This window comes from Rhodopseudomonas sp. G2_2311 (assembly GCF_047501505.1).
GTDB lineage: Bacteria > Pseudomonadota > Alphaproteobacteria > Rhizobiales > Xanthobacteraceae > Rhodopseudomonas > Rhodopseudomonas palustris_H.
The window spans coordinates 1-112,602 of record NZ_JAZDRK010000005.1 but is presented as its reverse complement, the minus strand read 5'-3'; the positions used below and the strand labels follow the sequence as shown (position 1 = coordinate 112,602).

General features: G+C 65.9%; 109 protein-coding genes (1 of these 109 only partly in view). 39 read left to right on the top strand and 70 right to left on the bottom strand.

The annotated features are described in order from the left end of the window. Both adh and yiaY read left to right on the top strand, forming a co-directional pair. Positions 1–1,265, top strand: partial view of an aldehyde dehydrogenase gene (gene adh / locus VRZ08_RS10570; RefSeq protein WP_414532552.1) — the 3' portion only. The gene continues 238 nt to the left of window position 1, outside the view; the window shows 1,265 of its 1,503 coding nt (coding positions 239–1,503); the start codon falls outside the window, past its left edge; it ends in the stop codon at positions 1,263–1,265. 183 nt (positions 1,266–1,448) lie between these two features. Next, positions 1,449–2,600 carry an L-threonine dehydrogenase gene (yiaY, locus tag VRZ08_RS10565; RefSeq protein WP_263990861.1) on the top strand — a complete coding sequence of 384 codons (1,152 nt, stop codon included), beginning with the start codon at positions 1,449–1,451 and terminating at the stop codon, positions 2,598–2,600. A gap of 126 nt (positions 2,601–2,726) precedes the next feature. Here yiaY and VRZ08_RS10560 read toward each other — a convergent pair whose 3' ends face one another. Further along, positions 2,727–3,563 carry a DUF1194 domain-containing protein gene (locus VRZ08_RS10560; protein WP_414532509.1) on the bottom strand — a complete coding sequence of 279 codons (837 nt, stop codon included), beginning with the start codon at positions 3,561–3,563 and terminating at the stop codon, positions 2,727–2,729. Positions 3,564–3,799: 236 nt separating this feature from the next. On the opposite strand from VRZ08_RS10560, the gene clpS reads away from it, so the two are divergent. Then, a complete protein-coding gene (clpS, locus tag VRZ08_RS10555) occupies positions 3,800–4,105 on the top strand; it encodes an ATP-dependent Clp protease adapter ClpS (RefSeq protein ID WP_047309913.1) in 306 nt (101 codons plus the stop codon). A 174-nt stretch (positions 4,106–4,279) separates the two neighbouring features. Here the strand turns inward: clpS and VRZ08_RS10550 are convergent, their stop codons facing one another. The 6 genes from VRZ08_RS10550 to VRZ08_RS10525 all read right to left on the bottom strand — a co-directional run bounded on the left by VRZ08_RS10550 (position 4,280) and on the right by VRZ08_RS10525 (position 10,253). Continuing rightward, a complete protein-coding gene (locus tag VRZ08_RS10550) occupies positions 4,280–5,479 on the bottom strand; it encodes an adenylate/guanylate cyclase domain-containing protein (protein ID WP_263990858.1) in 1,200 nt (399 codons plus the stop codon). A 101-nt stretch (positions 5,480–5,580) separates the two neighbouring features. Further along, the gene (gene aroC, locus VRZ08_RS10545; RefSeq protein WP_414532508.1) at positions 5,581–6,669 is read right to left on the bottom strand and encodes a chorismate synthase; all 1,089 of its coding nucleotides are present in this window, start codon (positions 6,667–6,669) and stop codon (positions 5,581–5,583) included. Positions 6,670–6,791: 122 nt separating this feature from the next. Next, complete coding sequence (locus tag VRZ08_RS10540; protein ID WP_414532507.1) at positions 6,792–7,385, bottom strand: histidine phosphatase family protein; 594 nt, start codon at positions 7,383–7,385, stop codon at positions 6,792–6,794. Between the two features lie 148 nt (positions 7,386–7,533). Next, entirely contained in the window at positions 7,534–8,355 is an 822-nt protein-coding gene (fabI, locus tag VRZ08_RS10535) for an enoyl-ACP reductase FabI (protein WP_414532506.1), read from the bottom strand. 399 nt (positions 8,356–8,754) lie between these two features. Then, positions 8,755–9,723, bottom strand: coding sequence for a DnaJ C-terminal domain-containing protein (locus VRZ08_RS10530; protein WP_107343348.1), 969 nt, complete (start codon positions 9,721–9,723; stop codon positions 8,755–8,757). Positions 9,724–9,842: 119 nt separating this feature from the next. Next, entirely contained in the window at positions 9,843–10,253 is a 411-nt protein-coding gene (locus VRZ08_RS10525) for an RT0821/Lpp0805 family surface protein (protein WP_319942048.1), read from the bottom strand. Between the two features lie 123 nt (positions 10,254–10,376). Between VRZ08_RS10525 and pdxH the strand changes: the two genes are divergently transcribed. Next, positions 10,377–11,015 (top strand): pyridoxamine 5'-phosphate oxidase, encoded by a 639-nt coding sequence (gene pdxH, locus VRZ08_RS10520; RefSeq protein WP_107354543.1) that lies wholly within the window; start codon positions 10,377–10,379, stop codon positions 11,013–11,015. Continuing rightward, a complete protein-coding gene (locus VRZ08_RS10515; RefSeq protein ID WP_107343345.1) occupies positions 11,012–11,788 on the top strand; it encodes an SDR family NAD(P)-dependent oxidoreductase in 777 nt (258 codons plus the stop codon). The genes pdxH and VRZ08_RS10515 overlap by 4 nt, the downstream gene beginning before the upstream one ends. Before the next feature lie 144 nt (positions 11,789–11,932). Here the strand turns inward: VRZ08_RS10515 and VRZ08_RS10510 are convergent, their stop codons facing one another. The 4 genes from VRZ08_RS10510 to petA all read right to left on the bottom strand — a co-directional run bounded on the left by VRZ08_RS10510 (position 11,933) and on the right by petA (position 15,714). Continuing rightward, on the bottom strand, positions 11,933–12,157 hold the full coding sequence (locus tag VRZ08_RS10510; protein WP_107354542.1) for a hypothetical protein: 225 nt from the start codon (positions 12,155–12,157) through the stop codon (positions 11,933–11,935). Between the two features lie 90 nt (positions 12,158–12,247). Continuing rightward, positions 12,248–12,922, bottom strand: coding sequence for a dienelactone hydrolase family protein (locus VRZ08_RS10505; protein WP_414532505.1), 675 nt, complete (start codon positions 12,920–12,922; stop codon positions 12,248–12,250). A 156-nt stretch (positions 12,923–13,078) separates the two neighbouring features. After that, positions 13,079–15,145 (bottom strand): cytochrome c1, encoded by a 2,067-nt coding sequence (locus VRZ08_RS10500; protein ID WP_414532504.1) that lies wholly within the window; start codon positions 15,143–15,145, stop codon positions 13,079–13,081. A gap of 41 nt (positions 15,146–15,186) precedes the next feature. Further along, positions 15,187–15,714 (bottom strand): ubiquinol-cytochrome c reductase iron-sulfur subunit, encoded by a 528-nt coding sequence (gene petA, locus VRZ08_RS10495; RefSeq protein WP_110788225.1) that lies wholly within the window; start codon positions 15,712–15,714, stop codon positions 15,187–15,189. A gap of 276 nt (positions 15,715–15,990) precedes the next feature. On the opposite strand from petA, the gene VRZ08_RS10490 reads away from it, so the two are divergent. From VRZ08_RS10490 to VRZ08_RS10480, 3 genes are all read left to right on the top strand, one after another. Then, positions 15,991–16,446: a tRNA (cytidine(34)-2'-O)-methyltransferase gene (locus tag VRZ08_RS10490; RefSeq protein WP_414532503.1), complete on the top strand. Its 456-nt coding sequence runs from the start codon at positions 15,991–15,993 to the stop codon at positions 16,444–16,446. 12 nt (positions 16,447–16,458) lie between these two features. Further along, positions 16,459–17,091, top strand: a complete 633-nt coding sequence (gene queE, locus VRZ08_RS10485) for a 7-carboxy-7-deazaguanine synthase (protein WP_414532502.1) — start codon at positions 16,459–16,461, stop codon at positions 17,089–17,091. Between the two features lie 78 nt (positions 17,092–17,169). Continuing rightward, on the top strand, positions 17,170–17,397 hold the full coding sequence (locus VRZ08_RS10480) for a YodC family protein (protein ID WP_414532501.1): 228 nt from the start codon (positions 17,170–17,172) through the stop codon (positions 17,395–17,397). A 129-nt stretch (positions 17,398–17,526) separates the two neighbouring features. Here VRZ08_RS10480 and VRZ08_RS10475 read toward each other — a convergent pair whose 3' ends face one another. Genes VRZ08_RS10475 through VRZ08_RS10460 form a run of 4 tightly spaced genes read right to left on the bottom strand, consistent with a single transcriptional unit; the run spans position 17,527 to position 20,325 of the window. Next, positions 17,527–18,783, bottom strand: a complete 1,257-nt coding sequence (locus VRZ08_RS10475; RefSeq protein WP_107354537.1) for a CCA tRNA nucleotidyltransferase — start codon at positions 18,781–18,783, stop codon at positions 17,527–17,529. Further along, positions 18,780–19,043 (bottom strand): DUF6111 family protein, encoded by a 264-nt coding sequence (locus VRZ08_RS10470; RefSeq protein ID WP_107343337.1) that lies wholly within the window; start codon positions 19,041–19,043, stop codon positions 18,780–18,782. Before VRZ08_RS10470 ends, VRZ08_RS10475 begins: the two co-directional genes overlap by 4 nt. Then, on the bottom strand, positions 19,040–19,705 hold the full coding sequence (locus VRZ08_RS10465) for a CoA pyrophosphatase (RefSeq protein ID WP_199851795.1): 666 nt from the start codon (positions 19,703–19,705) through the stop codon (positions 19,040–19,042). The genes VRZ08_RS10470 and VRZ08_RS10465 overlap by 4 nt, the downstream gene beginning before the upstream one ends. An 8-nt stretch (positions 19,706–19,713) precedes the next feature. Then, positions 19,714–20,325 (bottom strand): DUF1285 domain-containing protein, encoded by a 612-nt coding sequence (locus VRZ08_RS10460; protein ID WP_264054538.1) that lies wholly within the window; start codon positions 20,323–20,325, stop codon positions 19,714–19,716. A 233-nt stretch (positions 20,326–20,558) separates the two neighbouring features. Here VRZ08_RS10460 and VRZ08_RS10455 point away from each other — a divergent pair, with 233 nt between their 5' ends. The 4 genes from VRZ08_RS10455 (at position 20,559) to VRZ08_RS10440 (ending at position 27,547) form a co-directional block, all read left to right on the top strand. Beyond that, entirely contained in the window at positions 20,559–21,563 is a 1,005-nt protein-coding gene (locus tag VRZ08_RS10455; RefSeq protein WP_012494880.1) for an AAA family ATPase, read from the top strand. Continuing rightward, complete coding sequence (locus VRZ08_RS10450; RefSeq protein WP_414532500.1) at positions 21,563–22,495, top strand: DUF58 domain-containing protein; 933 nt, start codon at positions 21,563–21,565, stop codon at positions 22,493–22,495. Before VRZ08_RS10455 ends, VRZ08_RS10450 begins: the two co-directional genes overlap by 1 nt. Further along, positions 22,492–25,317, top strand: a complete 2,826-nt coding sequence (locus VRZ08_RS10445) for a DUF4159 domain-containing protein (protein WP_414532499.1) — start codon at positions 22,492–22,494, stop codon at positions 25,315–25,317. The genes VRZ08_RS10450 and VRZ08_RS10445 overlap by 4 nt, the downstream gene beginning before the upstream one ends. A gap of 166 nt (positions 25,318–25,483) precedes the next feature. Next, complete coding sequence (locus tag VRZ08_RS10440) at positions 25,484–27,547, top strand: hypothetical protein (RefSeq protein ID WP_414532498.1); 2,064 nt, start codon at positions 25,484–25,486, stop codon at positions 27,545–27,547. A gap of 30 nt (positions 27,548–27,577) precedes the next feature. Here the strand turns inward: VRZ08_RS10440 and VRZ08_RS10435 are convergent, their stop codons facing one another. From VRZ08_RS10435 to VRZ08_RS10425, 3 genes are all read right to left on the bottom strand, one after another. Then, complete coding sequence (locus tag VRZ08_RS10435; protein ID WP_107343332.1) at positions 27,578–28,432, bottom strand: TIGR01459 family HAD-type hydrolase; 855 nt, start codon at positions 28,430–28,432, stop codon at positions 27,578–27,580. Between the two features lie 12 nt (positions 28,433–28,444). Next, the gene (locus VRZ08_RS10430; protein WP_414532497.1) at positions 28,445–30,001 is read right to left on the bottom strand and encodes an EAL domain-containing protein; all 1,557 of its coding nucleotides are present in this window, start codon (positions 29,999–30,001) and stop codon (positions 28,445–28,447) included. 96 nt (positions 30,002–30,097) lie between these two features. Beyond that, positions 30,098–31,444, bottom strand: a complete 1,347-nt coding sequence (locus VRZ08_RS10425; RefSeq protein WP_414532496.1) for an aspartate aminotransferase family protein — start codon at positions 31,442–31,444, stop codon at positions 30,098–30,100. A gap of 214 nt (positions 31,445–31,658) precedes the next feature. Between VRZ08_RS10425 and hisS the strand changes: the two genes are divergently transcribed. From hisS to VRZ08_RS10410, 3 genes are all read left to right on the top strand, one after another. Then, positions 31,659–33,188 (top strand): histidine--tRNA ligase, encoded by a 1,530-nt coding sequence (gene hisS / locus VRZ08_RS10420; protein ID WP_414532495.1) that lies wholly within the window; start codon positions 31,659–31,661, stop codon positions 33,186–33,188. A 139-nt stretch (positions 33,189–33,327) separates the two neighbouring features. After that, positions 33,328–33,531: a tautomerase family protein gene (locus VRZ08_RS10415; protein ID WP_011156741.1), complete on the top strand. Its 204-nt coding sequence runs from the start codon at positions 33,328–33,330 to the stop codon at positions 33,529–33,531. A 9-nt stretch (positions 33,532–33,540) separates the two neighbouring features. Further along, entirely contained in the window at positions 33,541–33,936 is a 396-nt protein-coding gene (locus tag VRZ08_RS10410; RefSeq protein WP_107343327.1) for a thioesterase family protein, read from the top strand. Positions 33,937–34,020: 84 nt separating this feature from the next. Here the strand turns inward: VRZ08_RS10410 and VRZ08_RS10405 are convergent, their stop codons facing one another. Further along, positions 34,021–34,416, bottom strand: a complete 396-nt coding sequence (locus VRZ08_RS10405; RefSeq protein ID WP_011156739.1) for a response regulator — start codon at positions 34,414–34,416, stop codon at positions 34,021–34,023. A 292-nt stretch (positions 34,417–34,708) separates the two neighbouring features. Between VRZ08_RS10405 and VRZ08_RS10400 the strand changes: the two genes are divergently transcribed. Both VRZ08_RS10400 and VRZ08_RS10395 read left to right on the top strand, forming a co-directional pair. Further along, positions 34,709–35,566, top strand: a complete 858-nt coding sequence (locus VRZ08_RS10400) for a 23S rRNA (adenine(2030)-N(6))-methyltransferase RlmJ (RefSeq protein WP_107343326.1) — start codon at positions 34,709–34,711, stop codon at positions 35,564–35,566. Between the two features lie 273 nt (positions 35,567–35,839). Beyond that, entirely contained in the window at positions 35,840–36,055 is a 216-nt protein-coding gene (locus VRZ08_RS10395) for a cold-shock protein (protein ID WP_012494873.1), read from the top strand. Between the two features lie 425 nt (positions 36,056–36,480). Here VRZ08_RS10395 and VRZ08_RS10390 read toward each other — a convergent pair whose 3' ends face one another. Next, a complete protein-coding gene (locus VRZ08_RS10390) occupies positions 36,481–37,104 on the bottom strand; it encodes an outer membrane protein (protein WP_012494872.1) in 624 nt (207 codons plus the stop codon). Positions 37,105–37,414: 310 nt separating this feature from the next. On the opposite strand from VRZ08_RS10390, the gene uvrC reads away from it, so the two are divergent. The 5 genes from uvrC (at position 37,415) to prmB (ending at position 42,050) form a co-directional block, all read left to right on the top strand. Next, positions 37,415–39,517, top strand: a complete 2,103-nt coding sequence (gene uvrC / locus VRZ08_RS10385) for an excinuclease ABC subunit UvrC (RefSeq protein WP_414532494.1) — start codon at positions 37,415–37,417, stop codon at positions 39,515–39,517. Positions 39,518–39,656: 139 nt separating this feature from the next. Next, entirely contained in the window at positions 39,657–40,283 is a 627-nt protein-coding gene (pgsA, locus tag VRZ08_RS10380) for a CDP-diacylglycerol--glycerol-3-phosphate 3-phosphatidyltransferase (RefSeq protein ID WP_011156734.1), read from the top strand. After that, positions 40,280–40,531, top strand: a complete 252-nt coding sequence (moaD, locus tag VRZ08_RS10375; RefSeq protein WP_263990846.1) for a molybdopterin converting factor subunit 1 — start codon at positions 40,280–40,282, stop codon at positions 40,529–40,531. Before pgsA ends, moaD begins: the two co-directional genes overlap by 4 nt. Before the next feature lie 26 nt (positions 40,532–40,557). Beyond that, entirely contained in the window at positions 40,558–41,025 is a 468-nt protein-coding gene (locus tag VRZ08_RS10370; RefSeq protein WP_414532493.1) for a molybdenum cofactor biosynthesis protein MoaE, read from the top strand. After that, positions 41,025–42,050 (top strand): 50S ribosomal protein L3 N(5)-glutamine methyltransferase, encoded by a 1,026-nt coding sequence (prmB, locus tag VRZ08_RS10365; protein ID WP_414532492.1) that lies wholly within the window; start codon positions 41,025–41,027, stop codon positions 42,048–42,050. The genes VRZ08_RS10370 and prmB overlap by 1 nt, the downstream gene beginning before the upstream one ends. 144 nt (positions 42,051–42,194) lie before the next feature. Here the strand turns inward: prmB and rsmD are convergent, their stop codons facing one another. Beyond that, positions 42,195–42,779 (bottom strand): 16S rRNA (guanine(966)-N(2))-methyltransferase RsmD, encoded by a 585-nt coding sequence (gene rsmD / locus VRZ08_RS10360; protein ID WP_414532491.1) that lies wholly within the window; start codon positions 42,777–42,779, stop codon positions 42,195–42,197. 165 nt (positions 42,780–42,944) lie between these two features. Beyond that, complete coding sequence (locus VRZ08_RS10355) at positions 42,945–45,101, bottom strand: pseudouridine synthase (protein ID WP_414532490.1); 2,157 nt, start codon at positions 45,099–45,101, stop codon at positions 42,945–42,947. A 166-nt stretch (positions 45,102–45,267) separates the two neighbouring features. Here VRZ08_RS10355 and VRZ08_RS10350 point away from each other — a divergent pair, with 166 nt between their 5' ends. After that, a complete protein-coding gene (locus tag VRZ08_RS10350; protein ID WP_047309020.1) occupies positions 45,268–45,714 on the top strand; it encodes a nucleoside deaminase in 447 nt (148 codons plus the stop codon). Here the strand turns inward: VRZ08_RS10350 and VRZ08_RS10345 are convergent. Both VRZ08_RS10345 and purD read right to left on the bottom strand, forming a co-directional pair. Further along, complete coding sequence (locus VRZ08_RS10345; RefSeq protein ID WP_263990841.1) at positions 45,698–46,606, bottom strand: alpha/beta fold hydrolase; 909 nt, start codon at positions 46,604–46,606, stop codon at positions 45,698–45,700. The two genes, VRZ08_RS10350 and VRZ08_RS10345, sit on opposite strands and share 17 nt — an antisense overlap. Positions 46,607–46,823: 217 nt before the next feature. Then, positions 46,824–48,107, bottom strand: coding sequence for a phosphoribosylamine--glycine ligase (gene purD / locus VRZ08_RS10340; RefSeq protein ID WP_264054525.1), 1,284 nt, complete (start codon positions 48,105–48,107; stop codon positions 46,824–46,826). Between the two features lie 181 nt (positions 48,108–48,288). On the opposite strand from purD, the gene xseA reads away from it, so the two are divergent. Next, a complete protein-coding gene (gene xseA, locus VRZ08_RS10335) occupies positions 48,289–49,902 on the top strand; it encodes an exodeoxyribonuclease VII large subunit (RefSeq protein ID WP_414532489.1) in 1,614 nt (537 codons plus the stop codon). 144 nt (positions 49,903–50,046) lie between these two features. Further along, a complete protein-coding gene (locus VRZ08_RS10330; RefSeq protein ID WP_107343313.1) occupies positions 50,047–50,274 on the top strand; it encodes a DUF2093 domain-containing protein in 228 nt (75 codons plus the stop codon). A gap of 9 nt (positions 50,275–50,283) precedes the next feature. Here the strand turns inward: VRZ08_RS10330 and lpxK are convergent, their stop codons facing one another. From lpxK to VRZ08_RS10305, 5 genes are all read right to left on the bottom strand, one after another. Continuing rightward, entirely contained in the window at positions 50,284–51,306 is a 1,023-nt protein-coding gene (gene lpxK, locus VRZ08_RS10325; RefSeq protein ID WP_414532488.1) for a tetraacyldisaccharide 4'-kinase, read from the bottom strand. After that, positions 51,299–52,603, bottom strand: coding sequence for a 3-deoxy-D-manno-octulosonic acid transferase (locus VRZ08_RS10320; protein ID WP_414532487.1), 1,305 nt, complete (start codon positions 52,601–52,603; stop codon positions 51,299–51,301). Before VRZ08_RS10320 ends, lpxK begins: the two co-directional genes overlap by 8 nt. 69 nt (positions 52,604–52,672) lie before the next feature. Next, a complete protein-coding gene (locus VRZ08_RS10315) occupies positions 52,673–52,921 on the bottom strand; it encodes a DUF4170 domain-containing protein (RefSeq protein ID WP_107343310.1) in 249 nt (82 codons plus the stop codon). 37 nt (positions 52,922–52,958) lie between these two features. Further along, positions 52,959–53,774 (bottom strand): 3'(2'),5'-bisphosphate nucleotidase CysQ, encoded by an 816-nt coding sequence (locus VRZ08_RS10310; protein WP_414532486.1) that lies wholly within the window; start codon positions 53,772–53,774, stop codon positions 52,959–52,961. Beyond that, entirely contained in the window at positions 53,761–55,158 is a 1,398-nt protein-coding gene (locus VRZ08_RS10305) for a TldD/PmbA family protein (RefSeq protein WP_414532485.1), read from the bottom strand. The genes VRZ08_RS10310 and VRZ08_RS10305 overlap by 14 nt, the downstream gene beginning before the upstream one ends. Positions 55,159–55,456: 298 nt before the next feature. Here VRZ08_RS10305 and VRZ08_RS10300 point away from each other — a divergent pair, with 298 nt between their 5' ends. Next, positions 55,457–55,981, top strand: a complete 525-nt coding sequence (locus VRZ08_RS10300) for a DUF6101 family protein (RefSeq protein WP_107343307.1) — start codon at positions 55,457–55,459, stop codon at positions 55,979–55,981. A 36-nt stretch (positions 55,982–56,017) separates the two neighbouring features. Here the strand turns inward: VRZ08_RS10300 and ubiA are convergent, their stop codons facing one another. Next, complete coding sequence (gene ubiA / locus VRZ08_RS10295) at positions 56,018–56,968, bottom strand: 4-hydroxybenzoate octaprenyltransferase (protein WP_414532484.1); 951 nt, start codon at positions 56,966–56,968, stop codon at positions 56,018–56,020. Then, the gene (locus VRZ08_RS10290) at positions 56,965–57,678 is read right to left on the bottom strand and encodes a hypothetical protein (RefSeq protein ID WP_263990832.1); all 714 of its coding nucleotides are present in this window, start codon (positions 57,676–57,678) and stop codon (positions 56,965–56,967) included. Before VRZ08_RS10290 ends, ubiA begins: the two co-directional genes overlap by 4 nt. Before the next feature lie 191 nt (positions 57,679–57,869). Between VRZ08_RS10290 and VRZ08_RS10285 the strand changes: the two genes are divergently transcribed. The 6 genes from VRZ08_RS10285 (at position 57,870) to VRZ08_RS10260 (ending at position 63,879) form a co-directional block, all read left to right on the top strand. Further along, positions 57,870–58,625, top strand: a complete 756-nt coding sequence (locus VRZ08_RS10285; protein WP_414532483.1) for a 16S rRNA (uracil(1498)-N(3))-methyltransferase — start codon at positions 57,870–57,872, stop codon at positions 58,623–58,625. A gap of 143 nt (positions 58,626–58,768) precedes the next feature. After that, positions 58,769–59,917, top strand: coding sequence for an ATP phosphoribosyltransferase regulatory subunit (locus tag VRZ08_RS10280; protein WP_414532482.1), 1,149 nt, complete (start codon positions 58,769–58,771; stop codon positions 59,915–59,917). Beyond that, positions 59,914–60,891 carry an ATP phosphoribosyltransferase gene (gene hisG / locus VRZ08_RS10275; RefSeq protein ID WP_414532481.1) on the top strand — a complete coding sequence of 326 codons (978 nt, stop codon included), beginning with the start codon at positions 59,914–59,916 and terminating at the stop codon, positions 60,889–60,891. The genes VRZ08_RS10280 and hisG overlap by 4 nt, the downstream gene beginning before the upstream one ends. A gap of 92 nt (positions 60,892–60,983) precedes the next feature. Further along, positions 60,984–62,027, top strand: coding sequence for a glycosyltransferase family 2 protein (locus VRZ08_RS10270; RefSeq protein ID WP_414532480.1), 1,044 nt, complete (start codon positions 60,984–60,986; stop codon positions 62,025–62,027). Beyond that, the gene (locus VRZ08_RS10265; RefSeq protein WP_414532479.1) at positions 62,024–62,917 is read left to right on the top strand and encodes a ChbG/HpnK family deacetylase; all 894 of its coding nucleotides are present in this window, start codon (positions 62,024–62,026) and stop codon (positions 62,915–62,917) included. Before VRZ08_RS10270 ends, VRZ08_RS10265 begins: the two co-directional genes overlap by 4 nt. A 116-nt stretch (positions 62,918–63,033) precedes the next feature. After that, on the top strand, positions 63,034–63,879 hold the full coding sequence (locus VRZ08_RS10260) for a DUF2076 domain-containing protein (RefSeq protein ID WP_414532478.1): 846 nt from the start codon (positions 63,034–63,036) through the stop codon (positions 63,877–63,879). A gap of 84 nt (positions 63,880–63,963) precedes the next feature. Here VRZ08_RS10260 and VRZ08_RS10255 read toward each other — a convergent pair whose 3' ends face one another. Beyond that, entirely contained in the window at positions 63,964–64,752 is a 789-nt protein-coding gene (locus VRZ08_RS10255) for a L,D-transpeptidase (RefSeq protein WP_414532477.1), read from the bottom strand. Positions 64,753–65,051: 299 nt separating this feature from the next. Between VRZ08_RS10255 and VRZ08_RS10250 the strand changes: the two genes are divergently transcribed. Then, on the top strand, positions 65,052–65,843 hold the full coding sequence (locus tag VRZ08_RS10250) for a protein phosphatase CheZ (RefSeq protein ID WP_107354506.1): 792 nt from the start codon (positions 65,052–65,054) through the stop codon (positions 65,841–65,843). 15 nt (positions 65,844–65,858) lie between these two features. On the opposite strand, the gene VRZ08_RS10245 is transcribed toward VRZ08_RS10250, so the two are convergent. Next, positions 65,859–67,067 (bottom strand): MFS transporter, encoded by a 1,209-nt coding sequence (locus VRZ08_RS10245; protein ID WP_263990827.1) that lies wholly within the window; start codon positions 67,065–67,067, stop codon positions 65,859–65,861. Positions 67,068–67,108: 41 nt separating this feature from the next. Continuing rightward, positions 67,109–67,624 (bottom strand): hypothetical protein, encoded by a 516-nt coding sequence (locus VRZ08_RS10240; protein WP_107343295.1) that lies wholly within the window; start codon positions 67,622–67,624, stop codon positions 67,109–67,111. A gap of 297 nt (positions 67,625–67,921) precedes the next feature. Here VRZ08_RS10240 and groES point away from each other — a divergent pair, with 297 nt between their 5' ends. The 4 genes from groES to VRZ08_RS10220 all read left to right on the top strand — a co-directional run bounded on the left by groES (position 67,922) and on the right by VRZ08_RS10220 (position 72,927). Beyond that, positions 67,922–68,218, top strand: coding sequence for a co-chaperone GroES (gene groES / locus VRZ08_RS10235; RefSeq protein WP_011156705.1), 297 nt, complete (start codon positions 67,922–67,924; stop codon positions 68,216–68,218). A gap of 39 nt (positions 68,219–68,257) precedes the next feature. Beyond that, positions 68,258–69,901 (top strand): chaperonin GroEL, encoded by a 1,644-nt coding sequence (gene groL, locus VRZ08_RS10230; RefSeq protein ID WP_414532476.1) that lies wholly within the window; start codon positions 68,258–68,260, stop codon positions 69,899–69,901. Between the two features lie 214 nt (positions 69,902–70,115). Beyond that, positions 70,116–71,309 carry a hypothetical protein gene (locus VRZ08_RS10225; protein ID WP_414532551.1) on the top strand — a complete coding sequence of 398 codons (1,194 nt, stop codon included), beginning with the start codon at positions 70,116–70,118 and terminating at the stop codon, positions 71,307–71,309. Positions 71,310–71,421: 112 nt separating this feature from the next. Next, a complete protein-coding gene (locus VRZ08_RS10220) occupies positions 71,422–72,927 on the top strand; it encodes a phytoene desaturase family protein (protein ID WP_414532475.1) in 1,506 nt (501 codons plus the stop codon). A gap of 2 nt (positions 72,928–72,929) precedes the next feature. Here VRZ08_RS10220 and VRZ08_RS10215 read toward each other — a convergent pair whose 3' ends face one another. Beyond that, a complete protein-coding gene (locus tag VRZ08_RS10215; protein WP_414532474.1) occupies positions 72,930–73,346 on the bottom strand; it encodes an META domain-containing protein in 417 nt (138 codons plus the stop codon). A 142-nt stretch (positions 73,347–73,488) separates the two neighbouring features. Beyond that, on the bottom strand, positions 73,489–75,153 hold the full coding sequence (locus VRZ08_RS10210) for an L-lactate permease (protein WP_414532473.1): 1,665 nt from the start codon (positions 75,151–75,153) through the stop codon (positions 73,489–73,491). A 272-nt stretch (positions 75,154–75,425) separates the two neighbouring features. Between VRZ08_RS10210 and VRZ08_RS10205 the strand changes: the two genes are divergently transcribed. Then, entirely contained in the window at positions 75,426–77,186 is a 1,761-nt protein-coding gene (locus VRZ08_RS10205) for an ABC transporter ATP-binding protein/permease (protein WP_414532472.1), read from the top strand. Positions 77,187–77,674: 488 nt separating this feature from the next. Here VRZ08_RS10205 and VRZ08_RS10200 read toward each other — a convergent pair whose 3' ends face one another. From VRZ08_RS10200 to VRZ08_RS10085, 24 genes are all read right to left on the bottom strand, one after another. Next, positions 77,675–78,670 carry a TorF family putative porin gene (locus VRZ08_RS10200; protein WP_414532471.1) on the bottom strand — a complete coding sequence of 332 codons (996 nt, stop codon included), beginning with the start codon at positions 78,668–78,670 and terminating at the stop codon, positions 77,675–77,677. A 418-nt stretch (positions 78,671–79,088) separates the two neighbouring features. Next, positions 79,089–80,021 (bottom strand): hypothetical protein, encoded by a 933-nt coding sequence (locus VRZ08_RS10195; RefSeq protein WP_414532470.1) that lies wholly within the window; start codon positions 80,019–80,021, stop codon positions 79,089–79,091. A gap of 74 nt (positions 80,022–80,095) precedes the next feature. Beyond that, a complete protein-coding gene (gene glcF, locus VRZ08_RS10190) occupies positions 80,096–81,409 on the bottom strand; it encodes a glycolate oxidase subunit GlcF (protein ID WP_414532469.1) in 1,314 nt (437 codons plus the stop codon). Next, a complete protein-coding gene (locus tag VRZ08_RS10185) occupies positions 81,406–82,647 on the bottom strand; it encodes an FAD-binding protein (RefSeq protein ID WP_414532468.1) in 1,242 nt (413 codons plus the stop codon). The genes glcF and VRZ08_RS10185 overlap by 4 nt, the downstream gene beginning before the upstream one ends. A gap of 171 nt (positions 82,648–82,818) precedes the next feature. After that, positions 82,819–84,312, bottom strand: a complete 1,494-nt coding sequence (locus VRZ08_RS10180) for an FAD-linked oxidase C-terminal domain-containing protein (protein ID WP_107343283.1) — start codon at positions 84,310–84,312, stop codon at positions 82,819–82,821. 123 nt (positions 84,313–84,435) lie between these two features. Continuing rightward, the gene (locus VRZ08_RS10175) at positions 84,436–85,110 is read right to left on the bottom strand and encodes a TetR/AcrR family transcriptional regulator (protein WP_107343282.1); all 675 of its coding nucleotides are present in this window, start codon (positions 85,108–85,110) and stop codon (positions 84,436–84,438) included. A 186-nt stretch (positions 85,111–85,296) separates the two neighbouring features. Next, positions 85,297–85,614 (bottom strand): AzlD family protein, encoded by a 318-nt coding sequence (locus VRZ08_RS10170; RefSeq protein WP_414532467.1) that lies wholly within the window; start codon positions 85,612–85,614, stop codon positions 85,297–85,299. Beyond that, positions 85,611–86,360, bottom strand: a complete 750-nt coding sequence (locus VRZ08_RS10165) for an AzlC family ABC transporter permease (protein WP_414532466.1) — start codon at positions 86,358–86,360, stop codon at positions 85,611–85,613. The genes VRZ08_RS10170 and VRZ08_RS10165 overlap by 4 nt, the downstream gene beginning before the upstream one ends. A 129-nt stretch (positions 86,361–86,489) precedes the next feature. Beyond that, positions 86,490–88,406, bottom strand: coding sequence for an ATP-dependent zinc metalloprotease FtsH (gene ftsH / locus VRZ08_RS10160; protein ID WP_011156690.1), 1,917 nt, complete (start codon positions 88,404–88,406; stop codon positions 86,490–86,492). A gap of 230 nt (positions 88,407–88,636) precedes the next feature. Further along, the gene (gene tilS / locus VRZ08_RS10155) at positions 88,637–89,677 is read right to left on the bottom strand and encodes a tRNA lysidine(34) synthetase TilS (RefSeq protein ID WP_414532465.1); all 1,041 of its coding nucleotides are present in this window, start codon (positions 89,675–89,677) and stop codon (positions 88,637–88,639) included. Positions 89,678–89,730: 53 nt separating this feature from the next. Further along, a complete protein-coding gene (ybgF, locus tag VRZ08_RS10150) occupies positions 89,731–90,768 on the bottom strand; it encodes a tol-pal system protein YbgF (RefSeq protein ID WP_414532464.1) in 1,038 nt (345 codons plus the stop codon). Positions 90,769–90,922: 154 nt separating this feature from the next. After that, on the bottom strand, positions 90,923–91,420 hold the full coding sequence (pal, locus tag VRZ08_RS10145) for a peptidoglycan-associated lipoprotein Pal (protein WP_011156687.1): 498 nt from the start codon (positions 91,418–91,420) through the stop codon (positions 90,923–90,925). A 323-nt stretch (positions 91,421–91,743) separates the two neighbouring features. Continuing rightward, complete coding sequence (locus VRZ08_RS10140) at positions 91,744–92,490, bottom strand: N-acyl amino acid synthase FeeM domain-containing protein (protein WP_414532463.1); 747 nt, start codon at positions 92,488–92,490, stop codon at positions 91,744–91,746. Positions 92,491–92,677: 187 nt separating this feature from the next. Further along, positions 92,678–95,008, bottom strand: a complete 2,331-nt coding sequence (locus VRZ08_RS10135) for a putative bifunctional diguanylate cyclase/phosphodiesterase (RefSeq protein WP_346296644.1) — start codon at positions 95,006–95,008, stop codon at positions 92,678–92,680. Between the two features lie 162 nt (positions 95,009–95,170). Continuing rightward, positions 95,171–96,505 carry a Tol-Pal system beta propeller repeat protein TolB gene (gene tolB, locus VRZ08_RS10130; RefSeq protein WP_107346464.1) on the bottom strand — a complete coding sequence of 445 codons (1,335 nt, stop codon included), beginning with the start codon at positions 96,503–96,505 and terminating at the stop codon, positions 95,171–95,173. 70 nt (positions 96,506–96,575) lie between these two features. Further along, positions 96,576–97,559 carry a protein TolA gene (locus tag VRZ08_RS10125; protein ID WP_263990809.1) on the bottom strand — a complete coding sequence of 328 codons (984 nt, stop codon included), beginning with the start codon at positions 97,557–97,559 and terminating at the stop codon, positions 96,576–96,578. 50 nt (positions 97,560–97,609) lie between these two features. Beyond that, on the bottom strand, positions 97,610–98,080 hold the full coding sequence (locus VRZ08_RS10120) for a biopolymer transporter ExbD (RefSeq protein WP_011156682.1): 471 nt from the start codon (positions 98,078–98,080) through the stop codon (positions 97,610–97,612). 34 nt (positions 98,081–98,114) lie between these two features. Next, positions 98,115–98,825 (bottom strand): protein TolQ, encoded by a 711-nt coding sequence (gene tolQ, locus VRZ08_RS10115; RefSeq protein WP_107343274.1) that lies wholly within the window; start codon positions 98,823–98,825, stop codon positions 98,115–98,117. A 306-nt stretch (positions 98,826–99,131) separates the two neighbouring features. After that, the gene (locus tag VRZ08_RS10110; protein WP_408017891.1) at positions 99,132–100,037 is read right to left on the bottom strand and encodes a sigma-70 family RNA polymerase sigma factor; all 906 of its coding nucleotides are present in this window, start codon (positions 100,035–100,037) and stop codon (positions 99,132–99,134) included. Next, positions 100,021–100,488, bottom strand: coding sequence for a carboxymuconolactone decarboxylase family protein (locus VRZ08_RS10105; RefSeq protein WP_414532462.1), 468 nt, complete (start codon positions 100,486–100,488; stop codon positions 100,021–100,023). The genes VRZ08_RS10110 and VRZ08_RS10105 overlap by 17 nt, the downstream gene beginning before the upstream one ends. 149 nt (positions 100,489–100,637) lie before the next feature. Beyond that, positions 100,638–101,105: a DUF2852 domain-containing protein gene (locus VRZ08_RS10100; protein WP_107357410.1), complete on the bottom strand. Its 468-nt coding sequence runs from the start codon at positions 101,103–101,105 to the stop codon at positions 100,638–100,640. Between the two features lie 142 nt (positions 101,106–101,247). Continuing rightward, positions 101,248–101,952, bottom strand: a complete 705-nt coding sequence (locus VRZ08_RS10095; RefSeq protein ID WP_263990806.1) for a TetR/AcrR family transcriptional regulator — start codon at positions 101,950–101,952, stop codon at positions 101,248–101,250. 123 nt (positions 101,953–102,075) lie between these two features. After that, positions 102,076–102,492: a YciI family protein gene (locus VRZ08_RS10090; protein WP_414532461.1), complete on the bottom strand. Its 417-nt coding sequence runs from the start codon at positions 102,490–102,492 to the stop codon at positions 102,076–102,078. A 507-nt stretch (positions 102,493–102,999) separates the two neighbouring features. Then, a complete protein-coding gene (locus tag VRZ08_RS10085; protein WP_107343270.1) occupies positions 103,000–103,176 on the bottom strand; it encodes a DUF2934 domain-containing protein in 177 nt (58 codons plus the stop codon). Between the two features lie 210 nt (positions 103,177–103,386). Here VRZ08_RS10085 and VRZ08_RS10080 point away from each other — a divergent pair, with 210 nt between their 5' ends. Beyond that, positions 103,387–104,175, top strand: a complete 789-nt coding sequence (locus VRZ08_RS10080; RefSeq protein WP_414532460.1) for an SDR family NAD(P)-dependent oxidoreductase — start codon at positions 103,387–103,389, stop codon at positions 104,173–104,175. Between the two features lie 20 nt (positions 104,176–104,195). On the opposite strand, the gene VRZ08_RS10075 is transcribed toward VRZ08_RS10080, so the two are convergent. The 10 genes from VRZ08_RS10075 to ruvA form a co-directional block, all read right to left on the bottom strand. After that, on the bottom strand, positions 104,196–105,464 hold the full coding sequence (locus VRZ08_RS10075; protein WP_414532459.1) for an RNA polymerase sigma factor: 1,269 nt from the start codon (positions 105,462–105,464) through the stop codon (positions 104,196–104,198). 2 nt (positions 105,465–105,466) lie between these two features. Continuing rightward, complete coding sequence (locus tag VRZ08_RS10070) at positions 105,467–105,832, bottom strand: YciI family protein (RefSeq protein WP_414532458.1); 366 nt, start codon at positions 105,830–105,832, stop codon at positions 105,467–105,469. A 211-nt stretch (positions 105,833–106,043) separates the two neighbouring features. Next, positions 106,044–106,589, bottom strand: coding sequence for a TetR/AcrR family transcriptional regulator (locus VRZ08_RS10065; RefSeq protein WP_414532457.1), 546 nt, complete (start codon positions 106,587–106,589; stop codon positions 106,044–106,046). Between the two features lie 18 nt (positions 106,590–106,607). Then, positions 106,608–107,075, bottom strand: a complete 468-nt coding sequence (locus VRZ08_RS10060) for a DUF1348 family protein (RefSeq protein WP_414532456.1) — start codon at positions 107,073–107,075, stop codon at positions 106,608–106,610. Positions 107,076–107,132: 57 nt separating this feature from the next. Beyond that, complete coding sequence (locus VRZ08_RS10055) at positions 107,133–108,341, bottom strand: OpgC domain-containing protein (protein ID WP_413776052.1); 1,209 nt, start codon at positions 108,339–108,341, stop codon at positions 107,133–107,135. Between the two features lie 146 nt (positions 108,342–108,487). Continuing rightward, positions 108,488–109,798 (bottom strand): NAD(P)/FAD-dependent oxidoreductase, encoded by a 1,311-nt coding sequence (locus VRZ08_RS10050; RefSeq protein WP_263990799.1) that lies wholly within the window; start codon positions 109,796–109,798, stop codon positions 108,488–108,490. A 99-nt stretch (positions 109,799–109,897) separates the two neighbouring features. Next, the gene (gene ybgC / locus VRZ08_RS10045; RefSeq protein ID WP_414532455.1) at positions 109,898–110,362 is read right to left on the bottom strand and encodes a tol-pal system-associated acyl-CoA thioesterase; all 465 of its coding nucleotides are present in this window, start codon (positions 110,360–110,362) and stop codon (positions 109,898–109,900) included. Positions 110,363–110,369: 7 nt separating this feature from the next. Beyond that, entirely contained in the window at positions 110,370–111,419 is a 1,050-nt protein-coding gene (gene ruvB / locus VRZ08_RS10040) for a Holliday junction branch migration DNA helicase RuvB (RefSeq protein WP_414532454.1), read from the bottom strand. A 109-nt stretch (positions 111,420–111,528) separates the two neighbouring features. After that, positions 111,529–111,954, bottom strand: a complete 426-nt coding sequence (locus VRZ08_RS10035) for a cytidine deaminase (protein WP_414532453.1) — start codon at positions 111,952–111,954, stop codon at positions 111,529–111,531. Further along, positions 111,951–112,568: a Holliday junction branch migration protein RuvA gene (ruvA, locus tag VRZ08_RS10030; RefSeq protein WP_107354477.1), complete on the bottom strand. Its 618-nt coding sequence runs from the start codon at positions 112,566–112,568 to the stop codon at positions 111,951–111,953. Before ruvA ends, VRZ08_RS10035 begins: the two co-directional genes overlap by 4 nt. Between the last annotated feature and the right edge of the window lie 34 nt (positions 112,569–112,602).

Here is a 112,602-nt window from a genome sequence, read left to right as displayed (position 1 = left end):
GCATCGCCGATCGGATGGAAGCCAATCTCGATCTGCTGGCGATCGCCGAAACGCTCGACAACGGCAAGCCGATCCGCGAGACGCGCGCCGCCGACCTGCCGCTGGCGATCGATCACTTCCGCTATTTCGCAGGTGCACTCCGCGCTCAGGAAGGCTCGATCTCGGAGATCGATCACGACACCATCGCGTATCACTTCCACGAACCGCTCGGCGTTGTCGGCCAGATCATTCCGTGGAACTTCCCGCTGCTGATGGCGGCGTGGAAGCTGGCACCCGCGCTCGCCGCCGGCAACTGCGTGGTGTTGAAGCCGGCCGAACAGACGCCCGCCTCGATCCTGGTGTGGGCCGAACTGGTCGGCGATCTGCTGCCGCCCGGCGTCGTCAACATCGTCAACGGCTTCGGCGTCGAAGCCGGCAAGCCGCTGGCGTCCAGCCCGCGCATCGCCAAGATCGCCTTCACCGGCGAGACCTCCACCGGCCGGCTGATCATGCAATACGCCAGCGAAAACCTGGTGCCGGTGTCGCTCGAACTCGGCGGCAAATCGCCCAACATTTTCTTCGGCGACGTTGCGGCCGAAGACGATCCGTTCTTCGACAAGGCGATCGAAGGCTTCGTGATGTTCGCGCTCAACCAGGGCGAGGTGTGCACCTGCCCGAGCCGCGCACTGGTGCAGGAATCGATCTACGAGCGCTTCATGGAGCGCGCACTCGCCCGCGTCGCCGCGATCCGCCAGGGCGACCCGCGCGATCCGGCGACGATGATCGGCGCGCAGGCCTCGCAGGAACAGCTCGACAAGATCCTGTCCTATATCGAGATCGGCCGCCACGAAGGCGCCGAACTCCTGGCTGGCGGCGCACGCGCACAGCTCCCCGGCGATCTCGCCGGCGGCTACTACGTGCATCCGACCGTGTTCCGCGGTCACAACCAGATGCGGATCTTCCAGGAGGAGATCTTCGGACCCGTCGTGTCGGTCACCACCTTCAAGGACGAGGCCGAAGCGCTCGCGATCGCCAACGACACCCAGTACGGCCTCGGCGCCGGCGTCTGGACCCGCGACGGCACCCGCGCCTATCGGTTCGGGCGCGCCATCGCGGCAGGCCGGGTGTGGACCAACTGCTACCACGCCTATCCGGCGCACGCCGCGTTCGGCGGCTACAAGCAATCCGGCATCGGGCGCGAGACCCACAAGATGATGCTCGATCACTATCAGCACACCAAGAATCTGCTGGTGAGCTACGGCACCGGGCCGCTCGGCTTCTTCTAAGACGACACTCATTTCATCGGCGGGTGCGCAGCACCCGGCCGCAGCAATGCCGGGCGGCGTATCGCGCCGCCCGCGTCGCGGGGCTTTGCCCCGCAAACGGAGCGCGTCCGGCTCCACGGCAACAGCCCGGCCGGACAGCTCATTGACTACCGATCAACAACAAACTCATGGAAGGAAGCACTAATGACGGCGACTACATTCTTCATCCCCTCCCTCAACCTGTTCGGCGCCGGCTGCGTGTCGAGCGCCGCCGACCAGGCCAAGGCGCGCGGCTTTAAGCGGGCGCTGATCGTCACCGACAGCGGGCTGCACAAGCTCGGCGTGGCCGATCAGATCGCCTCGATGCTGATCGAGCGCAACGTCACCAGCGTCGTGTTCCCCGGCGCCAAGCCGAACCCGACGATCAAGAACGTCGAGGACGGGCTGGCGCTGCTGAAGCAGGAGGCCTGCGACTGCGTGATCTCGCTCGGCGGCGGCTCGGCCCACGACTGCGCGAAGGGGATCGCGCTCACCGCCACCAATGGCGGCAGCATCAAGGACTATGAAGGCGTCGACCGGTCGGCGCACGCCCAGCTTCCGCTGATCGCCGTCAACACCACGGCGGGCACGGCGAGCGAGATGACGCGGTTCTGCATCATCACCGACGAAGAGCGGCAGGTGAAGATGGCGATCGTCGACCGCCACACCACGCCGCTGCTGTCGGTCAACGATCCGGTGCTGATGCTCGGCAAGCCGCCGGCCCTGACCGCTGCAACCGGCATGGACGCGCTGACGCACGCGATCGAAGCCTATGTGTCGATCGCCGCGACGCCGATCACCGACTCCTGCGCGCTGAAGGCGGTGTCGATCATCTCCAACAGCCTGCGCACCGTCGTCGCCGAGGGCCAAAACCTCGCCGCCCGCGAAGCGATGTCGTATGCGGGATTCCTCGCCGGGATGGCGTTCAACAATGCCTCGCTCGGCTATGTGCACGCGATGGCGCACCAGCTCGGCGGCTTCTACGACCTGCCGCACGGCGTCTGCAACGCGGTGCTGCTGCCGCACGTGCAGGCCTATAACGCGCAGGTCGCGGCGGGCCGGCTGAAGGACGTCGCGCATGCGCTCGGCGTCGACACCACCGGCATGACCGACGCCCAGGGCGCCGATGCCGCGATTCACGCCATCCAGCGGCTGTCGGCCGACGTCGGCATTCCATCCGGCCTCGGTGGGCTCGGCATGAAGGAGGCGGACGTGCCGGTGCTCGCCGCCAACGCGCTGAAGGATGCGTGCGGCTTCACCAATCCGAAGCAGGCGACGCAGACCGAGATCGAAACCATCTTCCGCGCGGCGGCCTGACCGCCTTTGCGTCGCGGTCGGACGCAACCGTATCCGACCAGACATCGGAGCGGGATGACTCTCACCTAACCGCAAGTCATCCCGCCTCATCCAAATCGCGTGGACGCACCAGATGCGTCCGCGCCCTCACCGCCCCCACCGGTCCTGCCAGACCTTCTCGCCGATCAGGCACGACACTCGCGCCGGCCGGTGTTCATCGGCGATCGGAACGATGCGCGCGGGCGGGGTGTGGCCCGCGACCTCCATCACCAGCTTGGTATGGATCGCCTCTTTGAACTTGGCGCGATCTTTAATGCTGATCACGAAGGCGCCGGGACCGCCGATCACGCAATCCTCGTAGTAATAATCCAGATTCTCGATATCCATCATCGAATAGGACGGCTCTTTCACCATGATCGGCAGGCCGTTGATGACGACGCCCTTGGCGACCGCGGCATCGCGCGCGATCGTCACCGGCTCGCCGTTATTGTTCGGGCCGTCGCCGGAGATATCGATCACCCGGCGCAGCCCGTGATACGGGTTCTGCTCGAACAGCGGCAGCGCGAAATTGATCGCGCCGGAGATCGAGGTCCGCGAAGCACGGCGCAGCGGCGCTTTCAGGATCTCGGCCGCGACTGCATCTGCCGATTCCGGCCCGTCGATAATGTGCCAGGGCAGAATGATTTTCTGATCTGAGGACGCGGCCCACTCGAAATACGTCACCGCGATGCGCCCGGTCGGACCGCTCTTCAGAGTCTTGAGGAATTCGCCGGAGATCAGCGCCTGCGCGTAGCCTTCGCGCTGCACCGCGAGTTCGTCGACGTCCATCGAGTAGGAGACATCGACGGCCAGCACCAATTCGACGTCGACCTGTTTGGCGTCGTCACCCGCTGCTGATTGCGGCGTCTGGTTGGGCGCAGCAACTGCAGCCACACCGGCCGCCATCGCAGCGGCGAGCATTCCGATCGAGACCCACCAGCGCATTGCAGCCCTCCGGTCGACCAACCGCGATGGTGACATGCAAAACAGATGACGGAAAGCGGCCCAGCCGGTTCCATTCCGATCACTTTCCAGTCACTGATGATCGTCGATCGTGAGCGTGCGATGCGAAGGGCGGCGCTACACGGCTCAACGGCAGGCCGGTTTTCGTCGGGCGGGCGACGCTGTAGGATAGGACCCGCATTGCAGGCATTTCAGCATTTCACGCGGGTCGGCACCTGATGAGCAACATCGACCTGAAGCCGAAGACCAAGGCTAAAATCAAGGTCGAGCGGCCGAAGCTGCACAAGGTGATCCTGGTCAACGACGACTACACGCCGCGCGAATTCGTGGTGTCGGTGCTGAAGGCCGAATTCCGGATGACCGAGGACCAGGCCTATAAGGTGATGCTCACCGCGCATCAGCGCGGCGTCTGCGTCGTCGGCGTGTTCACCAAGGACGTCGCCGAAACCAAAGCCACCCGCGCCACCGACGCCGGCCGCGCCAAGGGCTATCCGCTGCTGTTTACGACAGAGCCGGAGGAGTAGTACCGGCGGCGTAGTACCAAAATCGGCGCGCCTGTTACCCGAAACAGCGTCGTCGCCGGGCTCGACCCGGCGATCCACCTGCTGCAGGACGGCTCTTTCATGCACGCGCTACGCGCGCGATGGATCCGCGGGTCGAGCCCGCGGATGACGCTCGGCACTTGAGGGGTCAGTTTCTCAGAGCCCTTCGGCGGCGAGCGGGGTCTCGTCGGTCAGGCCGTGGACGCGCTCGGCGTGGGAGAAGCCGGCCATTGGGAATTCGCCGAGATCGCTCCAGCCTTCCGAGCACAGCCCGACGAAATCGCTGGAGGCGACCACGGTGCGGCCGAGCCGGGCAGCCAGCCGCTCCAGCCTTGCGGCGAGATTCACCGCCGGGCCGATGCAGGTGAAGTCGAGCCGGTTGCCGCCACCGATATTGCCGTAAAGCACCTGCCCGACATGCAGCGCGACGCCGAACCGGAAGCTTTCGATGACGTGGGCGCCCTCGACGAAATTCAGATCCGCGATGCTGGCGCGGCATTCATTGGCCGCAGCCAGCATCCGGCCGCAGACCTCGGCGGCATCGCTGCCGTCATCGGCGATCGGAAACACCGCGAGCAGGCCGTCGCCCATGAACTTCAGCACCTCGCCGCCATGGCCCGCGATCGCTGCGACCTGGCAGTCGAAATACGCGTTCAGCACCTTGACCATGATCTCCGGCGGCAGGCCGTCGGACAGCGCCGAAAAGCCGCGCAGGTCGGACAGCCAGATCGCGGCGCGCAGATGATCCGCATGGCCGCGGCGGATCTGTCCGGCCAGAATGCGGGCGCCGGCGCGGTTGCCCACATAGGTGTCGAGCAGATTAGTGGCGATGTCGCGCAGGCTGATCACCTCGACCAGCCGCGACAGCGGCGGCATCATCGCCCGCAGCGCGCTGAGCTGGGAGTCGGTGAAGCCGCCCGGCTGCTTGGTGGCGAAGCTCGCCGCGTGATAGGTGCCGTCGAGAAACCGCAGCGGCAGCGCGGTGTAATCGGTGACGGCTTCGGCGCGCAGATCCTCCAGAAAAGGGAAGTTCTTGCTCTCCGGGTCGTCGAGCCGAAAGCGCACCTCGACGCCGTAATCGTACAGGATCTTCAGCGGGCTGCGCTTGTACTCCTCGGACATCTCGACGTCCTGGGTGGTCGAACCGACCTCGACCTCGCCGTCGGCGCGCCAGATGAAGCGATGGCCGTAGATGTCGGGGTGCAGGGTTTCGACGAAGACGCCGACCCGGTGCAGCGGGATGCCGGCCGCGACGAGCTGCTCGCAGGTCAGCTTCATCTTCATGGCCGGGTCCGGCTCGGACCGTGCGCCGTCGCTCAGCCAGTCGAGAATGCCGCGGATCTGCTCAGAATGCATGGCTGCATCTTAGCCGCCCCGCGTGGCGTTTTGTAGCAGGACTGGACTCATGGCAGTCATCCAGCGGTCCTGCGGATGCCGCTGGAGCGAGAAGGAGCCGATCAGCCGCCGACCTGTCCCCGGTGCCGCAGCAGATGGTCGGCCAGCACGCAGGCGACCATCGCCTCGCCCACCGGCACGGCGCGGATACCGACGCAGGGGTCGTGGCGGCCCTTGGTCAGGATCTCGGTGTCGTGGCCGGAGCGATCGACGGTCTTGCGCGGGGTCAGGATCGACGAGGTCGGCTTGACGGCAAACCGCGCCACCACCGGCTGGCCGGTCGAAATGCCGCCCAGGATGCCCCCGGCGTGGTTGGACAGGAACGCCGGCCCATGGTTGCCGGTGCGCATCTCGTCGGCGTTCTGCTCCCCGGTCAGCTCGGCGCTGGCGAAGCCGTCGCCGATCTCGACGCCCTTTACCGCATTGATGCTCATCAGCGCCGCGGCGAGATCGCCGTCGAGCTTGGCATAGATCGGCGCCCCGAGCCCAGCCGGCACGCCCTCGGCGACGATCTCAACCACCGCGCCGATCGACGAGCCGGATTTGCGGATGCCGTCGAGATAGTCGGCGTAGAACGCAGCCTTGTCCTTGTCCGGGCAGAAGAACGGGTTGTTGCCGATCTCGTCCCAATCCCATTTGTCGCGATCGATCTTATGCGGACCGATCTGCACCAGCGCGCCGCGCACCGTCATGCCGGCGATCACCTTGCGGGCGATCGCGCCGGCCGCGACCCGGCTCGCGGTCTCGCGCGCAGACGACCGGCCACCGCCGCGATAGTCGCGGATGCCGTACTTCGCCTCATAGGTGAAATCGGCGTGGCCGGGGCGATACTTGTTCTGGATGTCCGAATAGTCCTTGGAGCGCTGGTCGGTATTCTCGATCTGCAGCGCGATCGGCGTGCCGGTCGTCACCTGCACGCCGGTCTCGGGGTGCACCATCACGCCGGACAGGATCTTCACCTGATCGGCTTCCTGGCGCTGGGTGGTGAAGCGCGACTGGCCGGGCCGGCGGCGGTCGAGATCGCCCTGGATATCGGCCTCGGTCAGCGGAATCAGCGGCGGGCAGCCATCGACCACGCAGCCGATCGCCACCCCATGGCTTTCGCCAAAGGTGGTGACGCGAAACAGATGGCCGAAGGTATTGAACGACATGGCGCGGACCCGCGAAGAAATTCACATTGAACAGTCGGTGTTTACTGTCAGCGACGTGTCGTAACGGCTGTCGGATCACCGGTCAAACCGGCCTCCCCTTGTGGGAGAAGGGCAGAAACAGCTCAGCTGACGATCTCGAAGCCGTCGTCGCGGAAGACGTAGACGGCGCCCTGCTGGATCGGGCCTTCCAGCGCCTCGCGCGGGGTTTTCAGGCCGAGCGCGACGAACAGGGTGCGGCCGGTGCCGACATGGCCGACCGCGACGGTGTCCCGCGTCAGCGACGCAACCCAGTCGGTGATGAACGGCAGCCGCTGAGCGTAGCTCTCGCCGCGCAGCGGCGCGACGTTCCAGCGGTCGGCATGGCGCGCGGCATACAGCGCCGGATCGGACTGCTCCATGTCCTTCAGGGTGAAGCCTTCCCAGGCGCCGTAGGTGATCTCGCGCAGCCGGTCGTCGACCGTGTAGTCCTGCGCCGGCAGACCCAGCGCACCGCGCACCAGCTCCATGGTGACCCGGGCGCGGCCGAGCGGGCTGGCGCGATAGTCGAGCTCCGCCGGCGGCTGGCCGCTCCGTGCGAGCAGACCGCCGAGCACGCCGCCGGCCGAAACCGCCTGCCCCCGCCCCTTGTCGTTCAGCGGAATGTCCCGCGTGCCCTGATATCGCCCGGTGGCGTTCCAGTCGGTCTCGCCGTGGCGGATGAAGTAGATGGTGGGCATGAATGCCGATCAGCCTCAGCGTCATTGCGAGGAGCGAAGCGACGAAGCAATCCAGCAGCCACATGATCTGGGCCCTGGATTGCTTCGCTTCGCTCGCAATGACGGGACAAATGCAATGCGCGAAAGCCCGCGCATGACGATCTTCGGCCTAGTCCTTGCCGCCGAGCGAGATGTCCGGCGCGTCGGGGTTCTTCATGCCGACGACATGGTAGCCGGAATCGACGTGGTGGACTTCGCCGGTGACGCCGCGCGACAGGTCGGACAGGAAGTACAGCGCGCTGTCGCCGACCTCGTCGATCGTCACCGTCCGGCGCAGCGGCGCGTTGTACTCGTTCCACTTCAGGATGTAGCGGAAGTCGCCGATGCCGGACGCCGCCAGCGTCTTGATCGGGCCAGCGGAGATCGCATTGACGCGAATGTTCTTCTCGCCGAGGTCGGCGGCGAGATAGCGCACGCTGGCTTCCAAAGCCGCCTTGGCGACACCCATCACGTTGTAATGCGGCATCCACTTCTCGGCGCCGTAATAGGTCAGGGTGATGATCGAGCCGCCGTCGGTCATCAGCTTCTCGGCGCGCTGCGCGATCGCGGTCAGCGAGTAGCACGAGATCAGCATCGACTTGGAGAAGTTCTCCGGCGAAGTGTCGACATAACGGCCGTCGAGCTCGTCCTTGTCGGCGAACGCGATGGCGTGGACCACGAAGTCGATCTTGCCCCACTTCTCCTTCACCACGTCGAACACCGCATCGATGGTGGCGCCGTCGGTGACGTCGCAGTGCCCGAGAACGAGGCCGCCGAGCTCGGCGGCAAGCGGCTCGACCCGCTTCTTCAGCGCGTCACCCTGATAGGTCAGCGCGATCTCGGCGCCCTGGGCGCGGCAGGCTTTCGCGATGCCGTAAGCAATCGAACGGTTGTTGGCGACGCCGAGAATAACGCCGCGTTTGCCTTGCATCAGGCCGGAAGCTGTCGACATGGACTATCCTATCGTCTTGCAATCGGCCTTCGACCTACACCAGCGGCCCGGCCGGGTACAGCCCCATGTCCCCGTGCAAATTCAACCATTTGGGCAAGCCTGGGCTGCTCCAGGCGGCATCGATCGGCGCCGCGCAGAAGCGCTCTCGGCAATTAGTTGGAAAATCGTGCGCTATTCGAAATCGCGCAGCATTTTCAATGCGTGCTAACCGCGTGATCCCATTTTCGACATCGATTATCGCCAATCGGAACACCGACGCGCCGCAGAATCGCACCGGCCACTCAGCATCGTGTGAGTCGCGTCCGATCCGCCGGTCGACGCAAGCGGCCTCGGGCGGGGTTGCGCGCTGATCCCCCGCACCGAGGCCGCACCTGCGTCAAACGGGCGCCGATCGCGGCGTTAGCCGAGATCGGTCCGCGGATTGTAAGGGTGGTCGTCCCGCCACTTCTGCATCAGCTTCTCCAGCTCGGCATCGTGGCCGTCCGGCAGGATGATGCGGGTGGTGACGAACAGATCGCCGGTCGCGCCGCCTTTCGGCAGCCCCTTGCCCTTGAGCCGGAAGATCCGGCCGCTGGACGTGTTTTTCGGGATCGACAGCTCGATCGCACCCGTCAGCGTCGGCACCCGGACCTTGGCGCCAAGCACCGCCTCATACAGCGTCAGCGGCAGCTCGAGCTTCAGATCGTTGCCGTCGACCTTGAAGTAAGGATGTGGGGCGATGTTCACGGTGATCAGCAGGTCGCCGGCACGGTGACCGGGCGCGCTTTCGCCCTGCCCCTTCAGCCGGATCTGCTGACCGGCGCCGACGCCGGCCGGAATCTTGACGTTGAGCTCCTTGCCGGTCGGCAGCCGCACCCGCTTTTCGGTGCCGCGCGTCGCTTCTTCGAGCGTTACCGTCATCGACACCGACTGATCGAGGTCGGGTGCGAAGCCAGTGTCAAAGTCGAAGCCCTGGGTGCGACCACGCGCACCCGCGCCGCGCGCGCCGGCCGCGCCGCCGAACATCGAATTCAGGATATCCTCGAAGCCGGCCGCGCCGCCGAACCCGCCACCGGGGGCTCCGCCGCCACTGCGGAAGGAATATTGCTCGAACCCGCCGGCGCCGCCCGCACGGCCACCGCCGCCAGGGAACCCCTGGAAGCGCGGCTTGCCTTCGGCATCGATCTCGCCGCGGTCGTATTGCTTGCGCTTGGTCTCGTCGCCGAGGATTTCGTTGGCGGAATTGATTTCAGCGAAACGCGCGGCGGCTTTGGGATCGTTCTTGTTGCTGTCGGGGTGATGCTTCTTCGCCAGCTTGCGATAGGCGCTTTTGATCGCCGCAGCGCTGGCGTCCCGCTGCACCCCCAGGACCTCATAGGGGTCGCGCATCCGTCTCGTCTCCTTCAGGAATTTCAACTGTGGGCGAACGCCCGTCGCCAGTCATCTGGGGGTTTCATGTCTTTTTTGCAACCGGAATCGGCCCGGTAGCGAGCGCAATTCGATCGGAATCAGCTCTTGCGCCACGGCCGCAGCGAGCGGATTTCCCAATGCCCCTGCGAGGTTCGGCAGGCCGCGCCCTGCATCCAGCTCTCGGTCCGCTCTTTCACATAGGAGGCGAGAAAGTCGCGGCAGGTGCGGCCTTCGTTGCTGTAGGCCGCAGCCAGCGGCGTCACCGAGCCGCGTGCGCCGGTGGTCGGATTTTCCCACGGCTGGCTGGAATCCTTGTCGCCCTTGGTCAGCACATCCGATGCCGCGATCCGCGCCAGCGCCATATCGGCGTCGGTCGGGCCCTCCTCGCGGGCGGGCAGCACAGCGCCGATCGAGCCGGTGAAATCGCTGCTGTCCATCTGGGCGAAGGCGCCATCGCGGCTATTCATGCCGCAGCCACCGACCGAGGCCCCGATTAGAATCGCTATCATCGCTGGCGCGCCTTGCGCGATGGCCGATAGGCCAATGCGTTGCCGTGCCCTATATAGGTTGGACCTATACAGGACCCGCAGCGCGTTCCGGACCGCGGTGAAGCACAAGTCGGATTTCCTCGCATGAGCGACCTCTCGATCAGACCACAGAGTGAGTTAACGCCCGGTGATTTCACCGCGGCAGAGAATCCGTTTGCGCTGTTCGCTGAATGGCTTGCGGAAGCCGACAAATCCGAGCCCAACGATCCGAACGCGATGGCGCTGGCGACGGTCGATCCGGACGGCCTGCCCGACGTGCGCATGGTTCTAATGAAGGGCTATGACGAGCACGGCTTCGTGTTCTACAGCCACATCGCCAGTCAGAAGGGCCGCGAGCTGGCCGCCAATCCGAAAGCCGCGCTGCTGTTTCACTGGAAATCGCTACGCCGGCAGATTCGGATTCGCGGCACTGTGACCCCGGTGACCGACACCGAGGCCGATGCCTATTTCGCCACCCGGCCGAAGCAGGCGCAGATCGGCGCCTGGGCGAGCAAGCAGTCGCAGCCGCTGGAAAGCCGGTTCGCGTTCGAGCAGGCGATCGCCAAGGTGGCGGCGCGCCATCTGGTCGGCGACGTTCCGCGGCCGCCCGGCTGGAGCGGCTGGCGGATCACGCCGTCCCGAATCGAGTTCTGGCACGACCGCCCGTTCCGCCTGCACGACCGCATCGAATTCCGCCGGGACACCCCGGATCACCCCTGGACCAAGACAAGGCTGTATCCATGAGCCCCGACTCCCAAAAGCCGCGCCCGCCCGAGAGCAACGCGCCGCGCCGGACCATGCTCCTGACCGGCGCCAGTCGCGGCATCGGCCATGCGACGGTGATCCGTTTCTCCAGCGCGGGCTGGCGAGTGATCACTTGCTCCCGGCATCCGTTTCCGGAGCAGTGCCCATGGGGCGCCGGGCCGGAGGACCACATCCAGGTCGACCTCGGCGACCGTGCCGACACCCTGCGGGCGATCGACGAGATCCGCGAGCGGCTCGACGGCGGCGCCCTGCATGCGCTGGTCAACAATGCCGCGATCTCGCCGAAGGCTCCCGGCGGTGCCCGGCTCGGCTCGATCGACACCGAACTCGACACCTGGGAGCACGTGTTCCGGGTCAATTTCTTCGCGCCGATCATGATGGCGCGCGGCTTGATCGAGGAACTCAAGGCAGTCAAAGGCTCGGTGGTGAACGTCACCTCGATCGCCGGATCGCGCGTGCATCCGTTCGCTGGCGCCGCTTACGCGACCTCGAAGGCGGCGCTCGCGGCGCTGACCCGCGAGATGGCGGCGGATTTCGGTCCGGTCGGCGTGCGCGTGAACTCGATCGCCCCCGGTGAGATCGACACCTCGATCCTGTCGCCCGGCACGGAAAAGATCGTCGAAGAGCAGATCCCGATGCGCCGGCTCGGCACCCCGGATGAGGTCGCCAAGATCATCTACGTGCTGTGCACCGAGACCTCGTCCTACGTGAACGGCGCCGAGATCCACATCAACGGCGGCCAGCACGTCTGACCCTGAGCCGGCCGCAAACCCGGCACTCTTCCCTCCCGAAAGACCAACGCCCCGCTTCCGATGATCGGAAACGGGGCGTTGCAGACGATCGCATCGAAGGGGTGCGTGCGGCGTGGCGGCTCGGCCACGCCGGTCGTCGTCAAATCAGTCGGCGCGGAACACGCGCGTCGGTCGCCGGCGGGCCGGCGATTGCAGGGCAATGCCGGCACTCGAGCAATCATCCTCCAACTCGTCATCGAGCAGCGCCGCGCCGCAATGCCTGCACCGACGGCCTGCGGCCCCGGCGCCGCGCAGGCCGATCGGCTTGGCGCGGTAGCTGTCGAGGTCGACGACGTTTCGGAGATCCGGGTTTACGACTTTTTCAACCATGCTGTCCTCGTGGCGTAGGCCGACGTTATCGCAGCAAACTGATCTGCCAAGTCTTCAGCCGAAAGCTCAAATTTTACCGGGCTGCCGTGGTCAGGAGAGATGCTTTCCAAAGAACTGCATCGCTCGCGACCACGCGAGTTCCGCCGCTTCGCGGTCGTGAACGGCCGCGCGCTGCTCGTTGACGAAGGCGTGGTCGGCCTCATAGCGGAAGAACTCGGCCTGCTTGCCGGCGGCCTTCAGGCCGGCCTCGAACGCATCCACCACCTGCGGGGTGCACCAATCGTCGCGGTTGGCGAAATGGCCCTGCATCGGCACCCGCACCTCGGACGGCTTGGCCGCCTGCTCCGGCGGAATGCCGTAGAACACCACGGCTGCGCTCAGTTCCGGAATCTTGCAGGCGCCGATCACCGTCACGGCGCCGCCGAGGCAGAAGCCGGTCAGGCCGACCTTGGCGCCGTTGCGTGACAGATAGTTCACAGCGCCGCGCACCGTCTGGGTGGTGGCGTCCATGAAGTCGAGCGAGCTCATCTCTTGATTGGCGGCGTCCGTGTCGTGATACGGCACCACCGTGCCGTTGTAGAGATCGGGAGCGAGCGCATCGAAGCCGGCCAGCGCGAGGCGGTCGGTCAGTCCCTTGATCTGCTCGGACAGGCCCCACCATTCCTGGATCACCACCACGCCCGGCGCCTTGCCGCTGGCGGCGTTGGCGAGATAGCCGCTCGCTTCCTTGCCGTCCGGACGTTTGAAAGTGATCAGCGTGCCCATGGATCCTCCTCGCGGGTTACATGCAATTGCTTTTTATTATTTTGTCCGGAGCAGCCGCCGGATGCAATCGCTGCCAAGCGGCGAACGCCGGAATGCAGACAACAAAAAAGCCCCCGAAGGGGCTTTCCTGTCTCGTTTGTTGGTTTCGTCCGCCGCTTAGTGGACGTTCGACCACACCTTGCGCTTCACGAAGTACAGCAGGCTGGAAAGGATGACCAAGAAGATCATCACCTGCAGACCGAGGCGCTTGCGGGCCTCCATGTGCGGCTCGGCAGCCCACACCAGGAAAGTCGAGATATCCTTGGCATACTGCTCGAGGGTCTCCGGCGTGCCGTCGTCGTAGCTCACCATGCCGGCCTGGATCGGCGGCGGCATCTTGATCGAATGGCCCGGATACCACTTGTTGTAGAACGAGCCGTCCGGGAGACTGAAGCCTTCCGGCGGGGTGTCTTCGTAGCCCTGCAGCAGCGCGGCGATGTAGTTCGGGCCCTGCTCCTGGAACTGGGTGAAGAAGTCGAAGATGAACTGCGGGAAGCCACGCGGATAGGTGCGCGCCTTGGCCAGCAGCGACATGTCCGGCGGAGCCGCACCACCGTTGGCCGCACGGGCAGCCTGCTCGTTCGGGAACGGCGAGTGGAAGGTGTCGGCGAGCCGGCCGGGACGCTCGAACATCTCACCCTGATCGTTCGGGCCGTCCTTGATCTGCGCAGCGGCCGCGATCTCCTTGGCCTGCTCCACGGTGAAGCCCGGACCACCCGGCTCGGCGAGGTTGCGATACTGCAACAGCTTCAGCGAGTGGCAGTTGGAGCAGACTTCCTTGTAGATCTTGAAGCCACGCTGCAGCTGAGCGCGATCGTAGGTGCCGAACGGACCCGCGAAGCTCCACTGCAGCGACGGCGGGTTCTCGCCACCTTCGTTGGCCTTGGCCGGCTGCACGCCGCCGACCATCAGGCCGCCCGCGAACAGCACCGCCACCAGGCCGGCCACGGCCTTGGCGACCTTGCCCTTGTTGAGCACGTCTTCGGCGATCGAGTTCGGCAGCGGCAGAGTCTTTTCCATACGACCCAGCACCGGGAGCACGATCAGGAAGTAGGCGAAGTAGAAGAAGGTGAACACCTGACCGAGCGTGGTGTAGATGCCTTCCGCCGGCTTCGAGCCGAGCCAGCCCAGCATCAGGCAGGTCGCCACGAAGGCCCAGAAGAAGCGCTTGGCCATCGGCCGGTAGCGCGACGAGCGCACCTTGCAGGTGTCCAGCCAGGGCAGGAACACCAGCACGATGATCGCACCGAACATCGCGATGACGCCGGCCAGCTTGTTCGGGATCGAGCGCAGGATCGCGTAGAACGGCAGGTAGTACCATTCCGGCACGATGTGCGGCGGAGTCACGCCCGGGTTGGCCTGAACGTAGTTCTCGGCGTCGCCGAGATAGTTCGGCATGTAGAAGATGAACCAGGAGTAGAAGATCAGGAACGCACAGGCGGCGAACAGATCCTTCATCGTGGCGTACGGCGTGAACGGCACCGTGTCCTTCTCGGTCTTCGGCTCGACGCCGGCCGGGTTGTTCTGGCCGGTGACGTGCACCGCCCAGATGTGCAGCACGACGACGCCGACGATCACGAAGGGCAGCAGGTAGTGCAGCGAGAAGAAGCGGTTCAGGGTCGGGTTGCCGACCGAATAGCCGCCCCACAGCAGCGTCACGATGCTGTCGCCGACGATCGGGAACGCCGAGAACAGGTTGGTGATCACGGTGGCGCCCCAGAAGCTCATCTGGCCCCACGGCAGCACGTAGCCCATGAAGCCGGTCGCCATCATCAGTAGGTAGATGATGACGCCGAGGATCCACAACACTTCGCGCGGCGCCTTGTACGAGCCGTAGTACAGGCCGCGGAGCATGTGGACGTAGACGGCGATGAAGAACATCGACGCGCCCGCCGCATGCATGTTGCGCAGCAGCCAGCCGTAGTTGACGTCGCGCACGATCCGCTCGACCGAGTCGAACGCCATATCGACGTGCGGAGTGTAGTGCATCGCCAGCACGATGCCGGTGACGATCTGCACCGCCAGCATCATCGACAGGATGGCGCCGAACGTCCACCAGTAGTTCAGGTTACGCGGCGTCGGCCATCCCACGAACGAGGAATAGACGAAGTTGCCGATAGGCAGGCGTTCTTCAAGCCACTTCATCGCGGTGTTTTGTGGCTGATAGGTCGAGGGTCCGCTCATGATGCGATCCTAGTAAGCAATGGTACGGCGCACGGGGAACGTCAGCCGATCTGGACTTTGCTGTCGGAGACGAATTGGTAGGGAGGAATCGGCAGGTTGAGCGGCGCCGGCCCCTGGCGGATACGACCGGAGCTGTCGTACTGCGAACCATGGCACGGGCAGAAGAACCCGTCGTATTTGCCCTCGTGCGCGATCGGAATGCAGCCCAGGTGGGTGCAGATGCCGACCACGACCAGCCAGTTCTCGTGGCCTTCCTTGGTCCGCGCCTGATCGGTCTGCGGATCCTTGAGGTCGGACAGCGGCGTGTTGCGCGCTTCTTCGACCTGCTTCTTGGTGCGGTTCATGATGTAGATCGGCTGACCGCGCCAGAACACCTTGATGTCCTGACCTTCAGCGATCGGGGTCAGATCGACTTCGATCGGCGCGCCGGCAGCGATGGTCGACGCGTCGGGGTTCATCTGCGAGATGAACGGCCAAACCGCGGCCGCCGCACCGACGGCGGCAACCGCGCCGGTTGCGATATAGAGAAAATCACGGCGTGTCGGTTCCGCCGAAGCCTCTGTCGTCACGATCCAAAGCCCTTTCATCTCTGCGACCGGCACAGCGCTCTCGGCAAAGCTTGCGAGACGATCGCCCGGGGAGGTCGCGAGATCGGCGGCCTTCAACATGCCCCGGGCCGCTGGTCATGGCCGGTCGGGTAGAACAGACAGTCCAGAATCGTTCTATTGGCACCCTTGCCGGTAGAGCGCAAGCCCGCGAACGGCTAATTGGCGCGCCTCGATCGATTCCAAGATGTGCCATGACACACGGCACGTTATCGTTCAGTTGATAGGGAGCATTACGGGATGCGGATCGCGCTGTTTCAACCCGACATCCCACAGAACACCGGGACTATTCTTCGGTTTTGCGCCTGTTTGAACGTGGAAGCGCACATCATCGAGCCGGCAGGCTTTCCGACCTCCGATCGGCATTTCCGCCGCGCCGGGATGGACTACCTGGATCAGGTGAGCATAGTCCGGCACGATTCCTGGCTAAAATTCGAGCAATGGCGGAAAAACGCGGGTTGCCGGCTGATTTTACTTACGACCAAAGGTGAAAGGCATTATTTCGAACAGCGTTACCAAGCGACTGACGTACTGATGCTCGGCCGGGAAAGTGCCGGGGTGCCGGACGAGGTCGCAGCCGCCGCCGATGCCAGGGTGGTAATTCCTATGCAGCCCGGCCTGCGCTCGCTGAACGTCGCGATGGCGGCGGCGATGGTGACCGGCGAGGCGCTGCGGCAAGTCCAATTCGCACAGTGAGGACCGACGCGGGTGAGCTACGCGGTTAAGGAGATATTTCTAACCCTGCAGGGCGAAGGCGCCCATGCGGGCCGTGCAGCGGTGTTCTGCCGTTTCGCCGGATGTAATCTGTGGACGGGCCGCGAGCAGGACCGCGATCAGGCGACCTGCAAATTCTGCGATACGGACTTCATCGGCACCGACGGCACGCTCGGCGGCCGCTACGCCAGCGCCCGGCTGCTCGCCGACACCATCAGCGATCAGTGGATCGGCGAGATGCGCGATCGTTACGTGGTGATCACCGGCGGCGAGCCGCTGCTGCAGCTCGACGGCGAGCTGATCGCCGCACTGCACGCGCGCGGCTTTGCGATCGGCGTCGAGACCAACGGCACGATCGAGCCGCCGGCCGGCATCGACTGGCTGTGCGTCAGTCCGAAAGCCGGTGCCGAGCTGCGCATCCGCCGCGGCGATGAGTTGAAGCTGGTGTACCCACAGCCGGATGCGATGCCGGAAGACTTCGCGGCGCTCGAATTCGAGCGGTTTTCGCTGCAACCGATGGACGGCCCGGACCGCGACGACAACACCACGCGGGCGATCGCTTACTGTCTGAAGCACCCGCAATGGCGGCTCAGCCTGCAGACCCACAAGATCACCGGCATCAGATAGCTCGCGCCGACGTGATCCGGCTGTCATGACGAATCGCTAGGCTCCTATGCGAGGTCAACAACCGAGCAGGAGCCGACCATGGACTTGAAACCCGGCGATATCGTCATGCTGAAATCCGGCGGCCAGGCGATGACGGTGGCGGAAGCCAGCAACGACAGCGCCACCTGCCTGTGGATGGGCGAAGACGGCGACCTGTTCCGCGAGACTCTGCCGCTTGCCGTGCTCGATTCCATCGCGGTCGAAGTCGACGATGATGAGGACGAAGACGACGATCTCGACGACGACGAGCAGACCAAGGTCGCCTGAACGAGCAGGCTGTCTTCGCCATCACTGACGCGGCCGCGGATCACCAAGCGGCCGCGTATTTTCCGGACCAGCTCAACGCTTAGCGTTACGTCGCTCCGGCGTGTTCGTGCCTGCTGATCGCCGCTTCCGTTACAGCAGATGATCGCGCGCGAATCTTGCTGCGGTCTGATCCGCGATGGTGCGGAGCGCGGCCGGGTCGAGCGGAAAATCGGCCGCCAGCCAGGCATCCTCGGCCAGCGTCAGCACGTGGCCGAGCGCAGGCCCCGCGGCGAAGCCGCGAGCCAGGAAATCAGCAGCCTTCAGCGGAAATGTCGGCGCCTGCCAGCGCTGCGGCAGCGCGATCAGTTGGCGCCACGGCGCCGGATCGGCGCCGAGGCCGGCGCGGGCCCAGGCCAGCATCATACGATCGTGAAACCGCGCTTCACCGAGCCGGTACAGCCGGCGCCGCGCGGTCGCGTCGTCCATCCCGGCAAGACGCCACCAGCGATGCCCCATCGAGTCGAGCCGCTTGGCTTCGACGTTGGAGAGCCGCAGCCGCGATGCGAGCCGCTTGGCATCCTCGGTGACGGCGACCGCCAGCGCACCGAGCCGCCGCACCGCGTCGGGTTCAAGACCAAGGTCACGCTCGGCGGCGATCATCGCCGCGAAGGCGCCGAGATAAGCGACACCGCCGAGGACCGCGAGCAGCAGCCCGCCATCGGCCATCGCCACCACCGAGGCCTCCGCGCCATCGGCGATCATCAGCTTCAGCATCTCCATCCGCAGCCGTTCGGCCGACAGCGTCGCAAGCCCGCTGCGGCCGCGGATGCAGGCGAGATACGCCTCGCGGTCCGGCGCTCCGGCACCATAGGCGGCATGGATGCGGAAGAACCGCAGGATGCGTAAGTAATCCTCGGCGATGCGCTGGTCCGGATCGCCGATGAAGCGCACCCGCCGCGTCGCGATGTCAGCCAGGCCGCCGACATAGTCGTGCACGGTGCCGTCGGCCGACATCGAGAGCGCGTTGATGGTGAAGTCGCGGCGCTGTGCGTCGCGGTCCCAGTCGCGGCCGAACGCCACCTTGGCCTTGCGGCCGAAGGTCTCGACGTCCTCGCGCAGCGTGGTGATTTCGAAGCCGTGCCCGTCGAGCACCAGCGTTACGGTGCCATGCTCGATCCCGGTCGGGACCGCCTTGATACCGCTCGCCTTGGCACGGCGGACCACTTCATCCGGAACCGCGGTGGTGGCGATGTCGACATCGCCGATCGGCTCGCCCAGCAATGCGTTGCGGACGGCGCCGCCGACCACCCGCGCCTCTTCGCCGTCGCCGTTCAGCAGCGCGAGCACCCGCGCCGCCGGTCCCGTGTGCAGCCACGGCGCATCGCTGCGCACCGGCACGTCGGTCATTTCTCCACCCCAGGCACCAGCCTGCCGTTCTCCATATGCGCCGGAACGTAAGTCGATCCCGGCGGTGCGCCCGAATAGTGCACAAGCAGCAGCAAGCTCAAGATCACCAGCACCAGGGCCGTTGCCACCAGCCATCCGACCACGCGAAGCGGCCAGGATGAATGATGCAGCATTGCCGACCGGGTGGCGATCAGGAAGACCGCGTAGAGCACGAAAGGTATGAGGAAAATTCCGACCTCAGTGAGCACCACGCGGATCATGGCAGGCAGACCCGTTCGTACAGCGCGCGCAGGATGCCGGCCGTCGCGCCCCAGATGTAGCGCTCGGCGAACGGCATCGCGTAGTAGGACCGCTGCGCGCCGCGGAATTCCTTGCTGTGCAATTGATGATTGCCGGGGTCCATCAGGAACGCGAGCGGCACTTCGAAGGCGTCGTCGACTTCGGATTTGTTGATGGTGAGTTCGAATCCCGGCCGCACCCGCGCCACCGTCGGCAAAATCCGGAAACCGAAACTGGTGCCATAGACATCGAGATAGCCGATCGGCTCGACATAGGAGCGATCCAGCCCGATCTCTTCCTCGGCCTCGCGCAAGGCGGCATCGAGCGGCGAATTGTCGGTGGCGTCGATCTTGCCGCCGGGAAACGCGATCTGCCCGGCATGATCGTTGAGATGCGCGGCCCGCATCGTCAGCAGCACGGTCGGCTCGGCGTGTTCGACCACCGGAATCAGCACCGCGGCGGGACGGATCGGCCGTTCCTGCGCGATGGTGCGCAGCATCTGATCGTTGCCCGCATCGCCGGTGGCGGGAATCACCCCGGCGTCGGTGAGCGCCGCAGGCACGTCGAACCGCAGCCGGCGCTGGGCCCGATCGAAGAATTCCGCCGAACTGATGCTACCGCTGGCAGACTGCGTTCCCGTCATCGGTCCGGTCAATGCGCTTCCCTCATCAGCTCGGCATCGGCCATGGCGAAGAACGCGCCGCCGGACGCAATGCCGAACATCGGGTGACCATCGACCACTCGCTCCTCGCCGATGTCAACCAGATCGTAATACACCGCCCGCGTCACCTTGGCCCACAGATCGGCGCGCACGTGAAGGTACGGTGTCACTCCGCCATCGTCGGCGACCTCGAACCGCAGGCGGTGGTCGGCGTCACACGTCACCCAATCGTCGACATTGGTGCGGAAACGCAGCAGCGCTCCGCGCTCGTCCGTGTCCTTGACCATTTCGACCGCCAGAAACGGCGCATCGTCGACCTTGATGCCGACCTTCTCGACCGGCGTCACCAGGAAGTGTTTGTCGCCCTCGCGCTTCAGAATGGTCGAGAACAGCCGCACCAAGGCCGGACGGCCGATCGGCGTGCCGAGATAGAACCAGGTTCCGTCCGAAGCGATGCGCATGTCGAGATCGCCGCAGAACGGCGGGTTCCAAAGATGCACGGGCGGCAAGCCCTTGCCCTTGGCGGCGCTCGCCGCGGCCTCGCGCGCAGCCTCGGTGAGGCCGTCGAGATTGTGCGGTGAACTCTGCCCTTGCTTCGCCATTGTTTACCCTGACCCTCGATTTCCAACCCGGCACCCGAGCTGCCCTGTTTCGCCACGCGCGGCTTGTTTTAACTCTCCACAACGTGATCCGCGCCAATCCCGCGATGCTCATAATGTGGGGAAAGATTTGGTGAATGAAACCAGGGCCTTCGCTGTCTCGCGGCGAACAGCCTAACATGCTCCCGGTGAAAACAACCGGCCCGGCGGCGGCCGGTGTGGACAGGAGAGACGATATGGCCGGCGCAGACAGTGTCGAGAAGCTCGAAGACGTCATCGTCCGCTCGGCCGAGCAGGTCGCCGGCGAAGTGCGCGCCGCCAAGGAAGCCATCTCGACCGTGATCTTCGGCCAGGATCGCGTGGTCGAAAATACGCTGGTGACGATTCTGTCCGGCGGCCACGCGCTGCTGATCGGCGTCCCCGGCCTCGCCAAGACCAAGCTGGTGGAAACCCTGGGTGTGACGCTCGGGCTCGATGCCAAGCGCGTGCAGTTCACGCCCGACCTGATGCCATCCGACATTCTCGGCGCCGAAGTGCTCGACGAGACCGCGGCGGGCAAGCGCTCGTTCCGCTTCATCGCCGGCCCGGTGTTTGCGCAGCTGTTGATGGCCGACGAAATCAACCGCGCCAGCCCGCGCACCCAGTCGGCGCTGCTGCAGGCGATGCAGGAGCAGCACATCACCGTTGCGGGCGCGCGGCACGATCTGCCGAAGCCGTTTCATGTACTCGCCACGCAGAACCCGCTGGAGCAGGAAGGCACCTACCCGCTGCCGGAAGCCCAGCTCGACCGCTTCTTGATGGAGATCGACGTCGACTATCCGGATCGCGACGCCGAGCGCCGTATCCTGTTCGACACCACCGGCGCCGAGCAGGCAGCGCCGCGAGCAACGATGAGCGGCGAAACGCTGCTGGCGGCTCAGCGGCTGGTGCGGCGGCTCCCGGTCGGCGACTCGGTCGTTGAAGCGATCCTGTCGCTGGTGCGCTCGGCACGTCCCGGCCCCGACGCCGGCGACCTCGGCAAGCTGATTGCCTGGGGCCCCGGCCCGCGCGCCAGCCAATCGCTGATGATGGCGGTGCGTGCCCGCGCGCTGCTCGACGGCCGGCTGGCACCTTCGATCGACGACGTGCTCGACCTCGCCGAGCCGATCCTGAAGCATCGTATGGCGCTGACGTTCTCGGCCCGCGCCGAAGGCCGCACCATTCCGGACGTGATTCAGAAGCTCAAGAGCCGGATCGGCTGATGGCGCAGGCCGACGAGCATCGCACCCAGGAGACGCTGGCGGTTCGCCGCGCGGACGGAGAAAGCCGTTCGCTGGCTGCGACGTTGCCGCGCCTGATGCTCGAGGCCCGCAAGATCGCCAACAACGTCACGCACGGTTTGCACGGCCGCCGCCGTGCCGGTGCCGGCGAGAATTTCTGGCAATATCGCCGCTTCGTCTCCGGCGAGCCGGCGCAGAACGTCGATTGGCGCCGCTCCGCGCGCGACGATCATCTCTATGTCCGCGAGCTGGAGTGGGAAGCTGCGCACACCGTCTGGCTGTGGCCGGACCGCTCGCTGTCGATGGCGTTCGCCTCCAAAACCGCGCGCGACAGCAAGCTCGAGCGCGGCCTGATCGTGGCGTTCGCGCTGGCCGATCTGCTGGTCGCCGGCGGCGAACGGGTCGGCATTCCCGGCCTGATGAACCCGACCTCGAGTAACAACGTCATCGACAAGATGGCGCAGGCGATCCTGCACGACACCTCAACGCGCAGCAGCCTGCCGCCGTCATTCGTGCCGTCATCGCGGGCCGAGATCGTGGTGCTGTCCGACTTCTGGTCGCCGGTCGGTGAGATTCGGCAGATGCTCGCCGGCCTGTCGGCTTCCGGCGCGCACGGCACGCTGGTGCAGATCGTCGATCCGGCCGAAGAGAGCTTTCCCTATGCCGGCCGGGTCGAATTCGTCGAGCCCGAAGGTGGCGGTGCGATCACCGCTGGCCGCGCAGAGAAATGGGCCAGCGACTACGTCGCTCTGGTCGCCGCGCATCGTGACGCGATCCGTGCCGAGACCTCCAAGCTCGACTGGCTGTTCTCGACCCACACCACCTCGCGCTCGGCCGCCGAGCTGCTGTTATTCCTGCACGCCGGCATGACCACCGCCAAGGATGCCGGCGGCAAAACAGGACGTGGCGCATGATCGGCGCCCTCCCCCTTTCGTTTGCACAGCCGCTGCTGCTGATCGGTCTGCTGGCGCTGCCGGCGCTGTGGTGGCTGCTGCGGGTGATGCCGCCGCGGCCGCGCCGCGTGGATTTCCCGCCGACCCGACTGCTGTTCGACATCGCCCCGAAGGAAGAGACGCCGTCGCGTACGCCGTGGTGGCTGACCGCGCTGCGCATGCTCGCGGCTGCGCTGGTGATCATCGCGCTTGCCGGCCCAATCTGGAATCCGCAGACCGCTGCCGGCGGCAGTCAGGCGCCACTGCTGATCCTGCTCGACGACGGCTGGAGCGCAGCGTCGAGCTGGGAGGCGCGGATCAAGGCCGCCGACGAACTGATCGCAGAAGCCGACAGCGCCCGCCGCGCGGTGGCGCTGGCGCCGCTGTCGGAAACGGCGCGCGATCCGGCCCTGATGCCGGCCGGCACCGCACGAGTATCGCTGCGTCAGCTCGCGCCCAAGCCCTATGCGGTCGAGCGGGTCGAGGCGCTGCCCGGCATCGAACGTTTTCTGAAGACCGCCGGCGATGCCGAACTGGTGTGGCTGACGGACGGCGTCGACACCGGCCGCGGCAATGATTTCGTCACCGGGCTGAACAAGCTGGTCCAGAACCGCAGCGTCACCATCGTTGAAGGCGGCGCCCCACCCGCTCACGCGCTCGCCGCCGCCGAAAACGCCGCGGCGAAGATGACCGTGAAAGTGCTGCGCGCCAACAGCGGCGGCGTCGACGCCGGAGTCGTCCGCGCGCTCGATGCCAAGAGCGCGCCGATCGGCGAAGCCCGCTTCAGCCTCGCGCCCGGCGCCACCGAAACCGAAGCCGCATTCGACCTGCCGGTCGAACTGCGCAACGACATCGCCCGGCTGGAGATCGCCAGCGAGCGCTCCGCGGGCGCCGTGCAGCTACTCGACAAGCGCTGGCGCCGCCGCGCAGTCGGGATCGTGTCGGGCGCCAGCGCCGACACGGCACAGCCGCTGCTCGCGGCGACGTTCTATCTCACCCGTGCGCTGTCGCCGTTCGCCGATCTGCGCCAGGGCGAACGCACCGCCCCGCAGCAGGTGATCGCGCAATTCCTCGACCAGAAGCTGCCGATGATCGTGCTCGCCGATGTCGGCGCGCTGTCCCCCGAAATCCGCCAGCGGCTCGACGCCTGGATCGAACAGGGCGGCGTGCTGGTGCGGTTTGCCGGCCCTCGTCTCGCCCGTCAGGACGAGGACGATCTGGTGCCGGTGAAGCTCCGCAAAGGCGGCCGCAGTCTCGGCGGCAGCCTGACATGGGAGAAGCCGCAGCAGCTCGCTGCGTTCTCCGGCGACGGCCCGTTCGCGGGGCTCGCGGTGCCGAGCGACGTCACCGTCAATCGCCAGGTGCTGGCCGAGCCGGACGCGACGCTGCCCGGCAAAAGCTGGGCTTCGCTCGCCGACGGCACGCCGTTGGTCACCGGCGAACATCGCGGCAAAGGGCTGGTGACGCTGTTCCACGTCAGCGCCGACATGCGCTGGTCGAACCTGCCGATGTCCGGCACCTTCGTCGAGATGCTGCGCCGACTGGTCGACATGTCCGGTTACACCTCGACGCCCGGCGCCGGCGTTGCCGCCGATCCCAACGCCGCCGAGACGGTGTCGCCGCTGCGCACGCTCGACGGCTTCGGCGCGTTCGGCCCGCCGCCGGCCTCGGCCAAGCCGATCCCGGCTGATTATCGCGAGCGCGGCAGCGCCGAGCATCCACCCGGCTTCTATGGTCCCGCCGATGGACCGATCGCCGTCAACGCGCTGGCCACTGCTGACCGGATTGCGCCGCTGGATACGTCGGCGATCAACGCCCGCCGCGCCGCGTACAGCAACGCCGAACCGCGCGATCTGCGCGGCATGCTGCTGGCGTCGTCGCTCGGCCTGTTCCTGCTCGACGCGCTGATCGTCGCCATCCTCGGCGGCGGCCTCGCCGCGCTGCTGATACGCCGCCGCCGCGCCGCGACCGCCGCGCTGGCGCTGATCATCGCACTGCCGCTGGCGTCGATGCCGCTGCCGCTGCGCGCGCAGGGCGCCAAGGACGACTTCGCCATCAAGGCGACTGCACAGACCCACCTCGCTTATGTGATCACCGGCAACGCCGACGTCGACGCCATCGTCAAAGCCGGAATGAGCGGACTGACGCTGTTCCTGGCGCAGCGCACCGCGCTCGAAGCCGGCGAGCCGGTCGGCGTCGATCCGGCGCGCGATGAGCTGTCGTTCTTCCCGCTGATCTATTGGCCGATCGTCGCCGGCGGGCCGAAGCCGCCGCAGGACGCGCTCAACAAGATCGACGCCTACATGAAGCAGGGCGGCACCGTGATCTTCGACACCCGCGACGCGATCGAAGCGCCGCCGGATCCGAACGGGGCATCGCAGACCCCCGGCATGGTCACGCTGCGCGACGTGCTGTCGTCGCTCGACGTGCCGGAGCTGGAGCCGGTGCCGCGCGAGCACGTGCTGACCAAGACATTCTATCTCCTGCGCGACTTCCCCGGCCGCTTCACCGCCGGCCAGACCTGGGTCGAGGCGCTGCCGCGCGAGACCGACGATGACGACACCACCCGCCCAGCGCGCGGCGGCGACGGCGTGTCGCCGATCATCATCACCTCCAACGATCTCGCCGGCGCCTGGGCGATGCGGCCCGACGGCCAGCCGATGCTGCCGCTGACACCAGGCGAGCCGCGCCAGCGGGAATTCGCCTTCCGCGCCGGCGTCAACATCGTGATGTACACCCTGACCGGCAACTACAAAGCCGACCAGGTCCACGCGCCGGCGCTGATCGAGCGGCTGGGGCAGTGATGCAACATCGACAACAATTGAGCGAGGCATCCTTCACCTCTCCCATGGGGAGAGGTCGGCGCGCAGCGCCGGGTGAGGGGTTTCGCCCTCTCAATAGGTCGTACCTCCTCACCCCAACCCTCTCCCCATGGGAGAGGGAGCAGGCAGCATCCGGAGCTAGCACCTGATGCACTACGGCATCGCCTTTGCGCCTCTTGTTCCGACCGCCGTGCTGTGGGTCGCGATCGCTGCTGTTGTGGTGATCGCACTCGTACTGCTGATCGGGCGCTCGCGGGGCGCGTGGGTGCGGATCGCGGCGCTGGCGCTGATCGTGCTAGCGCTGGCCAATCCGTCGTTCACCCGCGAGGAGCGCGAGCCGCTGTCCTCGGTCGCCGCCGTGGTGGTCGACAAGAGCCCGAGTCAGAATTTCGGCAAGCGTACCGAAGAGGCCGAGCAGGCCAAGGAGGCGCTGGTCGATCGGCTGAAGCAGATCAAGGGCCTGGAGGTTCGCGTCGTTGAAGCAGGCCAGGCGGACGGCGAGACCGACGGCACCAAGCTGTTCGGCGCGGTGACTTCGGCGCTGTCCGACGTGCCGACCGACCGCGTCGCCGGCGCGTTCCTGATCACCGACGGCCGCGTCCACGATATCCCGGCGAACGCGCAGGCACTTGGCTTCCAGGCGCCGGTGCAGGCGCTGATCACCGGCCGCAAGGACGAGCGCGACCGCCGCATCGCCATCCTGGCGACGCCGCGGTTCGGCATCGTCGGCCAGACCCAGACCATCACCTACCGGCTCGACGACCAGGGCATCACCGGCGACCGTGCCCGCGTCGTGGTGCGGCGCGACGGCGAAGTGCTGAACCAGCGCACCGTGCTCAGCGGCCAGACCGTCAACGTCGATGTCGAGATCAAGCATGCCGGCCAGAACATCGTCGAGATCGAAGCCTCGCCGGTCGAGAACGAGCTGACGCTGGTCAACAATCGCGCCGTGGTGTCGATCGACGGCGTCCGCGACAAGCTGCGGGTGCTGCTGGTGTCCGGCGAGCCGCATTCCGGCGAGCGTACCTGGCGCAATCTGCTAAAGTCCGACGCCAGCGTCGATCTCGTGCACTTCACCATCCTGCGGCCGCCGGAGAAGCAGGACGGCACGCCGATCAACGAATTGTCGCTGATCGCCTTCCCGACCCGCGAGCTGTTCCAGCAGAAGATCAACGAGTTTCAACTGATCATCTTCGACCGCTACGCCCGCCAGGGCGTGCTGCCGATGGCGTATTTCGACAACATCTCGCGCTACGTGAAAAATGGCGGCGCGGTGCTGGTGTCGGCCGGGCCGGACTACGCGTCGACCACCTCGATCTGGCGTACGCCGCTCGACACGTTGCTGCCGGCCGAGCCGGTCGGCGTCACCGAGAAGCCGTATCACGCGCGGCTGTCCGACGCCGGCAAGCGCCATCCGGTGACGCGCGGCCTCGAAGGCTCGACCTCCGAGCCGCCGCATTGGAGCCGGTTCTTCCGCACGGTCGACACCCGCAACGCAACAGCGGCGCCGCTGATGACCGGCGCCGACAATATGCCGCTGCTGCTGCTGTCGCATTTCGGCGAGGGCCGCGTCGCGCTGCTGCTCTCCGACCACATCTGGCTGTGGGCGCGCGGCTACGAGGGCGGCGGACCGCATCTCGATCTGCTGCGGCGGATGTCGCACTGGCTGATGAAGCAGCCGGACCTCGATGAAGAAGCGCTGCGGCTGAAGGCCGAGGGCAAGAACCTCGAAGTGCTGCGGCAGACCATGGGTGACAGCGTGCCGCCCGTCACCGTCACCTCGCCGTCCGGCAAGACCCGCGAACTCACGCTCGCGGCGGGCGATCCCGGCACCTGGCGGGCGACGCTGCCGGCCGACGAGCTCGGGCTGTGGTCGGCGACCGACGGCACGCTGAAAGCGCTGATCAATGTTGGCCCGGTGAACCCGAAGGAATTTGCGGAAGTCACCTCGACCACCGAGACGCTGCGGCCGCTGGCGCAGGCGACCGGCGGCGACGCCCGCCGGATCGCCGAGAACGGCAGCGTCGAGCTGCCGCGGATCGTTCCGGTGACCTCGGCCACGATCTTCCGCGGCGACGGCTGGCTCGGCGTGCGGATGCGCGATGCCAGCGTCGTCACCGGCGTCGGCGTGCTGCCGGTATTCACCGGCCTGATCGGCTTGCTGTTGCTGCTCGGCGCGTTCGCGGCGACCTGGTTGCGCGAAGGCCGCTGATCACTCCGAAGAAGCGAAGCCGAGCTGCGCTTACCAGCGCAGCTCGCGGGTCAGTGCCAGCGGCGGGTGGCCGAACAGTTCGGTCACCGCAGCGGTGTCGAGCCGATCGATGCCCTCGAATGCGTCGGCATGGATGCCGCGGGTGACGAACAGCAGGTCGATGCCGTAACCCTGCGCGCCGGCCAGATCAGTCCGCACCGAGTCGCCGATCGCCAGCACCCGCTGAGCGGGCGTGTCGGTCCCGCGGATCTGTCGGGCGAGCGCCATCGCACGATCATAGATCGGCCGATGCGGCTTGCCGTAGAAGATCACCTCGCCGCCGAGCTCGCGATACAACTCGGCGATCGCACCGGCGCAGTAGATCAGCCGGTCGCCGCGCTCGACCACGATGTCCGGATTGGCGCAGACCAGCGTCAGCTTGCGCTCCAGCGCCTGCCCCATCATCTCGCGATAGTCTTCCGCCGACTCGGTCTCGTCGTCGAACGGGCCGGTGCAGATGATGTAGTCGGCCTTGTCGAGCGGCGTCAGCACCGCATCGAGGCCGCGATAGATCGAGTTGTCGCGATCCGGCCCGAGCCAGTAGATCGACTGGCCGGGATGCTCGGCCACGTAGATCCGGGTGAGATCGCCCGACGACACGATCGCGTCGTAGCAATCGTCCGGCACGTCGAGCTTGCGCAGCTGGCGCTGCACCGAATCCGCCGGCCGCGGCGCGTTGGTGATCAGCACCACGGTGCGGCCCTGGTCACGCGCGGTCTTCAGCGCCGCGCAGGCGTCCGGAAACGACTCCAGGCCGTTGTGCACCACGCCCCAGATGTCGCTGAGCACGACGTCGACCGAGCCGACGAGCTCGTGCAGATGCTCGACGAAACGCAGCTTTGTCATCGGCTGAAACGATCAGAAAGGGCCGGCGGCGCGGCGGACCAGTGCGGCATTGCCGGTGACGCGTGCCGGCTCGATGCGAGCGAGCGGGCTCTGCGGTAGCTTGCCTGGATCAAGATTGATGTCCTGCTGGGCCGGGGCGTTGGAAGCCGGCGCGGCCGCGTTGGTGGCGGTCTCTGGCCGCAGCGGACGGGGCGCTGCGAACAAGAACCCCTGCCCAAACCGGACATCGTAGTCAAGCAGGTCGACCACGGCGCGTTCCCCCTCGATCCGCTCGGCGACTAGATCGATGCCGAACCGGCCGAGCAGATCGGACAGATCCACCGGGTGGATGTCGGCGGACGCCGTATCATGCGCGGCGAGCAGCAGCGCCGCCGGCACCTTGATGAAGCGGACGCCGCGATCGGCCAGCTCGCGCGGCTCGAACCGCAGATCGGTGACGTGGTCGATCGAGAACCGGTAGCCGCGCTGCGCCAATGCCGCGAGGTGTTCGGTTTCGATCGGGCCGAGGCCGCGCAGCGTGCTCTGCTTGAATTCGAGGATCAGCGACGGCGCCAGCGCGCGGTTGGCTTCGAGGAAGTCGAGGCACTGGGCGAAGGCGGCGGTGTCGGCCAGCGTCGCGCCGGCGATGTTGACGAACAGACCGACGTCCTTGTTGCGCACCAACAGGCGCCGGACCACCTGCACGGCGCGCAGCAGGATGGCGTTGTCGATCCGTCCCATCAGCCCGGCGGTCTCGGCGATCGGCAAATAGGTTTCGGCAGGGATCGCCTGATCGGCGGTATCGCGCAGCCGCGTTACCACCTCGTAGGCCCGCACCTTGCGCTGCGGCAGCGAGACCATCGGCTGCAGATAGAGATCGAAGCGGCCGCCCTCGACCGCGCTCGCCACCGCTTCCGCCATATTGGGACCGGCAGGAGCTGAAACGACGGCGGGCGGCGGGACCACAGCCGGGACTGAGGCGGCGTCCGGCACCAGAGTCGTGGGAGCGGCAGCGGCCGGCGGCGGCGCGGTGGGAGCTGCGAGGTTCGGCGTTTCGGGCTGAAGCGCCGAAACGGGCGGCGCAGCCGCAGCCGCCGGTACGGCCGCGGACGGGATCACGGGCGGAGCCAGAGCAGCCGGCGCCGGCGCTGCGATGGACTCTGGGCGGACCTCGCTGCGGGCGGCGGAGGTCAGAAGGTCTTCGTGGGCGGCGACCGAGGCAGCCAACTGCTGCACCAGGGTACCAAGCTCGGTGATTTCGTCGGAGACGTGCTGAACGCGATCCTGCTGGGAGGACTGGGCGGAAACCAGCTTGGCCTCGACCACCGCCAGCCGACGGCCGAATTCGCCGACCTGCCGGGCGAGATCGGCGGTGCCGCGCGACAGGTCTGCGATCTGATCGCCGGCCTCGGCGCGGTCGCGCATCCGCATCGAAACCGCCTGGTACAGCACGAACAATGTCAGGGCGGTCAGGCCGACCAGCGACGCCTGGGCGAAGTTAAACCCGGCGACCGCATACACCACCATGCCGAGCGAGGTGGCGATCAGCACCATGCAGACGGCGATGAAAATGGTCGAGATGCGGATCATTTAAGCCGGTGGTTGCCTGCCGATCCGCCATCTTTGTCGATTCGGCGGACGAGTCCACTGGATTCGTCCGCCGTCCCAAGGGGATATCGGGCAGAATCAGGCGACCGCGCGGATCACCTTGCCGACCTTGTCGACGATCTCGCCGATGTGGTCCTCGCTGAGGATCAGCGGCGGGGTCAGCGCCAGGGTATCGCCGGCGATCCGCAGCATCAGCTCGTGGTCATGGAAGCCCGCATTCATCGCTTCGAAGCCGCGCTTGCCGACCGCATCGGTGATCGGGGCGAGGTCGATACCGGCGGTCAGGCCGACGGTGCGGATGTCGACCACGTTCGGGGCCGACTTCAGCGACATCACCGCCTCGGCGAACTTCGGCTCCAGCGCCTTGGCGCGCTCGAACAGCTTCTCGTCGCGGTAGATGTCGAGGGTGGCGATGCCGGCCGCGCAGGCCAGCGGGTGTGCCGAATAGGTATAGCCGTGGGCCAGTTCGACCGCGTGTTCGGGGCCGGTCATGAACGCATCGTGGATCTCGGCCGAGGTGATCACGCCGCCCATCGGCACCGCACCATTGGTGACGCCCTTGGCGAAGGTGATCATGTCCGGGGTGACGCCGTAGCGTTCGGACGCGAAGGCGTAGCCGAGACGGCCGTAGCCGGTGATGACCTCGTCGAAGATCAGCAGGATGCCGTGCTTCTTGGTGATCTCGCGCAGCTTCTTGAGGTAGCCCTTCGGGGCCGGCAGCACGCCGGTGGAGCCGGCCATCGGCTCGACGATCACCGCCGCGATGGTGTTGGCACCGTGCAGGTTGACGAGGCCTTCGAGGGCATCGGCGAAGTGCGCGCCGTATTCCGGCTCGCCCTTGGTGAAAGCCTGCTTGTCGCGATCATAGGTCGCAGGCAGATGGTCAACGCCGTTGAGCAGCGGGCCGAACATCTTGCGGTTGTTGCCGATGCCGCCGACCGCGGTGCCGCCGAAGCCGACGCCATGATAGCCGCGCTCGCGGCCGATCAGGCGGGTGCGCGAGCCCTGGCCCTTGATCTGCTGATAGGCGACCGCGATCTTCAGCGCGGTGTCGCCGGCTTCCGAGCCCGAATTGCAGAAGAACACGTGATCGAGACCTTCCGGCGCCAGATCGGCGATCCGGCTGGCAAGCTCGAACGCCTTCGGCTGGCCGAACTGGAACGGCGGTGAGAAGTCGAGTTCGTCGGCCTGCGCCTTGATCGCCTCGGCGATTTCCTTGCGGCCGTGGCCCGCATTGGTGCACCACATGCCCGAGGCGGCGTCGATGATCTTGCGGCCATCGGCGGTGATGTAGTGCATGCCCTCGGCACCCACGACCATTTTCGGCGCGCGCTTGAAGGCCCGGTTCGCGGTGAACGGCATCCAGAACGCGTTGAGATCGTTCGGCGCGTTGACGGCGGACGTGGGCTTGATCTTGTCTAACATGGCGCTCCTCATGCACTGCGCGGCCGGGGGTGAAAGGCGCGGCACGGTATCAGCTTCACGCCCCTACGGGAACGCCGCGAGCCAGCAAATTTCCGTGGGGCATCCATCTGTTAATGGACCCCGGCGGCGAGGGATTTGCGCTGGATCACACAACCCAACCTTGCTGCAAAGGGCACCGGCTGGTACCAACCCGGCCCTGAGTTGAAAGGCGATCATGGCTGAGAAACCGAAAAAACCCTCGAAACTGCGCGCCCGGCTGCCGCGCGGCCTCGCCGATCGCGGGCCTGCCGAAATCGCGGCGACGCGCGCGATGGTGGAGAAGATCCGCGAGGTGTACGAACGCTACGGCTTCGAGCCGGTGGAGACTCCGGCGTTCGAATACACCGACGCGCTCGGCAAGTTCCTGCCCGATCAGGACCGCCCCAACGAGGGCGTGTTCTCGCTGCAGGACGACGACGAGCAGTGGATCAGCCTGCGCTACGACCTCACCGCGCCGCTGGCGCGCTACGTCGCCGAGAACTTTGATAGCTTGCCGAAGCCGTATCGCAGCTACCGGTTCGGCTGGGTGTTCCGCAACGAGAAGCCCGGCCCCGGCCGCTTCCGGCAGTTCATGCAATTCGACGCCGACACCGTCGGCGCACCGACCGCCGCGGCCGACGCCGAAATGTGCATGATGGCCGCCGACACCATGGAAGCGCTCGGCATCCCGCGCGGCAGCTACGTGGTGAAGGTGAATAATCGGAAGGTGCTGGACGGCATCCGCGAAGCGCAAGGCATCGACAGCGACGCGCAGTGGCTCACCGTGATGCGCGCGATCGATAAGGCCGACAAGTTTCCGATTCGGGACATCATCCTGCTACTTGGCGCCGGTCGCTGGGACGGCGGCGAGGAAGGCAAAGGCGACTTCACCAAAGGCGCCGGCCTGAACGACACGCAGATCCAGGCGATCATCAGCTTCATCGGCGACAAGGATGCCGGCGTCAGCACCCAGGGTGCCGACAACCAGGCGACGGTCGCCAACATGCGGGCGCGGGTCGAAGGTTCGAAGACCGGCGGCGATGGCGTCGCCGAACTCGCCACCATCGCCGAGCTGGCGGAAGCCGGCGGCTACGGCGATTGCATCCGCATCGATCCTTCCGTCGTCCGCGGCCTCGAGTACTACACGGGCCCGGTGTACGAGGTCGAACTCCTGCTCGAGACCAAAGACGAGAAGGGCCGCCCAATTCGGTTCGGCTCGGTCGGCGGCGGCGGGCGCTATGACGGTCTGGTGTCGCGCTTCCGCGGCGAGCCGGTGCCGGCGACCGGATTTTCGATCGGCGTGTCGCGGCTGCAGGCGGCGCTGACGCTGATCGGCCAGCTCGATAACAAACCGCAGCCCGGCCCTGTCGTGGTCACCGTGTTTGGCGGCGAGATCGCCGGCTACCAGACGATGGTCGCCACGCTTCGCAAAGCCGGCATCCGCGCCGAATTGTACTTGGGCAATCCCAAGCACTCGCTCGGCCAGCAGATGAAATACGCCGACAAGCGCAACTCGCCCTGCGCCATCATCCAGGGCTCGGACGAGAAGCAGCAGGGCATCGTACAGATCAAGGACCTGATCCTGGGCGCCGAACTGGCGTCGCTGGAAAAGGACCGCGACGAGTACTTGAAGAAGCAGGCCGAGGCGCAGTTCTCCTGCAAGGAGGATGAACTGGTCGCCAAGGTGCAGGAGCTGCTGCAGCGCCGCGGGGTGAGCTGGGGCTGAAACCGTCGTTCCGGGGCGCTTGCGCTGCAAGCGAACCCGGAACCCCGAGGTTTGGGCCGCTGCGAGATTCCGGGTTCGCGCTTCGCGCGCCCCGGAATGACGAGAAGAAAAAACATTGTAGCAAGGGGAGAAACCACCGATGCCTGAGATCACCGTCAACATGGCCGCTGGCCGCACCGACGAGCAGAAGGCCGGGATGATGCGCGACATCACCCAGGCGCTGGTGACGCATCTTGGCGTCGCCGCCGAAGACGTGGTGATTCAGATCAACGAAGCCCCGCTCACCAACAAGATGAAGGGCGGCAAGACCTTCGTCGAGCGCAAGGCGGCGCAGGGCAAGTAGGTCAGCATCATGGACGCACGCGACTTCATCACCGTCGGCATGAGCGCCGAGCGGCTCACCACGGTGACGCAGGACATCACCGTGCAGCATTTCGTGCCGTCGATGCCGGCGGTGTTCGCGACCCCGATGATGATCCTGGTGATGGAAATGACCTCGGGCGACGCGATCGCGCCGAAGCTTCCCCAAGGCTGGGTGACGGTCGGCAGCGAAGTCGACATTCGCCACTTGGCGCCGGCCTTCGTCGGCCAGACGGTGCGGACCACGGCGGTGGTGAGCGCGGTGGAGCGCCGGGTGATCCGGTTCGACGTCGCCTCGTTCCTCGGCGACCGCAAGGTCGGTGACGGCCGCCACGCCCGCGGTCTGGTCGACGTGGCGCTGTTCACCAAGCGCTTCGCCGAAGGCTGAGCCTCACCCTGCTGCAAAAAACAAACGCGCCCCTCGATGAGGAGCGCGTCGTAGGGCTCTGCGGAAGACGAAGGGTCAGTCGGCTTACGCCGCGACGTGATCCGGGAACACCGCCTCGATCTTGGTCTTCAGCGTCGCCGCGTTGAACGGCTTGACGATGTAGTTGTTGACGCCCGCCTTCTTGGCCGCGATCACGTTCTCGGTCTTCGACTCCGCGGTGATCATGATGAACGGGGTCTGCGACAGGTTCGGATCGGCGCGCACTTCCTTCAGCAGGTCGTAGCCGGTCATCGGCTCCATGTTCCAGTCGGAAATCACCAGGCCGTACTTCTTGGTGCGCATCTTGGCGAGCGCTGCCGAGCCGTCGCTGGCGTCATCGATATTCTCAAAACCAAGCTGCTTGAGAAGATTACGAATGATCCGGATCATGGTGCTGTAATCGTCCACCACCAAAACCGACATCGACAAATCAACCGCCATCTTCAACTCCCCAAGGCGCCGCAGGGTGGCTCGACCACCGCCCGACCGGCCGGCTAACGCAGGTTCTCTTGAAAGCCCTGGCGTACAACCGCCGGTCTTTCGCAAAGCAAGAACTAGCATCGGGGGTTAAACAGCGCGTTAATCGGGCTTCTGCGGCCAAATCGCCCAGCGCGGCCAAACTACTTGAAAAGTCGCAGGATTTGGAACCGGGCCGGCCTCGTAGTCGTACGGGGCTGGCGTCCGGATCGCCAAACCATGGCGGCGCAGGCCGCGCCCTGCTAGGGGACGGGCCATGAATTATCGCCACGCTTTCCACGCCGGAAATTTCGCCGACGTCATCAAACACCTCGTGCTGGTCCGCATCCTGACGTACCTGCACGACAAACCGGCCGCCTTCCGGGTGATCGATACCCACGCCGGCGCCGGCCTGTACGACCTGACCAGCGAAGAGGCACGCCGCGGCGGCGAATGGGCGACCGGGATCGCCCGGGTGCTGCAGGCGCGGTTTTCCGACGAGGCCTACGCGCTGATCGCGCCCTATCTCGATATCGTCCGGGCGTTCAACCCGCAGCGCGAGCTCACCGCCTATCCGGGCTCGCCGCTGATCGCCCGCGCCCTGCTCCGCCCCCAGGACAGCCTGGTGGCCTGCGAGCTCGAACCGGTGGCGCGCAAGCACCTGATCGCGGCGCTGCGCCACGACCCGCAGGGCCGGGTGGTCGATCTCGACGGCTGGACCGGACTCACCGCTTACGTGCCGCCAAAGGAGCGGCGCGGGCTGGTGCTGATCGACCCGCCCTTCGAGCGCAAGGACGAGTTTGAGCAGATGGCCGCCAAGTTCGCCGCTGCCCACGCCAAGTGGCCGACCGGCGTATATCTGCTGTGGTACCCGGTTAAAAATCGCCGCGCCACCGAGGCGCTGGCGGCTGCCGTGGCCGAGACCGCCGCCGCGGGCGGCGAAGGCAAGTGCCTGCGGCTGGAGTTCAGCGTCGCGCCGCAGCAGTCCGACGGGCCGCTGACGTCGACCGGTCTGCTGATCGTCAACCCGCCCTGGACGCTGGCGGATGAGCTGAGAACGGTTCTCCCCGAGCTGGAGCGTCCGCTCGGCCTTGGTGGGGTCGGTCGTTACCGTCTTGAATTCCCGAAGTCTTGATTACTCATTCGCTGCCCCCAGCAGCTTGCGAAAAGTCGCAACTCGACCGTAGGCAATCCGCTAAATTCCGTATTATGCTAGTTTCATTGGACTGGCTTTACGTTCCGCTTCCGCGAATGGGGGCGGCGGAGTGACAAGGCCTCAAAGCGTATTTTGATTGGACCCGCAGTCAGTAGCAGGTCCCGCTCTCGGCCAAGCTATCCGGCAGCGAAATGCCAGGTCGCACCGATGCGCCGGCGCGCGTCGGAAAGCATGCTGGGAGGAGTTTCCGGAATGGCAATGACGGGAACGGTGAAGTTCTTCAACGGCGAGCGCGGCTACGGCTTCATCAAGCCCGATGACGGTGGCCGCGATGTGTTCGTGCACATTACCGCAGTCGAACGGGCCGGCTTGAAAGACTTGACCGAGGGACAGCGTATTTCATTCGAAGTGGAGCCTGACAAGAAGGGCAAAGGCCCCAAGGCGGTCAACTTGGTGATCTCGCCGTAATCGGCTCGCAAAGCTGCAGCGTCGCGGCGGCGCTGCACGGGTTGGGACGGGGCGCAACGACGTTGGCGCGTGCCGTTAGGTAGCGCGCAGTGAGTTTGGGCATGGGCGACGCGGGCATTAACGCGGGCGCTCCTTCCCGAAGCGATGGTGTTTCGCTTGCTGCCGACTTGCAGCATTTTGCAAAGCGCGGCCTTCGCAACAGCTCCTTTCGCAAACCACATCACGCGACGCTTAGGCGGCAGAGCCTGCCGGCGGCGCACTGCGGCTGCTGATAAGTCGGCGCTGCGCGCCACGAACGCGGCCACTGATAAAGAAAATCCCGGCCGGAAAACCGGCCGGGAGTGGATGATCCAAGTTTCTTGGTCTCGAAAGCTGCTTCGCGAACTTTGTTCGCAAAGGTTTTGGTCGCGACGATGAGCCGCGGCTTAGAAGTGATAGTTGATGCCGGCGCGGACCAACCCGGCGTTGTAGCCGTTCGGCATGCCGGTGATGAAGAAGTTGCTGGTCGACAGGCTCATGTACAGGTACTCGACCTTGGCGCTCAGCTTCGGCGCGAAGGCGAATTCGGCGCCGGCGCCGACCGTCCAGCCCGCAGAGCTGTGGCTTTCCGAGGCGAACACGTTCTGGCCCTTGAGCTGGCCGAACGCCAGACCGCCGGTGGCGTAGATCAGCACGTCGTTCATCGCGTAGCCGATGCGGCCGCGGCCGGTGCCGAACCACGGGTTCGAGAACTTGTACTGCGCGAAAGTGTCGTCAGCGGTCGAGAACTGGATATCGCCCTCGAGACCGAACACGATATTGCCGGACTGCCAGTTGTAGCCGCCCTGCACGCCGCCGGAGAAACCCGACGGCTTGGTGATGTTGTTGGTGACGTTGCCCCAGGAGTAGCCGAGGTTGCCGCCGAGATAGGGACCAGCCCAACTGAAGGCGTTGAGCGGCTGGTTGACCGTATAGGGCGCATTCGACCGGTAGTAGCCCATGTCGGCCGCCTGAGCCGTCGACACACTTGCGGCGATCACGGCCGCCGCTGCCAGTGTAACTTTACGCATCTTACTCTCCTCGACGACCCGCCCGCGCCAGCGGCGGCGCAGTCTGCGTCCGGTCATCGGCCTCCCGCGGCCGATGGGAAAATGTCCCGAATGGTTACGGCTTTCCTCTCTTTTCCCGTCGAATTTATCGAGAGTTTTAAGTTAAACGGTTCTTAACCCGCGGACCGATCCGGCGCGCATTGTTAACAAAATCTTACTTCCCGGCCTTCGCGGCAACACCATGGCAAGACAGCAGAATTTCCGGCGGACCGGGTTCCGCCGAGGCCCTGCGCTGGCAACCGCGGAAGCGAGCGCATAGGTTGGGGCCGCCATGATTCATGATCCCGCCGAGCCGCCTGCGGCCGCGGCCGAACCACCGCTCGACACCGCCTCTCCCGTGGCCCCGGCGCCCGCCGCCGACGCGCGCCCGGATGCCGGCCCCCAGGACATCGACACCGCCACTGCGGAGCTGACGGTCGAGGAGGACGACGAGGCACGCCTGCCGGAGGCCGAAGACGAGGCCGAGGCCGACGCAGCCGCGCAGCCCGGCGCCGGGCCGATGGCGGTGGGCCGCTCGGCGATCGCGCGCGCGGTGCGGCTCGCCCCGACCTCACCGGGCGTCTACCGAATGCTGAACGCCGAGCGCGACGTGCTCTATGTCGGCAAGGCCAAGAACGTGAAGAAGCGGCTGGCGTCCTACGCCCGGCCCACCGGCCAGGTGCTGCGGATCGCCCGGATGATCGCGCTGACCGTCGAGGTCGAGGTGATCTCCACCACGACCGAGACCGAGGCGCTGCTGCTCGAAGCCAATCTGATCAAGCAGCTGCGGCCGCGCTTCAACGTCCAGCTCCGCGACGACAAGTCGTTTCCCTACATCCTGATCACTGGCGACCATTGGGCGCCGCAGATCCTCAAGCATCGCGGCGCGCAGAGCCGTCCGGGGCGGTATTTTGGTCCGTTCGCCTCCGCCGGGGCGGTCAACCGCACCATCACGGCGCTGCAGCGGGCGTTCCTAGTGCGATCCTGCACCGATTCGTTCTTCGAAAGCCGGACCCGGCCCTGCCTGCTGTATCAAATCCGGCGTTGCGCCGGCCCGTGCACCGGAGAGGTCGACTTCCCCGGCTACAGCGAGCTGGTGCGCGAGGCGACCGACTTCCTGTCCGGCCGCAGCCGGGCGGTGAAGCAGCTGCTGGCGGCCGAAATGGAAAAGGCCTCGGAGGAGCTGGAGTTCGAGACCGCGGCGCTGTACCGCGACCGTCTCGCCGCGCTGTCGGCGATCCAGTCCCAGCAGGGCATCAATCCGCGCACCGTCGAGGAAGCCGACGTGTTCGCCATCCATCAGGACGGCGGCTACTCCTGCGTCGAGGTGTTCTTCTTCCGCACCGGCCAGAACTGGGGCAACCGCGCCTACTTCCCGCGCGCCGAGAAGTCGTTCACGCCTGCCGAAGTGCTCGGTGCGTTCGTGGCGCAGTTCTACGACGACAAGCCGCCGCCGAAGCTGATCCTGCTGTCGCACGAGATCGAAGAGGCCGAGCTGCTGGCCGACGCGCTGTGCGTCAAGGCCGGCCACAAGGTCGAGCTCACCGTGCCCAAGCGCGGCGAGAAGAAGGAACTGGTCGCCCACGCCCAGACCAACGCGCGCGAAGCGCTCGGCCGCAAGCTCGCCGACACCGCGACCCAGGCCCGGCTACTCGAAAACCTCGCCACCACGCTGGGCCTGCCGAAGGTGCCGCAGCGGATCGAGGTGTACGACAACAGCCATATTCAGGGCACCAACGCGGTCGGCGCGATGATCGTCGCCGGCCCGGACGGCTTCATCAAGAACCAGTATCGCAAGTTCAACATCCGCTCCGAAGGCCTGACGCCCGGCGACGACTACGCGATGATGCGCGAAGTGCTGCAGCGGCGGTTCAAGCGGCTGGTGACCTCACAGACCGAAGGCGACGCCGCCAAGCCGAAGGACGACGACGTCCCGCAGTGGCCGGACCTTGTGATCATCGACGGCGGCCGCGGCCAGCTCAACGCCGCGCGCGAAGCACTCTCCGGCATCGGCCTGACCGATCAGGTCACCCTGCTCGGCGTCGCAAAGGGACCGGACCGGGACGCCGGACGCGAGACCCTGTTCCTGCCGGACCGCGACGCCATCAAGCTCGAGCCGCGCGACCCGGTGCTGTATTTCATCCAGCGGCTGCGCGACGAGGCGCATCGCTTCGTGATCGGGTCGCATCGCACGCTGCGCAAAAAGGACATCCGCGAAGCCGGCCTGCAGGAAATCCCCGGCATCGGCCCGACCCGCAAGCGCGCGCTGCTGCTGCATTTCGGCACGCTGAAGGAAATCGAACGGGCCTCGATCGCCGATCTCGGCAAGGTTCCGGGCATCAGCGCCGAAAGCGCCAAGCGAATCTTCGAGTTTTTCCATGCCCGTCCGGACTGACACACCGGCAGCCCCCGACCAAAGTCGGCGGCGCCGAAGGCGGCCGCGCCCAATGCGGATTTCACCTTTTCCTGATACGGAACGAGAGCAGCCGGGTCGGAGGTTGACCTTCCGTCGCGGGCAGTATTGGTAAGTCACGATGAACAACGTCTCGACGAGAGCGCCGGTGCGGGGAACGAAGACGTCGCTGACGCTTCCGAACATCCTCACCTATGCCCGCATCGCGGCGATCCCGGTGGTTGTCGGCTGCATCTTCGCGCAGTCGATCCTCGGCGGTCCGCTGGCGCTGCGCTGGGTGGCCCTGGCGGTGTTCATCGCCGCGGCGATTACCGATTTTCTCGACGGCCATTTCGCCCGGATCTGGGATCAGCAGTCCGCCTTCGGCCGGATGCTCGATCCGATCGCCGATAAGCTGCTGGTAGCATCCTGCCTATTGATGCTCGCCGCCGACAGCATCATCCACGGCTGGACGCTGTGGGCCGCGATCGTGATTCTGTGCCGTGAGATCCTGGTATCGGGGCTGCGCGAATATCTCGCCGCGCTCCGCGTCAGCGTGCCGGTGACGCGGCTGGCGAAATGGAAGACCACCGCGCAGCTGGTCGCGATCGGCTTCCTGCTCGCGGGCGAAGCCGGCGACGAGGTTCTGCCGTTCACCACCGAGATCGGCGTATCGCTGCTGTGGCTGTCGGCGCTGCTGACGATGTACACCGGCTACGACTATTTCCGCGCCGGCATTCACCACCTGATCGAAGAGGATCAGGCATGAAGGTGAAGTATTTCGCCTGGGTGCGCGAGCGGATCGGCGTCGACGAAGAGACCGTCGAACCGCCGCCGGCGGTGGCGACGGTCGCCGACCTGATCGGATGGCTGGCGGCGCGCGGCGACGGCTATGCGCTGGCATTCGAAAAGCCCGGCGTGATCCGCGCCGCGATCGATCGCGCCCATGTCCGCGCCGAGACGCCGATCCAAGGCGCGCGCGAGGTCGCATTCTTCCCGCCGATGACCGGCGGCTGAGCCGGCGCAGCGCACGGGATGATCCGATGACCGTTCCGGTGACCATCCGTATTCAGGAAGCCGATTTCGATCTCGCCGCCGAGACTGCGGCGATGACGAAGGGCCGCACCGACATCGGCGCCGTGGTGTCGTTCACCGGCCTGTGCCGCGGCGTCGAAGGCGATGACACCGTCGCGGCGCTGACGCTGGAGCACTATTCCGGCATGGCCGAGGAGGAGATCCAGCGCCACGCCGATGAGGCGATCAAACGCTGGCCGATCACCGCGCTGACGATCATCCACCGCGTCGGCCGGCTGGTGCCGGGCGACAACATCGTGCTGGTGCTGACCGCCTCGGCGCATCGCCAGGCGGCGTTCGCGGCGGCGGAATTTCTGATGGACTATCTCAAGGCCAACGCGCCGTTCTGGAAGCGCGAGGAGCGCTCCGGCGAGTCGCGTTGGGTCGAGGCGCACAGCCGCGACGACGCCGCGCTGGCGCGATGGAGCAAGGATTGATGGCGAAAAAGGCGACCGCGAAAACCAACAAGGCGGGTAAATCGAAAGCACCGACGGCGAGATCCGCCAAGGCCAAGCCGGCCAGGCGCGGCGCCGCCCTGTCCAAGGCCGCGGCCGCCAAGCCGCCGAAGGTGGCGCCGGGCGAATTGGTGACGCTGCTCGATTTCGTCCGCTACGCGGTCAGCCGTTTTGCCGAAGCCGGCGTGGTGTTCGCGCACGGCACCACCGATCCGATCGCCGAAGCCGCATTCCTGATCGGCGAGACGCTGCATCTGCATCCCGATCAGTTCGAGATGTTCGCCTCCGCCCGCGTCACTGCGCGTGAAGCTGCCGCGATCCTCGGCCTGATCGAGCGCCGGATCGCCGCGCGGCTGCCGGCGGCGTATCTGGTGAACAAGATCTACATGCGCGGCGTGCCGTTCTATGTCGACGAGCGGGTGATCGTGCCACGCTCCTACATCGGCGAACTGCTGGACTCGCATTTCGACGGCGGCGACACCTCGCTGATCGACGCGCCCGAGGCGGTCGAGCGCGTGCTCGACCTCTGCACCGGTTCGGGCTGCCTTGCGATCCTCGCCGCCTACGCCTTCCCGAACGCGACGGTCGACGCCGTCGATCTGTCGAAGGATGCGCTCGCGGTCGCGACCCGCAACGTCGCCGAGCATCAGCTCGACGATCGCGTCAGCCTGTATCACGGCGACCTGTTCGGCCCGCTTGGCGAGGAACGTTACGACCTGATCATCACCAACCCGCCTTACGTCGACGCCGACGGAATGGCGAGCCTGCCGGCCGAGTGCCGCGCCGAACCGGCGATGGCGTTCGACGGCGGCGACGATGGTCTGACGATCATCCGCCGCATCCTCGCCGAAGCGAAGGATCATTTGACGCCGGACGGCGGCCTGCTGTGCGAAGTCGGCCGCTGCCGGCCACAGATCGAAGACGAATTCCCACAGCTCCCGCTGCTGTGGCTCGACAGCGAAGACTCCGAAGCCGAAGTGTTCTGGATCGCCGCAGCGGATTTGTAAGGTCCTGCGCGCACCGTCATTCCGGGGCGCGAACGTAGTTCGCGAACCCGGAATCTCGACCTGTTCTGCGCCGTGCGAAACAACCTCTGGATTCCGGGTTCGCTCGCTTCGCGAGCGCCCCGGAATGACGTCGAAAAAAACGGACTACTCGTCCGTCCCGAACCGCAGAAACGTGAACTCGGTGTCGTCATAGGCGCGGCGGTCGAGTTCGGTGTAGCCGGCTGGCGCGGTGAAGCCGGCATCCTTGTCTTCCTCGACGATCACCAGCGCGCCCGGCAGCAGCCAGCCGCCGTCGCGCAGCGACGTGAGTGAAGCCTCCGCAAGCTGCTTTCGGTATGGCGGATCGAGAAACGCGACGCCGAACGGCTCGACGGGATGCGCCGGCCCGAGATTGGCGGCGTCGCGGCGATATACTTTGCTGACACCGCCGAGCCCGAGCGCCTCGACATTGGCGCGCAGCAGGGCGCGCGCCTCGGCGCCGTTGTCGACGAACAGCACGAACTTAGCGCCACGCGACGACGCCTCGATGCCGAGCGCGCCGGTGCCGGCGAACAGGTCGAGCACCCGCGCATCGAGCAGCGGATTCTCGTAAGCGTGCATCAGAATGTTGAACACCGACTCGCGCAACCGGTCCGCCGTCGGCCGAATATCCCGCGACGTCGGCGCCACCAGATTGCGCCCCCGCAGCCGTCCGCCGATCACGCGCATGAAGCGGCTCCGCTGCGGCATAGACTTTCGCGTTCGTCATTCCGGGATGCGCCCCTTTGGGGCGCAGGCCCGGAATCCATAATCCCGGCGGTGGTTATGGATTCCGGGCTCGCGAGCTGCGCTCGCGCCCCGGAATGACGGCTGTTGTTGAAGATCCGCATCGGGCAATAACTAACTCGTTCGAACTCACTCGTCCCGCGGCGCGGCGTCGCGTTTGCCGTGGTAGCGGCGGGCGGGGCCGCGCGACAGCGGGCGATTGCCACCTTCGCTGGCGGTGCGTTCGACCTTGACCTTGCGGCCCTTGCGATCTTCGACCGCGCCGCGCTTGGTAATCGTCTTCTTCGGCGCGGGTGCAGCCTCGGCCACCGCCCACTCCTCGGCGGACACGACCTTGCCGGCGCGCGGCTTCGGCTTGGTCTCGCTCGGCGACGGGCCAGCGAAGTCGCAGCCGGCGAGCGCAATCACCTTCTCGCCGAGCTGATCGCGCAGCACGCGGGTCTTGACCTCGTCGACCTCGCCTTCACCCAGTTCGAGCAATTGGAACGGGCCGTAGGAGACGCGGATCAGCCGGTTCACCTCGAGGCCGAGATGCGCCAGCACGTTGCGGACTTCGCGGTTCTTGCCCTCGCGGATCGCGAACACCAGCCAGACGTTGGCGCCCTGATCGCGCTCCAGCTTGGCCTCGATCGGGCCATACTGCACGCCGTCGACCTCGATGCCGTTCTGCAATTCGTCGAGCTGGGCCTGGGTAATTTCGCCGTGGGCGCGGACGCGATAGCGCCGCAGCCAGCCGGTCTCGGGCAATTCGAGCGCGCGCGCCAGGCCGCCGTCATTGGTGAGCAGCAGCAGGCCCTCGGTGTTGAAGTCGAGGCGGCCGATCGAGATCAGCCGCGGCAGGCCTTCGGGCAGATTATCGAACACCGTCGGCCGGCCTTCCGGATCGCTGTGCGTCGTCATCAGCCCGCGCGGCTTGTGATACAGGAACAGCCGTGTGCGCTCGCGCTCCGGCAACGGCTTGCCGTCGATGGTGATGACGTCGCTGGCTTTGACGTCGAGCGCCGGTGAGTCGATCACCTTGCCATTGACGGTGACACGGCCTTCCGTGATCCACGTCTCGGCATCGCGGCGCGAGCACAGCCCGGCGCGCGCCACCACCTTGGCGATGCGCTCGCCGGCCTTGTCGGACTTCGCGGGAGCTGCCGGCTTACGCTTGGCCGCTGCCGGATCCTGCTTGCGGAACGCGCCGCGGCCGCCGAACGCCGGACGCTTGGCGAAGACCTTGCTGTCGTCCTCATTGTCGCGGCGCGGACGATCGAAGCCGCGCTCCTCGTCCCGCCCCTTGCGGGGACGATCGAAGCCGCGGCCTTCGCTGCGCGGATGCTCGTGCCAGTCGCCGTGCTTGGCGGCGCGGTCGCGCTGCGGGCGATCCTCACGCGGACGGTCGCTGCGGGGACGGTCACTCCGCGGACGATCCTCGCGCGGACGATCGAAGCTGCGCTCGCGGAACGGACGCTGCTCGCCGCGCTCGCCATCGCGGGGGCGCGAGAATTTTGGCCGGTCGCCGCCGCGTTCCGGACGGTCCGAGCGCTCACCACGGTCGAACCTGGGCTTGTCGCCGCGAGCCTTGTCGAACCGCGGCCTGTCTTCCCGATCCCGATCGAAGCGCGGCTTGTCGTCACGCGATTTCGAGAACCGCGGCTTATCGAAACCGCCCTTGTCGAACTTGCGGTCGCGATCGCCGCCGGCACGCGCCGGCCGATCCTCGCGGGCCCGCCACGGCTTCTCGTCACCGCGGTCGCGGCCGGCCTCGCCGTCACGCTGGAACGGCCGCTTCGGCCGATCAGCAAAATCGCGCTTGGGTCGATCACTGAAGTCGCGCTTGGGGCGGTCACCGAAATCCCGCTTGGGACGATCGCCGAACTCCTTGCGCGGCCCCCGCTCGGCACGATCGCCGCCGCTGCGCGCGGGCCTATCGTCGCGGCCAAAACGGGCGCGCGGAGCATCACCGTCATCGCGGCGCGGACGGTCGGAAAAGTCGCGGCGCGGCGCGGCACCGTCGCGCTTGGCATAGGGCCGCTTGCCCTCGCCGCCGAACGACGAGCGCTTGGCATCGCCGCCGAACGACTTCTTGGCGTAGCTCTTCTCGCCGCGGGCCTCGCCGGCGCCTTCGGCGGCACGCTTGGCGAACTTCTTCTCCGGTCCGCGGGCCGCGCCCGAGCGGACCTTGCCGCCGAACGCTCCCTTGCCACCGGCCCCGGCTTTGCCGCCGAAACCGCCTTTGCTGCCCTGCCGGTCGCGGCGGCCGCGCGCAGAATCGTTGTCTTTACGGGTGTCGCGGGGCATGACTGGTCTTTCTATCGAAACACGAAATGGGGCTCAGGCAGTCGGGAACGGCTCGCAGGCCGCGCGCTCCGATTGAAACGCGCATGGTCACGCAAAACAGCCATCCACTTTTGCTGAAGTCGGTCTCCTAGCAGAGTTTTCGGGTCGAGACGAGCCAAGAACGACGATGACGGCTTCCACTTTCATGGAATTGGCGCTGGCCGAGGCGGCCGCGGCCGGAGCCGCCGGCGAGGTGCCGATCGGCTGCGTGATCGTCCGCGACGGCGTGGTGATCGCCAAGGCCGGCAACCGGACCCTGACCGATCGCGACCCCACCGCCCACGCCGAACTGCTGGCGATCCGGGAGGCGGCGGCCAAGCTCGGCAGCGAGCGGCTGGTCGATTGCGACCTCTACGTCACGCTGGAGCCGTGCACGATGTGCGCCGGCGCGATCTCGTTCGCCCGAATTCGGCGGCTGTATTTCGGCGCATTCGATCCGAAGGGCGGCGCGGTGGAATCCGGCGTGCGGTTCTATGGCCAGCCGACCTGCCATCATGCGCCGGAAGTGTATTCCGCCGTCGGCGAGCGCGAAGCCGCAACGATGCTGCGGGAGTTCTTCAGGGCGCGGCGCTGAAGAACTTAACCAGCGCCTCGGCGGTCTGGTCCGGCGCCTCCTCGGGCAGGAAATGCCCGGATTCGATCGGCGCGCCCTGCACGTCGGAAGCCCATTTTCTCCAGACATCGAGCGGCGTCGCGGCCGACTGCGCGATGCCGGAAGCGCCCCACAGCGCCAGCATCGGCACCGGGATCTTGTTGCCGGCTTCGACATCGGCCTTGTCGTGCTCGAAATCCGCATAGGCGCCGGCGCGGTAGTCTTCGCACATCACGTGTCGCCGCATCGGGTCGGCAAACGCGATGCGGTAGTGTTCGATAGCCTGTGGATCGAACGCGGACAGATCACCGGCCCGCGTCCAGCTCGCCAACTTGGCCTTCACGTAGAAATCGGGATCGCCGCCGAGCAAGTTTTCCGGCAGCGGCGCCGGCTGCGCCAGGAAGCTCCAGTGATAGATCTTCAGCGCATAGGCGCGGTTCATCCGCTGCCAGTATTCGTAGGTCGGCAGGATATCGAGCACCGCGAGCTTCGACAGCCGGCCCGGCGAATCCAGCGCCATCCGATAGCTGACGCGGGCGCCGCGGTCGTGTCCGGCGAGTGCGAAATGCACGTGGCCGAGCTGCTCCATCGCCTCGATCAGCTGCTTGGCCATCGCCCGCTTGGTGTAGGGCGTGTGCTGATCGTCGCTCTCCGGCATATCGGACCAGCCGTAGCCCGGCAGATCAGCGACGATCACCTTGAAGCGCTCCGCCAGCTTCGGCGCGACGCGGTGCCACATCACATGAGTCTGCGGAAAGCCGTGCAGCAACAACAGCGGCGGCCCGTCGCCGCCGACGCGCGCGAAGATCCGGCCCGACGAGGTGTTGATCCATTCCGAGCCGAAGCCCGGAAACAAGTCGGCGAGATCGGACATCGATACTCCTTTGGTGATTGGCAGAGCGAAGCAACGCAGTCGGCGCAACCTCTCCCGCTTGCGGGGGAGGTCGGATCGCGTCAGCGATCCGGGTGGGGGAAGCTGAGTCTCCGAACCACGTGGCCGCTGTGCTCGGCTCGCCCTCACCCCAACCCTCTCCCGCAAGCGGGAGAGGGGGCGCACCGAGCAGGATGCTATTCACCCACACAAAAACGAACTACTTCCCTCGCCGTTCCCGCGCCACCGCCTGCCAGCCGATGTCGCGGCGGCAGAAGCCTTCGGGCCAGTTGATCACGCCGATCGCCTCGTAGGCGCGGCGCTGCGCTTCGGCGACGGTCTTGGCCGAAGCGGTCACGGCAAGCACCCGGCCGCCATTGGCGAGCACCCAGTCGCCCGACGCCACCGTGCCGGCGTGGAAGATCTGCACGCCCGGAATCGTCTCGGCGCGGTCGAGCCCGGCGATGCGGGTGCCCTTTTCGTAGTGGCCCGGATAGCCCTTGGCGGCCATCACCACGGTCAGCGCCGGCTCGTCGTGCCAGCGCAGGCTGATATGCGAGAGCTGGCCGTCGGCACAGGCGAGCAGCGCCGGCACGATATCGTCCTTCATCCGGATCATCAGCACCTGGCATTCCGGATCGCCGAACCGGACGTTGTATTCGATCAGCTGCGGACCATCCTCGGTGATCATCAGCCCGGCGAACAGCACGCCCTTGAACGGCGCGCCCATCGCTTTCATGGCCTTCAGCGTCGGATAGATGATCTGCTGCATCGCCTGCTGACAGATCGCGTCGGTCATCACCGGCGCCGGCGAATACGCCCCCATGCCGCCGGTGTTCGGCCCCTTGTCGCCGTCATAGGCGCGCTTGTGGTCCTGCGCGGTGGCCAGCGGCAGCGCGTGCTCGCCGTCGCACAGCACGAAGAACGACGCCTCTTCGCCGACCAGGAAATCCTCGACCACCACTTCGACGCCGGCATTGCCGAGGCCGCCGCCGAACATCATGTCGATCGCGGCCTCCGCCTCGCCCAGCGTGCTCGCCACCACGACGCCCTTGCCGGCGGCGAGGCCGTCGGCCTTGATCACGATCGGCGCGCCCTGGGCGCGGATATAGGCCTTGGCCTCGTTCGGATCGCCGAACCGCTCATAGGCCGCGGTCGGAATGTTGTGCGCCTTGCACAGATCCTTGGTGAAGCCCTTGGAGCTTTCGAGCTGCGACGCCTTGCGGCTCGGTCCGAACGCCTTGATGCCGGCTGCGGCCAGATCGTCGACGATCCCGGCGGCGAGCGGCGCTTCCGGCCCGACCACCACGAAGTCGACCTGATTGGCCTTGCAGAACTCGACCACGGCCTGGTGGTTGCCGACGTCCAGCGCCACGCAGGTCGCCTCGCGGGCGATCCCGGCATTGCCCGGCGCACACCACAGCTTGGTGACCAGCGGCGAGGCCGCGATCTTCCAGGCCAGCGCATGTTCGCGCCCGCCCGAGCCGAGAAGGAGAATATTCATGAAAGCCTGACCGTGCGCCCCGTGGATGGTCCGCGAGGTGTAACACGCGGCACACGCCCGGCAACGCGCGCCGGCGCGGATGTGGATATGTCCGGATGACAGACCGGCGACTTCCGCGGGTTGGCGGCAGGGCCGAAAGTCCCTACCTTCCGCCGCACCCGCAAACCTCCGATCGAATCGCATGGCCCGACTGCAGTCCCCCCAAACTCTCGCCAATGTCGGCGAATTCACCGTTTCCGAGCTGTCGCAGGCGCTGAAGCGGACGGTCGAGGACACCTATGGGCATGTCCGGGTGCGCGGCGAGATCACCGGGTTTCGCGGGCCGCATTCGTCGGGACATTGCTATTTCGCGCTGAAGGACGAGGGTGCCAAGATCGAGGCAGTGATCTGGAAGGGCGTCGCCGGGCGGATGCGGTTCAAGCCGCAGGAAGGCCTCGAGGTCATCGCCACCGGCAAGCTGACCACCTATCCCGGCTCGTCGAAATATCAGATCGTGATCGAGGCGCTGGAGCCTGCCGGCGTCGGCGCCCTGATGGCGCTGATGGAAGAGCGCAAGAAGAAGCTCACCGCCGAGGGCCTGTTCGACGAGGCGCGCAAGCAGCTGCTGCCGTGGCTGCCGGAGGTGATCGGCGTCGTCACCTCGCCGACCGGCGCGGTGATCCGTGACATCCTGCACCGCCTGGAAGACCGTTTCCCGCGCCGCGTGCTGGTGTGGCCGGTGCGGGTGCAGGGCGAAGGCTCGGCCGAGCAGATTGCGGCCGCGATCCGCGGCTTCAACGAACTCAGCCCGGATGGGCCGATCCCGCAGCCGGATCTGTTGATCGTGGCGCGCGGCGGCGGCTCGCTGGAAGATCTGTGGTCGTTCAACGAAGAGATCGTCGTCCGCGCCGCGGCCGACAGCATGATCCCGCTGATCTCGGCGGTCGGCCACGAGACCGACGTCACTCTGATCGATTTTGCCGCCGACAAGCGTGCGCCGACCCCGACGGCGGCTGCCGAAATGGCCGTCCCGGTGCGCGCCGAGCTGTTCGTCGAAGTCGGCGGGCTAGCCCGGCGGATGCTGTCGAGCTGGCAGCGCTGCCAGGATTTCCGCCGCAACGAGCTGCGCGCCGCCGCGCGCGCCCTGCCCGGCGCCTCCGACCTGCTGGCGATCCCGCGGCAGCGGCTCGACAACGCGGCCGCCTCGCTGCCGCGCGCCCTGCGCGCCAACACCCATGCGCATCACCGCCGCTTCGCCGCTGCGGCGGCCGGCATGACGCTCAAGGTGCTGCGAGCGCAGGTGGCGCACAGCGCCCACCGGCTCGACAGCGCCGGCACGCAATTGCAGCGCTGTGCCCGCGCCACGCTGCGGCATCGCCGGGAGCGGTTTGAGGGGCTGGCGGTGCGGCTGCAGGCCTCAAAGCTCGCCAATCAGCAGGCACAGCGGATGCGGATCGCCCGCGAGCAGGAGCGGCTGGATCGCCTCGCCGAGCGGGCCCGGCGGGCGTTGATCACCCTGCTGGAACGCCGGCAGGCGCGGGTCGACGCCACCGGCAAGCTACTGACCGCACTATCATACCGCGGAGTCCTAGCGCGCGGGTTCGCGCTGGTGCGGGATGCCGATGGCCGCTCGGTGCACGCCGCCGCATCGGTCGCCGCGGGCGCCCGACTCAGTGTCGAATTCGCCGACGGCCGGGTCGCCGTCACCGCCGACGGCGACAGCGGATCGCCGGTCGAGGCCACCAAGCCGGCGGCAGCGCCGGCCAAACCGGCCAAACGGCCGGCAAGTCCGGCGGGCCAGGGGTCGCTGTTCTAGCCGGACGACCGCAGGCCGCGGGGAAAACGACGCCGCCATGACAGGACGGCGGTTTGCAATGCGGCGCTTCCGTTCTATCTGTCAGGTGTATCGACCCGCAGCGTTGCCTCGTTCCGCAACCTGCGGTTTTCCAGGAGATCAGCCGTGCTGAACAAATTTGGCTTCTCGGGTTCTGGCGAAGCCCAGGTGCAGTATCTCGATGGCGACTTCCGCGTGATCTCGCCCGGCACCTATGTGCGCTGCGCCGTCACCGGGGTGCAGATCCCGCTCGACGAGCTGAAATATTGGAGCGTCGATCTCAAGGAGCCCTATGCCACGGCCGAAGCCGTGCTGAAGCGGCATTATCCGGACGCGTTTCAGCCCAAGGGTTGAGGCAGCGATTCAGCGCCGCCCGGCGAGCCTCTCGGCGCGCGCACCGTTGAGCCGGTCAAGCAGGAATAGCCGCAGCTTCGACTCGTCGCCGAACGCCAGCGTCACGGCAAACGGCACGATCTCCACGCCGAGCGACGGCGGCGCGCCGCCGATCCGCGCCAGATCTTTTTCGGTGGTGACCAAGGTCAGCCCATCGCGCTTGGCGATAGCGGCAAGTTCGGCCAGTTCCTCGGCCGTAAATGGGTGGTGATCGGGATACGCGCGCTGCTTGGCCACCTCGACGCCGCTGGCCTGAAGCGTTGCGACGAACCGCCCGGGATCGCCGATGCCGGCGAACGCCAGCACCCGTCGCCCCCGCAGCGCCTCGACCGACGCCGGCTCCGGCACCAGCCGGGCCCGCAGCACCACGCCGCCCTTGTTCGTAATCTGCTGTGCGAGGCCGTCCGCGGCAGTGCCGTCGCCGACTACGACCAGCGCATCAGTGCGCGCGATCTGCAGCGCAAGCGGCGCGCGCAGCGGCCCGGCCGGAAACACGCTGCCATTGCCGATGCCGCGATGGCTATCGACCACGATCAACGCCGCGTCCTTGGTCAGCGCCGGATTCTGAAAGCCGTCGTCCATCAGGATCACGCTCGCGCCGAGCGCGCAGGCCAGCGCCGCGCCGTCGGTGCGGTCGCGCGCCACCACCACCGGGACCCGGCGCGCCATCATCAGCGGCTCGTCGCCGATATCGGCAGCGCTATGGCGCGTCGGATCGACCTGGATCGGCCCGTGCAACCGCCCGCCATAGCCGCGGCTCAGGACCACAGGGGTTTCACCGAATTCGCGTAGCAGCGCCACCAGCGCAAGCGTCGTCGGCGTCTTGCCGGCACCGCCCATGTGATAGTTGCCAACGCACAGCACCGGCACACCAACGGTCGTCCCGGTCTTCTGCATCCGCGCCGCAGCGATGTTGCCGTAGATCGCGGCGATCGGCAGCAGCAGGCGCGACACCAGCGAAGGAGGCCGGTGCCAGAAGCCCGGCTCACGCATTCCCGGCGCCCTGTTCGATCTGCAATTGCAGCAGATAAGGCTCGAGCGCCGCGATGGTGCGGTCGAGCGCGCCGCCGAGGCGGTCGACCACCTTGGTGGCCGCGGTGATCGAGATCTGTCGCGCGTCGTGGTTCGACAGCAGCGACGAGATCCGCAGCACCAGCGCGTCGACGTCGGGCACGGCGAACGCGCCGCCTTCATCGTCGAGCGCGCGATAGACTTCGGTGAAATTGGAGACGTGCGGGCCATGCACGATCGCGGCGCCGAGCTTGACCGCCTCGATCGGATTCTGGCCGCCATGCTCGATCAGCGAGCCGCCCATGAAAACAATTGGCGCGAGCCGATAGAACAGTCCGAGTTCGCCCATGGTGTCGGCGACGTAGATCGCGGTCGCGGCCATCGGCTGCTGCTCGCGCGAGCGCAGCGCCACCGGCAGGCCTGCGGCCTCGACCAGGCCGGCGACCTGCTCGCCGCGATGCGGATGCCGCGGCACGATCACGGTCAGCAGCGTCGGGAAACTCGCCGACAGCCGGCGATGCGCTTCCACCAGCAATTCTTCCTCGCCCGGGTGGGTCGAGGCGGCGACGATCACCGGGCGGCCGCGGGTGACCGCGAGCAATCGCTCCAGCCGGCCCGGATCGGCCGGCGGCGGCGCCACGTCCATCTTCAAGTTGCCGGTGGTGATCACGCTCGGGCTGCCGAGCGCGCTGAAGCGTTCGGCATCGACCCGCGACTGCGCCAGACAAATATCGAACCGGCCGAGCAGCGCGCCGATGGTTGCGGACGCGCGCTGCCAGCGCGGGAACGAGCGCTGCGACATCCGGCCGTTGATCAACACCATCGGCACCCGCCGCGCCGAGGCAGCGAGGATCAGGTTCGGCCACAGATCGGATTCGATGAACAGCGCCAGACTTGGACGCCAGTGATCGAGGAAGCGATCCACGAAGCGCGGTGCGTCGTAGGGAATGAACTGGTGAATGATGTCCTGCGGAAACCGGCTGGCCACCACCTGAGCCGACGTCAGCGTGCCGGAGGTGAGCAGGATGCGCAGGTTGAGCGCGCGCAGCCGTTCGATCAGTCCGGCCGCAGCCAACACCTCGCCGACGCTGGCGCCGTGGATCCACACCACCGGCCCGCGCGGCCGTGCATCGTTGCTGAGACCGCGACGCTCACCGACCCGCGACGGATCTTCCTTGCCCTGCTTCAGCCGCCGGCCGATCCACAGCGACGCCAGCGGCGCCGCGGCAGCGGTCAGCTTGCGATAGACGCGGAGCGTCATCGGCACCGGATCAACCATCAACGGCCCCGTCTGTCACCGCGAAGGTGACGCGCATCATCGCCGAGCAGCATCGTCAGTCCCGCGCGATCAGTGCTGCGCGGACCGGGCTTCTTTTTCTGGATCGAGCAAGCGATGCAGATGAACGATGAAGTACCGCATGTGCGCATTATCGACCGTCTGATGCGCCCGGGCCTTCCATGCCGCATAGGCCGTTGCGTAGTTCGGGTACACCCCGACGACGTCGACCTTGTCGAGATCGCGAAACGTCACGTTCTCAAGGTCCGTCAATTCTCCCCCGATTACGAGGTGGAGCAATTGCTGCGCATTGTCCGACATCAAACTTCCTCATTGCGGCGAACAGGCATGCGCGCGCTCAGCCTCGCGGAGAAACGCGAAAATGCTCGACGATGTGAGCATGACGTTCGCGCCCCGCAGCCACCAGCACGCCATGTGTGACCTCGGGACGGTTGTAGACGATGGTCTCGCCCGCGAGAGTTGTCATTGTACCATCCGCTTCGTGCACGATCAAATCGGCCGCGGCAAGGTCCCAATCGCGGCTCTGCCCTCCGGCGAACGCAACGTCGACCTGACGATCAGCAACGCGGCACAGCCGCAGCGCCAGCGAGCCGATCCGCGGCAGGATGTGCGCGGTCGATGGCAAGGCCAGCCGTTCGATCAGCGGCTTCGGGCCGGCGACCTTGGCGCCTTCCAGCGTGGTGCCGACGCTGGCGTGCAGCGACGCGCCGTTGAGCGACGCACCCGCGCCACGTGTGGCAAAGAAGAACTCACCAGATACCGGCGCGAACACCGCGGCCAGCATCGGCTTGGCGTTCGCGACCAGCGCAACAGAAACGCACCAATCCTCCCGGCCGGCCAGATAGGCGCGGGTGCCGTCGATCGGATCGACGATCCACACCCAATCCTTGTCGAGCCGTGTGAGATCGTCGGCGCTTTCCTCCGACAACCAGCCGTAGTGCGGCGTGGCATCCTGCAGCCGCTGTCGAATCAGCTCGTCGACGGCGATATCGGCTTCCGACACCGGCGAGGATGCGCCCTTGGTCCAGGTCCGCAGCTCGGTACGGAACATCGACAGCGCCAGAGCGCCGGCCTCGCGCACGGTGTCGGCGAGCAGCGATGCGTCGCTTTCAGATGTTTCGATGTGTCGCGTATCTGGATTAGCGTCCGGCAATCGTCAGCCCCTCGATCCGCAGCGTCGGCGCGTTGACGCCGTAGCGGAAGGTCAGGTCGCTGGCCGGCGTCAACGTCTTGTACATGTCGATCAGGTGTCCGGCGATGGTGACTTCGCTGACCGCGTAGGTGCGCTGGCCGTTTTCGATCCAGAACCCGGCGGCGCCGCGGCTATAGTCGCCGGTGACACCGTTGACGCCGGAGCCGATCAGATCGGTGACGTAGAAACCTTGCTTGATGTCGCCGATCAGTTCGGCTGGGCTGAGCGGCCCGGCTTCGAGATGCAGATTGTACGGTCCCGGCGACGGCGACGACGATACGCCGCGATGCGCGTGGCCGGTGGTGGTGAGGCCGAGCTCGCGCGCGGTCGCGCAATCCAAAAGCCACGACGTCAGCACGCCATCGTCGACGATCGACAGCGGCTTGACCGCAACGCCTTCGGCGTCGAACGCCTGCGAGCGCAGACCGCGCTTGCGCAGCGGATCATCGACAATGCGGATGCCGTCCTTGAACAGCTTCTGGCCGAGACGATCCTTCAGGAACGAGGTCTTGCGCGCGATCGACGCGCCATTCGCGGCACCGACCAGATGGCCGACCAGCGAGCCGGCGACGCGCGGATCGAACACCACCGGTACCTTGCAGGTCTCGACCTTGCGCGGCCCGACCCGCGCAGCGGTGCGCTCACCGGCGACGCGCCCGACCTCCTCCGGCGACATCAGGTCGGCGGCATGCGGCGCGGTCGTATATTCATAGTCACGCTCCATCCCGGTGCCCTCGCCCGCGATCGCGGTCATCGAGATGCTGTGGCTGGAGCGCAGAAACGAGCCTTGGAAGCCGGTCGACGTCACCAGCACCATGCCGCCGATCCCCGACGACGCCGAGGCGCCGCCCGATTTGGTGATGCCGGGAACAGCGAGGGCTGCGGCCTCCGCGGCGCGGGCGCGCTGCTCCAATTCGGCAGTCGAGGGCGTGGCCGGATCGAGCAGATCGAGCTCGGGAAAATCTCGCGCCAGCAGATCCGGATCGGCGAGGCCGACATATTTGTCATCCGGCGCGACGCGGGCCATCGCCACCGCGCGCTCGGCCAGCTTGGTGACCGCGTCCCCGCTGATGTCGTTGGTCGAGACCACCGCCTGACGGCGACCGACGATCACCCGCAGGCCGACATCGTCACCTTCCGAACGCTCGGATTCTTGCATCCGCCCGTCGCGCACTTCGACGCCGTGCGACACCCCGCGGACCGCCACCGCATCGGCCTGATCGGCGCCGGCGCGACGCGCCGCCTCGACCAGCCGTTCTGCCAAATCGCTCAGCGCCGACTGATCGAACAAAGCGGAATCCACAGAGGAGGAAGCCGACGAACGTGCGCTTGGTGAAGAGTTCACAAATACAATTCCTAAGGCTGGAAGTAACGACGCGGGAGCAGCGGAGGCGCGCTGTGTACATCACAGATGTGCCTGTTCGGCGCGGACTTCAAGCACTTTGCTCCCAGCCGGAACAATTCATTGCCGGCGCCGGTGCAAGATTGCGTCAATCATGCTGGCCAAGGTTCTGTCAATCATGAGCGGCGAAGCAGTCGGGGTCAGTTTCGATTAACCAGCCTTATTAAGCGAATTCGGACCGGGCTCTGGCAAGCTCTCACCCATCGACCGGGAACATAATTCCGGCGGGGAGATCAAAGCCGTGAGGCGTCAAACAGCAACAGGCGGGGCTAACCTCGCCGGGTCGAGCCGCGACTTGCGGCTCGACCCTCTCTCACTGCCGATCCGCTTCGACGCGCACGATGTGCGGGCCGACGGCGGCATCCGGCAAATCGAACTACACCGCGAGCGGGTGGTGCTACGCCGCGCCGTCGCCGGCATGAGAATGGCGGTGAACGTCAGCGTCAGCGACTTCCGCGGCATCGGCTGCCGAGGTCTCGACGACGGCCGCATGCTGATGCTCGTGCACCGCGATCCGTCGCTGTCGATCCCGCTCGGGATCAGCGACGATCCCGAGGAGATCGAACGCATGTGGGCGCTCTGGAGTGAAATCTTCGGACTGCCGCAGCTGCCCGAAGACAAGCAGCGCGAACCCGCGCAGCGCCGCCGCCGTCATCACGTGATCAGCAAGCGTCGTCCGCGCTTCCTGATGCGCCGACGGGTCGGCCGTCTGCTCGACGCGCCGAAGTGCTTCGGCGGCGAACGCGAGATCATCGCGCGCAACTAATCAGAAATCGGATGAGAGCGCCGGGCTTGCCCGGCCTCACGCCATCGTGCGCGAGACGGCGTCGGCCACCAGGCCGCCGAACAGCAGCAGGCCGGCATCGCGGTTCGACTTGAACAGCTTCAGGCACAGCGGGCTGTCGTGAATATCGACCCGCACGATCTGCTGCACCAGATGCGCCGCGAACGCGGCAAGGCCGATCCAGGCGAACCAGCCGGCATCGGCGAGCTTCAGCGCCACGCCGATCAGGCTCACCGCCACACTGAACAGCAGCACCAGCGCCAGCTTGGTATTCTCGCCGAACAGCAGCGCGGTCGACTTGATACCAACCATCAGATCGTCTTCAGCATCCTGATGCGCATAGATAGTGTCGTAGCCGATCACCCAAGAGATCGAGCCGGCGTACAGCGCGAACGCGACCAGATCGAGCCGCTCGAACGTGCCGGCAAAGCCCATCAGCGCGCCCCATGAGAACGCGAGGCCGAGCACGAATTGCGGCCAGTAAGTGATCCGCTTCATGAACGGATAGGCCGCGACGATGATCAGCGATGCGATGCCGGTGAGAATCGCGAACCTGTTGAATTGCAGCAGCACGACGAGGCCGATCAGGCACAGCAGCACCATGAACACGGCGGCCTGCTTGGCGGTGACCTGCCCGGCCGGGATCGGCCGCGACCGGGTGCGCTCGACCTTGTCGTCGAGATCGCGGTCGGTGATGTCGTTCCAGGTGCAGCCGGCGCCGCGCATCACGAACGAGCCGATGAAGAACAGCGCGCAGAACAGCGGCAGGCGGCTGAGGTCGTGGGCCATGCCGGCGGCCAGCGCCGCCGACCACAGGCACGGCATCAGCAGCAGCCAGGAGCCGATCGGACGATCGAACCGCGCCAGCCTCAGATAAGGCCGCGTCCACAGCGGCGCATGGTTATCGACCCAGTTGCCGGTGGAGTCGGCGACTCGCCCGGCCGCGCCGCTGGCCGGAATTCCACTCATCGCGCCAGCACGTTGCCGTTGAGGGTATCGAAGGTGGTGCCGCCGAACTTCTTGGCGGAGGTGTTGGCCTCAGGCGTGGCGCTGGAGGAACCGAGCACGTCGGCGAAGCTCGGACCCGCCGGCCCGCGCTGCTGCTGCTCGGCAATGTTGCAGACCTGCTTCTGCATCTGCTCGGTGCGCTTGTGGCCGGTCTTGAGCTGCTCGGCGATGTCGTCCGGGATGCCGCAGCGCTTTGAGTTGCTGACGACGTATTTGATCATCGCCACTTCGGAGCTGGAGAACGCGCCGATCAGCTTGCAGGCCTCGGAGGCCGGCGCCTTTCGCTTGCCGGCGGCTTGGATCGCCTGGCCGCGCTTCTCGGCTTCTTTCCGCAGCTTGAGGAAGTCGTTCATGCAGGCTTCGCCGCCGGCCTGCTGCCCCATCGGCGCGGCGCCGGGAGGCGGACCAAACGCGCCGCCGCCACCGGCGATCGGAGCTGCGCCCGCGGCTGGGAACGATCCGCCCGAGCTGTTCACCGGCGGAAACACCGAGCTGTTGCTCGATGCAGCCGGCGATGACGACGACTGGTTCGGCAGCGGTGCGGGAAATGCCGAGGAAGATGAAGACTGGTTCGGCAACGGCGCCGGGAACGCGCCCTGGGCCAGCGCCGGGACGGCTTGAACGGCAAATGCGGCGGCTAACGCCGGTACGATCAAACGTCGGATGATCAAGGCTGCTCCTCCGGCAAGGTTCGATGGTCCCCGTTGGCCCAATGACGCGTCGAAAAACGACGTTGGGGCCTTTTACGATTCCGGATCGCCCTTAACAACCCGCCGATTGGGGCGGCAGCGCGGCGCTTCGCCCCACAGGCGGCTGATATTCTTGAAAAATTGGGTTAGAAGCGGCGCGTGAGACCCAGCCGATGAGCCGATACGACTTCCGCAGCCCCCGCCTTTTCGTCGATGCCGCCCTCGCGCCCGGTGCGCAGGTGCCGCTCGAGCGCGACCAGAGCAATTATCTCGGCAATGTGCTGCGGCTCGGTGCCGGCGCCGCGGTGCTGGCCTTCAACGGCCGCGACGGCGAGTGGCGCGCCACCATCGCGGGCCGCAAGCGGCCGGACGCGCTGGAAGTGGCGGAGCAGACCCGGCCGCAGGACCGCCTGCCCGACGTCGCCTATGTGTTCGCCCCGCTGAAGCACGCCAGGCTCGACTATATGGCTCAAAAGGCTGTGGAAATGGGCGCAGGCCGGCTGCAGCCGGTGCTCACCCAGCACACCCAGGTGCACCGCCTGAACACCGACCGGATGCGCGCCAACGTGATCGAGGCCGCCGAGCAATGCGGTATCTTGAGCCTGGCCGAGGTCGGCGAGCCGATGGGTCTCGACCGGTTCCTGGCCAGCCGGGCCGGCGGCGAACGGCTGCTGGTGTTCTGCGACGAAGATGCCGAAATCGCCGATCCGGTCGCCGCGCTGCAGGCCGCGCGGGATGCGGCGATGAAGGGCGTCGACCTGCTGGTCGGGCCCGAGGGCGGGTTTTCCACCGAAGAGCGCGCCCTGCTGCTCAAACAGCCCAACATCCTGCGCCTAGCGCTCGGCCCGCGGATCATGCGGGCCGATACCGCGGCGGTCGCAGCCCTGACGCTGGTTCAGGCGGTGATGGGCGATTGGAAGGGTAATTAGGTAATATTCGACCATTGGCGCCCCCGCCTCACCCGGCGCCCGGCGGATGACGGTCGAATCTGTCATTCACCCGTGTTAAGGGCTGCGCCGACTAGCGTTTTCTGTTTCACCCTCCCTGCCCGGGACCGCAGGACTGACCGATCATGACAAAGACCGCCGCCACTCGCGCGACCGGATCCGCCGCGTGGGCGGAGGCGCTGCTGCAATCTTTCGCGGAGGCCGGCTATGCCCAGGCCACACCGCCGATCCTGCAGCCCGCCGAACCGTTCCTTGACCTCTCGGGCGAGGACATCCGCAAGAGCCTCTACCTGACCACCGACGCCAGCGGCGAGGAACTGTGCCTGCGCCCGGACCTGACGATCCCGGTGGCGCGCGACTATCTCGCCTCCAAGGCCGCCGGGCAGCCGGTCGGATTCTGCTACCTCGGCCCGGTGTTCCGCCAGCGTGGCGGCAAGCCGAGTGAATTCCTGCAGGCCGGGATCGAGTCGTTCGGCCGCCAGGATCGCGCCGCGGCCGATGCCGAGATGCTGGCGCTAGCGCTCGGCGCCACCACCGCGCTCGGGGTCAGCGCGGTCGAGGTCCGCACCGGCGACGTCGCGCTGTTCGCCGCGCTGATCGATGCGCTCGATCTGATGCCGGTGTGGCGGCGCCGGCTGATGAAGGATTTTCATCGCAAGGCCAGCCTGGCGCAGGACCTGGAGCGGCTGACGCTCGCACCCTCGACCAGCAACGAATACGAAGGCGTGCTCGCCGCGCTCGCCGGCTCCGACCGCAAGGCGGCGCTGGCGCTGGTCACCGATCTGATGTCGATCGCCGGCGCCACCACGCTCGGCGGCCGCTCGGTGGCGGAGATCGCCGACCGCTTCCTCGAACAATCGACGCTGAAGAGCGGCGCGCTGCCGCGCGACGCGCTCGACAAGATCAAGCGCTTCCTGGCGATCGCCGGCGCGCCGAACGACGCGCTGAAGGCGCTGCGCGCACTCGCCGCCGACGCAAAACTGTCGATCGACGCAGCGATCGACCAGTTCGAAGCGCGGATCGGCTTCATGGCCGGCCGCGGCATCGATCTGTCGAAGGTGCGGTTCTCCACCGCATTCGGCCGCGGCGTCGATTACTACACCGGCTTCGAATTCGAGCTGCACCATGCCGGCAATGGCGACGAGCCCCTGGTCGCCGGCGGCCGCTATGACGGGCTGATGAGCCAGCTCGGCGCAGCCTCGCCGATCCCCGCGGTCGGCTTCTCGATCTGGATCGAGGCGATGAAACAGACCAGCGCCGGAGGTGCCGCATGAGCGCGCCGTTCGTTCTCGCGGTTCCGTCCAAGGGCCGCTTGCAGGAAAACGCCGAAGCGTTCTTTGCCCGCGCCGGGCTGACGCTGAGCAAGCCCGGCGGCGCGCGCGACTATCGCGGCACGATCGCAGGCCTCGACAATGTCGAAGTCGCGTATCTGTCGGCGAGCGAGATCGCCGCCAACCTCGCCCGCGGCTCGGTGCATTTCGGCGTCACCGGCGAGGATCTGGTGCGCGAGAGCATCACCGATGCCGACAAACGCGTGCTGCTGATCGACGGGCTCGGCTTCGGCTATGCCAATGTCGTGGTGGCTGTGCCGCAGGCGTGGATCGACGTCCGCACCATGGCCGATCTCGACGATGTCACCACCGGCTTCCGCGCCCAGCACAACCGGCGGATGCGGGTCGCGACCAAGTACATCAACCTGACGCGCGGCTTCTTCGCCCAACACAACGTCGTCGACTACCGGATCGTCGAGAGCGCCGGCGCGACCGAAGGCGCGCCCGCGGTCGGCACCGCCGAGATGATCGTCGACATTACCACCACCGGCGCGACGCTGGCCGCCAATGGCCTGAAGGTGCTCGACGACGGCGTGATGCTGCGCAGCCAGGCCAACCTCGTCGCCTCGCGCGAAGCCGACTGGTCGGACACTGCGCGCGAAACCGCGCGCGTGATCCTTGATCACATCGCCTCGCGGGCCCGCGCCGGCAAGTACAAGGAAGTCCGCACCCGGTTCAAAGGCTGCAACGACGCGCTGCTGGCCGAGGCGCACAGCCGGTTCGGCGTGGTGTCGCCGTTCGGCGGGCCGACCTCGTCGGGAATGCTGACGCTGCACTGTCCGCCGGCGCAGATTTACGCGCTCGGCAGCTTCCTGCGGCAGCATGGCGCAGACACCGTGTCGGTGGCCGCGTTGGACTACGTGTTCGACAAGGAAAACCCGCTGTTCAGCAAGCTTGCGGCGTTCCTGCCGGAATAACGCCGAGCAGACCGGCGCCGGTGGCGCAGGCGGGTGGAACCACCATATAGTCACGAGACAAACAGGGCCGCGTGCAAGCCGGAAGTCGATCGATGATGCTTGGGAGTGACGTCTCGGGTCTGTCCACCGAAGCGGGTAGCGCCGCGGCGCTGGGCCTGTCCATCGTGGTGCCGGCCTTCAATGAAGCCGGCGGCCTGCAGGCGCTGCACGGCCGGCTGATCACGCTGGCCGCGACGCTGCGCCAGCGCTACGGCCTCGCCTGCGAAGTGGTGTATGTCGACGACGGCAGCTCGGATGCGACGCTGAGCATCGCCCGCAATCTGCCCGCCACCATGCTCGACGTGCAGGTGGTGTCGCTGTCGCGCAATTTCGGCAAGGAAGCCGCCCTGATGGCGGGGCTCGACCACGCCAGCCGCGGTGCCGTGCTGTTCATGGACGGCGACGGCCAGCACGCGCCGGAACTGGTCGAGACGCTGGTGGGGCATTGGATCGAAGACGGCTTCGACGTCGTCTATACGGCCAAGGCGCATCGCGACAACGAGCCGGCGCTGCGCCGCGCCGCGGTGCGCGGCTTTTATGCGCTGATCAATTGGGGCGCGCGGCAGAAGATCCCGGAAGACGCCGGCGACTTCCGCCTGCTGTCGCCGCGCGCCGCCCAGGCGCTGCGGCAGCTTCCCGAACGCAACCGTTTCTTCAAAGGCCTGGCGAGCTGGATCGGCTTCCGCCAGAAGCGGGTCGATTACGAGCCTGAACCGCGCTCGCACGGCTTTTCGACGTTCTCGACCGCGCGGCTGATCGGATTGTCGATCGAAGGACTGACGTCGTTCTCGGTGGCGCCGCTGCGGATCGCCAGCCTGCTCGGCGTGGTGCTGGCGATCAGCGCGTTCCTGTTCGGCCTGTCGATCCTGTGGGAGACCTGGATCGACGGCAAATCGGTGCCCGGCTATCCGTCGATCATCGTCGGGATGATGACGATCGGCGGCGTGCAGTTGCTGATGATCGGCATCGTCGGCGAGTACATCGGCAAGATCCTGTCGGAGATGAAAGCGCGGCCGATCTACTTCGTGGCCGAGCATAGCGTGAAGCGCGCCGACACCAATGCCGGCGATCCGGCCAAGCGGTCCGCCGCAGAATGAGCGAAGCTGGCCAGCGCCGGATCTGGCTGGTCGCCGACGATTACGGCATCAGCCCCGGGGTCAATCGCGCGATCCGCGATCTGATCGAACGCGGCCGCATCAACGCCACCTCGGTGATGATGGTCGGCCCGGCGATCGGACGCGACGATGCAGCCGAGCTGCTCAACGCCGCCGCCGCTAATCCGCATGCGGCGATCGGGCTGCACGCGACCCTGACGGCGCCGTTCGCACCGCTGACGATGCACTATCACCCGCTGCATGGCGGCCAGTTTCTGCCGCTCGGGCGCAAGCTGCGCGGCACGCTGCTGCGCCGACACGACAGCGCGGTGATCGCCACCGAACTCAGCGCCCAGATCGAAGCCTTCACCGACCGATTCGGCCGTCCGCCGGATTACATCGACGGCCATCAGCACGTGCAGCTGTTTCCGCAGGTCCGCGACGCATTCCTGAGCGTCGTGCAGACGCTGGCGCCGCATGCCTGGGTCCGGCAATGCGGCCGCAGTGTGCCGCTGGCGCGGCGGCTCGGCAATCCCAAACCGCTGCTGCTCGACGCGCTCAGCGCACCTTTCCGTAGCCGCGCGGCCCGCTTCGGCATCGCATTCAATTCAGGTTTCGCCGGCGCTTACGACTTCCTGCGCGAGACCGACTTCGACACGCTGATGGGCTCGTTCCTCGACGGCCTGCCCGATGGCGGCCTGGTGATGTGCCATCCCGGCGAGGTCGACGACATCCTGATCAGCCTCGATCCCTTCACCGATCAGCGCGCGCGCGAATACGCGTATCTCGGCGGGGAGCGCTTCCCGGAACTACTTGCAAAACACAACGTCAGCCTCGCTGCGATGCCGCCCCAGGCGCCGGGTCAGGCCGTTTTGTCGCATACAGAAATTTAATCCAGGGCCGGACTTACGGCCGCCTCAAGGTTCCTTAGATTTGACGACACCCGCGCCTGCGATCGCCGCCGGCGAGCGCCGCGGCGCAGGTTCGAGCGATGCTCAGGGAGATCATCATGACGCCGCAGGAACGCCAGCTTGTCGACGATCTGTTCGAACGGCTCGCCCGCCTGGAAGCCACCCCACGCGACCCCGACGCCGCCGCTGCGATTTCGCAAGGACTGCGGATCGCGCCGAATGCGATCTACGGGCTGGTGCAGACCGTGCTGGTCCAGGACGAAGCGCTGAAGCGGGCGCACGAGCGCATCCAGGAACTGGAGTCCGATCACGGCCCGCAGTCGCAGGAGCGCGGCGGTTTTCTCGATTCGATGCGCGACGCCATTTTCGGCCAGGGCCAGGCGCCGCAACGCGGCTCGGTGCCGAACGTCCCGCCGCCCGGCACCGGCAGCCGTCCGGCCTGGAACACCGGGCAGGTGCTTGGCCAGCAATCTGCCGCGCCGCCTTACGGCCAGCCGCAGCAGGCGCCCTATGGTCAGCCGCAGGGCCAGTATGGCGGCCAGGGCGCCTCGCCGTTCGGCGGCGGAGGTGGCGGAGGCGGCTCGTTCCTAGGCACCGCAGCGGCGGCTGCAGCAGGCGTGGTCGGTGGCTCGCTGCTGCTCTCCAGCATCCGCGGCATGATGGGCGGCGGCTCGCACCAGAGCCTCGCCGACCAGGGCGGCCTCGGCAGCGGCCTGCAGAGCCCATGGGGCGGCAGCGACTCCTCGGGCGGCAACCTCGCGCAGCAGGCCGGGCTTGGTGACATCGGTTCACAGCGCGGCGGCGTCGACGACAGCTCGCGCTACGGCATGACGGATCAGAACAACAACGACTACGACCAGGTCGCCGACGCCGGCTACGACCGCGACGACATGGATATGGACTCCGACGATTTCGACGGCGGCGGCGACAGCGACTTCGCTTAAAGCTCTCCAGCGCCCGCCGACGTGCAACGGCCGCCCACTCGGGCGGCCGTTGTCGTGAGCAGGCTCAGTCTTTGCGTCGACCGATCAGATCACCACCACCTTGGTGCCGACGCCGACGCGGCCGTACAGGTCGATGACGTCCTCGTTGCGCATGCGGATGCAGCCGGAGGAGACGTTGGTGCCGATCGTCCACGGCTCGTTGGAGCCATGGATGCGGTACAGGGAGGAGCCGAGATACATCGCCCGCGCGCCGAGCGGATTGGCCGGCCCGCCTTCCATGTGCCGCGGCAGGTCGGGACGGCGCGCCAGCATTTCCTTCGGCGGTGTCCACGCCGGCCATTCGCGCTTGGCGGTGATCGTCTTCACACCCGACCAGGTGAATCCGGGACGGCCAACGCCGACGCCGTAGCGCAGCGCCTTGCCCTCGCCCTGCACCAGGTAGAGGAACTTGTTCGGGGTATCGATCACGATCGTGCCGGCTTTTTCGCCGCCATGGTAATCAACAAGTTGCTTTTCGTAGCGCGGATCGAACTCGGGATGGGCCGGCTCGATCGCCGCTTCCTGCTCCTGCATCAGCTGCGGAGCGGTCGGCGCGACGTACTCTCGGCGTTGTTCATAGGCCGGCTCACGCTGATAATACCGCGAGGACGGCGGCGGAGCGCCATCGCTGAACAGGAATTCGATGAAGCCGCCGCCGAGATTCGGGCGGTCGGCATAGGCGGTGCGCACCCGAGCCGGAGGGGCGGGCTGCGGCTCGGCATAGACCACCGTCGGCTCCGGGCTCGATGAAATTTCGTAAGCGACGGCGGGATGATAGCCAGCGGCGAGACAGGACACGCTGGTCAGCAACGCGAGGGTAGTTTTGTTGAACATCGACGTACTCTGCACCGTTTCGTCGTGGACTCGCCGAAATTTGCGGCGGTGAACGCAACGGATCAGAAACCAAAACCGGATCGGTTTGGTAAACGCGAGCGGCAAACGGATTCACCATGACGCTCTGAACGCCCATTCCTGAGATCAGCGTTTATTTTTGATGAATGCCGCTGCGCCATGGTTAACAGTGCGTTCGCTCGTCCTATTACTTAGCGAAAATGCAGGTTCCGATCCGCAACGCACCGTTAAACAGATGCCGCTACGACAAGCCGGTGCCTTGAACTGGGATCAACCGACCGATGTCCTTCCAACGCAAGCGTTTCCGCATTGAAGAACTTACGCTCGGCGCAGCGCCGATGCTCGCACCGATCGAATTCGAAGCGGGTCCGACTAATCGCGACCTGATGGCGGAGCTACGCGCGATCCGAGCCCAGATCGTCAACGGCGTCCATCCTGCGCCCGCCACCGGCGAGTCAGGTACCAACAAAGAAATCGACGCTTCGCTCGCGGCGGAAGCCGCCGAGACCAAGGCGCTGCTGGCGAGCTACAAGGCTCAGGTCGAGCAGTGCGAGAAGCTGAAGATCGAACTCGATCTGATCCACAACGCGATCGATCAGACCAAGCGCGAAATCGCCGTGCTGCACTCCAAGAGCTTCAGCGGCGAGGAGATGGCCAAGGTCAACGGTGAGCTCGGCGCGGTCGTCGGCGGCACCGAGGAAGCCACGCAGCAGATCCTCGAAGCTGCGGAAGCGATCGATCAGGCCGCCACCGCGCTCGGCAAGGTCAACTCGGCCGATCAGCAGCAGGCGCTCAGCGAAGAAATCCAGGAGCGGGTGATCTCGATCTTCGAGGCCTGCAACTTCCAGGACCTCACCGGCCAGCGCATCAGCAAGGTGATGAACACGATGAAGTTCATCGAGCATCACATCGTGCAGATGATGGAGATCTGGGGCGGCGTCGACGAGATCAAGGCACACGCGCCTGCGGTGGTCGACAACCGCGACGACGACGCCAAGCTGCTCAACGGCCCGCGTGCGCTCGGCGAAGACGGCCACGCCTCGCAGGACGACATCGACGCGATGTTCAACTGATCGCCGGCTGCCGCCTCAGCGCCGCTCGGCGGCGCGTGGCGGCTGCAGCGCCAGGAAACATCCCAGCGTCGCCAGGGCGCACACCATCCCGACCTCGATCACGGTGGCGTCGGAAAACCGCTCCACCGCCGCCGCTACGATGAACGGCGCCGACGCCTGCACGAACAGCGCAGGCCGCGCGATCCGGCCGATCACCCGGCCATAGCCCTGCGCTCCGAACATCAACAACGGCAGGCTGCCGCGCGCGATCGTCATCACGCCATTGGCGGCGCCGAACGCCACGCAGAACACGCCGGCGACCAGCACCGACGGGCCGGCAAACGCCAGCATCGCGAACGAACAGGCCATCAGCGTCACCGCCCCGCGCGCAATCCAGAGCGGATGTGTCCGGCCGGCGAGCAGGAAGTCCGCCAGCCGGGCCGCGACCTGCGACGGGCCGAACAGCGCGCCGAGCGTCACCACGGTGCCGGCATCAAGGCCGCCGCGCTGAAACATCGCCAGCAGGTTCGACGTCACCCCGGACAGCATCAAGGCGTAGATCGCGAAGGCGGTCGCGATCAGCACGAACGGGCGCCCCTCCGGGCGCAGCGGCTCCGCAGGCATCAGATGCGGGTTCGGGCTGGGTGCAACGACCGACGGCGCGGCCTTGCGCGGCAGCACCAAGCCATGCAACGGCGCGACCACGCAGGCCAGCACCGCCGCGAAGGCGAAATAGGTGCCGCGCCAGCCGACAGCGTCGAGCAGCAGATGGGTCGCCGGCCAGCCGACGGTCGAGGCGAAGCCGCCCGCGAAGGTGACGAAGGTGATCTGCCGCCGGGCGGTGGTGCCGAACAGCCGCGCCAGCGTGGCGAACGCCGGATCGTACAGCGTCGAGGCCATCGCGACACCGAGCAGCGCCCAGCCGACGAAATACACCGGCCACAGGTCGATGCCGGCGATCAGCACCATGCCGAGCGCGCCGACTAATGCTCCCGGCGCCATCACCACGTTGCCGCCGTGGCGGTCGATCAGACCGCCAATGACCGGCGATAGGATGCCGGAGATCACCAGGGCCAGCGAAAACCCGGACATCCCGAACGCCAGCGACCAGCCGTGCGCCGCGGCGAGATGCGGCATGGTCAAGACCGGCGGATAGATCAGCATGCCCCAGCACAAAATCTGGGTGACCGCCAAAACGCCGACCGCGCGCTCCGGTCCGGACACCAGTCTGCGCAGTCCGCTCATCGGGTCATGGAATCAGATCGGCCCTGGAGATTTGGCAGAGGTCAGGCGCGCGGTGCGCAGCGGACATAGACCATGTTGCCGTAGCGGGTGGCGGCGTCCTTGTCGACGAAGCGGGTGATCATCACGCGGCCGTCGAACGACACGATCTCGCGATCCTGCTCGCCAATCGGACCGGCCGGACCGATATAGTTCTTGCCGCTTTGCGAACCCTTCAGCCGCAGCTCCTGCGGGGTGGCCTGGTCGGCCAGATGCATGATCACGCCGCCGGTCGGACCGGCACCGATCACGTAAGGATTCTTGCATTGCGCGACCGCGGCCTTTTCGGTGCGGGCCCGGTCGGACGGATTGAGATACGACGCGAGGCCCCAGCGGCCGACGATTTCTTCCGAGCGGATGGTGGCGGGCAGTTCCGGCGGCGCCGCCGGCTCCTGCACTGCAGCCGGCTGCGAACCGCCAAGGCTGAAGCCACCGATGCTGCCGCACGCGCCGAGCCCCAGCGCCATCAGCGACGCCATGCCCAGATTGAGCGACGCGCGTGCGTTGCGTGAATTGACCATGATTTCTCCCCGAGCAAACGCCCCGTTCGCCCCGACCCCACACAACCGCAAAATGCCGCAGCAGGCAATGCGGTCGCGCCGATGAACAGTGTCCCGTCCGGCGGACGGAGCATCTTACACCGGCATCACCAAGCCCTTAAGCCCGTCAGCTTGACAGGAACAGCAGCAGGCCATATTCCCGGGCGCACAATTAGCACTCTTGCAGTACGACTGCCAACACGCGGACACGAATACGAGCCGCGATCACGAACCGGCACTCGAACGCCAAAGCCCCTCCAGCAACACACAGGATAGCCCATGGCTAAAATCAATTTTCGTCCTCTCCATGACCGCGTCGTCGTGAAGCGGATCGATGCCGAGACCAAGACCAAGGGCGGCATCATCATCCCGGACTCCGCCAAGGAGAAGCCGCAGGAAGGTCAGGTGATCGCCGTCGGCCCGGGCGGCCGCGACGAGACCGGCAAGCTGACCCCGATCGACGTCAAGGTCGGCGATCGCGTGCTGTTCGGCAAGTGGTCGGGCACCGAGATCAAGCTGGACGGCGAAGAACTCCTGATCATGAAGGAGTCGGACATCATGGGCGTGGTCGGCTAAGCCGCATCGCGACAGCATCGAGACATCAGGAGCGAATGAATGGCAGCCAAGGACGTCAAGTTTTCCGGTGAGGCCCGCGACCGCATGCTGCGCGGCGTGGACGTGCTCGCCAACGCCGTGAAGGTCACGCTCGGTCCGAAGGGCCGGAACGTGCTGATCGAGAAGAGCTTCGGTGCCCCGCGCATCACCAAGGACGGCGTCACCGTCGCCAAGGAAGTGGAGCTCGAGGACAAGTTCGAGAACATGGGCGCGCAGATGGTGCGCGAGGTGGCCTCGAAGACCAACGACCTCGCCGGCGACGGCACCACCACCGCCACCGTGCTGGCCCAGGCGATCGTCCGTGAAGGCGCCAAGGCCGTTGCGGCCGGCATGAACCCGATGGACCTGAAGCGCGGCATCGAGATCGCGGTCGCGGCCGTGGTCAAGGACATCCAGAAGCGTGCCAAGCCGGTCGCCTCCTCGGCTGAAATCGCCCAGGTCGGCACCATCTCGGCCAACGGCGACGCGCCGATCGGCAAGATGATCGCCCAGGCGATGCAGAAGGTCGGCAACGAGGGCGTCATCACGGTCGAAGAGAACAAGTCGCTCGAGACCGAAGTCGACATCGTCGAAGGCATGAAGTTCGACCGCGGCTATCTGTCGCCGTACTTCGTCACCAACGCCGAGAAGATGACCGTCGAACTCGACGACGCCTACATCCTGCTGCACGAGAAGAAGCTCTCGGGCCTGCAGTCGATGCTGCCGGTGCTCGAAGCGGTGGTGCAGTCGGGTAAGCCCCTGCTGATCATCGCCGAGGACGTCGAAGGCGAAGCGCTGGCGACCCTGGTGGTCAACCGCCTGCGCGGCGGCCTCAAGGTTTCGGCCGTCAAGGCGCCGGGCTTCGGCGATCGCCGCAAGGCGATGCTGGAAGACATCGCGATCCTGACCGGCGGTCAGCTGATCTCGGAAGACCTCGGCATCAAGCTCGAGACCGTGACGCTGAAGATGCTCGGCCGCGCCAAGAAGGTGGTGATCGACAAGGAGAACACCACGATCGTCGGCGGCGCCGGCAAGAAGCCGGAGATCGAAGCCCGCGTTTCGCAGATCAAGGCGCAGATCGAGGAGACCTCCTCGGACTACGACCGTGAGAAGCTGCAGGAGCGTCTGGCCAAGCTCGCCGGCGGCGTCGCGGTGATCCGCGTCGGCGGCGCGACCGAGGTCGAAGTCAAGGAGAAGAAGGACCGTGTCGAGGACGCGCTCAACGCGACCCGCGCTGCGGTTCAGGAAGGCATCGTGCCGGGCGGCGGCGTCGCCCTGCTGCGCGCCAAGAAGGCCGTCGGCCGCATCAACAACGACAATGCCGACGTTCAGGCCGGCATCAACATCGTGTTGAAGGCGCTGGAAGCTCCGATCCGCCAGATCTCCGAGAACGCCGGTGTCGAAGGCTCGATCGTGGTCGGCAAGATCCTCGAGAACAAGTCCGAGACCTTCGGTTTCGACGCCCAGAGCGAGGACTATGTCGACATGCTCGCCAAGGGCATCGTCGATCCGGCCAAGGTCGTGCGCACCGCGCTGCAGGACGCCTCGTCGGTCGCCTCACTGCTGGTCACCACCGAAGCGATGGTCGCCGAGCTGCCGAAAGCCGAGGCCCCGGCAATGCCGGCCGGCGGTGGCATGGGCGGTATGGGCGGCATGGGCTTCTAAGCCCGCGCCCGTCGCACTGAAGATCGATCACGCAAGGCCGCCTCCGGGCGGCCTTGTTTTTTGGCGACGCAGCTCGCGCGCCTTGGTTCGGATGCAATTCGAATCGACTAGAGCATTTCCGGCTCTGACGCGTTGTGTCCCGGCGAACCGTTGTCCACTCGGCTCCCAAAAAGCTCTAGGTTCGATGCAGCCTGATTCTCGCGAGGTTCACGTGATGCGCGCATTCCTGTTCAGCCTGCTGGCGCTGCTGCCGGCGACCGATGTCGCCCTGGCCCAGAGCAAGTCCGCCACGAAATCGGCAGCGCCGCCGGCCAACGAGACGCGCTATTTCACCGCCATCGACGGCTTCATGGACGGCGCCGACGTCATCCTGAAGGAAAAGCGTCAGGGCAAGACGGTCACCTCGGCCGAGCTCGACGTCTGCTATTCGCCGTCGAAGACTTCCGACCGCCGCGACCGCTTCGTCGTCACCTTAACCCCGAACGGCCAGGCCCTGACCGGAACGACGCAGACGCTCGGCGGCAAGGCGCCGGTGTCGGTCAGCCTGCAGCAGCGGCCCAATGGCGAGACGTTCGACTTCAAAGGCGTGATCGGGATCGGAACCGCCACGCACGAGATCACCTCGACCGACAATGCCGATCTCAGCGAAAAGGAATTCCAGGAGAACCAGTCGTCCGACGACAGCATCGCGCAGGCGCCGAAGGACTTCACCGCGGTGTCGCCGGAAGCCGTCGGGGTTCGCGTCGCGCTCGAAGGCGCTTCGGATTTCCTGAAGACGCTGAAGACCGAGAACGTCGAAGTGTCGCTGTCGAGCCTCAGCATCGGCTGCGATGCGCTGCGCGCCGGCAAGCTGGTGATCAACCTCACGGTCGATCCGGAACGCGCCGCCGCGGTGATCGCCAAGGCCAAGGCGTTCCCCGGCATCGCCGCGGCCGGCTGGACCAACGGCATCGTCGACATGGACCGCACCATCCTGTTCCCGGCGGCGGGCTGGCGCGACGGTGGCAAGCTCAATCGCGAGAAGATCGCCAATACCGTCACCGCCATCCTGTCGCAGACACTGGAGGCCAAGCTCGCCTCGGCGGTGTGGGATGACGCGAGCGGCAAGCTGAAGATGACCTTCAAGCGGCCGAGCGAGACCTTCCCGGCGCTGCAGCTCACCGAGGTGATCACGGTCGAGGCACTGGTCAGCGCCGACAAGCCGGGCGGCACCGACAAGCTGATGCTGTGGCTCGGCAATGCCAGCGACACCACGGTCGACGAGAATGCGCCGCCGCGGCTCGGCCTCAACGACGACGCTCCCGGCGAAGAGGAAGGCGAACCGCGCCCCGATGGCGGCGCCGTCGCAGCCCTCGCCAAGGAGCTCAAGGGCCAGCGCTGGGATTCCGAAAGCTCGACCTGGCAATAGCGCGCCGCAAGCGCCCAGGATCGGCCGTCGCCAGATCATGGAACCGCGATTTGACATGCCGCTGCAATGCGGCAATGAAGCGCTTCCCTTGGATGGCAGGATGATCGGCTGAATGACGCGCTTTGATGCAGTGGTAATCGGCGCCGGGCTCGGCGGCCTGACTGCGGGCGCGATCCTGGCCCGCGAAGGCCGCAAGGTGCTGGTGATCGAGCGCGGTAATTCGGTCGGCGGCGCGGCCTCGAGCTACAAGGTCGGCGAACTGTTCGTCGAAGGCTCGCTGCATATCACCGGCAATCCGCAGCACGTCCGCGATCCGAAACACCGCGCCTTGGGCCGCGCCGGCGTGCTCGACGCGGTGCAGTGGATTCCCGCCGGGGCGCTGTATCAGATGCGCGGCGGTCCGGTTGGCGACCCCTTCACGCTGCCGGACGAATTCGCCGCCGCGCGCGACGCGCTCAACAAGCGCTTTCCGCACGCGAGCGCCGGGATCGCGCAATGGCTCGGCGAGCTCGAGCGCCTCGCCGGAACGCTTGGCGATGGCGGCCTCGACGCGGTGATGGCGCTGGCGCCGGAGTATCCCGATTGGCACGCCTCGCTTGGCGACAAGCTGCAGGCGCTGTTCGGCGACGACGAGGCGGTGAAGTGCGCGGTCGCCGGCAACCTGTCTTACGTTCACGATGATCCTGCGGCGCTGTGGTGGGTGCCGTTCGCGATGGTGCAGGGCAGCTTCCTGCTCAGCGGTGCGCGCTTCATCCAGGGTGGTTCACAGCGGCTGTCGAGCGCGCTGGCCCGCGCGGTGCGCAAGGCCGGCGGCGAGGTGCTGCTCCGCCGCGTCGTCTCCGGCGTGGTGATGGGCGATCACGGCGGGCCGCATCAGGTCACCCATATGGGCCGCGACGGCGGCGATCCACAGATCGTGGAAGCCTCGACGGTGATCGGCAACGCCGCGCCTTCGACGCTGGCAGGCCTGCTTCCGGCCGACCAGGCGAAGCTGCTGACCGACAGCTACGCCGATCGGACACCGTCGCTGTCGCTGTTCGCGCTGACGCTCGGCCTGTCCAAACCGCCGCGCGAATTCGGGGTCAGCAGCTACGCCACCCAGCTGCTGCCGGACTGGATGACGACGCTGGCGTCCTACGCCGAAGCCAAGACCCTGATGGCCGACGAGCCCGGGGAGCGGATGCCGCCGCTGGCAATCGCCGATTACACCGCGATCGACTCCGGCGTGCCGTCACCGCCCTTTGTGCTGTCGGTGGTCGGACCGGATCGGGTGTCGAACTGGGATGGCCTCGATCAGGACACCTATCGAGCCAAGCGCGCCCGCTGGCAGCAGGCGCTGCTCGCCCATCTCGATCGCAGCTATCCAGGCCTCGCCGGTGCAGTAACGGCCGCGGCGTTCAACACCGCGTTCTCGGTGCAGCAATATCTCGGCGCGCCACAGGGCGCAGTCTATGGCTTTGCGCCGCTGCTGCCGAATTCGGATGCGCCTTACCGCACGCCGCGCACAGCCCTGCCCGGCCTGTATCTGTCGTCGGCCTATGCGGGCATCGGCGGCTACAGTGGCGTCGTGCAGGCGGCGGACGGATGCGCCGGGCTGATCCTGCGGGATTCGAAATAGCGTCAGTTCGTGTTGAGGTGGAACCGCAGCGGCTGGGGACCACCGGTGAAGCTGACGAAATCGCCTTGGCGGCTCCAGCTGGTCGCCGCGGCAAGCGCTGCGACGAGCGCATCATCCGCCTGAGCCCGGTCCGCCGGACAATTGCGATCCTCGATCGCACCCGGCATGAAGATCACCGTGCTGCCGGCGATGGAGAATTGCCCAACGCCGCCCTTGCACCACAGCTCCAGCCGCACGCTGCCCTGATCGCCGATTTCCAAATTGGGAATCCGCTTCGAGCCAGGCTTCGGCGGGGCGTCCAGCGTCAGCTCCAGACCGAACGGAAATTCCTGGTCGGATTGCGCAAGCGACGGTGTCGCGAAGCCGGCTGCCAGCACCATGGCGATGGTGGCGAAACGAAAGATCGACTGACGGTGCATGGTGCCTCGGCCGTTGTTCAGGACGGTCCGCTGTTTATCGCGAACCGCACCGGCTTGCCAGACCGCGGCGCCATCGAAGCCTGCAACGAAAAGCCCCGCGGCCGAGACCGCGGGGCTTTGACGCCATTCAATGCGCGCTGCGTTACTTCAAGACCATCGCGGTGAACGGATAGACATAGGCCTGCAGCATCACCAGCACGCCGACCAGACACGCCAGCGTAATCGAGTGCAGAAAGACGTAGCGCAGGATCGTTCCTTCGTGGCCGTACCAGTTGGTCGCTGTTGAGGCGACAACGATCGACTGAGCATCGATCATCTTGCCCATCACACCGCCGGATGAGTTGGCGGCCCCCATCAGGATCGGGGACAGGCCGAGCTGTTCGGAGGTGATCTTCTGCAGATTGCCGAACAGCACGTTGGAGGCGGTGTCCGATCCGGTCAGCGCCACGCCGAGCCAACCGAGCAGCGTGCCGAAGAACGGATACAACACGCCGGTCGCAGCAAACGCCAGGCCCAGCGTCGCGTCGACGCCGGACAGCCGCGTCAACGTCCCGATCGCCAGCATCGCCGAGATGGTGATCAGCGAGATCGCGCAGACCTTGATGGTGCGGCCGTACTCGGTCGCCATCTTGCCGGGCGACACGCCCATCAACAGCCCGGAGATAATCGCCGCGATCAGCATGCCGGTGCCAGTGAACGACAGATAGGTGAAGGAGAACACCGCGGCCTCAGGCGTCGGCTTGGCGGCGACTGGCGGCACCTTCTGGATCAGGTTGTGCAGCTCGGGCACCGGGTAGTTCCAGACGAAGATCGAGTTTGCCCAGGCCTTGAAGGCACCGTTGCCCCAAATCAGCATCACGATGCAAACGATGATCCACGGCAGCAACGCGCCCCACAATTGTGCCTGTGTCAGCGGAGCCCGGCTCAGCTCTTTCGGCGGAGCCATCGTCTCGGTGGAGGGATCGTGGCTGCGCAGCTTCGGCGACAGCCACAGCTCTTTCGGCCGCCACACTTTCAGGAACAGGATCAGGCAGCCCATCGAGATCAGCGAGGCGCCGATGTCGACGATCCAAGGATTGATGTAGTTCGAGATCACGAATTGCGGGACCGCGAACGACACACCGGTGACGAGGATCGCCGGCCAGATCTGCATCATGCCGCGGAAACCCGCGAACGCCCAAATCAACCAGAACGGTACCAGCAGCGAGAAGAACGGCAGTTGCCGGCCCACCATCGCGCCAAGGATGTAAGGATCGAGGCCAGTGACCGAAGCGAGGCCCTGGATCGGCGTGCCGAGCGCCCCGTAAGCGACCGGCGCGGTGTTGGCGATCAGTGACAGGCCCGAAGCGGCGAGCGGCGAGAACCCGAGGCCGATTAGCACCGCGCCGGTGATCGCCACCGGCGTGCCGAACCCGGATGCACCTTCGAAGAAGGCGCCGAATGCAAACGCGATCAGCAGCAGCTGCAGCCGGCGGTCGGTCGTCACGCCGCCAATCGCACGCTGCAGCAGCTCGAACCGGCCGGTGGCCACGGTGACCCGATAGAGAAAGATGACGTTGAGAACGATCCAGCCGATCGGGAAGAAGCCGGTGACGACACCGAGTAGCGAGGCACGGACCGACATGTTGGCCGGCATCGTGAAGACGAAGATCGCCACCGCGTTGGCGAGCACCAGAGCGATGATCGCAGCGAGGTGAGCTTTCACCTTGCCGCTCGCGATCAGCACCAGCAGCGTGACCACGGGAACGGCCGCCGCCAGGGTCGACAAAGCGGCGCTGCCAAGTGGATTATAGATTTGATTCCACACGCATTTCTCTCCCTTTAGGTTATGTTTTTTGGCCGCGTCGGTGCGAGCCGGTCCGACACGGAGATCAATCGGGAGGCAGACGCCTCCTCAAAGTAAGGCCGAGCGAGCGTGGCTGCTCACAAACGCGCGAAGCAGCTGACCGCCGAGCTTGCCGCCGGCACGATCATGCTAGGGTGCGACAACTGGGTGCGACAAGCCGCCGTAGGTTAATTTACCTACAACTTTCGTCTAATCACCAAACTCCCCGAGAGCCCGCACCGGAGACCTCATCCGTGAGCAACATCAAAGGAACGCTGGCGACCGCCTGGCGGATCGCCGCGCCGTATTTCAGTGCCGAAGACAAATGGATGGGCCGCGGACTGCTCGCAGCCGTCGTCGTCATCGAGCTCGCCGTGGTCGGGCTCTCGGTGCTGTTCAACCGCTGGAACAACGTGTTCTACAACGCGCTGCAGGAGCGGAACTACGACGTCTTCACCTATCAGATCATCTACTTCTGCGTGCTGGCGGCGATCTGGATCGCCCTCAAAGTTTATCAGCTCTACCTCAATCAGTGGCTGCAGATCCGGTGGCGCAAGTGGATGACCGAGCGCTATCTCGGCGGCTGGCTGCACGACGCCAACCACTACCAGATGCAGCTCACCGGCGACGCCGCCGACAACCCCGATCAGCGCATCGCCGAGGACACGCAGTTGTTCGTCGAGCGCACGCTGGCGCTGGGCATCGGCCTGCTCAACGCCGTGGTGACGCTGGCCTCGTTCGTGGTGATCCTGTGGGGGCTGTCGAACGAAGCGCCGCTACATCTGTTCGGCCAGGACGTCCCGATCCCCGGCTATCTCGTCTGGGGAGCGCTGATCTATGCCGCACTCGGCACCGCCCTCACCCATTGGATCGGCTCACCGCTGGTCGATCTCAACTTCCGCCAGCAGCGTTATGAAGCCGACTTCCGATTCAATCTGGTGCGGGCCCGCGAGAACGCCGAACAGATCGCGCTGCTCCGCGGCGAGCCGGCCGAGCGGGACAAGCTGGCGTCGCGCTTCAGCTACGTGGCCGAGAACTTCATGCGGATCATGAGCCGGACCAAGCGGCTGACCGCCTTCACAGCCAGCTACTCGCAGGCGTCGATCATCTTCCCCTACATCCTCGTCGCCCCGGCGTTTTTCGCCCAGAAGGTGCAGCTCGGCGGCATGATGCAGACCGCTTCCGCCTTCGGCAGCGTCCAGGACTCGCTGTCGTTCTTCATCACAGCCTACCGGACGCTGGCGGAATGGCAGTCGGTGCTGCAGCGGCTCGACGGTTTCGAGCGCGCGATCGAAGGCGCCGCCACCCGGCGCGACAATCCAGGCGTGATGCGCGTGCCGGCCCCAGCCGGCGGAATCGAACTGAAGGATCTCAACCTGACGCTGCCGGCCGGAGCGCCGCTGATCAGCGCCGACGGTTTCAAGATCGGCGACAACGAGCGGACGCTGATCGTCGGCCCATCGGGTGCCGGCAAGTCGACGCTATTCCGCGCGATCGCGGGGATCTGGCCGTTCGGCTCTGGCTCGATCGCAATCCCTGCGGATGCGACGCTGATGATGCTGCCACAGCGCCCGTATTTCCCGGTCGGCGAGCTGCGTGCCGCAATCGTCTATCCGGCCGAATCCGGTGCATTCAGCGATACTCAGGTCGCCGAGGTGCTGCGCGAGGTCGGGCTGCCGGCGCTGGCGGAGCGGCTCGATCAGCATGGCCATTGGAACAGGACGCTGTCGCTCGGCGAGCAGCAGCGGCTCGGCATCGCGCGGGCGCTGCTCCATGCACCGCAATACCTGTTCCTCGACGAAGCCACCGCGTCGCTGGACGAGCCGTCCGAAGCGGCGCTGTACAAGCTGCTCGACCGCAAGCTGCCGGGCACTACGATCGTCTCGATCGGCCACCGCTCGACACTTGAGGCCTTCCATCAGCGTGACGCGGTGCTGTCACGCACCGGTAGCGGCTTCACCCTGCAGGACCGGGCCAAAGCGGCGGTTCCCGAAGTGGGGCTGGCGGGCAGCTAATCCACCATCTGCTCGATCCAGCGCGGCAGAAAGCTAGAGCGCTTCATCGATTCATCGAAGCGGATTTAGCCCTTGCCAAGGGTCCAAAGTCCTCATCCTGAGGAGCCCGGCATCGCCGGGCGTCTCGAAGGATGAGGAGCCACATCGCCTGCGGCGCATGGTTCGAGACGGCGCTTCGCGCCTCCTCACCATGAGGTTGTGCCTGTTGTGAGCACTCCGAAGCACGGTCTCGATTCTATCAAAAACAGAACCGCTCTAGAGATCGAAACGACGTGCGGCGGCCGATCGGCCGCCGTTGCTGCTCGGTGAGAGATTAGCGCGGACTCCAGCCGGGTCACTGGCCACCACTAGGCTTTGCCAAGCTCAGGAGTGGGGAAAGCCAAAAAGCTCGCGAAGGCCGTCAAAAGCCGGCCCCCTCAAAATGAGCCACAAAGAAAAAGGGCGGCAGATTGCTCTGCCGCCCTCAGCCCCCCAGAAGGGATGTCGTCTTACTTGAGAGCGCCCAGCGTCACGTCAGCCGAGAGCTTGGCGATGAAGGTCGAACCGCACCACTTCGAACCAACACCCGACGGGTTGATGAGCGAGACGTCGCCGCTCGGAGTCGCGGTGAAGTCGCTGGTGAAGGCGTTGCAGCTCGCCTTGGACAGGTCGGTGTCCGAGTAACGCAGGTCGAGGGTGAACACCTTGTAGGTGAAGCCCACGCCGATGTTCCAGGTATTGTAATCAGCCAGCTTGATGCCAAGCGGATAGGTCGCGTTGCCATAGAACGAGTCGGTCGTACCGAACCACTGACGGCCGTACTCACCCGAGATGTACATACCGACGCCGCTCGAACCGAAGATGGTGCTCGGAGCGGTGAACTTGCCGGTCACCGACGCGTAGTTGCCCCACGCACCGGTGTTCAGGAAGCTCGGAGAATAGAACTCGTTGGCGCCGATCGCGAACATGTCGTTAACGGTCCAGGTCACCTTGGCGTAGCCTTCGTAGAAGGAGACATCCTTCTTCATAACGTTCTGGTTCAACAGAGCGTTGGCGGCGCAGTCGGCACCCTGGAAATTGCCGGCCGCGTCGACACCGTTGCCGCCGAAATAGCAGCTTCCACCCGGATACAGATAGCCCCAGACACCGAAGTCGAACGCGAAGGCGCCGAAGGTCGGGCGGATACCGCCGTAGATGTCGACTTCAGCCGCAGCGCGGTTGGCGAACGAGATGCTCTCGAACGAGGTACCGACGTAGAGCTGCAGGTCCTTGGTGACGTTGTAGCGCGGCTCGAAATAGGCAGTGACCGAGGGCTTGTGGTTCGACTGGGTGACGCCACGGAAGACGTAGTCGCTCATGACGGCCGCGCCGAACGCGATGTCCCACGGATCGAACGCCACAATCGGCGGAGCCTTGGTGTACACCTTGGCAGGCAGATCAGCCGCCGAGGCCGAGCCCACGCCGACTGCGAGCAAAGCCGCGACCGACAAGATTGTCTTCTTCATTTTGATCCCCATCGTTTCCAAGCCAGCCGGACCCGAAGTTCAAGGACGCGACATCGACCTGCACAAACCAATTGTGACATCACTGTGCGGTGCCTCACGAAAACCGTGAAGCAAAAAACACATGCAGATGCCGACTTTTTGTGCAATCCCGCACACTCAACCATTCGTTGTTGAGGAGTGTTGCAAGAAAATCACTGCTTTGCGAACGGCTCGTAGGCCAAATTCACGAGATAGGGCGGTTAGAGCAACACTTTTGGCTAAGTAACAAGTAACAGACCCGGAACCGAATCGCTGCGATACCCACAACCAAGGGGCGCCCGAGGCATGCTGGTTGTAGATCTCGCTGGTAGCCGCAACGACGAAGGCCGCGGTCCACGACCGCGGCCTCTGCAAAACAAGGATCGGATTACCGTCTCAATTACATAGGGTCTGCGGCCGGCTTAGCCGGCTCGGCGTGGTCAAACTCCTCGTCGGGAGCTTCCTCCTCTCCGGCCGCCTCGGTGGCGTGCGACTGGGGATCACCCGAGGTCTCGATCGAATCGGTCTCTGCAGAGGACTCGACCGGCTCGTTGTCTGCGGCCGATGTGCTCTCGTCGGCTGGAAACGGCTCAGCCGGCGCAACATCCTCGGTCTCCGGCGTCGCCTCGACCTGCTCGGACACTGCCTCGTGCTGGGTCTCGTCCGGCTCGACGGCAACGGGAACCGGCTTCTTCGCACGTGGCTTGCGCGGTTTCTTGGGAGCAGCAGGCGGCGGAGCAACAACCGGCTCGGCTGCCGCGCTGGGGGCAACCTCGGTGGGTTTGGGCGCTTTGCGGGACACAGGCTTTGGCTTGGGCGCTGCCGGCTTAGCGGCAGGAGCCTTCGCCGCGGTCTTGGCGGCGGGTGCCTTGGTCGCCTTCTTCTTGGCCGCAGGGGCCTTCGCAGCCGAAGCCTTTGGCGCGGCGGCCTTGGCCTTGGCCTTGGCCGGCTTACCCGAAGCCGACTTGGTAGCGCTCTTCTTCGCGGGCTTCGCTACAGACTTGGCCGGGGACTTAGCGGCGGACTTGGCAGCCGGCTTTGCTGCCTTCTTGCCGGGTTTGGCTGCGGCCTTCTTCACCGCCTTCTTGGCGGACTTGCCGGCGGCAGCCTTGGACTTGGAGGCGGACTTAGTCTGGGAGGCCGGCTTGGCCTTCGATTTGGCCTTCGGCTTCGACTTGTCCTTCTTGGCCGATGCCTTGTCGGCGGACTTGCTCTTCTTCTTGCTCTTGCCTGCCTTGGCGGCCAGCAGCAGTTTGGACTTCTTCTTGGCCTTGGACTTCTCAGCCTTCTTGTCGGCCTTGTCCTTCTTCTTCGACTTCTTGTCTTTCGCCATGGTCGTCCTCCAGTTGTGCGGATTGCGGCTCGGCCAGCAATCACGCGCCCCGCGACCGGCGTTCCAAGCTCCGATCAGTGCGGAGCAGGACGGGGCCCGCCTGTCGCCCAATCGAGAAGTTCAATCGTGTGCACAACAGGGACTTCCGTTCCGCTGGCGATCTGCACCATGCAGCCGATATTGCCCGCGGCGATCATATCCGGCTTGACGGAAGCGATGTTGGCGACCTTCCGATCGCGCAATCTGGTCGCGATGTCAGGCTGGAGAATGTTGTACGTGCCCGCCGAACCACAACACAAATGACTCTCCGGGATATCTTTCACCACGAATCCAGTCTTGGAAAGCAGTTCTTTGGGGATCTGCGTGATTTTCTGGCCGTGCTGCAACGAACATGCGGAGTGATAAGCGACGACGACATCGTCATGAGGGCCTGGCGATGACAGTTCGAGGCCGCTGACATATTCGCTGATGTCTTTGGCGAGCGCCGAAACCTTTGCGGCCGCGGCCGCATACTCCGGATCTTCTCGCAGCATGTAACCGTAATCCTTGATCACCGTACCGCAGCCGGAGGTGGTCACCAGGATTGCGTCGAGCCCGCCGCGCTCGATTTCGGCCAGCCAGGCCTTGATGTTGGTGCGCGCGTATTCGAGCGTGCGGGTGTCCCGGCCGAGATGATGGATCAGGGCGCCGCAGCAGGCCTCGTCAGCGGCGAGCACCACTTCGATGCCGTGGCGGGTGAGCAGATTGATCGCCGCCCGATTGATGCGGGGCGCCAGCACCTGCTGGGCGCAGCCGTGCAGCAATGCCACCCGGCCGCGCTTTGGACCCACCGCCGGAAACGTCGTCCCGGAGTCAGGGCCTGGCTCCGGCAGATGCTTTGGCGCCAGCGCCAGCATCGCCTTGATCCGGCTGAGCAGCGTCGGGTGCGTCAGGTCGTGCGAGCCCGGCAACAGCGCCGCAACCGGCCGCACGATCCGCGCCGCCCACATCCCGAGCCTGAACATGCCCGGATGCGGCATCATCCACGACAGCGCCTCGCGGACAACGCGATCCCAGAACGGCCGCTGGTACTGTTTCTCGATCCGGACGCGGGCCTGATCGACCAGATGCATGTAGTTCACGCCCGACGGACAGGTGGTCATGCAGGCGAGGCACGACAGGCAGCGATCGATATGCTTGACGACATCCGCGGTCGGCGGCTTGTCGCTCTCCAGCATCTCCTTGATCAGGTAGATGCGCCCGCGCGGACTATCGAGCTCGTCGCCGAGCAGCACATAGGTCGGACACGTCGCAGTGCAAAAACCGCAATGCACGCAAGCGCGCAGAATCTTGTCGGCCTCGGCGATGTCGGGATCGGCGAGCTGGGTCAGGCTGAAATCTGTCTTCATGTCGCGGATCCTCGCGACATCCGGCCGCGATTGAGAATGTTAGTGGGATCGAAGCTGCGCTTGACGCGGCTTCCGAGCGCCGCGAGGCCGGCCGGCTGCGGATGGAACACGTCGATCCCAGCCCGCACCGCGTCGCTGCCGCGGATCAAGGTGGCATGGCCGGCGATCTTCTCGACCCGCTGGCGCAACGCTTTGGCGTGGCCGTCGGTTGCCGGCGGCAAGGCCGCCCAGATCAGGCCTCCGCCCCAATCATAGATCACCTCACCGCCGCTCTCGCGGCTGAGCTGCTCGCCGAGAGCGCCTCCGGCCGCCGGCGGGCAGACGATCCGCCACACCGGCCACAGCGCCCGCGGACCTGCGGCGGCGAACGGCTCGACATCGCGCACCGCACGCCACAGCGCGGCGGAAGCATCGTCCTCGATCAGCTCGGCCTCGCCAAAACTCTTCAGCGCCGTGCGCAGCGACTGGGCGCGATGACTCGCCGACGAAGTGATGCCTTCGAGCCGCAGCAGAGTCAGCGACTGATCGGGCTGGGCGATCTCTGCCAGCGCGCCAGCGGTGGTGCGCAGCGCCGAGCCGGGCAGATGCGCGGCCCCGGTGACGTCGTAAGGCGAGCCCAGCGCCGCGGTCATGGCCTTGTTGGCGAGGACGTCGCCGAGCCCGCGCAGCACCAGCGTCCGCTCGCTCTCGGGCCGGGGCGTCAACTTCAGGGTGACCTCGGTCATCACCGCCAGCGTCCCCCAGGAGCCGGCAAGCAGCTTGCAAAGGTCGTAACCGGTGACGTTCTTCACCACCTTGCCGCCGGCCTTGAAGCTCTCGCCGAAGCCCGACACCGCGTTGGCGCCGAGCAGATGATCGCGGGCGCCACCCGCCTTGATCCGCCGCGGCCCGGCGAGTCCAGCCGAGATCATGCCGGCAACAGTACCTGCTCCCGGCGAGGTGCCGAGCAGCGCCGTGGTGTCCATCGGCTCGAAGGCGAATTGCTGGTTTTTGGAATCGATCAGCGACAGCACATCGGCCATCGGCGCGCCGGCCTGCACGGTGATGATCAGCTCGTTCGGCTCGTAAGCGGTGACGGCGTTGAGCGCCGACAACTCCAGCACCGCATTGGTCGCCATCAGTTGGCCGACGGTGCGTTTGCTGCCATGACCGACGATCTCGATCGGCTGCTCATTGGCGATCGCGGCGCGCACTGCGTCCTCGACCTCCTGGGCGTCGCGTACTTTCAGCGTGTCCACGGGCGAACGTCGTCCTTCAGAATGCGATGCGCTACCCCTCCCCCGTCATTGCGAGGAGCGAAGCGACGAAGCAATCCAGGAGCGCCGTGCACCGAGGCCCTGGATTGCTTCGCTTCGCTCGCAATGACGGTGAAAGGCTCTACTTCGTGCATCGGAGATTACATTACCCGGTCAGAACCGCGGAATATCCGGGAACGGCAATTGGCCCTTGTGGACATGCATGCGTCCGAGCTCGGCACAGCGATGCAGCGTCGGAAACACCTTGCCGGGGTTGAGCAGGCCTTCGGAGTCGAACGCGCATTTCAGCCGCTGCTGCTGGTTGAGGTCGATGTCCGAGAACATCTCCGGCATCAGGTCGCGCTTCTCGATCCCGACGCCGTGCTCGCCGGTCAGCACGCCGCCGACCTCGACACACAGCTTGAGGATGTCGGCGCCAAAGGCCTCGGCGGCATCCTGCTCGCCGGGCTTGTTGGCGTCATACAGGATCAGCGGATGCAGATTGCCGTCGCCGGCGTGGAACACGTTGGCGACGCGCAGGCCGTATTTCTCCGACATCTCGTTCATCCGCCGCAGCACCAGCGGCAGCTGTGCACGCGGGATCGTGCCATCCATACACAGATAGTCCGGCGAGATCCGGCCTACGGCGGGGAACGCCGCCTTGCGGCCGGACCAGAACAGCAGCCGCTGCTGTTCGCTGGTCGAGATCTGGCAGGTGGTCGAGCCGCAGCGCAGCGCGATCGCCTCGACGCGGCCGATCAGTTCGTCGACCTCGACCTGCGGACCGTCGAGCTCGATGATCAGCAGTGCTTCGACATCGAGCGGATAGCCGGCGTGAACGAAGGCCTCGGCGGCGTGGATCGCCGGCTTGTCCATCATCTCCATGCCGCCCGGAATGATGCCGGCGCTGATCACGTCGGCGACGCACTGGCCCGCGGCCTCGACGCTCTGGAAGCCGATCATCAGGGCTCGCGCCGTTTCGGGCTTGCGCAAGATCCGCACGGTGACTTCGGTGATGACGCCGAGTAGTCCCTCGGAGCCCGTGATCACGCCCATCAGATCGTAGCCGGCGCATTCGGCCGCCTTGCCACCGATCTTGAGGATCTCGCCGGTCATCAGCACGATTTCGCAGCCGAGGACGTTGTTGGTGGTCATGCCGTATTTCAGGCAGTGCACGCCGCCGGAGTTCTCGGCGATGTTGCCGCCTATCGAACAGGCGATCTGCGACGACGGATCGGGCGCGTAGTAGAAGCCGGCGTGATCGACCGCCTGGCTGATCGCCAGGTTAGTGACTCCGGGCTCGACCACCACAGCACGGTTGTCGAAATCGATCTCGCGGATGCGCTTGAACTTGCCGAGGCCGAGCAGCACGCCATCGGCGAGCGGCAAAGCGCCGCCGGACAGCGAGGTGCCGGAGCCGCGCGGCACCACCTTGATGCCATTCTGGTGGCAATAGCGCAGCACTTCCGACACCTGTTTGGTCGTGCTCGGCAGCACCACCACCATCGGCGGCTGCCGATACGCCATCAGGCCGTCGGACTCATAGGGTTTCATTTCGGCGGCGCTGGAGATCACGCCCTCGCCCGGCACGATCTTGCGCAGGGCCGCGATGATCTCGTCGCGGCGGGCCAGCACGGACTGATCCGGCTCCGGCATCAGAATGGTCATGCGAGATACTCCTGCGCAGGCTGCTGTGCGCGAGGCGATTGTAGCGCCGCGGGCGGAAACGGTCGGATCAGGATACGCTGATTGTCATATCCAGCACACTCGCTCAGAGCAAACTGGAACTGATCAGGCTCCGACCAGACTACGCGGCGGCACCACCGCCTGGACCACGAGGCCTCTAGCCCGGGCGTCCATCACACCGACTGCCCGGAGCGCCAGCAGCGTGACGGTTTGCACCGCATCACGGAGTTTCGCCGGGTCGTCGAGATTATCCGGCGCCAGCGGCCCAACCAGAGACTCGTGCACCGCGCCGAGCAGCGCGGTCGAGGCGAGCGCGGTGTCTTGGGCGGGCAGATGGCCGGCGCGGACCGCGGCTGCGATCCGCAGCTCGATCTCGCCGGCGATCTCACGGCGGCTGGCGAGCCGTGAGGCAGACACATCGACGTCGACCGGTTCCGCCAAGATGCCCCATGCGAGCTTGCGATGGGACAGCACATGCACCGCTACCGTGGTGACCGCCGCGGCCAGTGCAGATGATGGCCCGGGCGCTGCGTCGGCTGCACGGCGGATGGCCGCGAGCTCGTCCCGCGAAACGTCGGCGATGAGTTCCGAAATTAGATCGGCTTTGGACGGAAAGTAACGGTACACCGTGCCGGCGGCGACCTTAGCGCGCGCGGCCACAGGCGCGATCTGCACCGCGGCCATCCCGCCTTCGGCAGCGGTTTCACGCGCTGCAGCAAGGATAGCGCTGCGGCGCGCTGCTAAGCGCTTAACCACCTGATGGGTTCGCCGGTAAACCATGGCGCGTTCGTCCTGGAACGAGCGCGCCCGCGGTCTGCGACAAAATGGACCGGCGCGCTCATCAAGTTGCTGGAGAAGCGAGGGAAACGGACGGAACACCCTCACCAAATCAGTGAAAAAAGTGAACACTTATTCAGAACCGAAGGCAAGCCCTTACGGCAATGAAATGAATAGCATTCCTGCAAACTAGCCCGACAATCCCACCGCGCGCGCCAACGCCGCTACTAACATACCGGTTATCACGGCCAGAAAATCATTGCGCCGCAGCACACTCACGGCGATCGCGGCCCCCAGCGCGAGCATCACGATCGGCCCGCCATTGACCGCAACCGGCAGCGCCGCCGCGACGATAATGGAGCCGGGCAGCGCGTCGAGCATCCGCCTGACCCGCGGCGTGACCTCGACGTAGCGCATCATGAAATAGCCGCCGAGACGGGACGCGACAGTGACCAACGTCATGATCGCGAAGGCGATCATCACGTCGCTGCGGAGCATGTCGGTCATGACGAATGTCCCGCGTGGGATGTCGCCGCTGGCGGTTCATCCATCAGCCCGGCGGTAATCGCACCTGACAGCGCGCCAGCGATGATGAACCAATAGCCCGGGACCAACCAATGCACTGTCAGGGCCACGATCCCCGACACCAGCCAAGGGATTGCGCGGCGAGGCCCCTTCCAGGCTGGTACCAACAGCGCGGCGAAGAACGCCGGCATCGCGATATCGACGCCGAACTTCTTCGGATCGGCGAGCTGTTCGGCGAGCAGGAAGCCCGGAACGGCCGAGACCAACCACACCAGATAGAGCACCAACGCGCCACCGAGATAGAACCAGGCATTGGCGCCGCCATGCTCGCGATAGCGCATCGCGGCAAGCCAGCCACCATCGGTGACCAAGAGCAGCGGCGGATAAGCCTGCCACGCCGGCAGCGTGCCGAACCACGGCCGCATCGACGCCGTCATCAGGAAGAAGCGGATGTTGACCGTGGTGGTGAGCAACGCCAGCGCGGCAATCGATGAAGGTGTCAGGACATCTGGCCATGCCTGCACGGCCACAAATTGCGACAGCCCACCATACACGGTGGCCATCATCACTTCGACTTCGGCAAGCGTGAAGTTCTTCTGCGCACACAGCGCGCCAAACGCCATGCCGAACGCCAGCGTGCCGGGCAGCATCGGCCCGACTGCGACGATGCCGGGCCAGATTGCGTCGCGCGACCAATAAGCAGGCGCCTTAGGGAGATGAGTGGTCATTGCAGGATCCGTAACGACGCCAATGCGTGCGGTCTTCGGGCGATCAGGTCAAGCGCGGGGCAGCGGACGACACGCAACAAAAAACGCGGCGTTGCCGCCGCGTTTTTCGAAGTCAGCTTGCCGGTCGGCTTACGCCTGCGGCTGGGGCTCCAGGCCCGGATCGGGCCGCGGCCGCGGCTTGCCGGCCGGCGGCACTGCCGAAGTGCGGGGGCCCGACGGTTCGAGCACCGATTCGCGATTCGGCTTCTTGCCGTTGATCAGATCGGTGATCTCGTCACCGGTCAGGGTCTCGTATTCGAGCAGCCCCTTGGCGAGCGCTTCGAGGTCAGCGCGGCGCTCGGTGAGGATGCGCTTGGCCTCATTGTAGCCCTCTTCGACCAGCCGCTTGATCTCGGCATCGATCTTCTGGATCGTCGCCTCGGAAGCGTTCTGGGTGCGCGACACCGACATGCCGAGGAACACTTCGTCCTGGTTCTCGCCGTAAGCGACGGTGCCGAGCTCTTCCGACAGGCCCCAACGGGTCACCATCATCCGCGCCAGCTTGGTCGCCTGCTCGATGTCGGAGGCAGCGCCCGAAGTCACCTTCTCGCGTCCAAACACCATCTCCTCGGCAACACGGCCGCCCATCATGATGGCCAGACGCGAGGTCATCTGCTCGAGCGACATCGACAGCTTGTCGCGCTCGGGGAGCTGCATCACCATGCCGAGCGCACGGCCGCGCGGAATGATGGTCGCCTTGTGGATCGGGTCGGTGGCCGGGACGTTGAGGCCGACGATGGCGTGGCCGCCTTCGTGATACGCGGTGAGGAGCTTCTCCTCTTCCGTCATCACCAGCGACTTGCGCTCGGCGCCCATCATCACCTTGTCCTTGGCGTCTTCGAACTCGGACTGAGTGACCATGCGCTTGTTGCGCCGGGCCGCCATCAGCGCCGCTTCGTTGACGAGGTTCATCAGGTCGGCGCCGGAGAAGCCCGGAGTGCCGCGCGCGATGTTCTTCAGGTTGATATCGGGCGCCAGCGGCACCTTACGAACGTGGACCTTGAGGATCTGCTCGCGGCCGACGACGTCCGGGTTCGGCACCACGACCTGACGGTCGAAGCGGCCGGGACGCAGCAGCGCCGGATCGAGCACGTCGGGCCGGTTGGTGGCGGCGATCAGGATCACGCCCTCATTGGCCTCGAAGCCGTCCATCTCGACCAGCAGCTGGTTGAGGGTCTGCTCGCGTTCGTCATTGCCGCCGCCGAGACCGGCGCCGCGATGACGACCGACCGCGTCGATTTCATCGATGAAGATAATGCACGGCGCGTTCTTCTTGGCCTGCTCGAACATGTCGCGGACACGGCTAGCGCCGACGCCGACGAACATTTCAACGAAGTCCGAACCGGAGATGGTGAAGAACGGCACGTTGGCTTCGCCCGCGACCGCGCGCGCGATCAGGGTCTTACCAGTACCGGGAGGGCCGACCAGCAACACGCCGCGCGGAATGCGGCCGCCGAGACGCTGGAATTTGCCCGGGTCGCGCAGGAATTCGACGATCTCCTGCAAGTCCTGCTTGGCCTCGTCGACGCCGGCGACGTCTTCGAAGGTCACGCGGCCATGCGCTTCAGTCAGCATCTTGGCGCGCGACTTGCCGAAGCCCATCGCCTTGCCGGCACCGCCCTGCATCTGCCGCGACAGGAAGATCCACACGCCGATCAGCGCGATGAACGGCAGCCACGACACCAGCAGCGACACGAACCACGGCACGTTGTCACCCGGCGGCTTGGCGGTGATCGACACCTTGCCGTTGTAGAGGCGGGTCACGAGCGACGGATCGTTCGGCGCGTAGGTCTGGAAGGTCGAGCCGTTGGTGAAGGTGCCGCGGATTTCCTGGCCCTGGATCACCACGTCCCGGACGTGATTTTGGTCGATCTCGCTGAGGAGCTGCGAGAACGGAATTTCCTGCGACGCAGTGCGCTGGCCCGGATTCTGGAAGAGCGTGAACAGCGCCAACAGCAGCAGCACGATGATGACCCAGAGGGCGAAATTGCGCAGATTGGCGTTCATCGGTCTTCCTTATGGGTCGCGCGGATCGCGACCGGGTGGGCCCTGCGGCGCCGAAACGAATGGCTCTGCGGGAGCTTCCCGAGAGCCGGCCCGCCTAATCTAGGTGTGAGCCGAGCCCCTGCCAAGAGAACCACACAGGACTATTTGGCGCATTCTAACCGGTTTCTCGCTCAAATCGTGGCGATCAACGGCCTCTGCGGCGAGGTGGTTAAACGTACGTGGAGACGCCTTCAGCCGCCGCGCGCCCGCCGCGGCGGGGCTGGGGCAATCACCAGGCGGTCGCTGGTGAGCGTGATCACGGCGCCTGCGAGGGTCTGCTTGAGCCGGATTTTGCCGGCGGATGGCGCCCTCCCGGCCGCTGCCAGCTTCAGCGCCTCGGAGAGCGCCTCGACTTTCCCGAGCTCGGCCGGCCCCTCGTGACCATGGCGCGCCAACGCACGCAGCAACAAGCGAATCTGGATTTCTGCAGCCAGAGCCAGAAATGCCCGGGCATCTACACCGGGACGTCCCGCCCCCGCATCGAGGGTTTCCAAGAATTGCTCGGCGCCGTCGGTCATCAGTTCCAGGGCTGCATCGGCCCGCGCCGCCCGCGCCGCCAGCCGAACCAGCGAACGGGCATCGCAGCCTTCGGCCGCCAGTTGCGGCATCAGCTCGCGTAGCCGCGGCCGGGTGAAGCGCGGATCGACATTGCTCGGGTCGGTGGCGAACGCGATTCGGGCTTTGGTCAGCGTGGCGACCAGCCGGGCCTTCGGAACATCGAGCAGCGGCCGCGCCAGCACCACCCCGTCCCGCTCGATTTCCCTTGCCATCGCGGCAAGGCCGGCGATTCCACTGCCGCGCGACAGACGCATCAGCACGGTCTCGGCCTGGTCGTCGCGGGTATGCGCGGTCATCACATGCGAGGCGCCGAGCGTTTTGGCGGCCTGCGCCAGCAGCCGATAGCGCGCCCCGCGCGCCGCCGCCTGGATTCCGGTCCTGGGCTTGTCGCCATTCCAGCGCAGCGTCCGGTGCGGCAGGTCGAGCGAGGCGGCCAAGCGCTTCACTGCGCGCGCCTCGGCGGCCGCCTCGGGACGCAGGCCGTGATCGACGGTGACGACTGCCAAGGCCGGGCCCTGCTTCAACGCCTTCCGCCAGCGGGCGGCGAGCCACATCAGCGCCAGCGAATCGGGTCCGCCGGAGACCGCCAGCACGATCGCCGGCGCCGCCTTCCAGTCGGCGAACAGACGCCGCGCCTCGGTTGCGGATACTACCTCGTCGTCGGTTCCGGACATCGGCCGTCTGCCCGCCGGTTGTCAGGCCCCGCTATCGGCCGGGCCTGCTGGGTTCAGCACTTCAGCTTCTTCTGCTCGCGATCGACCGCCTTCTTCACGCTGGACGACGCCTGCGGATATTTGCGGCCGATCTCGCCGAGCGCGGCGCAGGCCGCTTCCTTTTCCTTCAGCGCCGACAGCGACTGGCCGAGCCGCAGCAGCGCGTCCGGCGCCTTGCCGGACTTCTCGTGTTTGCTGGTCACGGCTAGAAATGACTCGGCGGCCTCGCGATACATCTGGCGCTGGAAGAAGCTCTCGCCAAGCCAATACTGCGCATCGGCAGTCAACGGATTGTCCGGGTACTTCTGCGCAAAGTTGCGCATGGTTTCTTCGGCCAACGCGTAGTCGCGGCGCTGCATGTAGCCGATGCCGAGGTCGAACTCGTCGCGCGGCGTCTGCGACGGCGGCTGCGTCGTCAAGGCGCCGCCAGCTGCGGCGGCAGGCGCTTGCTGAGCCGCGGACGGCGCACCGCCTTGCGGATAACCGCCTTGGACGTAACCGCCATTGCCGTTCGACAGGTCCATCGGGGCGCCGGCGGCCCGACCGGCCGGCATGCCGCCGCCCTGCTCCATCGGCAGTTGGCCCCCGCCAAGCGCGCGCGGTACGCCGGGCGCGTTGGGATCGCGCGACGGATCGAACGCGTCGCCGCGGCGGCCGCCGCCCTGCGGCGCGGCCGGTTGCGGCTGGACCATCGGCGCCTGCGGCTGACCGTACCCCGGCTGCTGCTGGCCGTAAGCCGGTTGCTGCGCGGGCTGGCCATAAGGTTGCTGCGGAGCGGCCGGCGGGGTCGCCGCCTGATTGGGGGCGGGCTGCTGGCCACCGGGCGCACCGGCGCCGCTCTGCAACTGCCGGACCTGATCTTCAAGCCGCCGGTTGCGGTATTGCAGCTCTTCGTTCTGGCCGGTCAGTGTCCGCAGCCGATCCTCGAGCTGCTGGATACGAATTTCGGGATCGACCTCGCCGCCGTATTGCTGGGCCAGCGCGGGAGCGGCGAAAGCGAGCGTCGCCACCAGAGCGAGGCTGCGCGCGGAGACGGCAAAACCTGATGACATGACAGTCCGACGAGTTCGAGGGCGGCCAAACGAGTGGCGCTGGATTGATCGCCGTACTACGCCAAAAATGTGACTGAGGCGACGGCCAAAGCCCCGCCGAAAACAAAAACGGCGCCCTGCGGCGCCGTTTCACGACTTCGATGCGGCCGGACGATCAGGCGCCGGCGTTCAGCACCGTGACGGCGCGACGATTCTGCGACCAGCACGAGATGTCGTTGCAGACCGCGACCGGACGTTCCTTGCCGTAGGAGATGGTGCGCATCCGCTGCGCGTCGATACCACGCGACACCAGATAGTTGCGGACCGACTGCGCACGACGCGCGCCGAGCGCGATGTTGTATTCGCGGGTGCCGCGCTCGTCGGCGTGGCCTTCGATCGTGAAGGTGTAGCGGCTGTAGGTCTGCAGCCACTGCACCTGCTTGTCGAGGGTCGCAGCCGCCTGCGGCGACAGATCCGACTGATCGCTCTCGAAGAACACACGGTCGCCGACGTTGACGACGAAATCCTGCTGGCTGCCCGGGGTGGCCGCACCAGCCATCGCGCCATCGGCACCGCCGAGCCCATTCTTGTTCGCGCATGCCCCCATCGACAGGGCCACCGCGAGCACCGCGGCCACCTTCAATCCCTGGAGGATTCGCTTGTGATTGGTCATTCCGGAGCCTCCACGCTCGCGATATTCCGACTGTGTTTTCGGTCTACAGGGCGATGGTTAAGCGAACGTTCCGTCAACCTTGACGAGGTGTTGCCGAACTCGATCAATTGCCCCCGGTCGGCCAAAAGCAAACGCGATGGTTAATGAGGTGCAAATGTGGCGCCAGAGTGAAGCCGGGGCGTTCCATTCTCGGATACGCCGGCAGCGTGGAGACCCGTCAGCGCTGGCAAGAAGGCCAAGCCTGCAATCATTGACGATCGTCGGTCTGTGCCGACGATCGATCTAAAAACGAGTTCGATCTAATTGGCCGCAAGACGGCGTTGTCAGAGGTGCGTCCGACCGAGGGCGAGCGGCACCAGATTTGGAGCCTCGGCCAGAGTCAGATTGGGAACCCTCCTCGCGTGCTCGAACAAGCTGCGCCGCTCGGATTCAGTCGAGCGTAAGAACGGATAACGGGCGTACAGCTTGTCGCGCATCGCAGGGAAGTCGATCTCCATCAGGCTGATAGGCTTTTTCAACCCTGGATACGGCCGAGCTTCACAGATCAGGCGCATCATCACCCGACGATAAAATGCCTGATGCTCGGTCCTCACCGAAGCGAGGCCAATGTCCGCGTTGAAGTATTCACAGGAGACATTAGCCAGACGCAGAGTGAGATACGGTAGTTCTGGCAGTCGGTTGGCGCTTGTCGGATCAGCCACGAACCTTGTCGGGTCGACGATGACTTTGCCCTCAGCCAGCCAGGGTTGAAGGAAATCCGGGAAGACGTCTGTCGACGGGCAGTCCTGATAATCCGGGGATGCAACTGTGATCCGCAGTGAGCTGCTGAGCACCCCCTCATAGAACACGCCGAAGATCCATGAATTCGGCAGATCGTCGTACCGGTCAGTCACAATGCCGCTGCTATTGGCATCGATCGCCCCTTCTTTGAGGTAGGCGCGATATCGCAACCGGTAGATCGCCTCGCGTTCTGCGGGAGTTTCGGCGAGTCGATAATCGACCTTCTCAAGCAACGCGAGCCTTCGGGCCGCGATCCGGTTTTGCTGTTCTACTGGACGTACGACTCCCATCACTCTCACCCCACCCACATGTCCGGACAACGCACCGACCGTACGAAAACGTTAACGAATCCTTAACGGCCCAGCAAAGCATTAGAATTATTAGGGTTAATTCTTATAATTCCACTATGGTGAATTTCCAGCGACAACGAGGGAATTGGAGGAAAATTTGCCCTGAGGTCGGGCCCCGGAAAGGGGCTCAGGCGATCGAGCGAGTCGGCAAAGATAGGACTTTGCCGTCCTTCTGGCGTGCGCCCTGCGAGGCGTTCAGCAATTGCCGAATGCGCTGGGCGGGCACCGGACGGCTGAACAAATAGCCCTGCGCCTCGGTTACGGTGCCGTCGGCGCTGATCAATTCGAGCTGCTCGTTGGTTTCGATGCCTTCCACCACAACCGACATACCGAGATCGCTGCTGAGACGAGCAACGCCTCGTAGCAGAGTCAGCGGTCGGTCACTGTCGATCCCCTCGAGGAACGAGCGGTCGATCTTCACCTTCTGCAGGGGGAAGCTGTGGAGATAGCTGAGCGACGAATATCCCGTGCCGAAATCGTCGAGCGAGATCCGGACGCCTTCGGCGTGCAGCTGCTGCAACGCGTCGTGCGTCCACTGCGTGTTACGCAGCAGGGAGGACTCGGTGATTTCGATCTCCAGCCGGCTGGCAGGCAGACCGGAGACTTCAAGCGCGTAGCGCACCTCCGTCAGCACATCACGCTGATGGAACTGCTGCGGCGAGAAGTTGATCGCGACACTCACCGGCTCCGGCCACAGCATGCATTCCATGCAGGCTTTGCGCAGGATCCAGCGACCGAGATCGACGATCAGACCCATGTCCTCGGCGACCGGAATAATATCGACCGGTGATACCGTTCCGCGCACCGGGTGATTCCAGCGCAGCAGCGCTTCGCACGTGGTGATCTTGCCCGATTTGAGATTTACGAGCGGCTGGTAGTACAGCTCGAATTCTTCGTTGGCGAGCGCCTTGCGCAGGTCGAGCTCGAGAATGCGGCGAGCCTCGACGGTTTGCGCCATTTCCTCGCGGAAGAAGCAGTAATTGCCGCGGCCGTCGGCCTTGGCGCGATACAGCGCCATGTCGGCATTCTTGAGCAGGATGTCAGCCTTGGCACCCGGCGACGTCATCGCAATGCCGATCGAGGCACCGATCTCGACAACATGATGATCGATCAGATAGCGGTCGCTCAGGCGATCGACGATTCGGCGGGCCAGCGCCGCTGCATCTTCGTTTGAGGCGATGTTCTGTTGGAAGACGACGAATTCGTCGCCACCAAATCGCGCCACCAGATCGTCCGGCCGGAGCATGTCACGCAGCCGTTCAGCGACCGAGCACAGCAGCCGATCGCCGCAGGGATGGCCGAGCGTGTCGTTGATCTGCTTGAACTGGTCGAGGTCGATGAACAACAGCGCCGACAGCCGGGTCTTGCCCCGGCCGTGCTCGGCCTCGAGAATACGCTCGATTTCGTCGCGGAAGCTGACCCGGTTCGGCAACGCGGTGAGTTCGTCGTAACGCGCCAGATGAACGATCCGCGCTTCGGCGTTGCGACGCTCGGTGATATCTTCGATCAGCACCACCGCGCCGCCATGTGCCATCGGCTGGAACGTCCAGCACAGCGAGCGAGGAACGGTTTCGTCGCCGACGGTGACGATTTCTCCCGCCAGGGAGTTTTCAATTTCGGCCAGGATCAAACGCCCGTTGGCAGCCGAAATTGCACCGATTGCCACGCAGGCGGACACGATCTCGGTCGCGGTCGGCGATCCTTTGACCAGTTCGTCGCGAAGCCGCATCATCTCCGCGAAGCGATGGTTCATGACCGCGAGACGACCATCGGCGCGGAACATGCACAACCCATGCGGCATATTGTTCAGCGCGGTGTCGAACTGATTGGCGAGCGCAGCTTCGCGCTCGCGGCCGATCCAGGCGTCGAGGTAGATCCGTTGCAGGCTGGATGTCAGATGACGGATCGAGATGAAGAAGACCGCACTGAGCAAGGCGAGCGTGAGATAGTAGACACCTCCCACCCTCACCATCGCGAAGATCAATGGGCCGCAGCTGAGCAGCACCTGGAGGTGAAAAATCTGGGGCCGACCGAAAGTCCGCCCGACCCCAGCCGAGGTGTATGCCACCACAGTCGCAACGCAAAGCATATGCGCCGCCGAGTCGTCGGTGCCGAGCAACACCACGAGCGACCAGGCGCCAAGCGAGATGCCATGTGCAATGGCTCCCAGCCGATAGCGTCGCTCCCATATACCGGCTTCCTCCACCGTGAGAGGAGCATTGCGCTGCCGATAGCGATGCATCTGCAGCGCGCGCGCAAAGCCGATCAGGACGAATAAGGGGACACACAGCCAATTCAGGATGCTTCCGGTAACCATCCCGATCACGGCGCCAGCAATCGCGGGCCCAAATGCCCCAACGATCATCGGCGCCGGATTCATGAACAACGAGTCGACCAAGCCCGCGCGAATCGCAGGCGACGTTTGCTCAGAATCCCGTTTGTGACTGGCGAGCAGCATCAAGCGCGAGCGTGTCCTTTCGGACTCCGTTGTATCCCTGGCAGATGAAGTCTTTCTGAGCGAACATGCTTAGCGGATCATTGCAACGTTCGCCGAGACTTAGAGCCTTCACACGCGACCCGAGAGGTTCCAGGAAGGGAACCCCTACGGCTGCTTACCCGCTTAGGACAGCAGCGGCGACCACGCTGGATCCGAGGCGTAACCCGGGGTCGGAACCCGCAGTTCGTTACGTCCCGAAACGTCGACGGTGAACAGCGACGGGCCAGCGTTTCCGCCCGGATCGCGGAAGAACATCAGCACCCGGCCATTGGGCGCGAAGGTCGGGCCCTCGTTGTGGAACCCGGACGTCAGGATGCGCTCGCCGGAGCCGTCCGGCTTCATGATGCCGATCGCGAACTGGCCGCCGCCCTGCTTGGTGAAGGCGATGTAGTCGCCGCGCGGCGACCACACCGGGGTGGAGTAGCTGCCGTCGCCAAACGAGATCCGCTGCGCCTGGCCGCCGTTCGCCGGCATGATGTAGATCTGCGGCTTGCCGCCGCGATCGCTCTCGAAGCAGATCCGGCTGCCGTCGGGGGCGTAAGACGGCGAGGTGTCGATCGCAGGCGTATCGGTCAGCCGCGTCGTCGCCTTGGAGCGCAGGTCCATCACGAACAAGTTGGAGTTGCCGCCCTGCTGCAGGCTCATGATAATGCGCTGACCGTCCGGCGAGAACCGCGGCGCGAACGACATGCCGGGGAAGTTGCCGACAATCTCGCGCTGGCCGGTCTCGACATTGAACAGGTACACCCGCGGCTCACCCTGGCCGAATTCCATATAGGTGATTTCCTGGGTGGTCGGCGAAAACCGCGGCGTCAGTACGAGGTCGCTGCCGCGGGTGAGATAGCGCACGTTGGCGCCGTCCTGATCCATCAGCGCCAACCGCTTGACGCGCCGGTCGGCCGGGCCGCTTTCGTCGATGAACACCACGCGGCTGTCGAAGTACCCCTTCTCGCCGGTCAGACGCTCATAGATCTGGTCCGAGATGATGTGGGCGATACGGCGCCAATACTCCGGCGAGGTGAAATACTGCTGACCAGCCAGCTGCTGGCCGGTGGCGACGTCCCACAGCCGGAATTCGGCCTTGAGCCGGCCATCGCCCTGCCGGGTCATCCGCCCGGTCACCAGCGCCTGAGCGTTGATGCTCGCCCAGCTCTTGAACTGCGGCGGCACGTCGATGTTGGTGATCTTTTCGAGATACGCGGCCTGGTCGATCGGCGCGAACAATCCCGAGCGCTTCAGGTTGTTGGTGATCACCTGCGAGACACCGACGCCGACTTCATTGTCCGACGGCGTGCCGGCGACGAAATTTGGAATCGCGATCGGCAGCGGCGCGACGTTGCCTTCGGTGATCTGCACCCGGGCCTGACCGAACGCATCGCGGGCGGGGCCGAGGGCGAGTGCGCCTGCGGCCGTCGCGGCGGAGATCATCAATTGGCGGCGATTGAGGTCAAACGACATAGCGGCAATCCATCGGTCGGTCAGGTGATCCGCGCCGGGCGGCGCGAGCAATGGTGAGCAGAGGTTCGCATTACGGACGTCGATCGGTGAACACGGGCGCGAAGAACTTCCATTCGTCGAAGAACTGCGCCGGCAGATTGTACGGCTGGCATTCGATGATCGCGCGCAGCGCACTCTCCTGATACACGCGCAAATACGGCGTCGCCGGATGGCCTTCCGGCTGTGGCAGAGTTTCGAGCGTGCCGTCGCGCTTCAAGCGGATCACGAAAGACGCCTCGGCGCGCTGCGCTTCGATGCCGCCATACGGCTTCTTCCAGCAGCGCTCGACCTGCGACTGGAACATCGCGCCCCAGGTCGCCGAGTTGTCGGCGGACTTGCCTTTCGACAACCCGAGCGCCGCGTTGGAGTTCAACACGTCGCCGGTGACCGCGTTGCGGGTCGGGTCGCGCTTGTCGAGCAGCGCCGCGATCTTCGACTGGTCGAACACCCGCTCTGCCTTCGGCTTGGTCGGCTCCGGCGGCTTGGCGGCGGTCTCGGTCGGCTTCGGCGGCGGCTTTTTCTTCTCTTCCTTCTTCAGCGCCTCGGCGATCGGATCGACCTTCGGCTCCGGTTTCTTTTCCGCTTCCTTGGCCTCTTCCTTCGCCGGCTCCGGCTTCTTTTCCGCCTTCTTGGGCTCTTCCTTCTTCGGCTCTTCCTTCACCACCGGCTTCGGCGGATCAGGCTTCTTCTCGACCGGCTTTTCTTCCGGCTTCGGCTTGGGCTGGGGCGGCGGCGAGGTGTCGGTGACGACAGGCGCCTTCTCGCTGATCTTGCCGACGGTGTCGTCGACCTGCTTGGCCTCGGCGACCTTCTCGACCAGCGGCTTGGGATTTTCCTTCTTGCCGGTGCGCATGCCGGCCATCACTTTGGCGAGCTGATCTTCGGAGATGGTATCGACCGCAACCGAATCCTGCGGCTCGAGCTCGAAAGCCTTGGAGGTGAAAGACAGCATGGCCCAGCCGAGCACGAGGACGTGCAACGCCACCGACGCAGCCCATGTCTTGTCGATCTTCACCTTCAGAATTCCTGCTCCACCTTCGCGGCCGACGCCGGCGCGGTGCCGGCTCAACTCCCCTGTTCGGGAACGATGACGATGTTTGCCTTGAAGCCGGCGGTCCGGATATTGCCGAGCAGCTTCATCATGTCCGTGTAGCAGACGTCCTTGTCGCCCCGCAGATACACCACGTTGTCGGTTTCCGACCGGGTCTCGCGGATCGCCTTCATCTTGGCTTCGAGCTCGGACGCTGCGATCGGGCTATCACCCAAATACAGCTCGACCTGAGAGTTGCAGGTGCCGCCGGTGCGCTTGACCGACAGGGTCAGCGGCGGCGAGTTCGACTGGATCTGATTGCCACCACGGGCGACCGGCAGATCGATGTCGATCGAGGTGGTGAGCAACGGCGCCGCGACCATGAAGATGATCAGCAGCACCAGCATCACGTCGACCATCGGGGTGACGTTAATTTCCGCCATCACCGGGCGCCGCCCGCCGCGACGCCGGCCGCCTCCGCCGCCAGTGGCTACGTTCATTCCCATGATCGAATGCCCGCTGTGCTCACCTGGCCTCCGTTCACGTGCGCTCGTCGATCTGCCGCGACAGGATTGCCGAGAACTCGTCGGCGAAGCCTTCCAGCCGCTGCGTCTGCCGGTTCACTTCCGACGTGAACTTATTGTAGAAAATTGTCGCCGGAATTGCGGCGATCAGGCCGATCGCAGTGGCGAACAGCGCCTCGGCGATACCGGGCGCGACCACCGCCAGCGAGGTGTTCTTCGACGCGGCGATCGACTGGAAGCTCGACATGATGCCCCAGACGGTGCCGAACAGACCGACGAACGGGCCGGCCGAGCCGACCGTCGCCAGCACCAGCAGTCGGCGCTCCAGCCGTTCGACCTCGCGGGCGATCGAGACGTTCATCACCTTCTCGATCCGCATCTGCAGGCCGGCGAACGAGCGCGAATGGCTTTCGAACGATCGCTTCCACTCGCGCATCGCTGCGACGAAACACGCCGCCATCGAATGCGTCGGCTTGGCCGACAGCGCGCGGTATAGTTCGTCGATCGACTCGCCGGACCAGAACGCCTGCTCGAAGCGATCCATCGCGCGCTTAGTGCGCGAGAACAGCAGCAGCTTGTCGATCGCGATCGCCCAGACCCAGATCGAACAGCCGAGCAGACCCAGCATGATCGACTTCACGACCCAGTGTGCGTGCCAGAACAACGACAGCAGCGACACGTCGGTCGAGACCGCCGGAGCAAGCTGTGTCACGTCGGCCGGGTTCATCGTCGCAATCCTCTCACACGTTTCGGCATCAGCCGATTCCGCCAAAGGCTCCGGCTGTCCGCGGCCACGCGCCGCGATCTGGCCCAAGCGCCACCGTGGGAGCCTTCAGTTGTCGCAGGGGATGGCCTGTCCGAAGCCGGCCCCTCAATCCCCTGTCAACGTGTCAAAACAAGGGCTGATGCCGCATTTTGACGTCCCTCACCAAACCCTCATCAGGGTTAATAAGGGGTTACTATAACAGGGAAAATACCAGTGATCGGGAGCCGGGCGGCGGCTGGCGGGCCGAAGCGGGACGGCCGGATGCGGTCAGTGCAGACCGCCAGAGGGCGGCCCTAGGACCAGATGTCGGAGCTTCTCTGGGTTCCGAACAACATAGATTGCGACGATCCGACCGCCTGAGATTTCGAGCGCCGTGGTCTGGATCAGGCCGTCCGGCTCCCGCGAGACAAAGCCAGGCAGGCCGTCGATCACCCGGACGGCCAGCAGCGAACTCGCCCCCGCAGCTGTCTTGCGCGCGATGCCCTCCAGCAGGCGCATCACCCGATCGTGGCCGCGCACCGGATTGAGTGCGGCCGGCCGCTTGCCGCCGCCATCGCTGACGAACACCACCTCGTCCGCGAGTAAGGACGTCAGCGCGCCAAGATCGCCGCTCCGCGAGGCCTGGAAGAACGCCGCAGCGATCGCCTGCCCCTGCTCTGCCGAGACGGGAAAGCGCGGCCGCTCGGAACGGACATGCGCCCTCGCTCGCGCGGCAAGCTGGCGGCAGGCGGCCGCGTCACGTCCGAGCGTCGTCGCGATCTCATCGAAGCCGACACCGAACACGTCGTGCAGCAGGAACGCGGCCCGCTCCAATGGCGACAGCCGCTCGAGCGCCAGCATCAAAGTGAGGGTGATATCGTCGCCATCAGGCTCAGGCTCCGGGGCAATGATCGGCTCCGGCAGCCACGGGCCTACATAAGTTTCGCGCCGCTGCCGCGCCGACTTCAGCACGTCGAGACATAGTCGGGTGACGGTGCGTGTGAGAAAGCCAGCTGCGTCACGGACCTCGCTGCGATCGGCCCGGTGCCAACGCAAGTAAGCATCCTGCACCACGTCTTCGGCTTCGCTGATCGAGCCGAGCATCCGATAGGCGACGCGCAACAGCCGCGGCCGCAGCGGCGCGAAGCTCGCTGCGGCATCTTCGGATGGTGCTGGATCAGGAGGCCTTGGCATGCGCCGCGGCCGGGGTCGGATGCAGCATCCGGAAGCCGATCGCAAACCTGTTCCAGGTGTTGATCGCACCGATCAGCAACGTCAGATTGACCTGCTCGGCGTCGTTGAAATGCGACTTCACGGCCGCGTAGTCCTGATCCGGCGCCTGGGTTTGCGCCACCAGTGTCAGCGCTTCGGTCCAGCCGAGCGCGGCGCGCTCGCGATCGGTGTAGAGCGGCGATTCCCGCCAGGCGTTGAGCAGATACAGCCGCTGCTCGGTCTCGCCACGGGCGCGGGCGTCCTTGCTATGCATGTCGAGGCAGAACGCACAGCCGTTGATCTGCGAGGCGCGCATCTTGACCAGTTCGATCAAGCTGGATTCGAGGCCGCTGCCCTGGATGTACTTCTCCAGCGCGACCATCGCCTTGTAGGCGTCGGGCGCGGCAGTGGCGGGGTTGAGGCGCGGTGTCATGTTCGTCTCCCTTGGTTGACGAGCATAGGACGAGACAGCGGCGCGCGGTGTGACATTGCCGCGAGCGAAATCGCGACAAAAAAGAAGCCGCCCGCCTGGGGGCTCAGGCGGGCGGCGGTTGGCGCTGGAGGGTCAGATCAGGGCGCTGATCAGCCCTGCGCCGAATTGTCGGGGGACGGGTTCGGCTTGGTCCGATGCTGGGCCATGAAGGCGTCGAACTCTTCCTTGTCCTTGGCGTGGCGCAGGCGATCGAGGAATTCCTTGAACTGGACCTGCTCCTCTTCGAGCCGGCGCAGCGTCTCCATCCGATACTCATCGAAGGCGCGGTTGCCGCTCGACGGCGGGCCGAAGCCGAAGCCGCCGCGATCCATGCGGTTGCGCATCCGCTCCATCTTCCACTGCATCCGCTCCATTTTGTTGGCGAAGCGATCGCGATCCCAGCAACCCATGTTTCTGCTCCAGAGTGTGTAGAAGAGAAGTGCAAGGCCGATCGGCCACCAGACGATGAAGCCGGCGACCGTCAGCAGGATCCAGCCCGGATGCCAGGACGGCCGAAGCATCGGCTGATAGCGCGGCTCGGTCGGGCCCCATCGATTGTAGTCAGCGGCGTTGGCCATTTGCTTCTCCATCGGCTCGGTGCCGTTGTGAATGTAAATAACATTTACATACTTGGAGCATTCCAGCAGTTTGTCAAGCAACAGCGGTCGGAGGTTTGGCGGATTTTTCGCCGCAGGGCTCACCTTGCGGTGAGTACGGCCCTCAGGCGGTGGGGCCCCAGGGGCCGGACCGCTTTGGTTCTGCAGGCTTTTCAGCAGCCGCGGCGGAGTCGGTCGAGAACCCGAGCCCTCGCAGATAGATCAGCACGCCGGCCTCGAGCAGGTCTTCGGCAGCCATCGGCAGCTTGCGGCGGGCACCATCACCCCGACCGAATAGCGAGGCGATGCCGTGCGACATCGACCAGATGTGCAGCGCCATCATCAGCGCCGGCGGCCGGGTGACGCCCGGCGGGGTCAGCGCCGCCAGCCGTTCGGCGGCGGCGCGGATCACGTTGAAGGCGCGCTCCGAGGCGGTCAGCAGCATCGGATTGACGTCGATCGGAACGCCGGATTCGAACATCGCCGAGTAATAAGCCGGTTCGTTGCGGGCGAACGCCAGATAGGCCCGCCCGACCCGCATGAACGCTGTGACGGTGTCGGGACGACCGTCATCCCAGGCTTTCGCCAGCACCTGCTCGAACAGCTCGAAGCCACGCTGGGCAATGTTCGACAGCAATTCGTCGCGGTCGCGGAAGTGCCGATACGGCGCCGCCGGGCTGACGCCGGCCATCCGCGCGGCATCGGCGAAGGTAAAGCCGCCGGGGCCCTTCTCCGCGATCAGCCCGAGCGCCGCCTGCAGCAGCGCCTCCTTCAGATTGCCGTGATGATAGCCGCGCTCGGCGCGGCCCTGTTCCTTGCGCCAGCTCATGTGAAGGGGTCTTACATGAGGGCGGTGTAAAGGTCACTAACCCAGTTGCCCGGGTGGGAGCGAAGCGCCGCCAATGGCAGGCCCAGCGGCGGATCGATCAACCCGCCGCCACGAGGTGCGGCCTCAACGCCGCGCGGCCGCCTGCATGGCTTCGAAGCCGGCGGCTTCCGCCTGCACGTCGGCCGGGAAATCGGCCATCTCCTGCACTTGCCGAATTTCGATGATCTCGTTCGGTCCGGCCGGGCAGCGCGTCGCCCAGGCGATCGCCTCCTCCCGCGACGCAACTTCGATCATCCAGTAGCCGCCGAGAACTTCCTTGACCTCGGCGAACGGGCCGTCGGTCACGACCGGTTTGCCGGTTTCAAAGCTGACGCGAGCGCCCATTGAGGGCGGATGCAGACCGTCGCAAGTAATGAGTGCTCCCGACTGCTGCAGCGCTTCGTTGTACTTCATCATCGCGGCGACGGCGGCGGCATCCGGCATCACGCCCGGCTGCGCCGCCTCGTACCCCTTCGGGATCATCAGCATCATGAAACGCATCATCACTCTCCCTGCTCGATTGGATTGGCAGCTTGAAGACGATCGGTAACACTACGCGCCGACATGCGATGCGAAAGATTTGCAGTGCAGCGCACGTCAGCGCACCAAACCGCCGACAAATTGCCGCCGCATTGAGCCACCAGCCTGTCGAACGTCACTATTCGCAGAGTGGGGACTCTAAGTGCGAATGGTCGTCGCGGGGTGTTCAGCGTATCTCATCAACGATCAGGTCTGGCGCATCGTCGCCGGGCTGTGCCTGCGCGGTGCAGGTCCATCTCCGATCGTGATGCCCGCGGGCCGCAGCAACGGCTCTGCAGACTGGGGAGAGAACCGCATGAACGACGCTACCAAACTCGCTGCTTCGCGGGCGATGGCTCATCTGCTCGCCGCCGCAGCGCTGCTGACGATCGCCGGCGTGGTGTTCTACGTGCGTTGACGCAACGCGAGGTGCCGACAAACGAAGCGCCGCCGGCACAACAACCGGGCGGCGCTTCGGAGTCGTCAAGATCAGCTGTTGGTCGTGATGCTGGGGTCCGACTTCAACCGATCGTAGGTTTCTTTCTCACCGCGGACTTCCTGCTCCGCCTGCAGCCAAAATTCGTCGCTGCGCCCCTCCGGCTGGCCCTGGGCCTCCCACAGCTCACGCGCGCGATGGCGGATCCGCTCTTCGAGTTCGTCTTGCATACAAAACCTCCCAAACCTCAAAGGCGGTGTCGTGCCCGCCTGGACGCGAAGTTGTATTTCAGTTCGATGTAAACCAGATGTCGTCGACTTGTTCCCAAGCGCGATCGGCCGCGACGGCGCGCCACGCTGGACAGCGATGGCACGGCGCTGGCATGTGAAGCCTCGACCTTCCACGTCTGACCTCCCCGCTTTCGTATGATTGGAACGCCCATGACCGCATCCTCGCCCCACGTCGCGCTGGTGACCGGAGCCGCTCGCGGCATTGGACTCGCTGCAGCCAAGCGCTTTCTCGCCGACGGCTGGTCGGTGGCGCTGCTCGACCGCGACGATGACGAGCTGCGCGGCGCGATGCAGGCGCTGGCCCTGCCCGAGCGCACCATCGCGCTGCATTGTGACGTTGCCGATCGCCAGTCGGTGGCGCGCGATATCGCGGCGGTCACCGAGCGGTTTGGCCGCCTCGATGCGCTAGTCAACAACGCCGGGATCGCGGTGTTCAAGCCGCTGATGGAGACGACCCCGGACGAATGGCAGCGGGTGATGGACGTGAATCTCACCGGTCCGTTCCTGATGACCCAGGCTGCGGTGCCGCTGATGCGCGACTCCGGCGGCGGCGCCATCGTCAACATCACGTCGATTTCATCGCTGCGCGCCTCGACATTGCGCGTCGCCTACGGATCGAGCAAAGCGGGGCTGGCCCACTTCACCAAGCAATGCGCGGTCGAACTTGCGGCGCTCGGCATCCGCGTCAACGGCGTCGCGCCCGGCCCGGTCGACACCGCAATGGCCAAACAGGTCCACACGCAGGACATCCGGTCGGACTATCGCGACGCGATTCCGATGGCGCGCTACGGCCTCGAGGAAGAACTGGCGGAGGCGATTTTCTTCCTGTGCAGCGATCGCTCCAGCTACATCACCGGGCAGATCCTGGCGGTCGACGGCGGCTTCGACGCCGCCGGCATCGGCCTGCCGTCGCTACGCGGCGAACGCAAGACCAGTTAGTCGTCGGGCCGACTCGAAGCCTACGCGCTCGCACGCCCCGCGGCTTCGCTCTCCTGCATCAGCCGATCGAGATGCATTCGGATGTGCGAGGCCTCGGCGGGAGTGCGGGCGAGCGCGATCGCCCGATCGAAGGCGACGCGGGCTTCATCACCGCGTCCCTGCTGCAGCAGCAGCGCACCCTTGGCACCGAAATAGTGAAAGTAGCTGCCGAGCCGCGCTTCGAGCGGCTCGATCATCGCCAGCGCCGCCTCCGGTCCGCGCAGCTTGGCCACCGCCACCGCGCGATTGAGCGTGATCACCGGTGATGGCTGCAGGATCTCAAGCGATCCGTACAACAGGTCAATTTGCGCCCAATCGGTGTCTTCGTAACGTGGCGCGCGGGCGTGCAGAGCCGCGATCGCGGCCTGGATCTGATACGCACCGGTGCGGCGGTGACGCATCGCCTTGTCGATCAGTGCCAGCCCCTCGGCGATCATGGTGGCATTCCACAGGCTGCGGTTCTGATCTTCCAGCAGCACGATCTCGCCGCCGGCATCGAACCGCGCCGGCGCTCGGGCATGCTGCAGCAGCATCAGCGCCGTCAGCCCCATGATCTCCGGCTCGGACGGAAATAGCCGAAGCAGCAGCCGCGCCAGCCGGATCGCCTCCTCGCACAGCGGCGCGCGAACCCCGGCGGTCTCGCCTGCGGCCGAATACCCCTCGTTGAAGACGAGGTAGATCATCGCCGCCACTGCGCCGAGGCGCTCGGCGCGCTCGACCGCGCCGGGGGTCTCGAACGGGACGCCGGCCCGCGCGACCTTGGCCTTGGCGCGGGTGATGCGCTGCTCCATCGCCGCATCGGACACCAGAAACGCCCGCGCGATCTGCGGCACCGTCAGTCCCGAGACGATGCGCAGCGCCAGCGCGATCTGCTGCGTCGGCGGCAGCTCCGGGTGACAGCAGATGAACAGCAGCCGCAGAATGTCGTCGCGATAATGCGAGCCGTCGAGCCGCTCGGCGAGCGCGTCCTCCGCATCATCGAGATCGGAAATCGCCGCGTCATCGGGAAGCGGCTGTTGCTTCTTGCCGCGGCGCAAATCGTCGATCGCAACATTGCGGCCGACCATGATCAGCCAAGCGGCAGCGTCACGCGGGGGCCCATTCTGCGGCCAGGATTTCAGCGCCCGCAGGCAGGCGTTCTGGAATGCCTCCTCGGCGGTGTCGAGATCGCGGAAGTAGCGCAGCAGCGCACCGATCGCCTGGGGCCGCGCGGCGGTGATCGCGGTCTCGATCCAGGCGAGATCGGTCATGGCTACGTGGTCCCCGGCATGAACAATCCGATCGGACGGATTTCATAAGCCCCACCCGGGTTGGCGCGGCCGAGATCGCGCGCGACGTCGAGCGCGCCATCGAGGTCGTCGCATTCGACCACGTAGAAGCCGAGCAATTGCTCCTTGGTCTCGGCGAACGGACCGTCGATCACCACCGGCGACTCCGAATCCTTGCGCAGCGTTGTCGCCGCCGTGGTCGGCAGCAGCCGCGCCACCGGCCCGAGCCGCCCAGCCTCGGCGAGCTTGCCGTGCACGGCCTTGAGCTTCTCCATCACGGCTGCATCTTCTTCGCGGCTCCAGGAGCCGACGAAATTCTCGTCATGATAGCAAAGGATGGCGTAGAGCATGGCGTGCGTCTCCCTCGGCTGTAAGACGATCATCGTCGTCCTTGGCCGACAGCATGGCGGAGAAGTTTGCGCCGACCAAGACGGCATCTCGGTTCCATTCAGCGGCACCGGTTGGGCCGTGCGCGGGGGTGAGGGCGTCGCAAGCCTGATTCAGCGCCTCGCTTAGCGGAGTGCCCTCCCGTTGCTCAGTGCGCAGGGAGAGAGGTGAAGACTACGCCAGCAGTCGTGCCTTCAATTCGGACAACGCACGGGTGAACACGGCCGCATCATTGCGTGCACGTGCCAGCACGAGAGCGCCCTGGATCGACAGCACCGCATCCTCGGCGCGGCGCCGGGCGGCGGCGGCCGAGAGGCCGCAGCGGCGCAGCGATGCCGCCAGCGCATCCTGCCAGCGGGCGAAATAATCGTTCACCGGCGCGGCGAACTCATCGCGCGCATGGCCGAGCGCAATCACCCCGACCAGACAGACGCGACGCCCGGAACGGAAATATTCGTCCACGCCCGAGAGCATCGCCGCGATGGCGGCGCCAGGATCGGCCGGATCACGCAACGGCGCGAAGATGTTGGCCTCGAACCAGCCGTCGATCTCGGCCAGCACCTCTTCGGCCATCTGCTTTTTGCCGCCGGGGAAGAAATGATACAGGCTGCCCTTGCCGAGCCCCGTCGCCTCCGTGATCAGCGCCAGCGACGCCCCCTCGTAGCCGTGGGTCCGAAATACTTCGCCGAGCAGCGGCAGCAGGGTGGCGCGGTCTTTCATGTCTCTCCCGACACGGTCTCAGAACGGCTCTGCGGCGAGCCCCGGCACATCGTCGGGACGCGGACCGGGGGCCGGCCAATGGAAGCGGCGGTCGCTCTCGCTGATCGCGACGTCGTTGATGCTGGCCTCGCGCCGCCGCATCAGCCCATCGTCGTCGAATTCCCACTGCTCGTTGCCATAGGAGCGATACCAAAGCCCGCTGTCATCGCGCCACTCGTATTGGAAGCGCACAGCGATGAACCGGCCGTCGAACGCCCAGAGGTCCTTGATCAACCGGTATTCGTGCTCCTTCGTCCATTTGCGGGTCAGGAATTCGACGATCGCGTCACGGCCTTGCAGAAACTCGGCGCGATTCCGCCAGCGGCTGTCGGGCGTATAGGCGAGCGATACCCGCGCGGGATCACGCGAATTCCAGGCATCTTCGGCCATCCGCACCTTCTGGACGGCGGTCTCGCGGGTGAACGGCGGCAACGGCGGACGCGACATGACGGCTTCTCCACTGCGAAAGGAACGCAGCGAGATTGTACCGATCGGTACAGAGAGTCAAGCACGCTCGGTCGTCGATGGCTCCGTTTCGGCGGCAGCAGTGTTGTGGGTGTGGTCTGCCCGCTCTTCGCCGGGGTGTTCGACCGGCACGGTAGGAGGAACCGTCACCAGCGTCGGCAGGGTCCGGTACCAGGTCGCAACCCAGGCCACGCCGGTCATCAGGCCGATGCCGCCGACGCTGACCAGGATCTGCATCGCGATGCTGCTCGACACCTGGACCAGGATCCAATGCGCCGTGAAAGCCAGGATCACACCGAAGCAGAACACCGGCAGCGAGCGCTGGCCGCACAGGATGATCGGGCGCAGATGCTCCGAGCGTAGCGCCGGCAAATCCGGCGGCAGCAGCTTTATGACGATCGCGAGCAGCGCCAGGAAGTGGATCAGCCGCACCGGCGCCAGACTGGTCTTGTCGATCGGGTAAAGGATCTTGCCGATCGATTCCGGCACCAAGCCGTAAAGCGCTTCGAAATTCCAAGACAGCGCGATCACCAGCGCGACCAGCACGATGGTCCAGCTCAGCAACTGATTGGGCAGAGACTTCACCCAGGGGCGGATCTGCGGGCCATTGCCGAACCCGCACCAGATGCCGAACACGAACAGGAACTGCCAGGCGAACGGGTTGAAGTACCAGTGCCCGTCCGGGAACGACGGCAAATTCCAGCCGAAGTGGCGGGACACGAAATACAGCAGGCCGGAGCACACCAGCGTCAGATGCGGCCGGCGCAGCAGGCCCCACAGGATCAGCGGCGCGGCAACCACCAGCACGATGTACAGCGGCAGCACGTCGAGATTGACCGGCTTGTACTTCAGCAGCAGCGCCTGCTGGATCATCACGTCGGGATTTTCGAGGAATTGCGCGACGTTGAACTCGTCCTTGTACATCGGATTGTCGAACCGACGCGCCGCGCGGGAGATCTGCGCGGTGAAGAACAAGAACAGGAAGATGTGCGCGACGTACAGCTGGGCCGCGCGGGTCCACAGCCGCTTGGTCGCCGCGACCATTTCGCCGGCACGCACCGCCGGCCCATAGGCGAACCCGATCGAATAGCCGGAAATGAAGACGAAGAACTCGGCCGCGTCACAGAAGCCGTAATTGCGCAGCGTGAACCAGTTGAGGAAATTGTACGGGATGTGATCGACAAAGATCATCCATTGGCCGACGCCGCGCAGGAAATCGAGCCGCAAATCGCGCTCGCCCTGCCCCATCAGCGGCACCTCGCGAGACTGCACTCCCCTGGTCACGCCTCGCCTCCCTGTGCGCCCGAATCAGCCATTACGCCGCCAATCTAACCGACGGCGGACGCACAGGCTGTCCGGGAGACACCGGGGCGACCCACAGGCCGCTGGGCAGGCTAATGCAGCTTCACTGTAGGCGTGGGGCGCGTCGAGCCGGACAGCACGCTGAGCAGCGTGCGACCGCGGCCGTACAGCGCCGCTTCGTGCATCTTGTACAGCGAGCGATACATGAAACGGGCGAAATAGCCCTCGATCAGGAAGCTCTTACCGACCAGCGACCCCATCAGATTGCCGACCGCCGAGTACTTGCCGAGCGACACCAGCGAGCCGAGATCGCGGTAGCGGAACTCGCCGAGCGGCTCGCCGTTCAGCCGCTTCTCGATCTGCTCCAGCATGAATTCGGCTTCCTGGTGAGCGGCCTGCGCTCGCGGCGGAACGCCGTTCTCGTAGCCTGGAATTGCGCAGGCGGCACAGTCGCCCATCCCGAACACATTGTCGTCGCGGGTGGTCTGCAGCGTCGGACGGACCACCAGCTGGTTGATGCGGTTGGTCTCCAGGCCGTCGATGCCTTCGAGGAAATCCGGCGCACGCACGCCAGCGGCCCACACCACCAGCTCCGACGGGATCACTTCGCCGTCGGCCAGACGGACCGCATGATCCAGCACTTCTGCCACGCGGGCGCCGGTGCGCACCTCGACGCCGAGATCGAGCAGCAGCTTGAGCGTCGCTTCCGAAATCCGCGGCGGCAGCGCCGGCAGAATGCGCGGCGCGGCTTCGATCAGCACGATCTTGAGATCGTGCTCCGGATCGATCTTGTCGAGGCCGTAGGCGATGATTTCGCGCGCGGTGTGATGCAGCTCGGCGGCGAGTTCGGTGCCGGTGGCGCCGGCACCGATGATCGCAACGTGCAACTGGCCGGGCTCGATCGGCGTGTGCTGATGCTGGGCGCGCAGGCAGGCATTGACCATCCGCTTATTGAATCGGGACGCCTGCTCCGGCGTCTCCAGCGGCACCGCGTGCTCACGGGCGCCGGGGGTGCCGAAATCGTTGGTGACGCTGCCGATCGCAATCACCAGCGTGTCGTAACCGAGCTCGCTCTCCGGATTGATCTCGCGGCCCTCGTCATCGATCACTGGGGCCAGCTTGATGACCTTGCGGTCGCGGTCGAGACCATTCATCTCGCCGAGGCGGTAGTGAAAGCCGTGCCAGTGCGCCTGGGCCAGATAGTTCAGCTCGTGCTGGGAGCGACGCAGCGAGCCGGCGGCGATCGCGTGCAGCAGTGGCTTCCAGATGTGGGTACGGCTGCGGTCGACCAAGGTGACGCGGACGGCGTCCGACTTGCCGTATTTGTTGCCGAGCGCGGTGGCGAGTTCCAGGCCACCGGCGCCGCCGCCGACGATAACAATCCTATGGGGCGTATCACTCATCAAGATGTCCGAGGGGTTCGAGCTTCCGGCTCGCCCCCTGTAACACCAAATTCCAGAGCGCCCTAGCTCGGGAAACAGGCAACGGCCGCCCCGGCGGGGTCAGGCGACGTCCGCCTTCATGGCGACCCGAAGCGGTATCGGGATAGGCCGCGCCCGGCCACCCGAGACGAATGCGACCTTGACCTTGGCCTCCATCAGCACGAGATCGCCGCGCTTGATCTGCTGCTGCATGGTGATCGACGCGCCGCGGACTTCGACCGGCCGGGTGATCACCTCGAGCAAGTCGTCCATCTTGGCCGACTTAAGGAAGTCGAGCTGCATCGACCGCACCACGAAGGCAAAGCCCGGGGTCTCGCTTTCGGCTTCCGCGAATAACTCGCTCTGCGCCGCCCCAAGCAGCCGCAGATAATTGGTCCGCCCCCGTTCCATGAAGCGCAGGTAGTTGGCGTGATAGACGATGCCGGAGAAGTCGGTGTCTTCGTAATAGACCCGGACGTGCATATGATGAGCACCATCGATGATGGCGCCGTCGAGGGAATGATGATGCAAGCGAACGTCGGTCATCGTTGAGCTACTCTTGGTCCCCGGCATCGCCAAACAACCCAAATTGCGCGGGATCGCGCGAGGGGGCGGCGAGGCCGAGGTGGCGGAAGGCGTGGTCGGTCAGCAGGCGACCGCGTGGGGTGCGCTGCAGGTAGCCGCACTGGATCAGATACGGCTCGATAATGTCCTCGATGGCGTCGCGAGGCTCGGACAGCGCCGCCGCCATCGTCTCGACGCCGACCGGGCCGCCGCCATAGTTGAGCGCAATCGTGGTGAGGTAGCGTCGATCCATCGCGTCGAGGCCGGCGCTATCGACCTCCAGCGCGCCGAGCGCATGGTCGGCGATGGCGCGGTCGATCGCTTCGGCGTCCGCAGCCGACGCAAAGTCGCGGACCCGGCGCAGCAGCCGGCCGGCGATCCGCGGCGTGCCGCGGGCGCGGCGGGCGATTTCGTTGGCGCCGTCAGCTGTGATCGGGGTGCCAAGCACGCGGGCGCCGCGGGTGACGATGCTCTCCAGTTCCTCGATCGTATAGAAATTCAGCCGGATCGGAATGCCGAAGCGATCGCGGAGCGGATTGGTGAGCAGGCCGGCGCGCGTGGTGGCGCCGACCAGGGTGAACTTCGACAGGTCGATCTTCACCGAGCGCGCGGCCGGCCCCTCGCCGATGATCAGGTCGAGCTGAAAATCCTCCATCGCCGGATACAGCACCTCCTCGACCGACGGGCTGAGGCGGTGGATCTCGTCGATGAACAGCACGTCGCGCTCTTCGAGATTGGTCAGCAAGGCTGCGAGATCGCCGGCCTTGGCGATCACCGGGCCCGACGTCGCGCGAAACCCGACGCCGAGCTCGCGCGCCACGATCTGCGCAAGCGTGGTCTTGCCGAGCCCCGGGGGACCTACGAACAGCACGTGGTCAAGCGCCTCTTTGCGCTTGCGCGCGGCGTCGATGAACACCTGCAAATTCGCGCGCGCCTGCTGCTGGCCGACGAACTCGGACAGATTCTGCGGCCGCAGCGCCGCATCGCCGAGGTCATCACCGCGGCGCTCGGGTGTGACGAGACGGGAAGGTTCAGTCATGACGGCAACGTAGCATGCGGCGAGCCAGGCACCTCTGCTCCCCTCCCCCTTGCGGGGAGGGGGCGCGCCGCGCAAGCGGAGAGAGTAGCGGCCAACACGGTCAGGGCACTCACAACACCCGCTCCCGGCTGTATTTGTTCGGCAGCAGATCGCTGATCCCGACGGCTTCGACACCATCCGGCCCAGGCACCAGCACACGGGCGTTACGGTCGTAGTCCCAGATCAGTTCGCGGCAGGCGCCGCAGGGCGAGACGACGCGGACTTCGCGGTCGGCCTCGTGCGGCTTGGGATGACGGACCGCCACGATGGTGTGGATCCCGGCTTCCCCAAGCTCGGTGATCACTTGGCCGAGCGCGACCGCTTCGGCGCATACCGCCATCCGACCGAGATACGCATCGAGATTGACCGCGACATAACGCTTGCCGGTGCGGGTCAGCAACGCGGCGCCGACCTCCTGCCAATCATTGCGATAGCGCGTGGTGATCGCCGCGATCGCGGCATCGATCAGCGCGCGGTCGGCGTCGGTGATACTCACTTCGACAGCTCCTTCAGGCCGAGCTTGATCAGCTGCGCCGTCTCGGCATCCTCACCGGCGGTGCGGGACGCTGCGGCGACGGCGGCGGCCGCCTGCGGCTGGCCATAGCCGAGATTAACGAGCGCCGAGATCGCATCCGCCACTGCGCGCGGCGCGCGATTGTCGTCGATCGCGCCGGAGAGTTTCACCACCGCCGGATCGACCGCACCGAGCGCCGGCACCTTGTCCTTCAGCTCGGTGACGATGCGCTCGGCGACCTTAGGTCCGACACCGGGGGTGCGCGCCACCGCGGCCTTGTCGCGCAGCGCAATCGCGTTGGCGAGATCGTTCGGCGGCAGCGTCGATAGCACCGCCAGCGCCACCTTGGCGCCGACGCTCTGCACGGTCTGCAGCAGGCGAAACCACTCGCGCTCGTGATCGGTGCGGAAGCCGAACAGCTTGATCTGATCTTCACGCACATAGGTTTCGATTGACAGCGTCGCCGCCTCCCCCGGCGATGGCAGCGCCTGCAGCGTGCGGCTGGCGCAGTGCACCTGATAGCCGACGCCCTGCACGTCGAGGATCACGTAATCCTCGCCGTAGCTGTCGATGATGCCCTTGAGCTTGCCGATCATGGGACGGCTCCGGGGCGCGGCGCCTCTTCCCCCC

Bases quoted from the DNA above. Each gene is read 5' to 3' on its own strand.
- VRZ08_RS10180 (WP_107343283.1), bottom strand. From the start codon at position 84,312: ATGACCATTCTGATGCCGGAGCCGGATCAGTCCGTGCTGGCCCGCCGC.
- VRZ08_RS10070 (WP_414532458.1), bottom strand. From the start codon at position 105,832: ATGCTCTACGCCATCCTTTGCTATCATGACGAGAATTTCGTCGGCTCC.
- groL (WP_414532476.1), top strand. From the start codon at position 68,258: ATGGCAGCCAAGGACGTCAAGTTTTCCGGTGAGGCCCGCGACCGCATG.
- VRZ08_RS10255 (WP_414532477.1), bottom strand. From the start codon at position 64,752: ATGTTCAACAAAACTACCCTCGCGTTGCTGACCAGCGTGTCCTGTCTC.
- moaD (WP_263990846.1), top strand. From the start codon at position 40,280: ATGAAGGTGAAGTATTTCGCCTGGGTGCGCGAGCGGATCGGCGTCGAC.
- VRZ08_RS10350 (WP_047309020.1), top strand. From the start codon at position 45,268: ATGACGGCTTCCACTTTCATGGAATTGGCGCTGGCCGAGGCGGCCGCG.
- pal (WP_011156687.1), bottom strand. From the start codon at position 91,420: ATGACCAATCACAAGCGAATCCTCCAGGGATTGAAGGTGGCCGCGGTG.
- VRZ08_RS10170 (WP_414532467.1), bottom strand. From the start codon at position 85,614: ATGACCGACATGCTCCGCAGCGACGTGATGATCGCCTTCGCGATCATG.
- ruvA (WP_107354477.1), bottom strand. From the start codon at position 112,568: ATGATCGGCAAGCTCAAGGGCATCATCGACAGCTACGGCGAGGATTAC.
- VRZ08_RS10055 (WP_413776052.1), bottom strand. From the start codon at position 108,341: ATGGGGCAGGGCGAGCGCGATTTGCGGCTCGATTTCCTGCGCGGCGTC.
- VRZ08_RS10525 (WP_319942048.1), bottom strand. From the start codon at position 10,253: ATGATAGCGATTCTAATCGGGGCCTCGGTCGGTGGCTGCGGCATGAAT.
- VRZ08_RS10475 (WP_107354537.1), bottom strand. From the start codon at position 18,783: ATGACCGACGTGCCGGTGCGCAGCGATGCGCCGTGGCTGCACACGGGA.
- VRZ08_RS10355 (WP_414532490.1), bottom strand. From the start codon at position 45,101: ATGCCCCGCGACACCCGTAAAGACAACGATTCTGCGCGCGGCCGCCGC.
- VRZ08_RS10270 (WP_414532480.1), top strand. From the start codon at position 60,984: ATGATGCTTGGGAGTGACGTCTCGGGTCTGTCCACCGAAGCGGGTAGC.
- VRZ08_RS10450 (WP_414532500.1), top strand. From the start codon at position 21,563: ATGGCGCAGGCCGACGAGCATCGCACCCAGGAGACGCTGGCGGTTCGC.
- VRZ08_RS10265 (WP_414532479.1), top strand. From the start codon at position 62,024: ATGAGCGAAGCTGGCCAGCGCCGGATCTGGCTGGTCGCCGACGATTAC.
- VRZ08_RS10550 (WP_263990858.1), bottom strand. From the start codon at position 5,479: ATGCATTCTGAGCAGATCCGCGGCATTCTCGACTGGCTGAGCGACGGC.
- VRZ08_RS10435 (WP_107343332.1), bottom strand. From the start codon at position 28,432: ATGACAAAGCTGCGTTTCGTCGAGCATCTGCACGAGCTCGTCGGCTCG.
- yiaY (WP_263990861.1), top strand. From the start codon at position 1,449: ATGACGGCGACTACATTCTTCATCCCCTCCCTCAACCTGTTCGGCGCC.
- VRZ08_RS10110 (WP_408017891.1), bottom strand. From the start codon at position 100,037: ATGCCAAGGCCTCCTGATCCAGCACCATCCGAAGATGCCGCAGCGAGC.
- VRZ08_RS10500 (WP_414532504.1), bottom strand. From the start codon at position 15,145: ATGAGCGGACCCTCGACCTATCAGCCACAAAACACCGCGATGAAGTGG.
- VRZ08_RS10060 (WP_414532456.1), bottom strand. From the start codon at position 107,075: ATGTCGCGTCCGCCGTTGCCGCCGTTCACCCGCGAGACCGCCGTCCAG.
- VRZ08_RS10430 (WP_414532497.1), bottom strand. From the start codon at position 30,001: ATGATCCGCATCTCGACCATTTTCATCGCCGTCTGCATGGTGCTGATC.
- VRZ08_RS10260 (WP_414532478.1), top strand. From the start codon at position 63,034: ATGACGCCGCAGGAACGCCAGCTTGTCGACGATCTGTTCGAACGGCTC.
- pdxH (WP_107354543.1), top strand. From the start codon at position 10,377: ATGAGCGACCTCTCGATCAGACCACAGAGTGAGTTAACGCCCGGTGAT.
- VRZ08_RS10540 (WP_414532507.1), bottom strand. From the start codon at position 7,385: ATGCCCACCATCTACTTCATCCGCCACGGCGAGACCGACTGGAACGCC.
- VRZ08_RS10400 (WP_107343326.1), top strand. From the start codon at position 34,709: ATGAATTATCGCCACGCTTTCCACGCCGGAAATTTCGCCGACGTCATC.
- VRZ08_RS10480 (WP_414532501.1), top strand. From the start codon at position 17,170: ATGGACTTGAAACCCGGCGATATCGTCATGCTGAAATCCGGCGGCCAG.
- VRZ08_RS10135 (WP_346296644.1), bottom strand. From the start codon at position 95,008: ATGCTGCTCGCCAGTCACAAACGGGATTCTGAGCAAACGTCGCCTGCG.
- hisS (WP_414532495.1), top strand. From the start codon at position 31,659: ATGGCTGAGAAACCGAAAAAACCCTCGAAACTGCGCGCCCGGCTGCCG.
- VRZ08_RS10225 (WP_414532551.1), top strand. From the start codon at position 70,116: ATGCGCGCATTCCTGTTCAGCCTGCTGGCGCTGCTGCCGGCGACCGAT.
- rsmD (WP_414532491.1), bottom strand. From the start codon at position 42,779: ATGCCGCAGCGGAGCCGCTTCATGCGCGTGATCGGCGGACGGCTGCGG.
- xseA (WP_414532489.1), top strand. From the start codon at position 48,289: ATGGCCCGACTGCAGTCCCCCCAAACTCTCGCCAATGTCGGCGAATTC.
- VRZ08_RS10215 (WP_414532474.1), bottom strand. From the start codon at position 73,346: ATGCACCGTCAGTCGATCTTTCGTTTCGCCACCATCGCCATGGTGCTG.
- VRZ08_RS10320 (WP_414532487.1), bottom strand. From the start codon at position 52,603: ATGGTTGATCCGGTGCCGATGACGCTCCGCGTCTATCGCAAGCTGACC.
- VRZ08_RS10405 (WP_011156739.1), bottom strand. From the start codon at position 34,416: ATGGCGGTTGATTTGTCGATGTCGGTTTTGGTGGTGGACGATTACAGC.
- VRZ08_RS10240 (WP_107343295.1), bottom strand. From the start codon at position 67,624: ATGGTCAATTCACGCAACGCACGCGCGTCGCTCAATCTGGGCATGGCG.
- VRZ08_RS10250 (WP_107354506.1), top strand. From the start codon at position 65,052: ATGTCCTTCCAACGCAAGCGTTTCCGCATTGAAGAACTTACGCTCGGC.
- hisG (WP_414532481.1), top strand. From the start codon at position 59,914: ATGAGCGCGCCGTTCGTTCTCGCGGTTCCGTCCAAGGGCCGCTTGCAG.
- VRZ08_RS10280 (WP_414532482.1), top strand. From the start codon at position 58,769: ATGACAAAGACCGCCGCCACTCGCGCGACCGGATCCGCCGCGTGGGCG.
- VRZ08_RS10505 (WP_414532505.1), bottom strand. From the start codon at position 12,922: ATGGGCACGCTGATCACTTTCAAACGTCCGGACGGCAAGGAAGCGAGC.
- VRZ08_RS10195 (WP_414532470.1), bottom strand. From the start codon at position 80,021: ATGGCGAAAGACAAGAAGTCGAAGAAGAAGGACAAGGCCGACAAGAAG.
- VRZ08_RS10175 (WP_107343282.1), bottom strand. From the start codon at position 85,110: ATGGTTTACCGGCGAACCCATCAGGTGGTTAAGCGCTTAGCAGCGCGC.
- VRZ08_RS10460 (WP_264054538.1), bottom strand. From the start codon at position 20,325: ATGGCGAAGCAAGGGCAGAGTTCACCGCACAATCTCGACGGCCTCACC.
- fabI (WP_414532506.1), bottom strand. From the start codon at position 8,355: ATGTCGACAGCTTCCGGCCTGATGCAAGGCAAACGCGGCGTTATTCTC.
- VRZ08_RS10165 (WP_414532466.1), bottom strand. From the start codon at position 86,360: ATGACCACTCATCTCCCTAAGGCGCCTGCTTATTGGTCGCGCGACGCA.
- VRZ08_RS10100 (WP_107357410.1), bottom strand. From the start codon at position 101,105: ATGGCCAACGCCGCTGACTACAATCGATGGGGCCCGACCGAGCCGCGC.
- VRZ08_RS10220 (WP_414532475.1), top strand. From the start codon at position 71,422: ATGACGCGCTTTGATGCAGTGGTAATCGGCGCCGGGCTCGGCGGCCTG.
- VRZ08_RS10395 (WP_012494873.1), top strand. From the start codon at position 35,840: ATGGCAATGACGGGAACGGTGAAGTTCTTCAACGGCGAGCGCGGCTAC.
- VRZ08_RS10140 (WP_414532463.1), bottom strand. From the start codon at position 92,490: ATGGGAGTCGTACGTCCAGTAGAACAGCAAAACCGGATCGCGGCCCGA.
- glcF (WP_414532469.1), bottom strand. From the start codon at position 81,409: ATGAAGACAGATTTCAGCCTGACCCAGCTCGCCGATCCCGACATCGCC.
- ybgF (WP_414532464.1), bottom strand. From the start codon at position 90,768: ATGTCATCAGGTTTTGCCGTCTCCGCGCGCAGCCTCGCTCTGGTGGCG.
- VRZ08_RS10085 (WP_107343270.1), bottom strand. From the start codon at position 103,176: ATGCAAGACGAACTCGAAGAGCGGATCCGCCATCGCGCGCGTGAGCTG.
- VRZ08_RS10315 (WP_107343310.1), bottom strand. From the start codon at position 52,921: ATGTCGGACAATGCGCAGCAATTGCTCCACCTCGTAATCGGGGGAGAA.
- VRZ08_RS10510 (WP_107354542.1), bottom strand. From the start codon at position 12,157: ATGGTTGAAAAAGTCGTAAACCCGGATCTCCGAAACGTCGTCGACCTC.
- VRZ08_RS10200 (WP_414532471.1), bottom strand. From the start codon at position 78,670: ATGAAGAAGACAATCTTGTCGGTCGCGGCTTTGCTCGCAGTCGGCGTG.
- ftsH (WP_011156690.1), bottom strand. From the start codon at position 88,406: ATGAACGCCAATCTGCGCAATTTCGCCCTCTGGGTCATCATCGTGCTG.
- VRZ08_RS10245 (WP_263990827.1), bottom strand. From the start codon at position 67,067: ATGAGCGGACTGCGCAGACTGGTGTCCGGACCGGAGCGCGCGGTCGGC.
- VRZ08_RS10090 (WP_414532461.1), bottom strand. From the start codon at position 102,492: ATGCGTTTCATGATGCTGATGATCCCGAAGGGGTACGAGGCGGCGCAG.
- ruvB (WP_414532454.1), bottom strand. From the start codon at position 111,419: ATGACTGAACCTTCCCGTCTCGTCACACCCGAGCGCCGCGGTGATGAC.
- ybgC (WP_414532455.1), bottom strand. From the start codon at position 110,362: ATGACCGACGTTCGCTTGCATCATCATTCCCTCGACGGCGCCATCATC.
- VRZ08_RS10425 (WP_414532496.1), bottom strand. From the start codon at position 31,444: ATGTTAGACAAGATCAAGCCCACGTCCGCCGTCAACGCGCCGAACGAT.
- VRZ08_RS10440 (WP_414532498.1), top strand. From the start codon at position 25,484: ATGCACTACGGCATCGCCTTTGCGCCTCTTGTTCCGACCGCCGTGCTG.
- clpS (WP_047309913.1), top strand. From the start codon at position 3,800: ATGAGCAACATCGACCTGAAGCCGAAGACCAAGGCTAAAATCAAGGTC.
- VRZ08_RS10105 (WP_414532462.1), bottom strand. From the start codon at position 100,488: ATGACACCGCGCCTCAACCCCGCCACTGCCGCGCCCGACGCCTACAAG.
- VRZ08_RS10465 (WP_199851795.1), bottom strand. From the start codon at position 19,705: ATGACGGGAACGCAGTCTGCCAGCGGTAGCATCAGTTCGGCGGAATTC.
- VRZ08_RS10065 (WP_414532457.1), bottom strand. From the start codon at position 106,589: ATGAAAGACCGCGCCACCCTGCTGCCGCTGCTCGGCGAAGTATTTCGG.
- tilS (WP_414532465.1), bottom strand. From the start codon at position 89,677: ATGTCCGGAACCGACGACGAGGTAGTATCCGCAACCGAGGCGCGGCGT.
- pgsA (WP_011156734.1), top strand. From the start codon at position 39,657: ATGAACAACGTCTCGACGAGAGCGCCGGTGCGGGGAACGAAGACGTCG.
- groES (WP_011156705.1), top strand. From the start codon at position 67,922: ATGGCTAAAATCAATTTTCGTCCTCTCCATGACCGCGTCGTCGTGAAG.
- VRZ08_RS10445 (WP_414532499.1), top strand. From the start codon at position 22,492: ATGATCGGCGCCCTCCCCCTTTCGTTTGCACAGCCGCTGCTGCTGATC.
- VRZ08_RS10075 (WP_414532459.1), bottom strand. From the start codon at position 105,464: ATGACCGATCTCGCCTGGATCGAGACCGCGATCACCGCCGCGCGGCCC.
- VRZ08_RS10345 (WP_263990841.1), bottom strand. From the start codon at position 46,606: ATGTCCGATCTCGCCGACTTGTTTCCGGGCTTCGGCTCGGAATGGATC.
- VRZ08_RS10530 (WP_107343348.1), bottom strand. From the start codon at position 9,723: ATGCGCGACCCCTATGAGGTCCTGGGGGTGCAGCGGGACGCCAGCGCT.
- VRZ08_RS10370 (WP_414532493.1), top strand. From the start codon at position 40,558: ATGACCGTTCCGGTGACCATCCGTATTCAGGAAGCCGATTTCGATCTC.
- VRZ08_RS10515 (WP_107343345.1), top strand. From the start codon at position 11,012: ATGAGCCCCGACTCCCAAAAGCCGCGCCCGCCCGAGAGCAACGCGCCG.
- VRZ08_RS10050 (WP_263990799.1), bottom strand. From the start codon at position 109,798: ATGAGTGATACGCCCCATAGGATTGTTATCGTCGGCGGCGGCGCCGGT.
- VRZ08_RS10410 (WP_107343327.1), top strand. From the start codon at position 33,541: ATGGACGCACGCGACTTCATCACCGTCGGCATGAGCGCCGAGCGGCTC.
- tolQ (WP_107343274.1), bottom strand. From the start codon at position 98,825: ATGAACCCGGCCGACGTGACACAGCTTGCTCCGGCGGTCTCGACCGAC.
- VRZ08_RS10080 (WP_414532460.1), top strand. From the start codon at position 103,387: ATGACCGCATCCTCGCCCCACGTCGCGCTGGTGACCGGAGCCGCTCGC.
- VRZ08_RS10095 (WP_263990806.1), bottom strand. From the start codon at position 101,952: ATGAGCTGGCGCAAGGAACAGGGCCGCGCCGAGCGCGGCTATCATCAC.
- prmB (WP_414532492.1), top strand. From the start codon at position 41,025: ATGGCGAAAAAGGCGACCGCGAAAACCAACAAGGCGGGTAAATCGAAA.
- VRZ08_RS10455 (WP_012494880.1), top strand. From the start codon at position 20,559: ATGGCCGGCGCAGACAGTGTCGAGAAGCTCGAAGACGTCATCGTCCGC.
- lpxK (WP_414532488.1), bottom strand. From the start codon at position 51,306: ATGCGTGAGCCGGGCTTCTGGCACCGGCCTCCTTCGCTGGTGTCGCGC.
- VRZ08_RS10470 (WP_107343337.1), bottom strand. From the start codon at position 19,043: ATGATCCGCGTGGTGCTCACTGAGGTCGGAATTTTCCTCATACCTTTC.
- uvrC (WP_414532494.1), top strand. From the start codon at position 37,415: ATGATTCATGATCCCGCCGAGCCGCCTGCGGCCGCGGCCGAACCACCG.
- VRZ08_RS10390 (WP_012494872.1), bottom strand. From the start codon at position 37,104: ATGCGTAAAGTTACACTGGCAGCGGCGGCCGTGATCGCCGCAAGTGTG.
- VRZ08_RS10120 (WP_011156682.1), bottom strand. From the start codon at position 98,080: ATGGGAATGAACGTAGCCACTGGCGGCGGAGGCGGCCGGCGTCGCGGC.
- VRZ08_RS10285 (WP_414532483.1), top strand. From the start codon at position 57,870: ATGAGCCGATACGACTTCCGCAGCCCCCGCCTTTTCGTCGATGCCGCC.
- aroC (WP_414532508.1), bottom strand. From the start codon at position 6,669: ATGTCGTTCAATACCTTCGGCCATCTGTTTCGCGTCACCACCTTTGGC.
- ubiA (WP_414532484.1), bottom strand. From the start codon at position 56,968: ATGAGTGGAATTCCGGCCAGCGGCGCGGCCGGGCGAGTCGCCGACTCC.
- VRZ08_RS10415 (WP_011156741.1), top strand. From the start codon at position 33,328: ATGCCTGAGATCACCGTCAACATGGCCGCTGGCCGCACCGACGAGCAG.
- VRZ08_RS10490 (WP_414532503.1), top strand. From the start codon at position 15,991: ATGCGGATCGCGCTGTTTCAACCCGACATCCCACAGAACACCGGGACT.
- VRZ08_RS10560 (WP_414532509.1), bottom strand. From the start codon at position 3,563: ATGCGCTGGTGGGTCTCGATCGGAATGCTCGCCGCTGCGATGGCGGCC.
- tolB (WP_107346464.1), bottom strand. From the start codon at position 96,505: ATGTCGTTTGACCTCAATCGCCGCCAATTGATGATCTCCGCCGCGACG.
- purD (WP_264054525.1), bottom strand. From the start codon at position 48,107: ATGAATATTCTCCTTCTCGGCTCGGGCGGGCGCGAACATGCGCTGGCC.